The organism is Methylobacterium sp. PvP105 (assembly GCF_017876975.1).
Taxonomy (GTDB): Bacteria; Pseudomonadota; Alphaproteobacteria; order Rhizobiales; family Beijerinckiaceae; genus Methylobacterium; species Methylobacterium radiotolerans.
In genome coordinates this window covers 6,077,512-6,192,854 of sequence record NZ_JAGIPA010000001.1, presented here as the reverse complement: position 1 = coordinate 6,192,854, position 115,343 = coordinate 6,077,512, and the positions used below count along the sequence as shown (strand labels likewise).

The 115,343-nt window shown below is 70.5% G+C and carries 97 protein-coding genes, 1 tRNA gene and 1 other RNA gene (2 of these 99 only partly in view); 38 read left to right on the top strand and 61 right to left on the bottom strand.

Features of this window, described 5'->3' with window-relative positions:
* Positions 1-716, top strand: the 3' end of a protein-coding gene (locus tag J3A75_RS30075; protein ID WP_012321538.1) for a glycosyltransferase. The gene continues 979 nt to the left of window position 1, outside the view; the window shows 716 of its 1,695 coding nt (coding positions 980-1,695); its start codon lies beyond the left edge, outside the window; the stop codon is at positions 714-716.
* Between the two features lie 298 nt (positions 717-1,014).
* Here J3A75_RS30075 and J3A75_RS30070 read toward each other — a convergent pair whose 3' ends face one another.
* From J3A75_RS30070 to J3A75_RS30040, 7 genes are read right to left on the bottom strand one after another with little or no spacing between them, the layout of a single operon-like run.
* Positions 1,015-1,983: a glycosyltransferase family 2 protein gene (locus J3A75_RS30070; RefSeq protein ID WP_012321537.1), complete on the bottom strand. Its 969-nt coding sequence runs from the start codon at positions 1,981-1,983 to the stop codon at positions 1,015-1,017.
* Positions 1,980-2,780, bottom strand: coding sequence for a polysaccharide deacetylase family protein (locus J3A75_RS30065; RefSeq protein WP_058606246.1), 801 nt, complete (start codon positions 2,778-2,780; stop codon positions 1,980-1,982). Before J3A75_RS30065 ends, J3A75_RS30070 begins: the two co-directional genes overlap by 4 nt.
* Complete coding sequence (locus J3A75_RS30060) at positions 2,777-3,913, bottom strand: DegT/DnrJ/EryC1/StrS family aminotransferase (RefSeq protein WP_071000190.1); 1,137 nt, start codon at positions 3,911-3,913, stop codon at positions 2,777-2,779. The genes J3A75_RS30065 and J3A75_RS30060 overlap by 4 nt, the downstream gene beginning before the upstream one ends.
* A complete protein-coding gene (locus J3A75_RS30055; protein ID WP_024828698.1) occupies positions 3,910-4,941 on the bottom strand; it encodes an NAD-dependent epimerase/dehydratase family protein in 1,032 nt (343 codons plus the stop codon). Before J3A75_RS30055 ends, J3A75_RS30060 begins: the two co-directional genes overlap by 4 nt.
* Positions 4,925-6,040: a DegT/DnrJ/EryC1/StrS family aminotransferase gene (locus J3A75_RS30050; protein WP_024828699.1), complete on the bottom strand. Its 1,116-nt coding sequence runs from the start codon at positions 6,038-6,040 to the stop codon at positions 4,925-4,927. Before J3A75_RS30050 ends, J3A75_RS30055 begins: the two co-directional genes overlap by 17 nt.
* The gene (locus tag J3A75_RS30045; RefSeq protein WP_012321532.1) at positions 6,037-7,065 is read right to left on the bottom strand and encodes a Gfo/Idh/MocA family protein; all 1,029 of its coding nucleotides are present in this window, start codon (positions 7,063-7,065) and stop codon (positions 6,037-6,039) included. Before J3A75_RS30045 ends, J3A75_RS30050 begins: the two co-directional genes overlap by 4 nt.
* Before the next feature lie 13 nt (positions 7,066-7,078).
* A complete protein-coding gene (locus J3A75_RS30040) occupies positions 7,079-7,627 on the bottom strand; it encodes an acyltransferase (RefSeq protein ID WP_012321531.1) in 549 nt (182 codons plus the stop codon).
* A gap of 347 nt (positions 7,628-7,974) precedes the next feature.
* On the opposite strand from J3A75_RS30040, the gene J3A75_RS30035 reads away from it, so the two are divergent.
* The 4 genes from J3A75_RS30035 to J3A75_RS30020 all read left to right on the top strand — a co-directional run bounded on the left by J3A75_RS30035 (position 7,975) and on the right by J3A75_RS30020 (position 14,457).
* Complete coding sequence (locus J3A75_RS30035) at positions 7,975-9,264, top strand: polysaccharide biosynthesis/export family protein (RefSeq protein ID WP_012321530.1); 1,290 nt, start codon at positions 7,975-7,977, stop codon at positions 9,262-9,264.
* A 96-nt stretch (positions 9,265-9,360) separates the two neighbouring features.
* Complete coding sequence (locus J3A75_RS30030; RefSeq protein ID WP_071000189.1) at positions 9,361-11,718, top strand: GumC family protein; 2,358 nt, start codon at positions 9,361-9,363, stop codon at positions 11,716-11,718.
* The gene (locus tag J3A75_RS30025) at positions 11,715-12,947 is read left to right on the top strand and encodes a glycosyltransferase (protein ID WP_012321528.1); all 1,233 of its coding nucleotides are present in this window, start codon (positions 11,715-11,717) and stop codon (positions 12,945-12,947) included. Before J3A75_RS30030 ends, J3A75_RS30025 begins: the two co-directional genes overlap by 4 nt.
* Positions 12,948-13,629: 682 nt before the next feature.
* Entirely contained in the window at positions 13,630-14,457 is an 828-nt protein-coding gene (locus J3A75_RS30020) for a response regulator transcription factor (RefSeq protein WP_012321527.1), read from the top strand.
* 155 nt (positions 14,458-14,612) lie between these two features.
* Here J3A75_RS30020 and J3A75_RS30015 read toward each other — a convergent pair whose 3' ends face one another.
* Positions 14,613-14,759: a hypothetical protein gene (locus J3A75_RS30015; protein ID WP_012321526.1), complete on the bottom strand. Its 147-nt coding sequence runs from the start codon at positions 14,757-14,759 to the stop codon at positions 14,613-14,615.
* Between the two features lie 20 nt (positions 14,760-14,779).
* Positions 14,780-16,150 carry a UDP-glucose dehydrogenase family protein gene (locus J3A75_RS30010; protein WP_024828702.1) on the bottom strand — a complete coding sequence of 457 codons (1,371 nt, stop codon included), beginning with the start codon at positions 16,148-16,150 and terminating at the stop codon, positions 14,780-14,782.
* Between the two features lie 396 nt (positions 16,151-16,546).
* Between J3A75_RS30010 and J3A75_RS30005 the strand changes: the two genes are divergently transcribed.
* The 4 genes from J3A75_RS30005 to J3A75_RS29990 all read left to right on the top strand — a co-directional run bounded on the left by J3A75_RS30005 (position 16,547) and on the right by J3A75_RS29990 (position 18,188).
* Positions 16,547-16,768 (top strand): DUF6894 family protein, encoded by a 222-nt coding sequence (locus J3A75_RS30005; RefSeq protein ID WP_012321524.1) that lies wholly within the window; start codon positions 16,547-16,549, stop codon positions 16,766-16,768.
* 96 nt (positions 16,769-16,864) lie between these two features.
* Complete coding sequence (locus tag J3A75_RS30000; protein ID WP_043074655.1) at positions 16,865-17,101, top strand: hypothetical protein; 237 nt, start codon at positions 16,865-16,867, stop codon at positions 17,099-17,101.
* A 300-nt stretch (positions 17,102-17,401) separates the two neighbouring features.
* Positions 17,402-17,707, top strand: coding sequence for a hypothetical protein (locus tag J3A75_RS29995; protein WP_012321522.1), 306 nt, complete (start codon positions 17,402-17,404; stop codon positions 17,705-17,707).
* A 175-nt stretch (positions 17,708-17,882) separates the two neighbouring features.
* Positions 17,883-18,188, top strand: coding sequence for a hypothetical protein (locus J3A75_RS29990; protein WP_024828703.1), 306 nt, complete (start codon positions 17,883-17,885; stop codon positions 18,186-18,188).
* Between the two features lie 58 nt (positions 18,189-18,246).
* On the opposite strand, the gene J3A75_RS29985 is transcribed toward J3A75_RS29990, so the two are convergent.
* Positions 18,247-19,272, bottom strand: coding sequence for a glycosyltransferase (locus tag J3A75_RS29985; RefSeq protein WP_209650858.1), 1,026 nt, complete (start codon positions 19,270-19,272; stop codon positions 18,247-18,249).
* Between the two features lie 205 nt (positions 19,273-19,477).
* On the opposite strand from J3A75_RS29985, the gene J3A75_RS29980 reads away from it, so the two are divergent.
* A complete protein-coding gene (locus J3A75_RS29980; RefSeq protein WP_209650857.1) occupies positions 19,478-20,311 on the top strand; it encodes a glycoside hydrolase family 16 protein in 834 nt (277 codons plus the stop codon).
* Between the two features lie 327 nt (positions 20,312-20,638).
* Here J3A75_RS29980 and J3A75_RS29975 read toward each other — a convergent pair whose 3' ends face one another.
* Together J3A75_RS29975 and J3A75_RS29970 are read right to left on the bottom strand one after the other, a co-directional pair.
* Positions 20,639-20,869, bottom strand: a complete 231-nt coding sequence (locus J3A75_RS29975) for a hypothetical protein (RefSeq protein WP_012321517.1) — start codon at positions 20,867-20,869, stop codon at positions 20,639-20,641.
* Positions 20,870-20,914: 45 nt separating this feature from the next.
* Complete coding sequence (locus J3A75_RS29970; protein ID WP_076729977.1) at positions 20,915-21,652, bottom strand: sugar transferase; 738 nt, start codon at positions 21,650-21,652, stop codon at positions 20,915-20,917.
* A 211-nt stretch (positions 21,653-21,863) separates the two neighbouring features.
* On the opposite strand from J3A75_RS29970, the gene J3A75_RS29965 reads away from it, so the two are divergent.
* Positions 21,864-22,016 (top strand): hypothetical protein, encoded by a 153-nt coding sequence (locus J3A75_RS29965; protein ID WP_012321515.1) that lies wholly within the window; start codon positions 21,864-21,866, stop codon positions 22,014-22,016.
* 169 nt (positions 22,017-22,185) lie between these two features.
* Entirely contained in the window at positions 22,186-23,262 is a 1,077-nt protein-coding gene (locus J3A75_RS29960; RefSeq protein WP_029360035.1) for an acyltransferase family protein, read from the top strand.
* Between the two features lie 34 nt (positions 23,263-23,296).
* Here the strand turns inward: J3A75_RS29960 and J3A75_RS29955 are convergent, their stop codons facing one another.
* Positions 23,297-23,518, bottom strand: a complete 222-nt coding sequence (locus J3A75_RS29955; protein WP_012321513.1) for a DUF6894 family protein — start codon at positions 23,516-23,518, stop codon at positions 23,297-23,299.
* Positions 23,519-24,058: 540 nt separating this feature from the next.
* On the opposite strand from J3A75_RS29955, the gene J3A75_RS29950 reads away from it, so the two are divergent.
* On the top strand, positions 24,059-25,093 hold the full coding sequence (locus tag J3A75_RS29950; RefSeq protein ID WP_209650856.1) for a glycosyltransferase: 1,035 nt from the start codon (positions 24,059-24,061) through the stop codon (positions 25,091-25,093).
* Positions 25,094-25,097: 4 nt separating this feature from the next.
* The gene (locus J3A75_RS29945) at positions 25,098-26,030 is read left to right on the top strand and encodes a glycosyltransferase family 2 protein (protein WP_012321511.1); all 933 of its coding nucleotides are present in this window, start codon (positions 25,098-25,100) and stop codon (positions 26,028-26,030) included.
* Between the two features lie 6 nt (positions 26,031-26,036).
* On the opposite strand, the gene J3A75_RS29940 is transcribed toward J3A75_RS29945, so the two are convergent.
* The 13 genes from J3A75_RS29940 to J3A75_RS29880 all read right to left on the bottom strand — a co-directional run bounded on the left by J3A75_RS29940 (position 26,037) and on the right by J3A75_RS29880 (position 41,191).
* Positions 26,037-28,172 carry a TonB-dependent hemoglobin/transferrin/lactoferrin family receptor gene (locus J3A75_RS29940; protein ID WP_071000747.1) on the bottom strand — a complete coding sequence of 712 codons (2,136 nt, stop codon included), beginning with the start codon at positions 28,170-28,172 and terminating at the stop codon, positions 26,037-26,039.
* Between the two features lie 181 nt (positions 28,173-28,353).
* Positions 28,354-29,178: a heme ABC transporter ATP-binding protein gene (locus J3A75_RS29935; protein WP_071000187.1), complete on the bottom strand. Its 825-nt coding sequence runs from the start codon at positions 29,176-29,178 to the stop codon at positions 28,354-28,356.
* 32 nt (positions 29,179-29,210) lie between these two features.
* Entirely contained in the window at positions 29,211-30,257 is a 1,047-nt protein-coding gene (locus tag J3A75_RS29930; protein ID WP_071000186.1) for a FecCD family ABC transporter permease, read from the bottom strand.
* Between the two features lie 24 nt (positions 30,258-30,281).
* Positions 30,282-31,160 (bottom strand): hemin ABC transporter substrate-binding protein, encoded by an 879-nt coding sequence (locus J3A75_RS29925; RefSeq protein ID WP_071000185.1) that lies wholly within the window; start codon positions 31,158-31,160, stop codon positions 30,282-30,284.
* Complete coding sequence (locus J3A75_RS29920; protein WP_012321506.1) at positions 31,157-31,369, bottom strand: hemin uptake protein HemP; 213 nt, start codon at positions 31,367-31,369, stop codon at positions 31,157-31,159. Before J3A75_RS29920 ends, J3A75_RS29925 begins: the two co-directional genes overlap by 4 nt.
* A 437-nt stretch (positions 31,370-31,806) precedes the next feature.
* The gene (locus tag J3A75_RS29915; protein WP_107645315.1) at positions 31,807-33,621 is read right to left on the bottom strand and encodes a SpoIIE family protein phosphatase; all 1,815 of its coding nucleotides are present in this window, start codon (positions 33,619-33,621) and stop codon (positions 31,807-31,809) included.
* Between the two features lie 50 nt (positions 33,622-33,671).
* A complete protein-coding gene (locus J3A75_RS29910) occupies positions 33,672-34,517 on the bottom strand; it encodes a GGDEF domain-containing protein (RefSeq protein WP_083374410.1) in 846 nt (281 codons plus the stop codon).
* Positions 34,514-34,903, bottom strand: a complete 390-nt coding sequence (locus J3A75_RS29905) for a DUF1987 domain-containing protein (protein ID WP_012321503.1) — start codon at positions 34,901-34,903, stop codon at positions 34,514-34,516. Before J3A75_RS29905 ends, J3A75_RS29910 begins: the two co-directional genes overlap by 4 nt.
* A gap of 13 nt (positions 34,904-34,916) precedes the next feature.
* The gene (locus tag J3A75_RS29900; RefSeq protein WP_071000184.1) at positions 34,917-35,471 is read right to left on the bottom strand and encodes a SiaB family protein kinase; all 555 of its coding nucleotides are present in this window, start codon (positions 35,469-35,471) and stop codon (positions 34,917-34,919) included.
* 192 nt (positions 35,472-35,663) lie between these two features.
* Complete coding sequence (locus tag J3A75_RS29895; RefSeq protein ID WP_059409789.1) at positions 35,664-37,523, bottom strand: ABC transporter ATP-binding protein; 1,860 nt, start codon at positions 37,521-37,523, stop codon at positions 35,664-35,666.
* 2 nt (positions 37,524-37,525) lie between these two features.
* A complete protein-coding gene (locus J3A75_RS29890; RefSeq protein ID WP_012321500.1) occupies positions 37,526-38,458 on the bottom strand; it encodes an ABC transporter permease in 933 nt (310 codons plus the stop codon).
* Positions 38,424-39,383, bottom strand: a complete 960-nt coding sequence (locus J3A75_RS29885; RefSeq protein ID WP_053621454.1) for an ABC transporter permease — start codon at positions 39,381-39,383, stop codon at positions 38,424-38,426. Before J3A75_RS29885 ends, J3A75_RS29890 begins: the two co-directional genes overlap by 35 nt.
* A 17-nt stretch (positions 39,384-39,400) precedes the next feature.
* Positions 39,401-41,191: a peptide ABC transporter substrate-binding protein gene (locus J3A75_RS29880; RefSeq protein ID WP_209650855.1), complete on the bottom strand. Its 1,791-nt coding sequence runs from the start codon at positions 41,189-41,191 to the stop codon at positions 39,401-39,403.
* A 320-nt stretch (positions 41,192-41,511) separates the two neighbouring features.
* Between J3A75_RS29880 and J3A75_RS29875 the strand changes: the two genes are divergently transcribed.
* Positions 41,512-42,933 (top strand): M20 family metallopeptidase, encoded by a 1,422-nt coding sequence (locus J3A75_RS29875; protein WP_012321497.1) that lies wholly within the window; start codon positions 41,512-41,514, stop codon positions 42,931-42,933.
* A gap of 12 nt (positions 42,934-42,945) precedes the next feature.
* Here the strand turns inward: J3A75_RS29875 and phnE (J3A75_RS29870) are convergent, their stop codons facing one another.
* The 6 genes from phnE (J3A75_RS29870) to J3A75_RS29845 form a co-directional block, all read right to left on the bottom strand.
* Positions 42,946-43,761 carry a phosphonate ABC transporter, permease protein PhnE gene (gene phnE / locus J3A75_RS29870; RefSeq protein ID WP_012321496.1) on the bottom strand — a complete coding sequence of 272 codons (816 nt, stop codon included), beginning with the start codon at positions 43,759-43,761 and terminating at the stop codon, positions 42,946-42,948.
* On the bottom strand, positions 43,758-44,567 hold the full coding sequence (phnE, locus tag J3A75_RS29865) for a phosphonate ABC transporter, permease protein PhnE (RefSeq protein WP_071000183.1): 810 nt from the start codon (positions 44,565-44,567) through the stop codon (positions 43,758-43,760). Before phnE (J3A75_RS29865) ends, phnE (J3A75_RS29870) begins: the two co-directional genes overlap by 4 nt.
* Positions 44,564-45,358: a phosphonate ABC transporter ATP-binding protein gene (gene phnC, locus J3A75_RS29860; RefSeq protein WP_043074660.1), complete on the bottom strand. Its 795-nt coding sequence runs from the start codon at positions 45,356-45,358 to the stop codon at positions 44,564-44,566. The genes phnE (J3A75_RS29865) and phnC overlap by 4 nt, the downstream gene beginning before the upstream one ends.
* A 35-nt stretch (positions 45,359-45,393) precedes the next feature.
* Complete coding sequence (phnD, locus tag J3A75_RS29855) at positions 45,394-46,416, bottom strand: phosphate/phosphite/phosphonate ABC transporter substrate-binding protein (protein WP_012321493.1); 1,023 nt, start codon at positions 46,414-46,416, stop codon at positions 45,394-45,396.
* Positions 46,417-46,599: 183 nt separating this feature from the next.
* Positions 46,600-47,127, bottom strand: a complete 528-nt coding sequence (locus tag J3A75_RS29850) for a cytochrome P460 family protein (protein ID WP_012321492.1) — start codon at positions 47,125-47,127, stop codon at positions 46,600-46,602.
* A gap of 65 nt (positions 47,128-47,192) precedes the next feature.
* Positions 47,193-48,242, bottom strand: a complete 1,050-nt coding sequence (locus tag J3A75_RS29845; RefSeq protein ID WP_071000182.1) for an alpha/beta fold hydrolase — start codon at positions 48,240-48,242, stop codon at positions 47,193-47,195.
* Between the two features lie 203 nt (positions 48,243-48,445).
* On the opposite strand from J3A75_RS29845, the gene J3A75_RS29840 reads away from it, so the two are divergent.
* Positions 48,446-50,023: a winged helix-turn-helix domain-containing protein gene (locus J3A75_RS29840; RefSeq protein ID WP_071000181.1), complete on the top strand. Its 1,578-nt coding sequence runs from the start codon at positions 48,446-48,448 to the stop codon at positions 50,021-50,023.
* Positions 50,024-50,051: 28 nt separating this feature from the next.
* On the opposite strand, the gene J3A75_RS29835 is transcribed toward J3A75_RS29840, so the two are convergent.
* Entirely contained in the window at positions 50,052-50,948 is an 897-nt protein-coding gene (locus J3A75_RS29835) for a LysR family transcriptional regulator (protein WP_012321489.1), read from the bottom strand.
* A 117-nt stretch (positions 50,949-51,065) separates the two neighbouring features.
* Between J3A75_RS29835 and J3A75_RS29830 the strand changes: the two genes are divergently transcribed.
* The 7 genes from J3A75_RS29830 (at position 51,066) to J3A75_RS29800 (ending at position 59,223) form a co-directional block, all read left to right on the top strand.
* A complete protein-coding gene (locus tag J3A75_RS29830; RefSeq protein ID WP_012321488.1) occupies positions 51,066-52,016 on the top strand; it encodes an ABC transporter substrate-binding protein in 951 nt (316 codons plus the stop codon).
* Positions 52,013-52,873: an ABC transporter permease gene (locus J3A75_RS29825; protein ID WP_059409784.1), complete on the top strand. Its 861-nt coding sequence runs from the start codon at positions 52,013-52,015 to the stop codon at positions 52,871-52,873. Before J3A75_RS29830 ends, J3A75_RS29825 begins: the two co-directional genes overlap by 4 nt.
* Positions 52,866-53,648 (top strand): ABC transporter ATP-binding protein, encoded by a 783-nt coding sequence (locus J3A75_RS29820; protein WP_012321486.1) that lies wholly within the window; start codon positions 52,866-52,868, stop codon positions 53,646-53,648. The genes J3A75_RS29825 and J3A75_RS29820 overlap by 8 nt, the downstream gene beginning before the upstream one ends.
* On the top strand, positions 53,648-54,562 hold the full coding sequence (locus J3A75_RS29815; RefSeq protein WP_024828724.1) for a polysaccharide deacetylase family protein: 915 nt from the start codon (positions 53,648-53,650) through the stop codon (positions 54,560-54,562). The genes J3A75_RS29820 and J3A75_RS29815 overlap by 1 nt, the downstream gene beginning before the upstream one ends.
* A gap of 149 nt (positions 54,563-54,711) precedes the next feature.
* Positions 54,712-56,517 (top strand): allophanate hydrolase, encoded by a 1,806-nt coding sequence (atzF, locus tag J3A75_RS29810; RefSeq protein WP_012321484.1) that lies wholly within the window; start codon positions 54,712-54,714, stop codon positions 56,515-56,517.
* A 115-nt stretch (positions 56,518-56,632) separates the two neighbouring features.
* The gene (locus J3A75_RS29805; RefSeq protein ID WP_012321483.1) at positions 56,633-57,640 is read left to right on the top strand and encodes a dienelactone hydrolase family protein; all 1,008 of its coding nucleotides are present in this window, start codon (positions 56,633-56,635) and stop codon (positions 57,638-57,640) included.
* A 491-nt stretch (positions 57,641-58,131) separates the two neighbouring features.
* On the top strand, positions 58,132-59,223 hold the full coding sequence (locus tag J3A75_RS29800; protein WP_159392772.1) for an acyltransferase family protein: 1,092 nt from the start codon (positions 58,132-58,134) through the stop codon (positions 59,221-59,223).
* A gap of 763 nt (positions 59,224-59,986) precedes the next feature.
* Here the strand turns inward: J3A75_RS29800 and J3A75_RS29795 are convergent.
* A complete protein-coding gene (locus J3A75_RS29795) occupies positions 59,987-61,030 on the bottom strand; it encodes an IS110 family transposase (protein ID WP_209650854.1) in 1,044 nt (347 codons plus the stop codon).
* Between the two features lie 486 nt (positions 61,031-61,516).
* Between J3A75_RS29795 and J3A75_RS29790 the strand changes: the two genes are divergently transcribed.
* Positions 61,517-62,044 (top strand): hypothetical protein, encoded by a 528-nt coding sequence (locus J3A75_RS29790; RefSeq protein ID WP_071000744.1) that lies wholly within the window; start codon positions 61,517-61,519, stop codon positions 62,042-62,044.
* 274 nt (positions 62,045-62,318) lie between these two features.
* On the opposite strand, the gene J3A75_RS29785 is transcribed toward J3A75_RS29790, so the two are convergent.
* The 3 genes from J3A75_RS29785 to J3A75_RS29775 form a co-directional block, all read right to left on the bottom strand.
* Positions 62,319-62,831, bottom strand: a complete 513-nt coding sequence (locus tag J3A75_RS29785; RefSeq protein ID WP_012321480.1) for a hypothetical protein — start codon at positions 62,829-62,831, stop codon at positions 62,319-62,321.
* Between the two features lie 1,444 nt (positions 62,832-64,275).
* The gene (locus J3A75_RS29780; protein ID WP_012321479.1) at positions 64,276-64,500 is read right to left on the bottom strand and encodes a hypothetical protein; all 225 of its coding nucleotides are present in this window, start codon (positions 64,498-64,500) and stop codon (positions 64,276-64,278) included.
* A gap of 351 nt (positions 64,501-64,851) precedes the next feature.
* The gene (locus tag J3A75_RS29775) at positions 64,852-65,610 is read right to left on the bottom strand and encodes a sugar transferase (protein ID WP_012321478.1); all 759 of its coding nucleotides are present in this window, start codon (positions 65,608-65,610) and stop codon (positions 64,852-64,854) included.
* Between the two features lie 1,187 nt (positions 65,611-66,797).
* Here J3A75_RS29775 and J3A75_RS29770 point away from each other — a divergent pair.
* Entirely contained in the window at positions 66,798-67,943 is a 1,146-nt protein-coding gene (locus J3A75_RS29770) for a glycosyltransferase (RefSeq protein WP_024828730.1), read from the top strand.
* Positions 67,944-68,068: 125 nt separating this feature from the next.
* Here the strand turns inward: J3A75_RS29770 and J3A75_RS29765 are convergent, their stop codons facing one another.
* The 6 genes from J3A75_RS29765 to J3A75_RS29740 all read right to left on the bottom strand — a co-directional run bounded on the left by J3A75_RS29765 (position 68,069) and on the right by J3A75_RS29740 (position 77,133).
* Positions 68,069-69,412: an FAD-dependent oxidoreductase gene (locus tag J3A75_RS29765; protein ID WP_029360244.1), complete on the bottom strand. Its 1,344-nt coding sequence runs from the start codon at positions 69,410-69,412 to the stop codon at positions 68,069-68,071.
* A gap of 520 nt (positions 69,413-69,932) precedes the next feature.
* Positions 69,933-71,420 carry a hypothetical protein gene (locus J3A75_RS29760; RefSeq protein WP_012321475.1) on the bottom strand — a complete coding sequence of 496 codons (1,488 nt, stop codon included), beginning with the start codon at positions 71,418-71,420 and terminating at the stop codon, positions 69,933-69,935.
* Between the two features lie 150 nt (positions 71,421-71,570).
* Positions 71,571-72,929: a polysaccharide biosynthesis/export family protein gene (locus J3A75_RS29755; protein WP_012321474.1), complete on the bottom strand. Its 1,359-nt coding sequence runs from the start codon at positions 72,927-72,929 to the stop codon at positions 71,571-71,573.
* 279 nt (positions 72,930-73,208) lie between these two features.
* A complete protein-coding gene (locus tag J3A75_RS29750; RefSeq protein WP_063110079.1) occupies positions 73,209-74,624 on the bottom strand; it encodes a lipopolysaccharide biosynthesis protein in 1,416 nt (471 codons plus the stop codon).
* Between the two features lie 243 nt (positions 74,625-74,867).
* Positions 74,868-75,929, bottom strand: coding sequence for a glycosyltransferase family 4 protein (locus tag J3A75_RS29745; protein ID WP_024828732.1), 1,062 nt, complete (start codon positions 75,927-75,929; stop codon positions 74,868-74,870).
* A 181-nt stretch (positions 75,930-76,110) separates the two neighbouring features.
* A complete protein-coding gene (locus tag J3A75_RS29740) occupies positions 76,111-77,133 on the bottom strand; it encodes a glycosyltransferase family 2 protein (RefSeq protein WP_071000180.1) in 1,023 nt (340 codons plus the stop codon).
* 666 nt (positions 77,134-77,799) lie between these two features.
* On the opposite strand from J3A75_RS29740, the gene J3A75_RS29735 reads away from it, so the two are divergent.
* The 8 genes from J3A75_RS29735 to J3A75_RS29700 all read left to right on the top strand — a co-directional run bounded on the left by J3A75_RS29735 (position 77,800) and on the right by J3A75_RS29700 (position 90,600).
* A complete protein-coding gene (locus J3A75_RS29735; RefSeq protein WP_071000179.1) occupies positions 77,800-78,564 on the top strand; it encodes an HAD family hydrolase in 765 nt (254 codons plus the stop codon).
* The gene (locus J3A75_RS29730; protein WP_024828734.1) at positions 78,561-79,868 is read left to right on the top strand and encodes a glycosyl transferase; all 1,308 of its coding nucleotides are present in this window, start codon (positions 78,561-78,563) and stop codon (positions 79,866-79,868) included. The genes J3A75_RS29735 and J3A75_RS29730 overlap by 4 nt, the downstream gene beginning before the upstream one ends.
* A 270-nt stretch (positions 79,869-80,138) precedes the next feature.
* On the top strand, positions 80,139-82,157 hold the full coding sequence (locus J3A75_RS29725) for a glycosyltransferase (protein ID WP_024828735.1): 2,019 nt from the start codon (positions 80,139-80,141) through the stop codon (positions 82,155-82,157).
* Position 82,158: 1 nt separating this feature from the next.
* A complete protein-coding gene (locus J3A75_RS29720) occupies positions 82,159-83,823 on the top strand; it encodes a Wzz/FepE/Etk N-terminal domain-containing protein (protein WP_012321467.1) in 1,665 nt (554 codons plus the stop codon).
* Between the two features lie 71 nt (positions 83,824-83,894).
* The gene (locus tag J3A75_RS29715; protein ID WP_012321466.1) at positions 83,895-85,007 is read left to right on the top strand and encodes a glycosyltransferase; all 1,113 of its coding nucleotides are present in this window, start codon (positions 83,895-83,897) and stop codon (positions 85,005-85,007) included.
* 351 nt (positions 85,008-85,358) lie between these two features.
* Positions 85,359-87,989 carry an FAD-dependent oxidoreductase gene (locus J3A75_RS29710; protein WP_012321465.1) on the top strand — a complete coding sequence of 877 codons (2,631 nt, stop codon included), beginning with the start codon at positions 85,359-85,361 and terminating at the stop codon, positions 87,987-87,989.
* A 133-nt stretch (positions 87,990-88,122) separates the two neighbouring features.
* Positions 88,123-89,067, top strand: coding sequence for a family 16 glycosylhydrolase (locus J3A75_RS29705; RefSeq protein ID WP_024828736.1), 945 nt, complete (start codon positions 88,123-88,125; stop codon positions 89,065-89,067).
* A 438-nt stretch (positions 89,068-89,505) separates the two neighbouring features.
* Positions 89,506-90,600, top strand: a complete 1,095-nt coding sequence (locus J3A75_RS29700) for a glycosyltransferase family 2 protein (RefSeq protein ID WP_083374408.1) — start codon at positions 89,506-89,508, stop codon at positions 90,598-90,600.
* 326 nt (positions 90,601-90,926) lie between these two features.
* Here the strand turns inward: J3A75_RS29700 and J3A75_RS29695 are convergent.
* From J3A75_RS29695 to J3A75_RS29675, 5 genes are all read right to left on the bottom strand, one after another.
* Positions 90,927-91,003 (bottom strand) — tRNA-Arg (locus tag J3A75_RS29695).
* A 126-nt stretch (positions 91,004-91,129) separates the two neighbouring features.
* Complete coding sequence (locus tag J3A75_RS29690; protein WP_029358672.1) at positions 91,130-91,882, bottom strand: nucleotidyltransferase family protein; 753 nt, start codon at positions 91,880-91,882, stop codon at positions 91,130-91,132.
* A gap of 19 nt (positions 91,883-91,901) precedes the next feature.
* Positions 91,902-93,464 (bottom strand): tRNA (adenosine(37)-N6)-threonylcarbamoyltransferase complex ATPase subunit type 1 TsaE, encoded by a 1,563-nt coding sequence (tsaE, locus tag J3A75_RS29685; protein WP_041372398.1) that lies wholly within the window; start codon positions 93,462-93,464, stop codon positions 91,902-91,904.
* Between the two features lie 178 nt (positions 93,465-93,642).
* Positions 93,643-94,923: an EAL domain-containing protein gene (locus J3A75_RS29680; RefSeq protein ID WP_071000178.1), complete on the bottom strand. Its 1,281-nt coding sequence runs from the start codon at positions 94,921-94,923 to the stop codon at positions 93,643-93,645.
* Between the two features lie 86 nt (positions 94,924-95,009).
* Positions 95,010-96,902 (bottom strand): sigma 54-interacting transcriptional regulator, encoded by a 1,893-nt coding sequence (locus J3A75_RS29675; RefSeq protein ID WP_083374407.1) that lies wholly within the window; start codon positions 96,900-96,902, stop codon positions 95,010-95,012.
* 306 nt (positions 96,903-97,208) lie between these two features.
* On the opposite strand from J3A75_RS29675, the gene cynS reads away from it, so the two are divergent.
* Entirely contained in the window at positions 97,209-97,697 is a 489-nt protein-coding gene (gene cynS / locus J3A75_RS29670) for a cyanase (RefSeq protein ID WP_012321458.1), read from the top strand.
* A gap of 58 nt (positions 97,698-97,755) precedes the next feature.
* Here cynS and J3A75_RS29665 read toward each other — a convergent pair whose 3' ends face one another.
* The 5 genes from J3A75_RS29665 to J3A75_RS29645 form a co-directional block, all read right to left on the bottom strand.
* Complete coding sequence (locus J3A75_RS29665) at positions 97,756-101,028, bottom strand: efflux RND transporter permease subunit (RefSeq protein ID WP_071000177.1); 3,273 nt, start codon at positions 101,026-101,028, stop codon at positions 97,756-97,758.
* 288 nt (positions 101,029-101,316) lie between these two features.
* A complete protein-coding gene (locus J3A75_RS29660; RefSeq protein WP_012321456.1) occupies positions 101,317-101,751 on the bottom strand; it encodes a tellurite resistance TerB family protein in 435 nt (144 codons plus the stop codon).
* 117 nt (positions 101,752-101,868) lie between these two features.
* Positions 101,869-102,069: a DUF3606 domain-containing protein gene (locus J3A75_RS29655; protein WP_012321455.1), complete on the bottom strand. Its 201-nt coding sequence runs from the start codon at positions 102,067-102,069 to the stop codon at positions 101,869-101,871.
* Positions 102,070-102,222: 153 nt separating this feature from the next.
* Complete coding sequence (locus J3A75_RS29650) at positions 102,223-102,444, bottom strand: YbdD/YjiX family protein (protein ID WP_012321454.1); 222 nt, start codon at positions 102,442-102,444, stop codon at positions 102,223-102,225.
* An 8-nt stretch (positions 102,445-102,452) separates the two neighbouring features.
* Positions 102,453-104,513: a carbon starvation CstA family protein gene (locus J3A75_RS29645; RefSeq protein ID WP_012321453.1), complete on the bottom strand. Its 2,061-nt coding sequence runs from the start codon at positions 104,511-104,513 to the stop codon at positions 102,453-102,455.
* Positions 104,514-104,799: 286 nt separating this feature from the next.
* Here J3A75_RS29645 and J3A75_RS29640 point away from each other — a divergent pair, with 286 nt between their 5' ends.
* Entirely contained in the window at positions 104,800-105,669 is an 870-nt protein-coding gene (locus tag J3A75_RS29640) for an NAD(P)-dependent oxidoreductase (RefSeq protein ID WP_024828742.1), read from the top strand.
* 133 nt (positions 105,670-105,802) lie between these two features.
* On the opposite strand, the gene miaA is transcribed toward J3A75_RS29640, so the two are convergent.
* Positions 105,803-106,729, bottom strand: coding sequence for a tRNA (adenosine(37)-N6)-dimethylallyltransferase MiaA (gene miaA, locus J3A75_RS29635; protein ID WP_071000176.1), 927 nt, complete (start codon positions 106,727-106,729; stop codon positions 105,803-105,805).
* 14 nt (positions 106,730-106,743) lie between these two features.
* On the opposite strand from miaA, the gene serB reads away from it, so the two are divergent.
* Entirely contained in the window at positions 106,744-107,637 is an 894-nt protein-coding gene (gene serB / locus J3A75_RS29630; protein WP_071000175.1) for a phosphoserine phosphatase SerB, read from the top strand.
* Between the two features lie 3 nt (positions 107,638-107,640).
* Here the strand turns inward: serB and J3A75_RS29625 are convergent, their stop codons facing one another.
* From J3A75_RS29625 to J3A75_RS29595, 7 genes are all read right to left on the bottom strand, one after another.
* On the bottom strand, positions 107,641-108,147 hold the full coding sequence (locus J3A75_RS29625) for a DUF1640 domain-containing protein (RefSeq protein WP_071000174.1): 507 nt from the start codon (positions 108,145-108,147) through the stop codon (positions 107,641-107,643).
* Positions 108,148-108,289: 142 nt separating this feature from the next.
* A complete protein-coding gene (locus J3A75_RS29620; RefSeq protein ID WP_012321448.1) occupies positions 108,290-109,840 on the bottom strand; it encodes a DegQ family serine endoprotease in 1,551 nt (516 codons plus the stop codon).
* 113 nt (positions 109,841-109,953) lie between these two features.
* The gene (gene hflC / locus J3A75_RS29615) at positions 109,954-110,931 is read right to left on the bottom strand and encodes a protease modulator HflC (RefSeq protein ID WP_012321447.1); all 978 of its coding nucleotides are present in this window, start codon (positions 110,929-110,931) and stop codon (positions 109,954-109,956) included.
* The gene (gene hflK / locus J3A75_RS29610; RefSeq protein ID WP_059408908.1) at positions 110,928-112,112 is read right to left on the bottom strand and encodes an FtsH protease activity modulator HflK; all 1,185 of its coding nucleotides are present in this window, start codon (positions 112,110-112,112) and stop codon (positions 110,928-110,930) included. Before hflK ends, hflC begins: the two co-directional genes overlap by 4 nt.
* Positions 112,113-112,394: 282 nt before the next feature.
* Entirely contained in the window at positions 112,395-112,895 is a 501-nt protein-coding gene (locus J3A75_RS29605; RefSeq protein WP_012321445.1) for a dihydrofolate reductase, read from the bottom strand.
* On the bottom strand, positions 112,892-113,686 hold the full coding sequence (locus J3A75_RS29600) for a thymidylate synthase (protein WP_043074623.1): 795 nt from the start codon (positions 113,684-113,686) through the stop codon (positions 112,892-112,894). The genes J3A75_RS29605 and J3A75_RS29600 overlap by 4 nt, the downstream gene beginning before the upstream one ends.
* A gap of 119 nt (positions 113,687-113,805) precedes the next feature.
* Positions 113,806-114,663: a CPBP family intramembrane glutamic endopeptidase gene (locus J3A75_RS29595; protein ID WP_053621366.1), complete on the bottom strand. Its 858-nt coding sequence runs from the start codon at positions 114,661-114,663 to the stop codon at positions 113,806-113,808.
* On the opposite strand from J3A75_RS29595, the gene ssrA reads away from it, so the two are divergent.
* Positions 114,655-115,036: a transfer-messenger RNA gene (gene ssrA / locus J3A75_RS29590) on the top strand. The genes J3A75_RS29595 and ssrA overlap by 9 nt on opposite strands.
* Before the next feature lie 65 nt (positions 115,037-115,101).
* Positions 115,102-115,343, top strand: partial view of an SspB family protein gene (locus J3A75_RS29585; RefSeq protein WP_012321442.1) — the 5' portion only. It continues 385 nt past the right edge of the window; the window shows 242 of its 627 coding nt (coding positions 1-242); the start codon lies at positions 115,102-115,104; the stop codon falls past the right edge of the window.

Genomic DNA, 115,343 nt, shown 5'->3' with positions numbered 1-115,343 from the left:
GCGAGCGGGCCGACTGGGAACGGGCCCGGGCCGCCACCGGCGGGCGCATCACGGCCCATGCCGAGCTGCCGGACCCGCGGGTCTTCTTCGAGGCGGCCGACATCTACGTCGATTCCTACCCGTTCGTGTCGTCGACCTCGATGCTGGAGGCCGCCGCCTACGGGCTGCCGCTGGTCACGCGCTTCGAGGCCCCCGCGGCGGCGGAGATCGTGGCGATCAACCATCCGGGGCTCGACGTCACGGCCCGGGTCGCCCACGACCAGGCCGCCTACGAGGCCCACCTCACGGCGCTGATCACCGACGCCGCCGCGCGGGACGCCGCGGGCGCCGAGAGCGCCGCCGCGGTCGCCGGCCTCTACGCGCCGGCCGCCTGGCTGGCGGGACTCGACGCGATCTACGCGCAGGCGCGGGCCCTGCCCCGGCTGCCCCCGGAGACCGACGCGGCCGGCCCGGCCGAGACGCCCCATCTCGGCGAGCCGGACCTGCGCCACCAGGACATGTTCGGCTCGGACTTCCCCGTGTCGGAGATGACCAAGAACTACATCGGCATGCTGCCGCTGCGCCAGCGCGTCGCCTCCTGGCTCGTCCTGCGCCGCGCGGGCGACTTCTCCGGCCTCTGGGAACCGGTGCGGCTGCTCCTCCCGGAATGGCTGGTCCGCAACGTGAAGGACCGGTTCGGCCCGATGCGGGTCCGGGCGCAGGTCCCCAGCACCTGAGGCCGCCACCTGGGCCCGGGCGGCCGCAAGTCGGTCATGCGGGGACGGGGCGCGTCGCGACCGGCGACGCGGTCCCCTCCGACTCGCGCGGCGCCGGAGGCCGGAGCGGTCGTCTCCGGGCCCTCACGGGCGTCCGCCGCGACGGCCCGCGCTTCGCCGGGAGCGGCGGTCGAGCCTCGCAGGACGGCGCGGCCTCCCGGGCGGCGGCGCGCGCCGGGTACGACAGGGACACAGCGAGCGCGCTCCGGCGGCCGGGCCCCGGGGAGGCCCGCGCCGCGGAGCGACAGTCCCGTCCGGCTCAGCGCGTCTTCGGGTCGGCGGTCAGCGGCCGGGCTGCCGGCCCAGCGGCCAGCGCCAGCAGGGCCGCGCGCACGCGCGTCGGCCGGAAGGCCTGCCGGATCGCCCGGTGCGGCATCAGGCGGAAAGCCGTGAGGAAGGCCCCCGCGGCCGCGCGGCGGTCGCCGCGGGCCATGTGGGCCTCGGTGGCGTCCAGCAGGGCGTCGTAGTAACCCTGCACGGTCCCGAAATAGAGCCGCAGGGCCGCGATCCGCGAGACGCCGAGCGCCGGCGCGTGGCGTCGGAAGACCACGCGGGTGAAGTGGATCCGGCGTGCGATCAGGCGGTCGAAGGTCCCCGCCGGCCGCTGCCGGAAATGGACGCAGGGCGCCGCGACGAAGCCCACCCCGTGGCCGCGGACCGCGCGCAGCTGCCAGTCCCAGTCCTGATCGCCGAGCAGGGCCTCGTCGAACAGGCCGATCGCGTCCACGACGGTCCGGCGCACCACGGTCGCCCCGATCTGCGGGAAGTAGCCGCTCAGCATGCGGCGCAGCAGCGCGCCCTTGTCGGACGGAAGTTCCGGCGGCCAGGGGCCGTAGGTCGGCACGAGGTCGTGGTCGGCGGTGACGATCTGCCCGAACACGACCCCGAGCTCCGGATCGGCCTCGAACAGGCGCAGATGCTCCCGGATATGCGCCGGCTGCCAGACGTCGTCGTCGTCGAGGAACGCCACGTAGGGCGCGCTCGCCCGGGTCAGGCCGGCGTTGCGGGCCGCGCCGGCGCCGGGCCGGTCGACCGGGACGTGGATCGCGCCGAACGCGGCGGCGACCTCGGCGGCCGGCCCCGGCTCGCCGTTGTCGCCGACGATGATCTCGAAGGCGAGGTCGGGGCCTTCCAGGGCGCGGATGCTCGCCAGGGCCTCGCGCAGGAAGGCGGGCCGGTTGCAGGTGGGCACCACGACGGAGACGCGGCGCTGCGCGGGTCGGTTCATACCCACTCCTCCCAGGCGTCGTAGGCGCCCCGGAGCAGGGCACCGAAGACGAGATCGTTGTCGAACTGCGTGACGAAGCTGCGCGCCACGGTTCCGGCGGGACGGGTCTCCACCGCCTGCGCGTAGACGATCCGGTAGCCCGCCTCCCGGGCCGCGTGGGCGGCCGCCCGCGTCCAGTTCGCCGACTGCCCCAGGGGGATCGCGAAGGAGTCGGGCAGGACGCCAAGGCGGGCCCCGATGGCGCGCCGGGATTCCTCCAGCTCCTCGGCCGCCTCTTCCGCGCTGAGGCGCCCGAAATCCGGGTGGGTCACGGAATGGCTGCCGATCTCGACCCCGTTCGCGGCGAGCGCCTCGATGGCGCGCCAGCCCAGGATTCCGGGCGGCGCGCTCTCGGGCCGGTCGAGCCAGCCCGACACGACGAACAGGGTCCAGGGGATCCCGAGATCGCTGAGGACCGGCGCCGCCCCGCTGAGGACGCTGCGCCAGCCGTCGTCGAAGGTGACGGCGAGATCCCGCGCGCCGCCGCGCCCGTCGGCGATCGTGGCCGCCGGCACGAAGCGGTAGCCCAGACCGAGCGCCCGCTCGAGCTGGTGGCGGAAGCGCGCGGGGCTGACGTCGTTGACGCCGCATTCCGACTGGCCCACCGAGTGGTAGCAGAGGATGCGGCCGCCCGGCGCCGGCCGCCGGATCCGGGCGAGGGCGAGCGTCGTGCGCTCGCAGGCCATCCGGGCGGCGGCGACGCGCGGGCGCGTCAGGCCGACCGTCCGGGCGAGGCTCTTGACCGGTGCGGGGATCATCGCAGGGCGTCGCGCAGGGCGTCGACGACCTGATCCTGCTCCGCCTCCGTCATCGCCGCGTAGAGCGGCAGCAGGATCGCGTGGTCGCGCGCCCGCTCGGATTCGGGCAGCGCGAACCGCCGCGGCGCCTCCGCGTAGGGCGGCTCCAGATGCGCGCACATGATGCCCCGGCGGGTGGCGATGCCCCGGTCGAGCATCGCCTGCATGACCGCCTGCTGGTCCGCGTCGTCCGGGAGGCGGACGCAGTAGCTCTGCCAGTTGCTGCGCAGCCCCATCGGCTCGGGCGGCGGCGTCACCCCGGGAAGGTCGGCCAGCCGCGCGCGGTAGCCGTCGGCGAGGGCGCGGCGCCGGGCGATCAGGTCGGGCAGCCGCTTCAGCTGCTCCCGGCCGATGGCCGCCTGCACGTCCGTCATCCGGTAGTTGAAGCCCGCGATGGCGTACTCCTCGATCACCACCCGGGCGCTGCCGTGGCGGGCGATGTCGGAGACGCTCATCCCGTGCTGGCGCAGCAGCCGGAAGGTCCGGTCCCACGCGGCGCTGGCGGTGGTGATCATGCCGCCGTCGCCGGTGGTCAGCACCTTGCGCGGGTGGAACGAGAAGCAGGCGATGTCGCCCGCCGGGCTGCCGATCGGCCGCCAGACGTCGCCCTGGAGCCGCTCGGAGCCGATGGCGCAGGCCGCGTCCTCGATCACCGGAATGCCGGACCGGCGCCCGATCGCGGCGATCGCCTCCAGGTCGCAGGGCATGCCCATCTGGTGGACGCAGACGATCGCCTTCGTCTTAGCGGTGATCGCCGCCGCGGCGGCGTCCGGAGCCATGTTGAAGGTGGCCGGGTCGATGTCGACGAAGATCGGCGTCGCCCCGCACTGGGCGACGGCGTTGGCGGTGGCGATGAAGCTGTGGCTCACCGTCACCACCTCGTCGCCGGGGCCGACCCCGACGGCGAGGAGCGCGAGATGCAGCGCGGTCGTGCAGTTCGAGACCGCGCAGGCGTGGGGCGCGCCGACGGTCGCGGCGAACTCCGTCTCGAAGGCCGCGACCTGCGGCCCCTGGGTCAGCCATCCGGAGCGGACGACGGCGGCGGCGGCCTCGGCCTCGGAGTCGCCGACTTCGGGCTTGGCGATCGGGATCATGCCATCGCCCGCCGCAGATGCTCGGAGCGGGACTCGTCCTGCCACCAGGCGACGAGGTCGGCGAGGCCCTCGGCGGCCCCGATCTTCGCCTCGAAGCCGATCAGCTCCTTGGCGAGGCTCGTGTCGCAGAGACGCCGGGGCACCGGGTTCACGGCCCGCTCGGCCTCGTGGATCAGCGGCGTGCCGTCCCGGCCCATGATCCGGGTGAGGTGGCCGGCGAGGTCGACCAGCGAGGTCTCGACGCCGGTGCCGACGTTGAGCACCACGTCGGTGGCCGGCGAGATCGCCGACAGGATGTTGGCCCGGGCGATGTCGCGGACATGGACGAGGTCCATGGTCTGCAGGCCGTCGCCGAAGACGATCGGCGACTGGCCCTCGGCCAGGCGCTGCATCCAGCGGACCATGACCTCGGTGTAGCGGCCGGTCAGGTCCATCCGCGGGCCGTAGGCGTTGAAGTACCGGAGCGCGACGTAGTCGAGCCCGTGCATGTCGTTGAACGAGCGCAGCAGACCTTCGCCGAAGGACTTGGCGGCGCCGTACAGGGTCCGGTTGTCGTAGGGGTGGTGCTTCTCGGTCGTCGGGAAGACCTCCGCCATCCCGTAGACCGAGGCCGAGGAGGCCATCACCACCTTGGCGACGCCGGCCTCGACGCAGCTCTCCAGCAGGTTGAAGGTCGCGGCGGCCATCACCTCGAAGGCGTGGCGCGGCTCCGCGGCGCACTGCGTGATCCGCAGGGCCGCCTGGTGGAACACCACGTCGGTGCCCTTGATCAGCGTGTCCATCAGGGCGCGGTCGCGGATGTCGCCCTGGACGAGGCGGACGCGGCCGGAGCCGAGGGCGTCCCCGAGATTCTCGGGGCGGCCGCGGATCATGTTGTCGATGGCCACGATCTCGTCGCAGCCGGCCTCGACCAGCAGGTCGATGATGTGGGAGCCGATGAAGCCCGATCCGCCGGTGACCAGGATCCGGGTCCCGCGCAGGTCGCCGCTGAACCGGCTTCCCTTGGTGACCTCACGCAGCTTGGGCATCGGCGACCTCGCAGTAGCTGGTGACGGCCCGGCAGACGGTGTCGATCTGCGCGGACGTCATCTCGGGGAACATCGGGAGGGACAGGGTCCGGGCGGCCAGCCGCTCGGTGACCGGCAGCCGGCCGGCGCCGTCGTCGAGGTGGCTGTAGGCGGGCTGCCGGTGGACCGGGACGGGGTAGTGGATGCCGGTGGCGATGCCGGCCGCGTTGAGGTACTGGCGCAGCCCCTCGCGGTCCGCCGTCGACACGGCGTAGACGTGGAACACGTGGTCGAGCCCGGCGGGGGCCGGCAGCTCCAGTCCGAGGCCCGCGAGACGGGCGCCGTACTCCGCCGCCACCGCCTGGCGGGCGCGGGTCCAGGCCTCCAGGTGCGGGAGCTTGACCCCCAGCACCGCGCCCTGGACGCCGTCCATGCGCAGGTTGAAGCCGTGGCGGACGTGGTTGTACTTGCCCTGCTGACCCCAGTCGCGCAGGCAGCGGGCCGCCGCGGCGAGGTCGTCCCGGTCCGTGACGATGGCGCCGCCCTCGCCGTAGGCCCCGAGATTCTTGCCGGGATAGAAGCTGAAGCAGCCGATATCCCCGATCGTGCCGGCCTTGCGGCCGGCGCGCTCGGCGAGGTGCGCCTGGGCGGCGTCCTCGACGAGGGCGACCCCGTGGCGCCGGGCGATGGCGCCCAGGGCGTCGAGGTCGGCCATCCGGCCGTGGAGGTGCACCGGCAGGATCGCCTTGGTGCGGGGCGTGATCGCCGCCTCGACCAGGGCAGGGTCCATGGTCCAGTTGACCGGGTCGATGTCGACGAGGACCGGGGTGGCGCCGGCGTACAGCACCGCCGCCACCGTCGCCACGAAGGTCGACGAGACCGTGATCACCTCGTCGCCCGGACCGATGTCGAGGGCGAGGAGGGCGAGGTGCAGGGCCGCGGTGCCGCTGCTGACGGCGATCGCGTGGCGGGCGCCGCAGGCCTCGGCGAAGGCCGCCTCGAAGGCGCTGACCGCCGGGCCGAGGACGAAGTCGCCGCTGCGCAGGACGTTGAGAACCGCGGTCTCGACGTCGCCGCCGATCGCCGCGTACTGCGCCTTGAGGTCGAGGAAGGGGATCACGAGGCCCTCGCAAGTGGCATGAGGTCGATGGGGTGGCCGTTCTGGCGCAGGGAGCGCATGGCGGCCTCGAGCATCTCGACGACGCGCAGGCCGCTGTGGCCGTCGGTCATGGGCGCGGTGCCGTTCTCGATGGAGTCGGCGAAGTGCTCGATCTCGACGATCAGCGCCTCGCGGAAGGACAGGTGCGGCGACCACATGTCGCCGGTCCGGTAGGAGACCATCAGCTCGGTGATGTCGTCCGAGCCGCCGCCGACGGTGACGCCGCGGTCGTAGACCTTGACCTTCTCGATCGGGTCGAGGTCGTTGTAGACGATCATCTTCTTGCTGCCGCCGATCAGCGTCTGCCGCACCTTCACGGGCGCGAGCCAGTTGACGTTGATCTGCGCGACGACGCCGCGCGGGTAGAAGACGGTCAGGTGGGCCATGTTCTCGGGGCGACCGCTGAAATGGCCGGTGCCGCTCGCCGAGATCGCCACCGGGGCGAGGTCCAGGATGTGGTCGAGGATGGCGAGGTCGTGGACCGCCAGGTCCCAGATCACGTTCACGTCGCGCTGGAACAGGCCGAGATTCACACGGGTCGAGTCGTAGTAGAACACGTCGCCGATGGCGCCGGTCGTGACGAGCTCGTGGATCTTCTCGACCGCGCCCGTGTAGACGAAGGTGTGGTCGACCATCAGGGTCAGGTTGCGCTTGGCCGCCTCCTCGATCAGCAGCCGGGCCTCGAAGGCCGAGGGCGTGATCGGCTTCTCGATGAAGACGTGCTTGCCGGCCCGGAGCGCGTTGATGGCGATCTCGAAGTGCGAGCTCACGGGCGTCGCCACCATGACGGCGTCGATCGCGGGATCGGCCACGAGGTCGCGCCAGTCCTGATGGAGCTGGACGGCGGGGTAGCGCTTGCCGGCCCGGGCGAGTGCGGCGGGCGACTGGTCGGCGATGGCCACCAGCTGGCAGCGCTCGCTCTCCGAGGTGCACCGGGCGAGGTTCGGCCCCCAGTAGCCGTAGCCGACGATACCGATCGAGATCATGACTGCATTCCCCTCAAGCAACCTGCAGAGGCTCGGCCGGCTCGGGCCGCGGCGACTGGACGGAACGGGCGCGCGCGGCGCTCTCGGCGCGCTTGGTGCGCGTGTCGCCGACGACCCGCGCGGGGCATCCGGCGACGATGGCGAAGGCCGGGACGTCCCGGGTGACGACGGCACCGGCGCCGACCAGGGCGCCCTCGCCGATGGTGATCCCCGCCACGATGGTGGCGTTGGAGCCGATGGAGGCGCGGGCCTCGACCACGGTCTCGACGAGCTCCCACTCGCCGTCCCGCTTCAGGCTGCCGTCCGCGTTGGTGGCTTCCGGATACAGCTCGTTGGTGAAGACCACGCCGTGGCCGACGAACACCTCGGCCCCGATCGAGACGCCCGCGCAGATGAAGCTGTGCGAGGAGATCTTGCAGCGCGGGCCGATCCGGCTGCCGCGCTGGATCTCGACGAAGGGGCCGATGCGCGAACCGCTTTCGATTCGACATCCATAAATATTGACTAGATCCGGGTAGAAGATACCCACATCTGACCCAATATCCGCATCGGTAATCGGCATAACCGCCGCTCCTTCCGCACAACTTCTGTGCGTCAAAACTGCACAGAGCTGCGGACGGCCGGGAACCCAGGCTTTCGATGCGGTTCGTCCGTCGAAAGGCGAACGGCGCCCATCCGGGGCGGCCCCTCCCGGCCCCGGCGCGCCGTTCCGGACAGGGGGGCTACGCCGAAAGGCGAAGCCCCCGCCCCGGCATGGATGCGCGCGCCCGCCTTTTGGAGGGGTCCCGGCCGGCTCGGCCGTTACGCATCATGCCGTCTCAGCCCTCAGGAGCCCGTGAGGCCGGCGCGCGGTCCCGCCGCTCGACCGCCGCGCCCGGGCTCCGAGGGCGAGCCTCAAGGGGACGATGCGTGTCGAAGACGTCGACGAAGACCGCGGCCACCCGCGCCACCACCCGCACCGGTCTCGCGGCGTGCCTGCTCGCCCTGTCGGCGCTGCCGGCGGCCGCGGAGTACCGCATCGGTCCCGGCGACACGATCGAGGTCACGGCCCTCAGCATCCCGACCTTCAAGCAGGAGGCGACGGTCTCCACGGACGGCACCGTCATGGTCCCGCTGCTCGGGGACGTGCCGGCCGCCGGGCTCACCGTCGCGGAGCTGCGCCAGAGCCTGCAGAAGGCGCTGCCCGCCAAGGCGGTGCGGCAGCGCAACTCCGAGGGCAAGGAATCGATCGCCGTGCTCGAGCCCGACGAGATCGGGGTGCGGATCTCGAAGTACCAGCCGGTCTACCTGAGCGGCGACGTGACCAAGCAGGGCGAGCACCCGTTCCACCCGGGCATGACCGTGCGGCAGGCCATCGCCCTGGCGGGCGGCTACAACCTCCTGCGGTTCAGGATGGAGAACCCCGTCGTCGAGACGGCGAACCTGCGCGCCGAGTACGACAGCACCTGGGCGAGCATCCAGCGGGAATCCGCCACGATCTGGCGCCTGAAGGCGATCGTCGCCGCGTCGCGGGGCGACAAGTCCCCGCCGCCGGCGGACGTCGCCCCGGGCAGCCGCGCGACCCCCGCGCAGAAGCTCGCCGAGCAGCAGCTCCGGGTGCAGATGACCGACATCGCCAAGGAGAAGGACCACCTGCAGCGGTCCCTCAACCGGACGCAGACGCAGTTCGCCAGCCTCAGCGAGCAGCAGGCCAAGGAGAAGGAGGGCGTCACCGCCGACGCCGAGGATTACGACACGGTGCGGGCGCTGTTCCAGCGCGGCGCGGTCGTCACGACGCGCCTGACCGACGCGCGGCGCGCCGTCCTGCTCTCCTCGACCCGCGCCCTGCAGACGACGGTCCAGCTCACCCAGCTCGAGCGCGACAAGAGCGAGGTCGGCCGCAAGCTCGAGCGGGTCGACGACGTGCAGGCCATGGACGCCCTGGAGAAGCTCCAAGTCGCGGAGAACAACCTCGCGACGTACCGGTCGCGCCTGAACAGCATCAACGACAAGCTGGTCTACACCGGCGCCCTCCGGGCGCAGCTCCTGTCCGGAAGCCGGGCGCAGGCGGCGATCGCCGTCTACCGGCAGAGCGGCCCGTCCAAGACGCAGATCGACGCCGCCGAGGACACGGCGCTCCTGCCGGGCGACGTCGTGGAGATCGCGCTCAAGCCGGATCCCGCCATGCGGGGCGTCGGCGACGGGGCCGGCCAGAACTGACCCACCACCCCGGCTCGACGCGCCCATCGGGCCGAGCCGGCGTCCCCTTGACGGAGAGCGCTCCGGGGCGGTGACCGCCGCGGCGAGGAGAGATCCATGAACCGACACTCGACCAGCGCGTCCTTCCTGCCGATCGGTGCGACCCGCCCCGGCGGGACCGGAGCCTGGCGCGGCCAGCCCTTCTCGCCCGAGACGGAGTCCCAGGTCTCGATCCTGACCATCGCGCGGCAGAACTGGCGGTCGATCCTGGCCTTCGCCGCCGTCGGGCTGGTCTGCGCCGGGATCTACGTCGCGACCGCGCCGGCCATCTTCACGGCCCGGGCCCGCGTCTACATCGAGAGCCGCTCCAGCCCGGTCACGGCCCGCGACACGCCCAACGCCGGGACCCCGCTCGAGATCGCCGAGGTCGAGAGCCAGGTCGAGTACATCCGCTCGGAGAAGATCGCCCTCGCCGCCGTGCACAGGCTCGACGGGTCGGCCCTGCGGGATCTGGCGACGCCGACGCACCCGCTCGTCGCGAAGGTCCGGGAGTTCGTGAAGGCCGCCAAGGCGCAGGCCCTCCGGCTGATCGGCGCCGAGCGGCCGGTCCGCGAGCCCGCTCCCGTGAGCCCGGACCTGCGCCAGGCGCGGACGCTGCGCGAGAACGTCGAGGCCAGCCGCATCGGCGCCGCCTACGTCATCGAGGTCGGCTACAGCGCCGACAATCCCGCCACGGCGGCGGCCGTCGCGAACGCGGTGGCCGAGGCCTATGTCAGCACCGAGCTGGAGAACCGGGCCCAGGTCTGGAAGGTCGCCGGCGAGTGGATGCTGCCGCGCCTGAAGGAACTCCAGCAGCGCGCCAGCCAGGCCTCGCGCGAGGCCCAGACCTACAAGGCCGAGCACACCATCATCGACCTCGGCAAGCGCGGCCTCGTGGGCGAGCAGCAGGTCGAGGAGCTCAACACCGCCGTGGCCGCCGCCCGGTCCAAGACCGTCGACGCCCGCGCGGTGCGCGACCAGATCCGCGGGCTCCTCGATTCCGACATCGCCGATCCGGGGATCACCGAGGCCTTCAAGGACAGCGTGATCATCCAGCTGCGCCGGCAGTACGTCGACCTCGTGCAGCGCGCCGACGACCTGAAGCGCCGCCTCGGCCCCGACCACGAGGCGGTCCAGGCGATCCAGCGGGACATCCAGGCGGCCAAGCAGTCGCTGCGCACCGAGCTCGAGCGCCTCGCCGTGTCCCTCGACCACGATTACGAGGTCGCCAAGGCGCGCGAGGACAGCATGACGGCGGCCTTCGACGCCCTGATCTCGAAGACGCTGATCATGAGCAACGCCCGGGTCAAGGCGAAGGAACTCGACCGCACCGCCGAGACCTACGACCAGATCTACACGAACCTGCTCCAGCGCTACATCGACGCCGTCAACCAGCAATCCTACCCGCAGCCCTCCGCCCACGTGATCACGCCCGCGACCGTGCCGGAATCCCCGAGCGCGCCCCGCGGCAGCCTGATCATGCTGCTCGGTCTGCTGGTCGGCACCGGGTTCGGCGTCAGCGGCGCCTTCGCGCGGCACTGGTTCGACCGGACGATCCGCACGCCCCGGCAGCTGACCGGGCACGGCCTGACCTGCCTCGCCGCCCTCCCCGAGCTGCGGCGCGAGCCCGGCTTCCGGGCGGCCCTGGCGCTGGCGCAGGCCCACGCCAACGAGGCGCAGCGCCCGGCCAGCGTCGAGGCGTTCCGGGCGAGCGCCGTGCGGTTCATGCCGCAATCGGTGTTCGTCGAGCGCCTGCACAGCCTCAAGGCCCACGTCCTCGGCAGCGACCGCCGCGGCCCGGTCTTCGCGATCGGCGTCACCTCGGTGGGGACCGGCGCGGGCAAGACCCTGTTCGCGAGCAATTTCGGCCAGCTCCTCGCCCGCGCCCGCTCGAGTTCCGGGCGGGTGCTGATGATCGACGCCGACGTGCGGCAGGCCACGCTCTCGCGGCTCAGCCAGGCCACCGAGCAGCGCGGCCTCCTCGACGTGCTCGCCGGCCGCTGCTGCGCCACCGAGGCGGTCCGGCCCCAGCCCGGCGAGGTCCGCCTGCTCGCCTGCGGCAACCGCCACCCGAACGATCCCCATTTCAGCGACCTGATGACGCCGGAGGGCGTCGCCGCCGTGGTCGGTGACGGACGCCCCGCCCTCGACCGCGTCGTCGTCGACCTGCCGCCGGTGGACGAGCTCCCCACCCTCCGGCCGCTGCTCGACGGACTCGACGGCCTGATCATCGTGGTGGAGGCGGGCCGGACCAGCATCGACGACGTCGCCGCCGCCGTGCACGACCTCGAGTCGGGCGGCAGCACCGTTCTGGGCATCGTGCTCAACAAGACCAACGACGGCCCGACGGTCCGGCGCGGCGGCCTGCGCGGCGCGCTGACCCGCTGGGCCGCGGCCCGGCGCAACGCCCGCGGCGCGACTCAGGCGGCCTCGTGACCGGCCCGCGCGCCGAAGGCCTCGACCCCGTGGCGGCCTACGCGCCGGCCCCGGTCGCCGCGCTCGCGACCGCCCCCGCGACCGCGCGCGGCCGCCGCGTCGCCTTCTTCGGACACGACAGGGCCGAGCCCACGGTCCGGAAGCGGGTCGACGCCATCCGGGACGCCGGGTGGTCGGTCACCGTGTACGCCTTCGAGCGGGACCGCCCCGGCGGGGTGGTGGCCGAGGCCCCGGTGGCGGACGACGTCGTCCCCCTCGGCCTGACCGTCGACCGGAACTACGCCCGCCGCCTGCCCCGCCTCGCCGTCGGCATCGCCCGGGCGCTGCGCCGCCGGCGCGACCTGCGCGCGGCGGACGTGATCTACGTGCGCAACCTCGACATGGCTCTCGTGGCCTGGGCCGCGGCGCGCCTCGCCGGGAGCCGCGCGCGCCTCGTCTACGAGGTGCTCGACATCCAGCGGCTGATGGTCCGGCGGGACGCCCCGGGGCGGATCGCCCGCGCGGTCGAGCGCTGGCTCCTCGGCCAAAGCGACCTCCTCGTCGTCAGCGCCCCGGATTTCATCGACCGGTATTTCCGGCCCGTCCAGGGCTTCGCCGGCGCGTGGCACCTCCTCGAGAACAAGGTCATGGGCCACCGCCTCGGCGAGGTGTCGACCCGCCTGGACCGCACCCGGACGGCGGAGCCGCCCTGGGTGATCGGCTGGTTCGGGACGCTGCGCTGCCGCCGGAGCCTGACGATCCTCGCCGCCATCGCGGACGCCCTCGGCGACTCGGTGCGGATCGTCCTGGCCGGGCGCCTCTCCGAGGAGGACATCGCCCCGCGCGCCCTGGCGGACACGCTGGACGGCCGGCCGAACATGTCGTTCCGTGGTCCCTACGCCAATCCCCGCGATCTTCCGGAGATTTACAGTGGGATTCACTTCAGTTGGGCCGTCGATTACCTCGATGACGGACTGAATTCGGACTGGCTCCTGCCGAACCGGCTCTACGAGGGCGGCCTGTGCGGCGCCCTGACTCTGGCGCGCGCCGCGACGGCCAGCGGCCGCTACGCGGTGGCGGAACGCCTGGGCTGGGCGTTTCCCGAGCCGCTCGCGGACTCGGTGACTTCGTTCCTGCGGACGCTGACGCCGGCCGCCTACGCGGAGCGACATGCCGACCTGCTCGCCCGCGACCTCGCCGCGTTCGTCGATGTCGGCGGCATGCGCGACCTCCTGGTCCGGCTCGACTAGGTCGCCGCCGCGGCGGCTCCGAGCCCGGCCGGGACTCGCCGGTGATTCGCCCGCCGCGCCGGACAGCGCACGGGGCGGCTGTCCCGCCCGCGGCGCGTGCCGTTCGGTACAGCGCCGTACCAACGAAATCAGTACTCGGACCCCAACATGGTAAACAACCGTGTACGCATGTTGCCTTTTAGCCTCAGCCAGGTAAAGCGAGCCTAAACCGACCGAATACTATCGCCCCGAATAGGGACATCGAACCCAGATCACTGAATTGCGATCGAAGCCTTGCCAAGACGCACTCGCAATAAGCAGAGATACAGGAGGCAACATTTCCATATTTCTAAATCTGGCATTCGCGCGCCTAGATTCGGAAAGATCTTGCGTCGGGTCACCGACCGCTGGCGGATGACCTTGCGAATGCATCTCTCCATCAGCGCCGCCCCCCGCACCCAAACAAATCACCGTGTACGTACGTAGTGCCCGATGATTGTATTTAGCCCCGCAATTTAAGCGTTTAGATTCAGATAGGGTATTTACAGACGATTTTACGAAAGCTAGCATTGTTTCCGTGGTCATCGGCAATCGCCCAAGGCGACCGGCGCCACCGCGTATCTCAGTGTCACGCCGTCGGCGAGCGCATTGGGTATCCCGTCATCGCTGACATTCGGCTTCCTTCGAAAGGAGGTAATTCTCTATGGCCAGTCTTGGTACTCGAGACGCGCTCACCCTCGTTGAGCGGGACACGGCCGAAAGCCGCGGCGGCTTTTCGGGTGCACATGCCGGTGACAGCCCGGTCGTCGTCGAGCAACGGGACCAGTCCCGGGGCCGCTCCAGCCGCATCGTCATCATCGATCGACGGCAGCTCGTCGGCCGATGCCTCGCCGCCTCTCTCAGCGAGGCCGACCGGCAGACCTCGTTCGAGGTCTTCGCGGACATCGAATCGTGGAAGCGGCAGAAGCCGTTCGTCCCCGCGAGCGTGGTCGTGCTCTGCCGGCCCGACGGCAACCTGACCGAGACCGAGTGGACCGAGATCACGCGGGAACTGGCGTTCCTGCAGGGCGAGGCCGGCGCTCCGCCGGTGGCCGTCATCTCGGACGGCGAGAACCTCGACCAGATCGTGCGGATCATCAAGCTCGGCGTCAAAGGCTACATCCCGACGACGACCTCCGTGGACATCGCCCTGCAGGCCCTCCAGCTCGTGCAGGCGGGCGGCGTCTACATCCCGGCCGAGTGCCTCCTCCCCCTGCTGGCCAACATCAAGGTGGACGAGCCGGTCGAGGCCGGGGACGACGATATCTTCTCGCCGCGGCAGCTCTGCGTGGCCCGGGCGCTCCGGAAGGGGACGCCGAACAAGATCATCGCGTACGAGCTCAACATGTGCGAGAGCACCGTGAAGGTTCACGTCCGCAACATCATGAAGAAGCTCAAGGCCAAGAACCGGACCGAGGTCGCCTACCTGACCAACAAGTACTTCCTCCGGGAAGATTCCAGCCTGGCGAGCGTGAAGGCCCCGGCGGCCTGACCGCTCCGGCGCTGGCCCCGCCGCGGCGGGGCCGCCCGGGCAGAGATCCGGTCCGGCGCGCCGGACGGAGCTTCGGGGCCCCCTCGCGGGCCGCCTGTTCGGGCGGCCCGCGAGGGGGTCCGTTTGTTATCGGACCGGTCAGGGAGGCGGGCGGATCACCCGCCCGGCGCGATCGGCGCGGCCTCGACGCCGCAGGTCGGCGTCGCCGCCGTCTCGACCCGCCCGCCGGCCGGGCGGAGATCCCGCGTGCCGGAAAGGTCGCGCGCCGGGTCGGCGATCCCGAGGATCTGCGGGGCTTCCATCCGCCGATGTCGGCCCCGCCTCACGCCGTCGCGGCGGCGTCCGCGCGATGGGGAGCCGGCGGGATCTCGGCCTCGTCCCCGGGCGCGGCGGGGCGGCCCACGCTGCTGTAGGCGAAGCCGTGAGCCCGGACGTCGTCGGCCCGGTAGACGTTGCGGAGATCCACGAGGACCGGTCGCTGCATCACCGCCCGCAGCCGGTCGAGGTCCAGCGCCCGGAACGCGTCCCATTCGGTGACGAGGACCAGCACGTCCGCGCCCTCGGCGCAGTGATAGGCATCCTCCGCGAAGGCGACGCCGGGCAGGAGCGGGCGCGCCTGCTCCATGCCCTCGGGATCGTAGGCGCGGACCACGGCGCCGGCATCCTGCAGGCCGGCCACGATCGCCAGCGAGGGCGCGTCGCGCATGTCGTCGGTGTTCGGCTTGAAGGTCAGGCCGAGCAGCGCCACCGTCTTGCCCCGCACCGAGCCGCCGCAGGCCCTGATCACCTTGCGCGCCATCGCGCGCTTGCGCTGGTCGTTGACCGCCACCACCGTCTCGACCAGCCGCAGCGGCGTGCCGGCGTCCTGCGCCGTCTTGACCAGCGCCAGCGTGTCCTTGGGGAAGCACGAGCCGCCGTAGCCCGGCCCGGCGTGCAGGAACTTCGACCCGATCCGGTTGTCCAGGCCGATGCCGCGCGCGACCGCCTGCACGTCCGCGCCCACCGCCTCGCACAGGTCCGCGACCTCGTTGATGAACGTGATCTTCGCCGCCAGGAACGCGTTCGCCGCGTACTTGGTCAGCTCGGCGGTCCGGCGGCTCATCGCCACGATCGGGGCGGCGTTGAGGTAGAGCGGGCGGTAGATCTGCTCCATGACCGCAACGGCCCGCGGCTCATCGGTGCCGACGACGATGCGGTCGGGGCGCTTGAAGTCGGCGATGGCCGCGCCCTCGCGCAGGAACTCGGGGTTCGACACGACCGCGAACTGCGCCCCGGGGTTGGTCTCGCGGATGATGCGCTCGACCTCGTCGCCGGTGCCCACCGGCACGGTCGACTTGGTCACCACCACGGTGAAGCCGCGCAGCGCGCGCGCGATGCTCCGGGCAGCCGCGTAGACGAAGCTCAGGTCGGCGAAGCCGTCGCCGCGGCGGGAGGGCGTGCCCACCGCGATGAACACCGCGTCCGCCTGCCCGACCGCCGCCTCCAGGTCGGTGATGAAGGACAGGCGATCCTGACGGACGTTCTCGGCGACGAGAGCCTCGAGGCCCGGCTCGTAGATCGGCATCCGGCCGGCATTCAGCGCGTCGATCCGGCCGCGATTGCTGTCGACGCACACGACCCTGTGGCCGAAATCCGCAAAGCACGCGCCGGAGACCAGACCGACGTAGCCCGACCCGACCATCGTGATGTTCATGGAGTCCTCGCCGCGAGCGCACCGACGCTCGGGTCTACGGCGGCCCGACGGGGCGACCAACATCATATCTTAGGCGTACGCGACTCTGCCGATCCGGCGTAGCGCCGGCGATTCGACGATACCGGCCCGAACCCGCCGCGGCCCGGCCCGCACGCGCGACCGGTCCGCGGCGGACTTCGCCATCCGGCCATGGCGGCGGCCGGGCAGCTACGCCATTCGGCTTACAGGGCGCCGCCGGCCGACGATCGCGCGAACATTTCCCCGGCGCATCACCCGAATTGTCAGAGACAGGCTGCTTTTTCCCGAGCACTTTGTCGGGGAGCGCGACCGGCTAAGATGCTAACACCGATCTATAGAACTGAACTCCCCGAAGAGTTCCGGCGGAGGAGAACCCTGTTGGCGGCGCGTTTCTACTTCGAGATCGCAAATGCCGAGGAGACGATCCACGACCTTGTGGGGGTTGAGGCTGCCGGCCTTGAAGAAGCCCTGTTCGAGGCGCGCAGCGTGATCGCCGAGATGGCCGACGAGATTACGGGAAGCGGCCAGGAGCCGCCCTGGACCCTCCTCGTGCGCAACGAGGAGGGCTGGCTGGTCGGTCGGCTGCCCATCCGGAAGTGAGGGCCCGGCCGGAGCGGCCGGTGCCGCGGAGCGGGCCTTAAGATATCGTTAACGGATCGTCCGGAGGATCGGGCCTGCCCTCGAACCGTGGCAGCCATGGCCGGAATGCCCCTCTCTCAGAACGCCCCGAACGCCGCCCATCAGGCGGACGCGATGGCCGCCCAGATGGCGCTCGCCGCCCACGCGCTGCGGATGCGCGGCGATGTCGGGACGGCCGAGTCGCTCCTCGCGATGGCGCGGCACAACCGGGTCCTCGGGCTCAAGCTGCGGATCGAGCAGGATCTGGCGCCGCGCCGGGACAGCGCCGGGCGTCGGGCCACCGCCGGCCGCTAGGGCCGGACCGGACGACACCGGACGGACCGCGCCTCGGAGCGGCGCGAACGGGGTGGGCGTGCCGGCGATCCGCCGCCCCTGCCGCGGCGCGGCCCCGCTGGCGGGAGCGTGCCGATCCCGGCCCGCAACGTCCCCGCGCCGTCTCGGCTTCCTGAAGCCGACACCCCTCGCCGCCGCGAGCCTGCCGCTGGCCGCGGGGACCCGATGCAGAATCCACACCGCCGTTCTTCGGCGCGGTTGGCGCCGAATAAAGTCCATGTTAGTGTAGAAAACTAACATCCGACAGGAAATTCAGTCGTCGTGTCGACCCCGGACGCCGGACATTCTGAGGTCAGCACGACCCTGGCGCTGGACATGGTGGGGCGCGCCTACCTGGCCCTGGCGCTGCTCTACGAGACGGCCCATCCGGGTGAGTTCGGCGACGTCCAGCAGAAGATCCGCTCGTTCGTCGAGGACAATTTCCGCATCATCCAGGAAACAAGCCGCAACGAGAGCCTGACAACCGGGACCGTTGACGGCGCCATTCACCTTGTGAACAGCGTCCTGGTCGAGGTCGAGAACAAGATCGCCACAATGATCCGGCCGACGCGGCACATGCGGGGCTAGACGAAACCTTGAACTGACGCCCTCTGATCATCGACTGTTGCAGTCGAGCCATGCCGCTCGGATAAACGGCCCCGCGCCATAGGGGATCGAAGATTGCAACGCTCCCCAACGTCGACAGTCTTAGGTCGGCATGTTACCCGGCGAAAGGGGCAGCGATAGATTATCAAGCACGACGATGGGCAGCGATAATTGCGATCGAGCGGCGCGCAGTGCGGATGTCGCACTCGAGGTTCTCGTCCGAGCCTATCACGCCCTCGCGGTCGTCTACGAGTTGTCCAGCCCCGGCGCCTACGCGGCGCTCCACGGCAAGATGATGCCCTACCTGCTGGACAGCTTCCGTCACGGGACTGCGCCGGGCGCCGTCGACCCGGACCCGGACGCGACGTTCACCACGGCCCTGGAGCGGGTCCGCAGCGCGCTGGACGACGTCCGGTCCGACGTGGCGGCCGTGCGGGCGCGCAAGGAAGACCGCGACCGCTGACGGACCGGGCCGGTCCGAGGCACCGACCCGGCTCGAGGCGCCGGCTCGAGGCGCCGGCTCAGCGCGCCGGCTCGAGGCGGCGCTCCGGCCCGAGGAGCAGGCGCGGGCCGGTCTCCCGATCGGGCGCGGGCGCCGGCACGAGGCGCGCGAGCTTGGCCGCCAGGGTGACCGACAGGATGTGGCGCCACGCCAGGGGCGTGCCGAGCAGTTCCCGCAGGGCTGCCGCGTACCCCTGGGCGCGCCGCCGGTCGAGGACGCGCCGGTGCTGCCAGCGCTTCGCCGTCGCGGCGCGGTGGGCCCTGAGAGCCGCCCGGGCCTCCGGGCCGAGACCCGGCCGGGCCAGCACGGCGTCGTCGAAGGCCAGCATCGCCCCGAGGTCGTCGGTCCGGTGCTGCGCGCTCAGCGAGTTCGACCGCTCGACCGCCACGTAGCCGCAGGGCGCCGTCACGGCGAACACCGCCCCGGCCGCCAGCGCCTCGACGTAGAGGGCGTAATCCTCCCCGAGCCGCAGCCGCGGATCGTAGCGCAGCCCCTGCCGGTCCAGGAAACCCCGCCGCATGATCGGCTTCAGGAAGCCGAGTTCGCGCCGGCTCGCGCCGGGGCGGGCGATGTTGCCGGTCACGAAGGTCGCGAGGGTGAGCCGCTGCGGCCGTCCCGGTCCGGTGACGAGGCCGGCGGCGGAGGCGGCCTCGCGGCCGCGGACCATGACGATGTCGTCGGCGATCAGATCCCAGGTCCGGGGCGCGGACAGGAGCCGGCCGAGCCGGCCGTCGAGGAAGTAGTCGTCGGCGTCGAGAATGCAGAGCAGCGGGGCCCGGGCCGCCGCGATGGCGCGGTTCCGGGCCTCGGCGGGCCCGACATTCTCGGCGAGCCGGATCACCTGCAGGCGGCCCGACCCGTCGTCGGCCGCCGCGGCGGCCGCGCCGGTCGCGTCCGCGGAGGCGTCGTCCACGACGATCACCTCGGCGACCTCCGGCTGCCGGAGCGCCGAGGCGACGGCGGTCCCGATCGTGTCCGCGGCGTCCCGCGCGGCGACGATGACGCAGACCTCCGGGACGGGGGACGAGGCCTCTAAGCTGCGCACCGGACGACTCCGCGACTCTCCGGCCGGTCCGCGCCGCGGCCGGTCCGTCGGCACGGTAGGGCGACCCCGGCGGGGCGCGCGAGATCGTCCGAAAGGAGGGGGCCGGCCCGGGCCGGATCGTCCGAATGATCGCCGGCCGGCATTGCCCCCGCCGCTACGATGCGCGCCGCCGCGATCCTGCGGCGACTGGTTTGAGGACGTGCGCATGACGATCTGGTCCGCCCCGGGCCGCCGCCTCTGCGTGGCGGCGACGCTTCTCCTGCAGGCCTACCCCGCGAGCGCGGGCGAGACAGCCGCGCCGCCGGCCGCCGCTCCGGCCGCCCAGGGCGGCCCATCCTTCGTGGAGCTCTTCAGCAGCCTGAACGACCGCCGCTGGTACGTCTCGGACGGCTGGGTCAACGGCGACTGGCAGGGCTGCACGTGGTCGAAGCACCGCGCCCGGATCGCGACGCCCGGCGCTCTCTCGCTGTCCCTGACGGACATCACCTACAAGGAGCGCCCGTTCAGCTGCGCCGAGATCCAGACCCGCGAGCGCTACGGCTACGGCACCTACGAGGTCCGGATGCGGGCCGGGGCCGGGTCCGGCATGGTCTCGGCGTTCTTCACCTATAACGGCCCCGAGAACGGCGACCGGCGGACGAACGACGAGATCGATTTCGAGTGGCTCGGCAAGGACACGAGCAAGGTCCAGCTCAACTACTTCGTCGGCGGCGTCGGCGAGCATGTCAGCCTCGACGCCCTCGGCTTCGACGCGGCGACCACCACCGCGGACTACGCCTTCGAGTGGCTGCCCGACCGCCTGCGCTGGTACGTCAACGGGCGCCTGCTGCGCGAGGTCATCGGCACGCCCGACCGGCCGATCCCGTCGCACCCGAGCAAGATCATGCTCAGCGTCTGGTCGGGACAGGGCCCGGACTTCGCCTCCTGGCTCGGACCGACGGAGTACTCGGGACAGCCGGTCACCGCGCTGTTCGAGCGGGTCGCGTTCACCCGGATGGGCGATCCGTGCGGCTTCAAGGAATCGATCGTCTGCCACTAGCCACACCGGCGGGCGGACGCCGCACCGGAGACCGCCCCTGACATCGACCCGGACATCGCGCCGGACATCGCCCCGCACACGGCTCCGCACAGGCCCCCGCACACCGGAACCGAGACCGGGCGGGGCTAAATCTTAACGTCTCCGCGGCAGGCTGGGCCCTCGAACGCGCCCGGAGCCACGCGATGCATTGGTCGAGCCTCGTCATCGCCGCGTACGCCGCCGGCTTCGTGGAGTTCTGGCGCCTCTGCCTTCAGGCGCCGGCCGCCGAGGAGGATCCGGCCTGACGTGCCCGCGTCGCCGCGCCGGGCCGCGCTGGGCCGGGGCGGTTCAGCGCTCGTTGGCGATCGGCCGCAGCAGGGCGCCGAGCAGGAAGGCCAGCTGTCCGCAGATCAGCAGCGCCGTGCCGCGCCGCAGGCACGCGCCGGCGCTCAGGTTGTAGACGACGAGGCCGTAGCCGACCTCGGCCGCCACGATCGGGACGAAGACCAGCAGACGCCAGACCGAGCCGAAGCGGCCCAGCATCACGCCCAGCAGGGCGTTGAGCATCATGCCCTTCATCGGTGCGCTCCGCGGCGGGCGCGGCGTGGCCGCCCGGTCATGGCGCTAGCGGCTGCCGCGCTGGCACAACACGGCCGGGACCGTCTTGAACAGGATGGCGAGGTCGCGGGTGAGGCTCCACTGACTGGCATAGGCGCAATCCAGGGCGACGCGCTCGGCGTAGCCGGTATCGCTGCGTCCGGAGACCTGCCACAGGCCGGTCAGCCCCGGCGGGACGGAGAAGCAGGCGGTGAAGTCGGCGCCGTAGCGGACGACCTCGGCCTGGACGATCGGCCGCGGTCCCACGAGGCTCATCTCGCCGCGCAGCACGTTCCAGAGCTGCGGCAGCTCGTCGAGGGAGGTCTTGCGCAGGACGTGGCCGAGCGCCGTCACGCGGGGATCGTGGGTGAGCTTGAAGGACGCCTCCCACTCGGCCCGGGCCTCGGGATTCTCGGCGAAATGCCGCGCCAGCACCGCGTCGCCGTCCGCGACCATGGACCGGAACTTCAGGCATCCGAAGGGGCGCCCGTACCGGCCGAGGCGCTTGTGGCGGAAGATCGGCGACCGGCCGTCGCTGCCCCAGATCAGCAGCGCGATGAACAGCAGCAGGGGCAGCAGCAGGAACAGCGCCGTCAGCGCGATGCTCGCGTCGAGGACGCGCTTCATCGCCCAGCTCACCCGGAGGCCGGGGCCGGCCTGCCGCGGGGCCGGCAATGTCTTGACCAACGCGTCGTTCAGCGTCTCGACCATTTCCTGCGGCGTCGACGACTCGATCGGCGTCGGGGTCCCAGCCGGGCGCAACATGTCGGCTCCTTGACTCGGGGCGAGACGGGGTCGGAACTTGCGGAGCGACGGGCGCAGCCGGCCGGTCCGGCCAGCGTCGCCGCAGCCGGCTTCGGCGGCTCTCGGCCGGTCCGAAGGGGCGTCGATCGCAGGCAAAACCCTTGCGACAACACTGGGCCCACGACAGGTTCGGCAACAAGACGGCCGCCGATCCATCAATGGAGGTAAGGCGTTGCTGGTCGTGCTGGTCTTCGCTGCGCTGATTGGAGGAGCGATCGGCTTCGCGGTTGTTCTACCGAAGGGTTTCCTGCTCGCGGTGCTCTCCGCCCAGGCTGGGGCGGCCGTCGCCGTCGGCCTCGTCGTCCTGCTCACCCGGCGCCGCTGACGGCCCTGCCGGGCGGCGGGACCGCTTTCGGGGAGGTCCGGTCCGCCGATCGAGGTAGGGGCTCCCGCGCGAGGCCCGGTCTAAGGCGGGGTGTCCGGCCCTCCCGGCCGGACCCGACCGCGCGGGCGCGTTCTGCCCCGGCACGGTCGATCACCGGACGGGACGCGCCGTGGCCCCTTCAGAGCGCCGCATCAACGGGTTCGACGGCCTGCGGGCCCTGGCGTTCCTGATGGTCTTCGTCAGCCACAAGGCGCCGAGCCCGAGGACCGAGGCCCTCGGCACGACCGGCGTGTGGCTGTTCTTCGTCCTGAGCGGCTTTCTGATCGTCCGGATCCTCGCCGCCGCCCGCACGGCCGTGGAGGCGGGCGCGTCGACGCCACTCGGCAGCCTCGGGCTGTTCTACCGGAACCGCCTGGCCCGGATCGTGCCGGTCTACTACGTCTTCCTGTTCGTGCTCTACACGGTCCGGCCCGGCGATCCGGCCAGTCTCGGCGACGAGGCGTTCAAGCTCGCGACGTGGTTCTACGTCACGAACATCTACATCGAGCAGAACGGCTGGGGGACCGAGCTCGGCCATCTCTGGAGTCTCGCCGTCGAGCAGCAATTCTACCTTCTGTTCGCGCCGGCGGCCCTGTTCCTGCCGCGGCGCCATCTCGGCGCGCTGTGCTGGCTCCTGGTCGGGATCAGCGTCCTGATGCACGGCGCCCTGTTGTGGGCGGGCGCCGCGCCGCGGTGCTTCGACGTCGACACCCTCGCCAATCTCGGGCTGATCGCGCTGGGCGGTCTCGCCGGCCTGCGCACCCGGCCGCTCCCGGCCTGGCTTGCCCGCGACGCCGCCCTGGCCGGCGTGCTGATCCTGTTCGTGACCCTGCCGCTCCTGATCGCGCCGACCGGCTGGTGGCTGATTCTCGGCCGCCTCAGCGGCGTCCTGGCGGCGCTGCTGCTGCTGCAGGTGGTCCAGCTGCGGGACGGCCGCGCGGTCGCCCTCCTGGAGATCCCGTGGCTGCGCCGGATCGGCGTGATCAGCTACGCCGCCTACCTGTTCCACGTGCCGCTCCACGCGGAGCGGGTGCTGGCCCTCGTCGGCATCGACGTCGCCGGACCGCGCTCGGTCTCCATGGCGCTCGACCTGCTGCTGACGCTGCTGCTGGCGGACCTGTCGTGGCGGCTCCTGGAGCGGCCGGCCCGTCGCCTGCTGCGGGCCCCGCGCCGGCGTGTCGGCGCCTCCGCGCTGGTCAGTCCGTAATCCCGTCGCGCAGCGACCGGGACCGCCCTCCGGCTCAGCCCTTGATCGGCAGACGGCCGACCTCCGCTCCGGTGGCGTCGCGCACGACGAGCGTCCACGCGCCGCCCGGTCCCGCGGCCTCCAGTTCACCCGCCATTTCGTCGATCACGCTGCGGGCCTCCGCCAGCGCCTCGGACAAGTCCTCGGCTTCCACGCCCTGGGCGTCGCGGATCGTCTCCTCGCCGTTCTCGATGTCGAAATAGAAGCGACTGGGCACTCATCTCCTCCCTGAATGCTGCCCTCGGGAGGGCCCTCGGATACTACCTACGTAGTTCGCCCACGTCCGACAATGCTCAGTAGGAGACATAAACCTTAACAAACACCAAAACTGTTTTCGTTGGTTGCGTTGCAATAATGTCGAGATTCCAGCCAAATAATCCATTATAGGTATCGCCGATCACCCTTCCGGCCGCTTCGGCGATGGCGGCGCGCGGTGACGGGCCTCAGGGGCGTTCGGCATGGCAGCCTCCGGCGATTCGAGCCTCGAAAAAGATTCTCCCGCCACGGCGGCGAGAAAACAAAGATTGCGCGCCCACGTCCGGGCGATTCTGGCGAAGGGCCTCACCGTCCGGAATTCCCACGCCGCCGGCGACACGGCCTCCGACGAACGCTGACCGCGGCCGGCCGCCGGGGCCATCCCCCGCAATGGGAGGGGATGGCCGCCGCCCTACGCCCTTTGAGCGTCGTGCACCCGGATCGCTTCCGGCCAAAGTCGGGGGCGGTCTCGGAGGCCGCGCCCGGCGGCCCAGGAAGCGCGATGGCGGATCAACTCTTGTCCGATGCTCGGGGCACGTTCGTGGACGTCTCGTTCATCATGGCCGCGCACGATGCGGCGCCGTGGATCGCGACGGCCGTCCGCTCCGCCCTGGCCCAGACCGGCGTCGCCGTCGAGGTCGTGGCGGTCGATGACGGCTCGCGGGACGGGACCGCCTCCGTGCTGGCGCGCCTGGCGGAGGCCGACCCGCGGGTCCGCGTGATTCCCCTCGCCGAGGCCGGGCCGGGCGCCCCCCGGGGCCCGTCGAGCGCCCGGAACGCGGCCCTGAACGCCGCCCGGGGCCGCTGGATCGCGATCCTCGACGCCGACGACCTGATCCTGCCCGACCGCACCCGGACCCTGCTCGATCTCGCGCTCGCGGCGGATGCCGACATCGTCGCCGACAACCCGATCCCGTTCACCGACATGTTCGACCCGCAGGGGCCGGGCATGCTGGATGGCGGCCGGGAGCCGTACCTGTTCGAGATCGATCTCGCCAAGTACATCACCAGCAACCACATGCTCAGCCGGGTCACCAAGCTGGGCTACCTCAAGCCCATGATGCGCGCCGAGATCCTGCGCCGGCACGGCATCCGGTACGACGAGGGCGTCCGGATCGGCGAGGATTTCCTGCTGTGCCTGGAAGCCCTTGCGGCCGGGGCGCGGTTCGTGGTCACCACCTATGCCGGTTACGGCTATCGGCGCGGACCGAGCTCCCTGTCGCACCGGCTGCGCCAGGGCGACATCGCGCGCCTCGACGCGGCCTTCGCGGCCCGGACCGAGCGTGGCCGCCTCGCGGAGGCCCGGTCGCGGTCCGCCGAGGTCCGCCACGGCAGCCGCGCCTACCGAGACGGCCTCGCGATGACGCGGCTGATCGCCCAGGTCATCGAGGCGGCCCAGGCCGGGCGGTGGCTCGCGGGCACCGTGCTGGCGCTTCGGCATCCGCGGATCTGGCGGTTCCTGGCCGCGACGCTGCTGGAGGCGGCGGGCAAGCGCCTGCGGCCGCGGCCGCACGCCCTCCCGATCGGACAGAGGTAAGACGATGCGCCTGTGCATCTGCATCTGCACCTGCGAGCGGCCCGTCGGGCTGGCGCGCCTGCTCAAGGCCCTGGACCAGCAGCGGCTCGGCAGCCTCGCCGAGACCGCCCTGCGCATCCTGATCATCGACAACGGGCGCGGCCGCGCCGCCGTCCCGGTGGTTGAGGCCTACCGGGCGACCGGCCGCTTTCCGGTCACCTACGTCCGGGAGGAGACCCGCGGCCTCGCCGCGGTCCGCAACCGGAGCCTCGCGGAGGCCTCCGCGGCCGGCGCGGACTGGGTCGCGCTGATCGACGACGACGAGTTCCCCGACCGCGACTGGCTCCGCAACCTGCTCGAGACCGCCCTCGCCGCGGGCGTCGCGGCCTGCGTCGGGCCGGTCGTGCCGTTCTTCGACCGGGTTCCGCCCGCCTGGGCGGCCGCCGGGGGCTTCTTCGCCAAGCGCCTGCCGGTCCGCGACGGCTTCGTGGAGGACGGCTACACCGCCAACGCGCTCCTGGACCTGCGGGTGATCCGGGCGCTGGGCCTGTCCTTCGACATGCGCTTCAACACCATGGGCGGCGAGGACACGTTCTTCTTCCGGACGCTGATGCTCGCCGGGCACCGGATCGCCTGGGCCGAGAGGGCCCTGGTCTACGACAGCATCCCGACGCACCGGATGCGGGTGCGCTGGCTGCTGGCCCGCTGGTACCGCAGCGGCAGCGTCGAGGCCTATCTCGGCCGGCTCCGCCCGGAGACGGTGAGCGGCCGGCTCGCCAACGCGGGCCGCGGCTTCGCGCGCCTCGCCGGCGGCCTGCTGCGGCTCGGGGTCGCCGGCCTGTCCCTCAGGCCGGCGACCCTGATCGGCGGCGGCTACACGCTGTGCCGGGGAGCCGGCCTGCTCGCGGCCGTGATCGGCCTGAGCTACCGGGAGTACCACCCGTCGCGCTACCGCTAGCCGCGCCTACCGGGTCGCGAACGCGATGCTGAGCGACGCCTTGGCGACGAGGCCCGGGCTCGCCAGCGCGTCGTTGTACGCGCGGTAGCGCCGGTCGAGGACGTTCTGGACGGCGACGTCCGCGGTGATCCGGTCGGTGACCGCGCAGGTGGCGAAGAGGTCCACCAGCCCGTAGGCCTTGGTGGCCCGGCTCCGGGCGGCGGCGGGCAGGTCGGTGCGGGCCTCCACCAGGGTCAGGCGCGTGCCCACGACGAGCCGGTCGGCGAGGAAGCGCAGGCCCAGCGTCGTGCCGATCCGGTCCGGCGGCACCGTGAGCAGGCTCTCGCGGGTGGCGCGGTCGCGGCCGTCGACGTGGGTGGCGGCGAACGACACGAAGCCCCGGCCCCAGTCGTAGGTCCCCTCCAGCTCCGCGCCCGACAGGTCGGCCCGGGCGACGTTCCGGTACTGGTAGGACCGGGCCGGGATCACGCAGGGGAAGCGCCCGGGCCGGGCGGCGCAGATCGAGGCCGGGACGCCGGGAATCGCCGGGACGTAGGAGGCCGGCCCGACCGCCTGCATGTCGATGAAGCCGTCGACCGCCGTGTCGAACAGCGCGAGCTTGGCCCGCAGCGCGTCCTCCGGCCCCACCACCCCGTCGGCGCGCAGGTTGGCGCCGCCCTCGACGGTGCGGGCCACCTCCGGCCGCAGGGCCGGATTCGGCAGGATCGCGAAGGCCGGGAACGGGTGGATGCCCTCCATCAGCGTCTCGGTGATCGTGGGCGCGCGGTAGCCCTCGGCATAGGTCCCGTAGAGTTCGAGGCCGCCGACCGGCGCGACGCCGACCGTGATCTTCGGCGAGACCCGCGCGCCGCGCGCGCGATAGGCCCCGCCGTCGAGCCGGTAGCCGTCGTGCCGGAGCGCGCCGACGATGCGCAGCCACGGCGCGGCGCGGATCTCGTCTTGGAGGAAGGCGCCGGCCAGCTCCCGCCGTCCCGACGGCGTGAAGGCCGCGCCGAAGCCGCCGGCCTGGTCGGTGGTCCGGACGCGATTCGCCACGCCGTCGCCGCCGAGCGTGAGCGCGTGCGCGACCGGGCCGGTCTCGAACCGGGCGGTGTTGTGGGCGTCGAAGCCCGCGGTGGCGAGGTCGTAGGTCAGGCGGTCGCCGGCCCGGGTGCCGAGCCGGCCGTAGAGACCGCGCGGCGAGTCCTGCAGGAAGGTCAGCGCGTCGCGGGTCGTGGTCGCGTAGCCGTCGAGGCTGAGGTCGACGAGCGGCACGTCCGGTCGGGCGAACCGGTAGCCGAAGGTGACGGTGTCGGCCTGCACGGCGTTGGCGAAGCGGGCCCCCGCGCCGGTATCGCCGCCGTTGACGAAGGCGAATCGCTGCAGGAGCGCCGTGGCGTGGAGCGCGTGCCCCTCGGCCGGCCGGAGGGTGAGCTTGGCGAGGCCCGCGTTCAGCTCGCTGCCGGTGTCGGGCACCGGCAGGCCGGCACCGTCGCGATAGGGCGCGGTGTCGCGGAAGACGAACTGCCCGAACACGTCCGCGGCGGTGCCGATGCGGGCGCCGAGCGCCGAGCTGTTCACGAAGCGCTGGCCGTTCGTGCCGAAGCCCTGCTTCTGCACGAAGCCGGTACTCTCGTCGGGAGCCAGGATGTCGTCGATCGACCGGGTGCGGAACGCCGCGACGCCCCCGATGGCGCCGGAGCCGTAGACCGTCGCCGTCGGCCCGCGGGTGACGTCGACGCCGCCGACGAGCTCGGGATCGAGGTAGAACACGCCGTTGGCCCCGTGGCCCGAGACCTGGAAATCCTGCCGGGCCCCGTCGACCAGGACGTTCACCCGGCCGAAATCCTGGAGGCCGCGGATGTTGATCGCCTGCGCCGGGTCGTTCCGGTTCTCCTGGGTGATCACGCCGGGCACGTCGCGCAGCACCTCGGACAGGCGCCCGGGCTGGAGACGGTCGAGCGCGGCCCGCGGGACGACGCTCGTGCCCGCCAGGGCGTCGACGGCCGGGACGGCGGTCTTGGTCGCGGTGACCGACAGGGTGTCGAGGCCGATCGCGGGCTCGGGGAGCGCGGCCTGGCCGGCCTCCTCCGCCCGGGCGCCCGGCAGGGTCGCCAGCACGACGCCGAGGGCGACGAGCGCCCGGTGAGAAGCATAAGGCATGATGACAGCCGCCCGCACACAGTCGTTCCAGAGAGCTGGCTGGCGGATGGCTGGCTTGCTGAAGATTGTCTCGCCGATCGCGACAGAGATGTGCAACCGGCATTTCCGGGATTGCTGGCCCGCGCGCCGCGCATTGCCTGCCCGCGCGGGCCGGACGCCGCCCGGGAGCCGCGAAGTCCGATCAGTCCCGCGCGCGACCGGCCGCACTCCGGTGCGGCAGCAGGAAGGGCTGGCCGCCCGCGGGCACCCGCCCGACCGGCCAGCGGACGCCGAAGACCCCGGCGATCAGGTCGTCGGTCAGGACCTCGGCCGGCCGCCCGCCGGCGACCAGCCGGCCGCCGTCGAGGACCAGCAGCCGGTCGGCGTAGGCGGCCGCGAGGTTGAGGTCGTGGAGGATCGCCACCACGGCGACGCCGGTCGCCGCCAGCCCGGCGGCGGCGTCGAGCAGCGCGCCCTGGTGCCGGAGGTCGAGGCTCGCGGTCGGCTCGTCGAGGAACAGTACCTGCCGGTCGGCGACCGTGCGGCCGGCCTCCAGCTGACAGAGCACCCGGGCGAACTGCACCCGCGCCTGCTCCCCGCCCGAGAGGGTCGGGTAGGCCCGGTCGGCGAGATGCGCCACGTCGGCCCGCGCGAGGGCCCGCGCCAGGATCGCCGCCCGGTCGCGGGCCCCGAGGCCCCGGCCGATGCCGTCGAGGCCGATCCGGGCGACCTCGGCCGCCGCGAACGGGAAGGCGAGGCGCGCCGCCTGCGGCAGCACCGCCCGCATCGCGGCGAGCCGCCAGGGCGGGATCGTCGCCACGGGCGCGCCGTCATAGGCGACGGTGCCGCTCGTGGGCCGCAGGGCGCCGCTGAGCAGGCGGACGAGGGTCGACTTGCCGGCCCCGTTCGGGCCGACGATCACCTGCAGGCTGCCGGCCTCCACCGCCAGGGAGACGTCGCGCACGAGCGCGCGCCCCGCCACCGTGACGGTCAGGTCGCGGGCCGCGAGCAGGGCCGGATCAGGCATGGTCAGACATCGTCAGACATCGTCAGACATCGTCAGACATCGTCCACCCGCACCCGGCCGAGGAGCAGCCACAGGAAGACCGGCGCGCCGACCAGCGCGGTGACGATCCCGATCGGCAGCTCGGCGGGCGCGGCGACGAGGCGCGCCACCACGTCGGCGAGCACCAGGAAAGCGCCGCCGAGAAGCGCCGCGGCCGGCAGCAGCAGCCGGTGCCCCGGGCCGATCAGCAGCCGCAGGGCGTGCGGCACCACGAGGCCGACGAAGCCGATCACCCCCGCCGCCGCCACGCTGGCGCCGACCGCCACCGCCACCAGCACGATGCAGGCGCGCTTCAGCCGCTCCACCGGGACGCCGAGGTGGAAGGCCTCGGCCTCGCCGAGGACGAGCGCGTTCAGGCCGCGGCCCAGGAGCGGGACCGCGGCCAGCACCGGCAGGATCAGCGGCGCCGAGGCCGCGACCTTGGACCAGGTGGCGCCGCCGAGGCTGCCCAGCGACCAGAAGGCGAGATCGCGCAGTTGCCGGTCGTCGCTGACGAAGGTCAGCAGGCCGGTCAGCGCGCCGCTCAGCGCCCCCAGCGCGATCCCCGCGAGCAGCATCGTCGCCACCGCGGTGCGCCCGGACCGGGTCGCGAGGGCGTAGAGGATGAGGGTCGCGCACAGGCCGCCGAGGAAGGCCCCGGCCGGCAGCGCGGCGTAGGGCAGCGGTCCCAGGACACCCAGGCGGGCGAGGATCCGGTCGCCGAGCACGATGATGACCGCGGCGGCGAGCCCAGCCCCCGACGAGACCCCGACCAGCGCCGGGTCGGCCAGGGGGTTGCGGAACAGCCCCTGCATCAGCGCTCCGGAGACCGCCAGCCCGGACCCGACCAGCAGCCCCAGCAGGGTGCGGGGCAGGCGGATCGAGAGGATCACCAGCGCGTCCCGGGCGCGGGCCGGATCGCTCCCCTCCCCGGTCAGGGCCGCGAGGACCCGCTCCGGCGGGATGCGGATCGCCCCGAGGCTCACGGAGAGCAGGGCGGCGGCGAGCACCAGGGCCGCCAGGATGCCCAGCACCCAGGGCGTCGCGGAACGGCGGCTCACGCGCCCCGCCCGCCGCGGCGCGGCTCAGTCACGCGGCAGGTCCGGATAGAGCGCCCGCATCAGGTCGGTGGCGGCCTCGGGCGTGCGCGGCCCGAAGCCGAGGAGGTAGAGGCCGTCCATGGCCACCAGCCGGCCCTGCGCCGCCGCCGGCGTCTGGCCGAGGGCCGTGCCGGGGGCGAAGATGCTCTCGGGCCTCGGCGGCTCGGGGCCGTTCTGCATCATCACCACCGCGTCGGGGGCGGCGGCCAGGATGGCCTCGTCGGTCATCGGCTTGAAGCCGTCCAGGCCCGCCGCAGCGTTGGCGATGCCCGCCAGGGTCAGGATGCCGTCCGCCGAGGAGCCGGTGCCGCCGACGACGGTCCGGCCGCCCTGGACCGACAGGACGACGAGGGCCCGGGCCGTCCGGGCGATCCGGGCGCGCCGGACCGCGAGGTCGGCGAAACGGGTGCGGACCTCGGCCTCGAGGGTCTCGGCCTCCCGCTCCAGGCCCGCGAGGCGCCCGACTGTCTCGATCTTGTCCAGCACGCCCTCGGGGCTCGGCGGCTCCGTCACCGTCTCGACGCGCAGCCCGGCCTCGCGCAGCTGCGTCAGGACCGCGGGCGGCCCGGCCCCCTCGGCGGCGATGATCAGGTCGGGCTGCTGCGCGAGCAGGCCCTCGGCCGAGAGCGCCCGCAGGTAGCCGACATTCGGCTTCTCGCGCAGCGCCTCGGGCGGGTAGAGGCTGGTCGTGTCGACCGCGACGATCCGGCCGCCGGCGCCGAGGCGGTAGAGGATCTCGGTGACGGCCCCGCCCAGGGCGGCGATGCGGGTGGCCGCCTGCGCGGCGGCGGTGCGCGGAGCGAGCGCCCCGGCCGCGGCGGCGGCCAGGAGGGCGCGGCGCGACAGAAGGCCGGGTGCGCTCATTTGGTCAGGATCAGCTTGTCGCTGGCGGTCACCCGCAGGCGATAGGCGTGGTCGCCGTGGCGGATGACGATCTCGCGGCGCCCCTGCAGGAGGCGCGCGGAGCCGATCTCGCCCGCCACCTCGGACCGCGGAACCGGCTGGGCCGCGCCGGGCCCGGCGCGGGTGCCGGCCGGAACGCCGCGCTGCCCTTCTCTTTCGGCACACAACATGGACCGATCGCTCCAGATCTGTTCTTTGTAAATTTTCAAATGAGAGAATGGTATCGACAGAAAGGCAGCGTAACGGCAATTGATCGCGGGCGCCACCCCGCCGAGAGGTGGCGGTTTTACTTGAGACATCAGCGGTGAAAAGCGGGCGATATCGCTGTTCGGCCACGGAGATCGTCGCGCGCGCGCCCGCGGCCGATTCCGAGCGGCGGACATTGGTACAGACGGCGTCCGCGGCGCAGGCGGATCGCGCGACGGCGCGGCCGGCCGCACGGCTCCTTCGAGGTGCCCGCCGCGCGGCCGCGACGCCTCTCCCGGGCCCGGGCATGGCGCGGGCCGGATCGCCGGCCCGAGGATCGCCGGCCCGACGCCGCTGTTGGATCGATCGATGCGCCGCCGGGCTCGCCAGTCCCGGACACGGCGCCGGATAACGGGCCGCCTCAGGCGGCCGCCGCCGCTCCGTTCTGGGGAAACCGGAACGCCACCAGGGTCATGTCGTCCCGCCGGGTCTCGGCGCCGCGATAGGCGTCGAGGTCGGCCTCGAGGGCGGCGGCCTGGGCGGCGAGGGGCAGGTCGGCGTGGCGCAGGAGGCTGTCGGCCACGCCGCGCTGGCCGAGGAGCCGCGGCGCCCGGTCCGGCGCCGCGCGGCCCATCTGATCGGTGATGCCGTCCGTCATCAGGTAGAAGGTGGCGCCCGCCACCGGAACGGCGATGTCCGCGATGACGTCCTCCCGCTGGCCCGCCCGGGCGGGGCGCGGGTAGCCGAGACCCCGGCGGCCGCCGCGGACGCGCTCGGCCACGCCGTCCCGGACCACCGTGAGCGACAGGCCGGCGCCGGCGAAGTGCAGGGTGCCGGCCGCGCGGTCCCAGACGCACAGGCCGCAATCGAGCCCGTCATCCGATTCGGCGCCGCGGCCGTCCTGGCGGAGCTGCGTGCGGACCATCGCGTCGAGCCCGGCGAGGATCGCGGCCGGCGCGCGCAGGCCGCGCTCGTGCAGCAGCCGGTCGAGGGCGGTCGCGACGATCAGGGTCAGGAACGCGCCGGGCACGCCGTGGCCGGTGCAGTCGGCCACGGCGATCACGCAGAGGCCGTCGATCTCCTCCAGCCAGAAATAGTCGCCGCCGACGACGTGGAGCGGTTCCCACAGCACCGCGACCTCGACCCCGGCGCCCGCCAGGGCGTTCCGGTCCGGCAGCACCGAATCCTGGATGCGCCGGGCGTAGCCGATGCTCTCGACCACCTGGCGGTTGGCGCGCTCCAGCCTGTCGTGGGCCTGCTCCAGCTCGACGAGGAGCTGCTTGGCGGCGTCGCCGCTCCGCAGGCCCTCGACCATGCGGTTGAAGGCCTGGCTGATGACGTCGATCTCGTTGCTCGGCCGGTAGGCGCCCCCGAGCTCCACGGTCGTCCAGCGCTTGTGCTCGATCTCCCGCATGGCGAGCAGCAGCCGCATCAGCGGCGCCATGACGTGGCGGCGCACGGTGGCGTGCAGGGTGATCACGAAGGCGATCATCAGCCCGACGCTGGCGCCGAGGGCGAGCATCACCTGCCACGCCGCGTTGTCGCGCAGCGCCCTGGTGGAGACCGTGACGGTCAGGCTGCCCGCCGGGCCGGCGCGGCCGGGCACCGAGAGGTCGGCCTGGGCCGAGAGGGTGGACCAGCCCCGCGCCGGGGGCGCCGCGCCCGCCGTCCCGACGACGTGGCCCGCGGCGTCGCGCAGGACGGCGTGGGCGAAATCGGGCTCCGCGGCCAGGGCCTTGAGCGGGGCGTCGTAGGCGTCCGGGTCGCGCGCCCAGTCGGGCCGCGCGATCGCCGCGGCGGTGAGCCGGGCGAGGAGGTGCGCCCGGTCGCCGTACAGGCGGAGCTGGTCGGTGTAGGTCACCCAGGCGATCCCGAGCTGGGTCAGCAGCAGGAGGGCGCCGATCACCGGGTAGATGCGCAGGAACAGGGTGTGGGACAGGCTGTCGAGGTCGCGGCCCCGGGCCGCCCCGCGCAGGGCGCCGGGCTTCATCAGCTCGTCCGCGGGCGCCCCCGCGGCCAGCACGTCGGCGAAGCCGCGCTTCGACAGGGGATCGCCCCGGCGGATCGGGCCGGCCCCGCGCAGGCCGCCCGCGCGCCCGGCGCCGCCGGCGGCCGGGACGGGGTCGATGTCGGCGAAGCCGAGCTGCGCCAGGGCGTCGCCGGTCCGCAGCGGTCTCGCGCCGCGGATCCCCCCGACGGGACGCGGGCTGTCCAGGGCCGTGTCAGGTCCGCTCACGCGACGTCACTCCGTGTCACAGCGGTTGCGCGCATGCGCCGGGCGGCACCTCAGGTCAGGGACGCGCCCGGCTCCGCCGCGCAGCGCACGCAGTCGCGGCCGGCGTGCTTGGCGGCGTAGAGCGCCGCGTCGGCCCGCCGGAGCGTCGCCGACATCGACTCGCTCGGGCCGAACGCCGCGAGGCCGATGCTCACCGAGATCGGCAGCGGCCCGTGCTCCAGGCGCACGGGCCGCTGCGCCACCGCGTGGCGGAGCTGCTCCGCGATGGCCTGCGCCTCGGCCAGCACGGTGCCGGTGACGAGGATGGCGAATTCCTCGCCGCCCATGCGGCCGATCACGTCGACCGCGCGCAGGCTATCGCGGCAGGTCTCGACGAAGGCCTTGAGGACCGTGTCGCCCGCGCTGTGGCCGTAGCGGTCGTTGATCAGCTTGAAGCGGTCGAGGTCGAGCATCAGCACGCTGGAGGGCGTGTCGCCCGACTGGGTCCGGGCCCAGACCTCCTCGCAGATCTGCAGGAAGCGGCGGCGGGACAGGGCGTCGGTGAGGTGGTCGGTGTCGGCGAGGCGGCGGAGCTCGGCCTCGAGGCGCGCCCGGTGCTCGATCTCCGCCGAGAGGGCGTCGTTGAGGTGGCGCAGGGCGCGCTGCTGCTCGGCGAGCCGCTGGTTGGCCCGGTGCAGGTCGAGCTGCATCCGGTCGCTCAGCCGCACCAGCCGGCGCTGCTCGTGGTAGCTGCGCCGGTAGGCGCCGGCGAGCTCCCGCACCCCGTCGCCGACCTCGGCGAGGCGGGCCAGCATCACCTCGGACCGGCCGAGGACGGCCTCCTCGGTGTCGAACAGGCTGAAGGCGTCCGCCGGCTCGGACAGGAGATCGTGGGCCGGCGCCCGGTGCGGGCTCACGCGGGGACGCTCGCGATCATCTCGAACCGGGCATGCGCGAAATCGGCCGCGAAATCCTCGCCGGCCTCCTGGATCACGTCGTCGTCGGCGCCGAACATCCAGCGGATCGTCACCGGGCGCCCCTCGGCGGCGGCGTCCTCCAGGGGCATGAACAGGTTCATCAGCGCCTTGGCGCTCGACGAGTTGAAGTAGGCGAGCGCGACGTCGAAGGTGATCGGGCTCGCCTCGGTCGCCGCGAGGTGGCCGCGCAGGGCCTGCAGCAGCGGGCCGAAGAACGCGGCGGCGTCCTCCGGGTAGGATTCGCCGCGCAGGACGAGCCGCCCCGACGCGAAGTCGAAATCGACCTCGGGCGAGCGCTCGGTCCGGGGCAGCGTGATGCGGTCCATGTCCGTGCGATCCTCAGATGAAGGCCTTGAGGCAGAACAGGCTGCGCTCCGCGCCCAGATCCTGGAAGTCGTACTCGACAGGGGCGCTCGACCGGCGGGCGATCTCGATCAGTCCGATGCTCCCGCCGAGGCTGCCCTCGTCCGGCGGCTGGCGCAGCTTCTCGCGGTAGACCTTCTTGAGTTCGTCGCTCGACAGGGTGGCGATCTCGTCGAGCCGCTCGCGCAGCCGCGGGACCTCGGTCTTGCCGACCTCGTTGCCGCAGACCACGAAGAACCGTCCCTCCTCGGTGCCGACGGCGATCATGCCGGCGCTGACCCGGGCGGGGCCCGGCGGCTCGGCGGGCGCGACCTTGTCGGCCGAGTAGCGGATCACGTTCTGGGCCTGCTCGACGAAGATCGAGAAGACGCGCTTGGCGACGGCGGCGTCGGTCTCCTCGTGCTGCATGCGCAGCTTCAGCACTTCCCCGAGCGAGAACAGGATGTTCTCCGACAGATCTCCGCCGAACGACAGGATCACGCCGCTGCGCTTCGACGCCTCGTGGAAGGATCTGAAATCGCTCGCGCGCAAGGAAGCCTCTCGACCGCTTCGTCGCGGCAACACACCGCGTGTGTGGCGACCACATTAATGCGGGAATAATCAAAGCTTTCTTACCGGTACTGACCGGTTTCTGGGCAAGATTGCTCGTATAGTGAGCACGACAGCAAGCTTTACGCTGGATCCCGTCGCCGACCGCGCCTGTGAGCTTCGGGGCCGCCGGCCTCAGGCGGCCGCGCCCCGGAGGCTGCCCGCGTCCCAGTCGGCGCCCCAGTCCTGCACGACGTGGCCGGGCGCGACTTCCCGGTAGAGCCGCTCCGGCGCCACGTAGTCGGGGGCCCGGATCGGGCTGCGGATCTCGTCGTCCGGCAGGGCGTGGCGCGCGCCGCGCCGGGCCGGGTCCGGGACCGGCACGGCGGCCAGCAGCTTCTTGGTGTAGGGGTGCTGCGGGTTGCCGAAGATTGCGGCCCGGGGGCCGATCTCCACGATCTCGCCGAGATACATCACCGCCACCCGGTGGCTCACCCGCTCCACCACCGCCATGTCGTGCGAGATGAACAGGTAGGCGAGGCCGAGTTCCGCCTGGAGATCGAGCATCAGGTTCACGACCTGCGCCTTCACCGAGACGTCGAGGGCCGAGACCGCCTCGTCGGCGACGATCAGGCGGGGGTTCAGGGCGAGCGCCCGGGCGATGCAGATGCGCTGGCGCTGGCCGCCGGAGAACTCGTGCGGGAAGCGCCCGGCGGTCTCCGGGGGCAGCCCGACCCGGGCCAGCAGGTCCTCGGCGCGCCGCCGGGCCTCGCGGGGCGTCGCGAGGCGGTTGATCAGCAGCGGCTCCGCCACCGCCGCGCCGACGCTCAGGCGCGGGTCGAGGCTGGCGAACGGGTCCTGGAAGATCATCTGCATGCGCTGGCGGCGGGCGCGCAGGGTCTTCGGGTCGAGGCCGGTGACGTCCTCGCCGTCGAGCAGGACCGACCCAGAGAGCGGCTCGACGAGGCGCAGGATGGAGCGGCCGGTGGTGGACTTGCCGCAGCCGGACTCGCCGACGAGCGCCAGGGTCTCGCCGGCCGCGAGGCTGAACGAGACCCGCTCCACCGCGTGGACGCGGCCGGTCACGCGGCCGAGGAGGCCGGAGCGGATGTCGAACCGGGTGGTCAGGTCGCGCACCTCCAGCACCGGGCGCTCGGCGGCCCTGACGGTGTCGGGGGTCTCGGGCGTCGGTGCCGCCAGGCCAGTGGCCCGGTCGACCACCGGGAAGCGCATCGGGCGGGGCCGGCCCGCCATGGTCCCGAGGCGCGGGACCGCGGCGAGCAGCGCCCGCGTGTAGGGCTCGGCGGGGGCGTCGAAGATCCGCGCGGTCGGGCCGGCCTCCACGGCGCGGCCCCGGTACATCACCACGGTGCGGTCGGCGATCTCGGCGACCACGCCCATGTCGTGGGTGATGAACAGGACCGACATGCCCTCCTCGTCCTGCAGGCTCTTGATCAGGTCGAGGATCTGGGCCTGGATCGTGACATCCAAAGCCGTGGTCGGCTCGTCGGCGATGAGGAGCTTCGGCCGGCAGGCGAGCGCCATGGCGATCATCACCCGCTGGCGCATGCCGCCCGAGAAGCGGTGCGGGTACTCGTGCAGGCGCGACCGGGCGGCCGGGATCCGGACCTTGTCGAGGAGCCGCAGCGCCTCCGCCTCGGCGGCGGACCGCGACAGGCCCCGGTGCCGGATCAGCGCCTCGGCGATCTGGAAGCCGATCGTCAGGACCGGGTTCAGGGAGGTCATCGGCTCTTGGAAGATCATGGCGATGGAATCGCCGCGCACCCGGCGCATCTCGGCCTCGGGGGCGGCGAGCAGCTCGCGGCCCGCGAAGCGCACGCGCCCGCCGATGCGGCTCGCGTCCCGCGGCAGGAGGCGCAGGATCGACAGGGCGCTGACGCTCTTGCCGGAGCCGGATTCGCCGACGAGGGCCACGGTCTCGCGCGGGCCCACGTCGAACGAGACGCCGTGCACGACCTCGCGCCAGCGCCCGTCCGAGCGGAAGGAGACGGTGAGGTCGGAAACCGAGAGGATCGGGTCCACCGGATCTGCCATCGCTAGAGAACCCGCCGCGGGTCGAGGGCGTCGCGCAGGCCGTCGCCGATGAAGTTGATCGACAGCACGGTCAGGAAGATCGCCCCGCCGGGAAACAGCGCCCAGTGCGGCGCGACGTCGAGGTGGTCCTTGGCGTCGAACAGCAGCCGCCCCCAGGTCGGGATGTCGGGCGGGAAGCCGAGCCCCAGGAAGGACAGGGTCGATTCCGCGATGATCGCGGACGAGACCTCGATCGAGGCCGCCACGATCACCGGCCCCAGCGCGTTCGGCAGGATGTGGCGGCGCACGAGGTGCCCGGTCGTCGCCCCCTGCGAGCGGGCCGCCTCCACGAACTCCTTCTCGCGCAAGGACAGGAACTGCGCCCGCACCAGCCGGGCGACCGGCATCCAGCGTAAGCCCCCGATCACCGCGACGATCATCAGGAACACGCCGCCCTGGCTGCCGAACACGGCCTTCAGGCTGTCGCGGAACAGGTAGATCACGAGGAGCAGCAGCGGCAGCTGCGGCAGCGACAGGAACAGATCGGTCAGCCACATCAGCACCGGGTCGAGGAACCGGCGCGACATGCCGGCGAGCGCGCCGACCAGCACGCCGATCAGGCTCGCCACCGCCATGGCGGCGAAGCCGACCGCGAGCGAGATCCGCCCGCCGTAGATCATCCGGGCGAGCAGGTCCTGGCCGAGATCGTCGGTGCCGAACGGGTGGTCCCAGGACGGACCTTGGAGCTGGGCCGCGAAGTCGATGTCGTCGATGGCGACCGGCCAGAGCAGGCCGCCGAACACCACGCCGGCGACCAGGAGCGCCAGCACGCCGACGCTGGCGAGCGCCAGCCGGTGCCGCCGGAAGCGCCGCCACGTCTCCCGCCCCGGCGAGGCCGGCGCGCGGGCGACGGGCACCGCCTCATCGGAGGGCGATGCGAGGGTCGAGCCAGCCATAGAGCAGGTCCGCGACGAGGTTGAACAGGATGACGAGGCCGGCGAACACGAAGGTCACGGCCATCACCACCGGGGTGTCGTTGGCCAGCATGGCGTCGATCAGCAGCGAGCCGATGCCGGGAATCCGGAAGATCTGCTCGGTGACGATGGCGCCGCCGAATACCGCCGGGATCTGGAGGGCGACGAGCGTCACCACCGGGATCAGGGCGTTGCGGGCGATGTGCCGGCGGGTCACCGTGCCCTCGGTCAGGCCCTTGGCCCGGGCCGTGGTGACGTAGTCGAGGCGGGCGACGTCCAGCGCCGAGGCGCGCACGTAGCGGGTGTAGGAGGCGGCCTGGAAGAAGCCCAGCACCGCCACCGGCATGATCGCCTGCCGGACATTCGCCCAGACCCAGGGCAGGCCGGAGCCCGGCAGGTCGGCCTGGTAGACGAAGGGCAGCCAGCCGAGCTTGATCGAGAACAGCAGGATGAACAGCAGGCCGGTGAAGAAGGTCGGCAGCGAGAAGCCCACGAAGGCCAGCGTGTTGGCGACCTGGTCGGCGAGCGAGTAGGGCCGGCGCGCCGCGGTGAGGCCCACCGGGATCGCGATCAGCAGCGCCAGGACCTGGGAGGAGCCGACCACGAACAGGGTCGTCGGCAGCCGCTGCAGGATCAGCGTGTCGACGTTCACCCGGCTCGCGAAGGAGAAGCCCCAGTCGCCCTGCAGCATGGCGGTGAGCCAGTGCAGGTAGCGGGTGAGGATCGGGTCATCGAGGCCGAACTTCACCCGCAGGGCCGCCCGCACCTCCGGGGGCACGTTCGGGTTGCTGGCGAGCTCGCCGAACGGGTCGCCCGGCGCGAGCGCCAGGACGGTGAACAGGATCAGGCTGATGCCGAGCAGGCTCGGGATCGCGATCAGGAGGCGTCGCAGGATGTAGGCGCCCATGGCGCTCAGGCTCCCGCTCAGGCCTCCCTGTACCAGTCGGGCAGGAACGACAGGTCGTTGTCCCAGCCGCTGCGGGGCGCCGTGAGCGTGGCGCCCACCGCCGAGACCTCGGCGCGGTGGATCAGCGGCAGCACGTTCTCGGACACCGCGAGGTCGTTGCAGGTGATCAGGAGCGCCGCGCGCTTGACCGGGTCGAGCTCGCTCTGGGCGGCGTTGTAGGCCTTGTCGTAGGCGTCGTTGCGCCAGCGCACCACGTTGCGGCCCTGCCACTTGTTGGCCTTCTGGGCCACCTCCCAGGAGGCGTACATCAGCAGCCAGATCGCCGGATCGGCCTGGGTCATGCTGTAGGCGTACATCTCCATGTCGGCGTAGAAATGCGTGCAGGTGTCGGGGTTCGCCGGGTCGGAGGAGAAGAACACCGAGCCGGTCACCGATTTCAGCTCGATCTCGATGCCGGCCTTGGCGGCCGCCTGCTTGATGATCGCCTGCGTCTTCTGGCGCGGCGCGTTGATCGAGGTCTGGAAGACGAGCTTGAGCTTCTTGCCGTCCTTGGCGCGGATGCCGTCGGAACCCTTCTTCCAGCCGGCCTCGTCGAGGAGCGCGTTGGCCTTGGCCGGGTCGAAGGCGAAGCTCGTGTTCTTGGAGACGAAGCGCTCCGGGCCGTTGACCGTGTTGGCGGTGGGCTTGCCGGTGCGGCCGTAGATGTAGGTCTGGATCGACTTGCGGTCGACCAGCAGGTTCATCGCCTGGCACACCTTCGGGTCGGAGAAGGCGGGGTGCTTCGTCGTGATCGAGGCGCGCTCGCCGTCGACCTCGACGTTCGGGTCGGTGGCGTTGAGGAGCAGGAACTCGAGCTTGCCGCCGTAGACCACGTCGACCCGGCCCTTGCCGCCGGTCTCCAGGCGCTTGAGCACCTCGTCCTCGATCAGCATGTTCCAGGCGTAGTCGTACTCGCCGGTCTGGAGCACCGCGCGGGCGGCCGAGACCGCGTCCCCGCCGCCCTTCATCTCGATCGTGTCGAAATACGGCCGGTTCGGCAGGTGGTAATCCGGGTTGCGCTCGCCGCGGACGATGTCGCCGGGCCGGAACTCCACGAACCGGTACGGGCCGGTGCCCACGGGGGCGAGGTTCTGCGGCGCGTCCCGGGACTTGGCGCCGCTGTACGGGCCGAACAGGTGCTTCGGCAGCACCATCCCGACGATGCCCACGAAGGCGTCGCACCAGTAGGGCGTCGGCTTGTCGAACAGCACCCGGACGCTGAGGTCGTCGACCTTCTCGACCTTGCAATCCTTGTAGGACCCGGCCGTCACCGCCGCGGTGGCGGGGTCGCGGGCGTACTCCCAGGTGAAGACGAGGTCGTCGGCGGTGAGCGGCTTGCCGTCGTGCCACTTCACGCCGGGCTTGAGCGTCCAGACCACCGAGCGGCCGTCGGCGGCGAGCGCCCCGTTCTCCTTGGACGGGATCGCGGCGGCCAGAACCGGCACGAGGTTGCCGTCCGCGTCCCAGGCGGCGAGCGGCTCGTAGAAGATCCGCGAGGCGTCCTGGTCCTTGGTGCCGATGGCGAAATGCGGGTTGATCAGCGTCGGCGCCTGCCACCAGAGCAGCTTGAGCGCGCCGCCGCCGCCGGCCTTGGTCGGCTTGTAGCCGGACCGGATATCGGCCGCCATCGCGACACCGTTCCCGGCCAGCATCAGCCCGGCCATGGGCGCGGTGAGGCCGACAGCCACCATCCGCTGCACGAAGGCCCGCCGCGACAGGCGACCGTCCTTCACCCGCCCGATGAGGCCGCGCAGATCCCGCTCGTCCATGTACGCATCCCGTTTACCGCCGTGACAGGCACAGCAACATTCCGGCAGCGGCCTTGGCAAGGGGCGGGCCAGTGACGGTTCAATCGGAACGTGTTGACGGACGCTTGGTTCGGGCAGGAGCATGGCCTGGGCGGTGCATACGGTCAGGCAGCAGCAGCGCTCGCGCCGCATCCGTCCTTGCGAGCGGAGCGAAGCGAGCCAGCGGCGCCACGCTTCCCGAGGGCGCGCAACCCTGGGTCGCTTCGCTGCGCTCGCGATGACGGCGCGGAGGCCGCTATGGTGGCGCGACCTCGATGCGCAGCTTTCCCGGAGACGACACGATGGACAACCGCAACGCCGTGTGGCGCCACGTCGACGCGCAGTCGGAGCGGCTGATCGCCCTGTCCGAGCGGGTCTGGGGCATGCCGGAGGTCTGCTACACGGAAACGCGCTCCTGCGCCGAGCACGTCGCCGAGCTGCGCCACCAGGGCTTCCGGGTCACGGAGGCGGTCGCCGGCATTCCCACTGCGGTCATGGGCGAGGCCGGGGACGGCGGGCCGGTCATCGCGTTCCTGGGCGAGTACGACGCCCTGCCGGGCCTGTCGCAGGAGGCGGGCGTCGCCGAGCACCGGCCGGTGGAGGCGGGCGGCCACGGCCACGGCTGCGGCCACAACCTCCTCGGCTCGGCGGCCTTGCTCGCCGCCACCGCCCTGAAGGACTGGCTCGCCGAGACCGGCACGCCGGGCCGCGTGCGCTACTACGGCTGCCCGGCGGAGGAAGGCGGCGCCGCCAAGGCGTTCATGGTCCGCGCCGGCGCCTTCGCGGACGCCGACATCGCGATCTCCTGGCATCCGGGCAGCTTCTGGGAGGTGGCGCCGCCGGTCGCCCTCGCCAACACCCGGGCCGACTTCGTCTTCACCGGCCGCACCGCCCACGCGGCGGCCGCGCCCCATCTCGGGCGCTCGGCGCTCGACGCCGTCGAGCTGATGAGCGTCGGCGTGAACTACATGCGCGAGCACATGCCGTCCGACGCGCGGGTGCACTACGCCTATCTCGACGCCGGCGGCATCGCGCCGAACGTCGTCCAGGCCGGCGCGACGGTGCGCTACTCGATCCGGGCCCGCGACCTGCCGGGCATGCTGGCGCTGGTCGAGCGGGTGAAGAAGATCGCGCAGGGCGCCGCCCTGATGACCGAGACCGCGGTCGAGGTGCGGATCGTCAGCGCGGTGTCGAACCTGCTGGCCAACGATCCCCTGGAGCGGGCGCTGCACGACGTCATGGAGGAGCTCGGGCCGCCGCATTTCGACGAGGCCGACCGGGACTTCGCCGGGCAGATCCGGGCGACGCTCACCGACGGCGACATCGACGCCGTGTTCCGCGCCATCGGGATGCCGCGCACCGAGGCACCGCTCGCCGATTTCCTCGTCCCCCTCGACGCGCCGCGCAACCCCGCGGTCGGGTCCACCGATGTCGGCGACGTCAGCTGGGTGGTGCCGACCGTCCAGGCCCACGCGCCGACGGTGGCGATCGGCACGCCGTTCCACACGTGGCAGGTGGTGGCGCAGGGCAAGACACCGGCGGCCCACAAGGCGATGGTGCAGGTCGCCAAGGCGATGGCCGCCACCGGCGCCCGGGCGCTGACCGACGCGGCCCTGCGCGACGCCGCCAAGGCGGACCTCGCCCGCCGGGTCGGCGCGGCGGGCTACGTCTCGCCGCTTCCGCCGGAGGTCGAGCCGCCGCTCGGCATGTCGCTGGGGCGCTGACGGGCCCCCGTCTCAGAGCGTCCGGGCGCGGAGCGCCGTCACGACGATCTCGGCCAGGATGACGACGCCGAAGATCGCGGCGAGCACCACGGCGACCTGGTCCCAGTAGAGCAGGTTCAGGGCGGTATCGAGCGCGACGCCGATGCCGCCCGCGCCGACCAGCCCGAGCACGGCGGATTCGCGGATATTGATGTCCCAGCGGAACAGCGCGATCGACCAGAAGGCCGGCTTCACCTGCGGCCAGTAGCCGAGCAGCAGCGTCGACATCCGGCCGGCGCCCGCGGCCTGCAGGGCCTCGATCGAGCCGCGATCGGCCTCCTCCAGCGCCTCGGCGAACAGCTTGCCGGTGAAGCCGACGGAGCGGAGCGCGATCGCGAGGGTCCCGGCCAGCGGCCCCGGGCCGAACACCGCCACGAACAGCAGCGCCCAGACCAGGGAGTTCACCGAGCGCGAGGTCACGAACACGAACTTGGCGAACAGGTTCAGCGCGCGGTTGGGCGCGACGTTGCGGGCCGCCATCAGCCCGATCGGCACCGCGATCGCGATGGCGATCAGGGTGCCGAGCGTCGCGATGTGGAGCGTCTCCACCAGCGCCCGCAGCGTCGGGCCGACATAGCCGGCATCCATCGGCCACATCCGGCCGAACAGGTCGGCCAGCTGGTCGGGGGCGTCGTAGAGGAATTCAGGGATCACCTCGATGGTGCGCAGGCTCGCCACGAAGGCCGCCACCGCGCAGAGCGTGAAGGCGAGCCGCGCCAGCCGCTTCCACAGGGGGAAGCGCTGCCAGCGGCGCGGGCCGGCGGAAGCGGGCGCGAGGGCGACGCTCAATGGAACACCTTGCGGGCCCAGCCGGAGACGATCTCGGCCACCATGATCAGGGCGACGATGACGATCAGGATCGCCAGCACCACGTCGAAGTCGAAGCGCTGGTAGGCGGTGAACAGCGTCGCGCCGATGCCGCCGCCGCCGACGATGCCGACCATGGTCGAGTTCCGCAGGTTGGAATCGAGCTGGTAGGTGGCGAAGCCGATGAAGCGCGGCAGCACCTGCGGCTGCACGCCCATGATCAGGGTCGACAGGAAGCCGGCGCCGGTCGCCCGCACGGCCTCGACCTGCTTCAGGGAGATCTCCTCGATCGCCTCGGCGAACAGCTTGGCGATGAAGCCCACCGAGGCGACGATCAGCGCCATGACGCCGGCGAGCGCCCCGAAGCCGATCGCCTTCACGAACAGGATCGCCACGATGATCGGGTGGAACGACCGGCAGAGCGCGATCAGGACGCGGGTCGGCCACGTCACCCAGGGCGGCATCAGGTTGCGGGCCGCCAGGAAGCCGATCGGCAGGGCGACCGCGATGCCGGCCACCGTGGCGATCACGGCGATCTGCAGGCTCTCGACGATCCCCGACTGGATCAGCTCCCAGCGGGAGAAGTTCGGCGGGAACATCCGCGCCAGGAATTGCCGCCCGTGGGCGAGGCCGCCGGCGAAGCGCTCGGGGGAGAAGCCGAGCTGGGTCGCCGCGTAGACCGCGTAGACGGCGAGGAGCGCCCAGCCGGCGCGGGCGGTCCAGTTGGGCCGGAACGCGACGCGGTCGGGGGAAGCGTCCGGGGAGGCCGGGCGGGCGGGCGTGCTCATTCGAGCCAGTTCTCGCCGCCGTAGATGCCGCGCAGGTCGGCCTCGCTCAGCCGGTCCGGCGGCCCGTCATAGACCACGTGCCCGCCCGACATGCCGACGATCCGCGCGGCGAAGCGCTGGGCGAGCGCCACGTTGTGGATGTTGACCACCACCGGCACGCCGCGCTCGGCCGCGAGCCGGGACAGGATCTCCATGATCTCCACGGAGCTCTTCGGGTCGAGGGACGAGGTCGGCTCGTCGGCGAGCACGATCTCGGGCTCCTGCATGATCGCCCGGGCGATGCCGACGCGCTGGCGCTGCCCGCCCGACAGGGCGTCGGCCCGGCGGGTGGCGAAACCCGACAGGCCGACCGCGTCGAGGAGGTCGAAGGCGCGGGCGATGTCCGCCTCGGGGAAGCGCCGCAGCCACGCGCGCCACGCCGGCACGTAGCCGAGGCGGCCGCAGAGCAGGTTCTCCATCACCGAGAGGCGCTCGACCAGGTTGTACTCCTGGAACACCATCCCGATCCGGCGCCGCGCCCGGCGCAGGGCGGGGCCGGAGAGCCGGGCGAGGTCCTCGCCGCGGAACAGGATCTCCCCCGAGGTCGGCTGGACCAGGCGGTTGATGCAGCGGATCAGGGTGCTCTTGCCGGTGCCGGACGGCCCGATGATCGCCGTGAGCCCGGTGCCGGGCACCACGAGGTCGATGCCCTTCAGGACCGGCTGCCCGGCCCGGTACGCCTTGGTCAGCCCGCGGATCACCAGCGCGCGCGGATCCTCCGCCCGGGGTTCGCCGTCGGGTCCGGCCGCCACCGCGCGCGCGGCGCGTCCCGCCGTCACCGCTCGCGTCACGGCTTGGGCGCGCCCGCGGCCTTCTTGCGGGCGGCCTCGGCCTCGCGGGCGGCCTCGCGCTCGTAGGCGGCCTTGTTGTACGGCGTGCCCGATTCCTCCGCGACCTTGCGGACGATCGCCCAGTCCTTGAGGTAGGTGATCGGCGCGAACCGGTCGTCGCCCTCGAAATCCTTCACCATGTCGGGCGGGAAGCGGAAATCGTAGAAGCACTGCTTCAGCTTCTCGGCGAGTTCCGGCTTGAGATCGTGGGCGTAGGCGAAGCCCGAGGTCGGGAACTTCTCGCTCGTGTAGATCACCCGGTAATCGTCGCCCTTGATCGTGCCGCGGGCGACCATCCGGTAGAACACGTCCGAGGCCACCGGGGCGGCGTCGTAGTCGCCGGTGCCGACGCCCAGCGCCGACTTGTCGTGGCCGCCCGAGTAGATGAGCTTGTAGTCCTCGCCGGGCTTCAGCCCCTGCTCGGGAAACAGCGCCTTGGGCGCGAGGTTGCCGGAATTCGACGACGGCGCCGTGTGGGCCACGCGCTTGCCCTTGAGGTCGGCCAGCGTCTTGTACGGGCTGCTCGCCTTCACCACCACGATCAGGTTGTAGCCCTCGGCGCCCTTCTCGGTGCCCTTGGCGGCGAACGGCACCGCGCCGGCCATGTTCACCGCGAAGCCGAGCGGGCCGGTCGAGAAGCCCGCCACCGTGAGCCGACCCGAGCGCATCGCCTCGATCTCGGCCGAGTTCGACTGGACCGGGTAGTAGACGACGCGCTTGCCCGTGCACTGGCTCAGGTAGGTCGTGAACGGCTTGAACGAGTTCTCGTAGACCGCGGGATCCTCCACCGGCGTGTAGGCGAAGACGATCACGCTCGGGTCGCGGGTCTTGGCCGGGACGTCGGCGACGAGGTCCTTGTTGGCGTCGCAGTAGGCGTCGTCGAGCTGGCCGCGGTTGGGGCACTCGTCGGCCCTGAGGGGCGACGGGAAACCGAAGCCGCAGAGCAGCGCCAGGGCTGCGCCGTATCGGGCGATCGTCACGCGCTATCCTCCCTGCGGGGCCGTGCCTCGGGCCGGCGCCGTCATGTCCCGCCCGGTCCGGGCCGAGCTTGAGCCGGCAAAGGTGTAGGCGCCGGCTGACGGGAGACGCAAGGCGCGGCATCGAGCGGAAGTTGAGGGAAGCGGCGCGCTGACAGGGCGCCGCGGCCGTCCGGGCAGCCCGCGTCAGGGCGCGAGCCGCGTGAACACGTAGTCGTGGTCCCGGACATTCGCGCTGTGGCAGGCGAAGCAGGTCTCGTGCTGGGCCGCGTCCGCGGGTTTGCCGTCGACGAAGCGCCCGAACCCCCAGCCGCCCGTCGCCGCGTAGCGCCGCGAATCCTTCACCATGACCTGGATCGTCGTGGCGCCGCCGGGCACGAAGGCCGGGGCGAACTCCGCCGACGGCACCCGTGTCCAGGCGCGCTTCACCAGCACCGTCCCGTCCGGGAACGGCAGGGTGCCGGACCGGTAGGCGTCGAGCGCCCGCGCGTTGCCGACGACCGCGCGCAGCTCGTCGAGGGCCCCGGTCTCCTGCGCGACGCCGACGAGCTGCCAGTCGCGGTACCCGTCCGGGACGGTGACGCCGTAGATCGGCGAGGCCGCCGGGACGGTCCCCGCCTCCACGGCGCGCACCGCGGAGCCGGCGAAGAATGGGCCTGCAGAGAGCAGGCCGGCAGCGAGCAGGGCCGGCAGCGCGACAGCCAGGAACCGCATGGCAACCTCCGTCATCGTCTCGGGATGGTCGTGTGTCCGGGGATGACCCGGCCGCGCCGGCGCGGTCAGGCCGCGGCCGCGTCGATCACCGCCTGCGCGAAGGCGCGCGGGGCCTCCTGCGGCAGGTTGTGGCCGATCCCGCCGGTGATCAGCCGGTGCGCGTAGCGCCCGGTGAACTTGGCCGCGTAGCTGGCGGGTTCGGGATGCGGGGCGCCGTTCGCGTCGCCCTCCAGGGTGATGGCCGGCACGCCGATCGTGGGCGCCTCAGCGAGGCGGCGCTCCAGCGCGTCGTACTGGCGCTCGCCTTCGGCGAGGCCCATCCGCCAGCGGTAATTGTGGATGACGATGCTGACGTGATCCGGGTTGTCGAGGGCCGGGGCGCTCCGCGCGAAGGTGGCGTCGTCGAAGCGCCAGCGCGGCGAGGCGGTCTGCCAGATCAGCCTGGCGAAGTCGGCGCGGTAGGCCTCGTAGCCGGCCCGCCCCCGGCTGGTGGCGAAGTAGAACTGGTACCACCAGGACAGCTCGGCCCGCGGCGGGAGCGGCTTCTTGCCGGCCTCCTGGTTGCCGATCAGGTAGCCGCTGACCGCCACCAGCGCCCGGCACCGCTCCGGCCACAGCGCCGCGACGATGTCGGCCGTCCGCGCGCCCCAGTCGAAGCCGCCCAGGATGGCCTGGGGGATCTTCAGGGCGTCCATCAGGGCGATGACGTCCACCGCGAGTGCCGCCTGCTCGCCGTTCCGGACCGTGTCCGATGCCAGGAAGCGGGTGGTGCCGTAGCCACGCAGGTACGGCACGATCACCCGGTGCCCGGCCGCCGCGAGGATCGGCACGACCTCCGCGAAGGCGTGGATGTCGTAGGGCCAGCCGTGAAGCAGGATGACCGCCGGCCCGTCGGCGGGACCGGCCTCGACGTAGCCGACGTCGAGCACGCCGGCCTCGACCTGCTTCAGGACGCCCGGCATGACGCCGGGGACCGGGGCGCCGGGGGCCGGGGCACCCTGCGCCCGCGCGGTCCCGCCGACGCCGAGTTCGGCGAGGGCGGCGGTGGCTACCGCGCTCTTCAGGAGGCGGCGGCGGCTCCAGGCGGATGTGTCGGGATCGGTCTCGCGGGCCATGGACGGCTCCCTCGTCGGAAAGTCTTCGATGGAGCGAAACCTATCCCGATGTTCGACACCGCGCTTTGAGAGGGCCTTGAGGACACCTTCAGAGGCCCATGATTTATGCCCGCCCGGGCCCGTGCTAGAGCGCCCTCCGCCGCGGAGACCGGTTCGGTGAGCAGGGCGCGGAACGCGGACATAGCCCCGCCCAGGAACGCCCCGTGATCTACCGGTTCGGACCCTTCACCCTCGATTCCGCCCGGCGCGAGCTGAGCCGGGACGGCGCGGAGATCGCCGTCGAGCCGCAGGTCTTCGACCTCCTGCGCGTGCTCATCGAGCGGCGCGACCGGGTGGTCAGCCGCGACGACCTGCTGGAGGCGGTCTGGAACGGGCGCATCGTCTCCGAGGCGACACTCGGCAGCCGGATCAACGCGGCCCGGACGGCGATCGGCGACACGGGAACCGGGCAGCGCTGGATCCGGACCCTCCCGCGCAAGGGCGTGCGCTTCGTCGGCGCCGTGCGGGAGGCCGCATCGGAGGTCTCGCCCGGGATCGCTCCGGAAGACGCGGCGGAGCCGGGCGTCACGTGGCGCGCCGGGCCGCGCTTGCCCGCGGTGGCGGTCCTGCCCTTCACCAACATGAGCCCGGATCCGGAGCAGGACTACTTCGCCGACGGGATGACCGAGGAGATCATCACGGCGCTGTCCCGCGTCAGCGGCCTGTTCGTGATCGCGCGCAACTCGACCTTCACCTACCGGGGCGCGGCGATCGACGTGCGCCGGGTCGGGCAGGAGCTCGGCGTCGGCTACGTGGTCGCGGGCAGCGTGCGCCGCGGCGGCTCGCGCCTGCGCATCACCGGCCAGCTGGTCGATGCCGGGACCGGCGCCCATCTCTGGGCCGACAGCTTCGACGGCGGTCTCGACGACGTCTTCGCCCTGCAGGAGCGGGTCGCCGCGCGCGCCGCCGCCGCGATCGAGCCGACCCTCCAACTGGCGGAGATCCGCCGGCTCGGCCGCGACGCGCCCGCCCATCCGGACGCCTACGACCGGCTGCTCCGGGCCAACGCCCGGCTCGCCGACTTCACCGCCGCCGGCATGGCGGCCGCGCTCGATCACCTGGACGAGGCCCTGGCGCTCGACCCGGGCTACGCACCGGCGATGGCCGCGGCGGCCTATTGCCGGGCGCAGTGCCACTTCCAGGGCTGGATCGCGCAGGGCGAGGCGGAGCGCGCGGCGGCCGTGCGGCTGGCCTGGGGCGCGGTCGAGCGCGCGCCCGGGGACGCGCAGGTGCTGTGGATGGCGGCCTTCGCGGTCTGGAACATGTCGGAGACCGGGCGGGAGCGGGCGCGCGACCTGTTCGGCCGCGCGCTGCTCGTCAACCCGAACTCCGCCCTGGCGCTCACCCTCGCGGGCTGGATCGAGACCATGTGCGGCCGCGCCGAGGCGGGACGCGCCATGGTCGAGCGGGCGCTGCAGCTCAACCCGCGGGATCCGCGCGGCTGGCTGATGTCGGGCGTGATGGCGGTCGCGGCGGTGAGCGAGGCCGACTATCCCGAGGCGATCCGGTGGGCCGAGCGGGCGCTGGCGCAGAACCGGCGCTTCGCCGTCGCCCTGCGGGCGCTCGCCGTGGCCCATGTCGGGCTCGGCCAGCCGGAGCGCGCCCGGCAGGCGGTCGCCGAGCTCCTGGAGATCGAGCCCGAACTGACGGTCTCGGGCTTCCTGGCGCGGATCCCCTTCCCGGTCGCCGCGCTGGGGCAGCGATACGCCGAGGCGCTGGCCCTTGCCGGCCTGCCCGCCTGAGCGGGGCGACGGTCAGGCCCCTTCCCGTTCAGGTCCCTTCCCGGTTGAGCCGGACGACGAGCTGGTCGGCGAACTTGGCGGCGGCCACCGAGAGCGAGCGCCCGCGCAGCTGCGCCAGGACCAGCGTCATCGGGGTGAGATCGCGGGTGTCGATCGGCCGGCTGTGGAGGCGCGGGTCCTCCGGGATGCCGCTGGGTACCTGCAGGCTGACCACGTCCTCCCGCAGGGTGAGGTTGCGCAGGAACTCAAGCGAGCCCGACTCCACCACGGGCCGCAGCTCGACGCCCCGCCGGGCCAGCGCGTGCTCGATGTGGTGGCGGATGGCGAGCGACCGGTCGGGCAGCGCGAGGGCGTGCGCGAGGCAGTCGCGCAGGCGCACGGGCCCGCGTTCCGCCGCCAGCGCGTGGCCCCGGCGCATCAGCGCGCACAGGGTCTGGTGGCCGGCATAGAGCGGGTGCAGCTCCGCCGAGGGCGGCGGCTGCAGGATCAGGGCGAGGTCGGCCTCGAAAGCCGCCAGGGCGGTGACCGCCTGGGCGTGGTCGCGGACCTGCACGGTGAAGCCGACCTGCGGAAAGCGGGCGCGGTAGGCCTCGACCTCCTCGGGCACCACCTGGGTGACGAAGGCCTGGCTGCAGGCGAGCGCCACATGCCCCCGCCGCACGCCCGACAGGTCGGCGATCTGCGAGCGGACCCGGTCGAGATCGGCCGCCTGGTCGCGGATGTGCCGGGCGAAGAGCTCGCCGGCCGCGTTGAGCCGCATCCCCTGCGGCAGGCGCTCGAAGATCGGCGTGCCGAGCTCGTACTCGAGATCCTGGATCTGCCGGGTCAGGGCCGAGGGCGTGAGGTTCAAGCGCTCCGCGGCGCGCCGGATCGAGCCGGCGCGGGCGACCTCGGCGACGTAAGTGACGGTGCGCAGGTGCTTCACGCCCGCACCCTGCCCGACCGTTGCCCGCGAGGCAACGGTACGCTCAGAAAATAGCACTTCCTCGCAACAGGTGGTGCCCGTAGCGTCGGCACATCGGGACCCTGCAGGAGCCGTTCGATGATCCGCCGCCGCACCCTCCTGGCCGGTCTCGGGGCCGGCCTCGCCCTCGGCCCCCTGGCCCGGGCCCGCGCCCAGGGCGCCCCCATCACGATCCGGATGGGCTCGCTCAAGCTGATCCACTCGATCGCGCCGAGCTTCTACGAGCGCTTCACCCCCGCGGGCGTGAAGGTCGAGGTCGTGCCCTTCGAGAGTCCCACCGAATGCAAGAATGCGGTGGTCACCAAGTCGGTGGATTTCGGCACGTTCGGCATCGCCGCCGCGACGCTGGGCGCGGCCGCCGGCGAGCCGCTCGTGGTCATCGCCTCCACCTGCAACCGCGGGATGGCGGTGATCGCCAAGAAGGGCTCCGATATCCGCGCCATCAAGGACCTGCGCGGCAAGCGCGTCGCGATCTGGCCCGGCAGCACCCAGGAGGTCTTCGTCCTAGAGCGGATGCGCATGGAGGGCCTCTCGGTGAAGGACATCACCCCCGTGCGCGTCTCCTTCTCGGAGATGCACATCGCGCTCGCCCGCGGCGACGTCGACGCCTATGTCGGCGCCGAGCCGGGCCCCGGCGTCAGCCTCGCCTCGGGCGTCGGCCAGCTCGTCGAGTACCCCTACGGCACCGAGATGGGCGCGCTGAACATGGTGTTCGGCGCCCACCGCGACACGGTCGCCGAGCGCCCCGACCTCGTCCGGACCATGCTGGAGATCCACCGCAAGGCGACGGACTTCGCGGCCGGCGACCGCGACGCGATGATCGCCATGGCAGTGGCGAAGCTCGGGCAGAAGCGCGAGGCGCTCGAGCTCTCGGCCCCGAACGTCGAGCTGACCTGGCGCCTCGGGCCGAACGAGGTCCGACAGGCCGACGCCTACGCGCAGCACATGCTCGCCCTCAAGCAGATCAAGCGGCTGCCCGAGCCGGGGTTCATCGACACCCGCTTCGTCGACGCGCTGGGGCGGGCGTGAGCACCGGGATCGAGGCCGGCGCCCTGCCGGCGGCGGTGACGCCGGGCCCCGCCCGCCGGGCTGGATCCGGGCCCGGGCTCGCCCACCTGCGCCGGCTGGCGCTCGCCTGCGTGGTGCCGGCCGCACTCGTCGCGGTCTGGCAGATCACCACCGCGGGCCGGCCCTACAGCCTGATCCCGCCGCCCGCGGAGGTCTGGGCGGAGATGCGGGACCTCGCCGTCGGCGGCGTCAACGACGACGCGTTCAGCGGCACGCTCTGGACCCATCTCGCGGCGTCGCTGAGCCGGGTCTACGGCGGCTTCGCGCTGGCGGCGGCCGCCGCCCTGCCGCTCGGCCTGCTGATCGGCCGCGTTCCGCTGATCCGGGCGCTCCTCGACCCCGCGCTTCAGGTCCTGCGCCCCGTTCCGGTCACCGCGTGGCTGCCGCTGGCCATGATCCTATTCGGCCTCGGGCCGCGCTCGGCCTTCTTCCTCGTGTTCCTCGGGGCGTTCTACCCGATCCTGGTCAACACCGTGTTCGGGGTCCGCTCGGTGGAGCCGCGCCTGTTCGAGGCTGCCGCGATGCTGGGCTGTACCGGCCCGGCGCAGTTCGTCCGGGTCGTGTTGCCGGCGGCGCTGCCGTCGATCTTCACCGGCCTGCGGCTCGGCCTCGGCTTCGCCTGGGTGGTGATCGTGGTCGGCGAGATGACCGGGGTCCAGACCGGCCTCGGCGCGATCATCATGGAGGCGCGCCAGCTCTCGCGCACCGAGATCGTGATCTGCGGCATGGCGGTGATCGGGGTCGCGGGCTTCGTCTCCGACTGGCTGGTCATGCAGCTGGGCCGCCGGCTGCTCGCCTGGAGCCCCAACCATGGCTGACCCCACGATCCCGATCCTCGACATGCGCGCGGTCTCCAAGACCTACGCGGCGGGCGGCCGCCGGACCGAGGCCCTGCGCGAGGCGAACCTCACGGTGTCCCGCGGCGAGTTTGTCTGCCTGCTCGGCGCCTCGGGCTGCGGGAAGTCGACGCTGCTGCGGGTCGCCGCCGGCTTCGAGGCCCCGAGTTCCGGGCAAGCCCTGATGTGGGGCAAGCCGATCGCGGGGCCGGGGCCGAGCCGCGGGATGGTCTTCCAGGATTACGGCCTGTTCCCGTGGCTCACCGTGCGCGACAACATCGGCTTCGGCCCGAAGGCGCGCGGGCGGCCCGCCGCCGAGGTGCGCGACACCGCCGAGCGCTACATCGCCCTGGTCGGCCTCCAGGCCTTCGCCGACGCCTACCCGCACCAGCTCTCGGGCGGCATGAAGCAGCGCGTCGCCATCGCGCGGGTGCTCGCCAACGAGGCCGAGGTCGTGCTGATGGACGAGCCCTTCGGGGCCCTCGACGCCATGACTCGCGAGCGGCTGCAGGACGAGCTGCTCGACCTGTGGTCGCGGACGGGGCTGACGATCCTGTTCGTCACCCACGCCATCGAGGAGGCGATCTTCCTGGCCGACCGCATCGTGATGATGTCGCCCGGCCCCGGCCGGATCGAGGCGATCCATCCGGTCGAGCTGCCGCGGCGGCGCGACGTGTCGAGCCCGGCCTTCAACGACCTGCGCCGGATGCTCGCGGCCCAGCTCCACAGCCACCACGCCCCGCGGGCCGCTGCCTGATGGACACCGCCCCCGACGATCCCCGCCGGCCCGAGAACCGCCTCGCCTACCGCGCCGCCGTGGACCGGCCGCGCCTGACGCTGCCCGGGGGCCGGCACGTCGCCGTCTGGCCGGTGGTCAACGTCGAGCACTGGCTGATCGACCACCCGATGCCGCGCCAGATCCTGGTGCCGCCGACCGCGGCCAGCCTGCTGCCGGATATCCCGAACTGGGCGTGGCACGAGTACGGCATGCGGGTCGGCTTCTGGCGGTTCCTCGAGGCGTTCGAGAGCCGGGGCATCCGCCCGACCCTGTCGATCAACGGCTCGGTCTGCACGGCCTATCCGCGCATCGCCGAGGCCGCCCACGCGGCCGGCTGGGAGTTCATGGCCCACGGCTTCCACCAGGTCCCGACCCACAGGGTCGCGGACCAGCCGGAGATGATCGCCCGCACCGTCGCAGCGATCACCGGAACCACGGGGCGCCCGCCGCGCGGCTGGCTGGGGCCGGGCCTCACCGAGACCCTCGACACGCCCGACCACCTGCGCGCGGCCGGGCTCGAGTACGTCGGCGACTTCGTGGTCGACGATCGCCCCTGCCGGGTGGCGACGCGCACGGGCGACCTCGTCGCCCTCCCCTACTCGGTCGAGCTCAACGACATCCCGCTGCTGGCCATCCAACACCACCGGGCCGACGAGTTCGTGGAGCGGGCGCTCGCCCATCTCGACCGGCTCGCCGCCGAGGCTGCCGGCTCCGGCCCCCTCGGCGGCGCCAAGGTGATGGGCTTCGCGATCCACCCCTACATCACCGGCGTCCCGCACCGGATCCACCTGCTGGAGCGGCTGCTCGACGCCATCCTGGCCCGCGACGACGCGGTGTTCATGCAGGGGGTCGAGATCCTCGACTGGTACCGCGCCACCGGCGACGCATCCTGAGCCGTCCGGGCGCATCGGGCCGCGGGGGAGGACGACCGTGCGATCCACCGCTGCACCTCGAGATGCGGGCGCGGGCAGGGCCTAGCCCCCCGCGCGCCGAATCCCCTCGCGCGCGAACTTGTCTGCCGACCTGAGAACGAGGAGCCGCCGTGCCCCCCTTCCCGACGATCCCGCTCCTGCACGCGGCCTACGCCGACGGCCTCGACCCGCGCGCCGTCGTGGCCGAGGCCTACCGGCGGCTCGCCGCGGTGGACGATCCCGGCATCTTCCTCGCGCTCGTCCCGGAGGCGGACGCCCGGGACGCCGCGGCGGCGCTCCCGCCCTTCGACCCCGCTACGATGCCGCTCTGGGGCGTGCCCTTCGCCGTGAAGGACAACATCGACGTCGCCGGCCTGCCGACCACCGCCGCCTGCCCGGACTTCGCCCACACCCCCGCCGAGACCGCACCCGCGGTGGCACGGCTCCGCGCGGCGGGCGCGATCCTGATCGGCAAGACCAACCTCGACCAGTTCGCCACCGGGCTGGTCGGCCTGCGCACCCCCTACCCGGCCCCGCGCAACGCGATCGATCCGGCCTACGTGCCCGGCGGGTCCAGCAGCGGCTCCGCCGTGGCGGTGGCCCACGGGATCGTCGCCTTCGCGCTCGGCACCGATACGGCGGGGTCGGGCCGGGTGCCGGCGGCGCTCAACAACGTCGTCGGGCTGAAGCCCTCCCTCGGGGCGATCTCCAGCCGCGGGATGCTGCCGGCCTGCCGGACCCTCGACACGCTCTCGGTCTTCGCCGGCACCGTCGCGGACGCCGACGCGGCCTTCCGGGTCATGCTGGGTCCGGACGGGGCCGATCCCTGGTCGCGGGCCCTGCCGGTGCCGGCCGCCCCCGCCGGCCTGCCGCCGGGCCTGCGCCTCGGGCTCCCGGACGCGGCGAGCCTCCGCTTCGGCGGCGACGGGCTCTCGGAGGCGGCCTTCGCGGCGACGGTCGCCGATCTCGAAACCCTCGCCGGGGCGGCGGCGCCGGTGGATCTCGCGCCGATGTTCGCCGTCGCGGCCCTGCTCTACGACGGCCCGTGGGTCGCCGAGCGCTACGCGGCGATCCGTGCGGTGATGGAGACGCGCCCCGAGATCCTGCACCCGACGACGCGGACGGTCATCGCCGCCGCCGAGCGCCACAGCGCCGCGGACGCCTTCGCGGGCCTCTACCGCCTCGCGGCGCTGCGCCGGGAGGCGGACGCGGTCTGGGACCGGATCGACGTCCTCGCCGTGCCGACCTACCCGCGCCCGCAGACCTGCGCGGCCCTGGCGGCCGACCCGATCGGGCCGAACAGCGAGCTCGGCACCTACACCAACTTCGTCAACCTGCTGGACTGGTGCGCCCTGGCGGTGCCGGGGCGGCCCCGCGCCGACGGCTTCCCCGCCGGGATCACCCTGCTGGCGCCGCGCGGCTCGGACGGGCTGCTCGCCGCCCTGGGCGCGCGCCTGCACGCGGCGTCCGCGCCGCGGATCGGCGCGGGCACGATCCCGGTGCCGACGGCGGAGCCGGGACCGGCCGCGGCCGGACCGGACGCGATCGAGCTGGCGGTCGTCGGGGCGCATCTCTCGGGGCTGCCGCTGAACCGCGAGCTCGCCGGGTGCGGCGCGCGCTTCCTGCGGGCGGTGCCGACCGCGCGGGACTATCGCCTCTACGCCCTGCCGGGCGGTCCCCCGCAGCGCCCGGGCCTGCTTCGGGTGGCGGCCGGCGAAGGCGCCGCCATCGAGACCGAGGTGTGGGCCCTGCCGCCCGCCGCGTTCGGACGCTTCGTCGCCGCCATCCCGGCGCCGCTCGGGATCGGCACCCTGCGGCTCGCCGACGGTACGGCGCCCAAGGGCTTCCTGGTCGAGCCGGCCGGCCTCGACGGGGCGGCCGAGATCACGCGCTTCGGCGGCTGGCGCGCCTACCTGGCCGACCGCGCGGCCGCGTAGCCTCCCGGGCCCGGGACTGACATCGGCCGCCGAAGGGAAACCGGCTCCGGCCCGTCACGCGGGGACAGGGCGCCCGCGCCGCTGCTAGGCTGCCGCCCGGTGGCGGAGGGCTCCGATGCAACGACCGATCCTGTTCCTGGCGGCCTGCCTGCTGGCCGGCATCCCGCGGGCGGTCTCCGCCGGGCCCGCGCCGGACGGCGTCGCCGATCTCGGCAGCTACGCCACCCGCGTGGAGATTCACCCTTTCGAGAGCCTGACGTTGACCGACCGGCAGTTCCTCACCGGCACGTCCGAGGGGGCGAAGCCGGTCACGGTCGCGGGGCTCCTGCGCGTCGCCAAGGCGGGGACGGAGCGCCTGCCGACCGTGATCCTGATGCACGGCTCCGGGGGCCTGGGCGGGAACATCGAGTTCTGGCAGCGGGCGCTGGCGGCGCGCGGGATCTCGACCTTCGCCATCGACGGGTTCACCGGGCGCGGCCTGACCAGCGTCAACACCGACCAGAGCCTCCTGGCGCGCACGAACCTCATCCTCGACATCTACCGGGCGCTGGGCGTGCTGGCCCGGCATCCGCGGGTCGACCCGGCGCGGATCGCCGTGATGGGCTTCTCGCGCGGCGGGCAGGCCGCGCTCTACGCGAGCCTCAAGCGCTTCGACGCGGCCTGGAACCGCTCCGGCGTCACCCCCGCCCTCTACCTACCGGTCTATCCGGACTGCTCGATCCGGTTCCGGGACGACACCGCCGTCGTGGACCGGCCGATCCGGATGTTCGGGGGCAGCGGCGACGACTACAATCCCGCCGCGACCTGCGCGGCCTACGCGGAGCGTCTGAAGGCGGCCGGCGCCGATGTCGACCTCACCGTCTATCCCGGGGCGCAGCACGTCTTCGACAACCCGACCGGGCCGAGCCAGCCCGTGGTCGCCAGGGGCGCGCAGACCGTCCGCGCCTGCGCGATCCGCGAGGCGGCGGACGGCGCCCTCGTCGAGGGCGCGAACGCCGCGCCGTTCACCTATGCCGACCCGTGTGTGCAGCGCGACCCGCATATCGGCTCCGACGCCGCCGCCCGCGCCGCGGCCCTGTCGCGCGTCTCGGAGGCGCTCGACACGGCTTTCCGGGCGCGGTGAAGGACGCCGCGCAGCGCCGCGTCCTTGCCTGATCCTGCGGGCAGAGCCGCCGCGGGATCCGCCGCGTTGTCGCTGCCGCGGGCAACAGGACGATCAAACTGGGCGGCTCGCTCACGCTGCAGGTTTGAAGGCCCGAGACCGACGCCCAGCCGCTCTGCAGAGCCGTCCGACTCTCCCGGTGCAGCGACAGGACTCCCTGCCTGAACCTCGGCGATGCCGGTCGATCCGGGGCTTCAGCCTGCTTCCGTGCCAACCCGCTCAAGGTCCAGCGGATCGAGCCGGACGCGTCGCCGACACGAGACGGCCGCAAAGCCCAAACATAATGCAAATTGTGGCCCTATAGGCGCGGAAACGCCCAAAAAGGTGACTGTTCGCGGTAGGGAATCCGGCGAACGTCCCTGCTGCCCGAATTCGCCGAGACGATCGGATCGTTCCCTGTGCCGCGTGACACGATCGAACACCGGCGGACCGAAGTGTGGACTCCCTCTCTCATGAGTACCCTTGCCCCGCGTGTTGAGAGAGGCGCCCGCAGGAATAATTTCGGCTCTCTTCGGATCGCACTCGCTCTGTTGGTCATTATCGGACACGCGCCGGAACTGATCGACGGCGATCGCGCGCGCGACTTCCTGGTACGGATCACCGGCAGCTTCTTCTCGGGAGACTTGGCCGTTGACGGCTTCTTCCTGATCAGCGGCTACCTCATCACGAAGAGCCTCCAGTCCTCACGATCGTTGAAGAGTTATCTGTCCCGGCGCATCGCGCGCATCTATCCCGGATTCATTGCCGCGTTCATTGTATCGATACTGCTCTTTGGAAGCCTGTCGGGCGGATCACTGAGCGACATTCCGGTCGTCAAAAGTGTCACGAAGCTCTTCATTCTCGGTCTGCCTGTCGTCCCAGGCGCGTTTGCCGGCCTGCCGCATCCGGACCTCAACGGGTCGATGTGGACCATCTCGTACGAGTTCCGCTGTTACGTGCTCGCGATCGGTATCGGCGCCCTCTCGACGCTCGCCGGACGGCGTTACTGCCTCGCGATCATCGTCGGGCTCGGCATCCTCTACGGCTTCCGTCACGCGGTGCCAGACATACCGCACGGAAGCCCCATCTTCGGCAGCTCGAGCGCAACGATCCGGTTGACCTTCATCTTCCTCATCGGATCTGCGTTCTACCTCTGGCGGGACGTCATCCCTCTGACGGGGCGCGGAGCTCTACTGGCGCTGATTTCCTGTACGGGCCTCCTGTTTGTCCCTCCTCTGGCAGAGCCGGCCTTCGCGATCTTCGGCGGCTACCTGATCTTCTGGTATGCGCTGGCAACGCCTGCCAATCGCCTGAGCCAGTGGGTCGACCGCACGGATCCGAGCTATGGTCTGTACCTCTACGCGTGGCCGACGCAGAATCTCCTCATTCAGAAGATTCCAGGGATCACGCCACTTCTGTTGATCGTTTTGACCATACCGATCGCGTTCTGCTTCGGGATCCTGAGCTGGCACTGGATCGAGCGGCACTTCGTGCGGCGGCGCAACGCGGGTAACCCGAACTTCATCTGCGCTGACCCGGACGCTCTGCTCCCCAGGCTCCGCTAGGAACCGGCCTTTCCAGGCTCCGGCCCTTCGTCACCGACGATGCGCGAATCCGAACGGGGTGTTCCCGCACGGGGCAGCGGCGCTCCGCACAGGGCAGTCCTGATCGCGGCGCTTTCGCGTGAAGGCCGGCCCGCAAGAGGGGCCGCCCGGGCGATCGCTCGCGCCTGGCGGGCAGCCAGCCAATGCGCCCGCGCGAGGAACCTTCGGGGTCCTCGGTCGAGACGGCTCGGCTCGCTCCGAGATCTCGACAGGACGAACAACGCCCGATGATGCGCTCGCCGACCGGGTCCTCCCGCTGTGTGCGGCGCGTCGTCCGTTTCAACAGACCGCATCTCGTATCCTAGCCCATGTCCTGTGCACCGTCGGACTGTCCTGATCCCGTGTCCGGCGAGGCCAGTGGGCGGATGTGTTTCGATGGCGAGCCGCCCGATCCGGCCAGAACTGGACCGGCCCACCATCTGAGAGCCCTCTCTGATTGGGGTTCGTGAGGCAAGTTTCTCCTGATCGATGTTTTCTGGTTCCGGCTGTATCGCTCCCGCGGGTCACGCGCTTCTCTTCGCGGTCGGCGCGAGGCCGCCGCATGATGGGGTCAGGAGAGCGAGGCGTCTCAATCTGTTTCACGACCTGGTCTGCTGACGCGGACCGGTTCGGGACTCTCAACGAGATCGCCTCACCCATCGTCCCCACGGGAACGATCCGGGTCACCCTCGCGGGTGAAGTCTGGCCTGCCGTCGTCCAGTTCACTTCAGCAGGCGTATCTCGATCAGGCGGCTGCGACGGCCGCTGCCGGCTCCTTGCCAAAGCGGAACTCGGTCCCGTCGCTCCACATCCGATGGAGGATGACGGCGAGCTTGCGCGCAACCGCCACGCGGGCCCGCGCCATGCCACGATGTTTGGCGACCTGCATCCCCCAGGCGCGCAGGCTCGACCATTTGCGCGAGCGCGTCAGCAGGGAATGGGCCGCTTCGTAGAGCGCGGTACGCGCTAGTTCGTCGCCGCAGCGGCTGACCTTGCCCTGGATGTCGGTCTCGCCCGACTGGTAGCGAGACGGTGTCAGGCCGAGATGCGCCCCGACGTTCCGGGAATGCCGGAACCGCTCCGGCTGATCGATGGTGGCGCGGAAGGCCAGCGCGGTGATCGGGCCGACGCCCGGTACACTCATCAGCCGCCGGCAGACCATCTCGCCGCGCACGATGGCGAGGACCTGCCGGGTCAGCCGATCGAGTTGCTCCAGCATCGTGGCCAGGATCGCCAGCAAGGGCGTGACGAGCGGTAGGATCAGGGGATCGTCGCCCGCCATCTCGCGCACCCGCTCGGCAAAGGCCGCGCGGGCCGGGGTGCCGAGCTTGATCCCGCCCTCGCGTAGGATCCCCCGCACCACATTCTCGATGGCTCGCATCTCGTTGAGCACGGTCCGCCGCGCCACCAGCAGCGAACGCCAGAGCCGGGACTGACGCGACTTGACGTGAACCTGCCGGTACCAGCCCGTGCGCATGATCTGAGCAAGCGCGCGGGCATCGTTGCGGTCGGTCTTGTTGGGCATCGTCTTCATCGCCGCGTTGGCGAGCCGCGTCTCGATGCAGACCGCCGGTAGACCCGCCGCCCGAAGCTCGTCGTGCAGCCACGCCGTCAGCGAGCACGCCTCCAGGCCGATGCGCTCCAGGGGAAGGCCGAGCCCCGTCAGGGCAGCGATGAGGGCGAGCGGCTCGCTGGCGGCTCGCAGTTCCTTGATGAGCCGTCCCGTCTCATCGACCACGCAGATCGCGGTCTCTTCCAGGGAGACGTCGAGTCCGGCAAAGTGCGTCATGGCTGCTCCTTCCTGATGCTGTGGCGATCCGACATCGACCACGCTCTCACATCTCGATAGGAGCAGCCGCCTTCAGCGGAACCGCAGCGTGACCCCAATCACCCCATCTGTTCTGGCAGGGCATGACATCGTCCGCGCGGAGCCTCCCAGGCGTGCCTGCTCGGTACAACGAAGTCACTCAATATTACTTCCACACGATCTCGCAATTTCAGAATTCAAGCGAGAGAAATTTTCATAGCATTACTTTACAACGACTTTAACGATGACAATCGCAGCGGGAAATTACGCCAGAATCCGTCGCCGCGAACCGACCCACCTCAAGACTGGTTCCGCCAAGAACGGTTGCCGAAATTCGTACTACTTTCGGCTATTTCAGACCATGGGTACTGCCATGAGCAGTTTATAAGGGTTGGACTCGGGCGTGCCAACACTGGTATGCCGGGTCCGAGCTTGGCTAGAATGGCCGGGCGCAGCGCGAGGGCGGCCATGGCTTTCAGACGTATCGGAACGCTCGCGGTGGTGCTGACATCGAGCGCGTGCTCGCATGCGCCGCCGATGCCGACCGCCTACAGCGCCTTGCCGCCCCTCACAGCGACACCCGCCGCAGCCGCGTCGACGGGACCGCTCGTGGACGCCGCCGCGCCGCGTGCTGATGCCGATATCGGTCCACCGCCCGTCATCATTCCCGGCACGCTGAAGCTCAGGGATGCGGAGATCGGCCAGCGCGGCGTGAATCCTCTGGCGGTGCTCGATTCCTCGATGCGCAACCGCATGAGCTGGAAGAGTCTCCATCCGGAGAATCTGACGAAGCCGCCGATCTATTCCGGCCTGTCCCGGATGGCGAACGGTGTCGACGTCGGAGAGACCTCAGCCACACGGAAAGACAACATCCCCGGTTTCGACCGAGAGCTCGCCACGAAGCGGATCATGTCGGAGTACAATCGCGAAGCGGCTATGGCAGCGCTCCTGAAGGGCGGCCGGGACGCTTCGAAGAGCGTATGCTCTGGATGCTAGCGTCGCCCTCCGACGCGGCCGGGGCGGTGGACGGCGAAGTCTCGATCACGATCAGGAAGCGTCTGGCGCGCTCTCACCCGCCGCCTTGACCTGCCCTCAACGCCCCCATCACGCGAAGCGGCGATCCCTCTCGCAGAGAACTCTCTCAGCCGACGCCACCCAGAAACCGGTCCGCGGTCGTCACCGACGATCGCGCCTTCACCGGCGACGAGGGCGCCTGCGCTGCAGCCATCGCCCCGGCCCTCTGCGCCTCTCTCCGACCTGCGGCGAGGCGTCAGTAGCGCGGCGAGAAGTCCATCCCTGTCACGACGGTGAACACCGGCGGCGTACGGTCAGCGAGCTCGATGCGCGTGGGATCTTGCGATCGCTCGGTCTGAACCGAGGGGCAGAACAGAGTGGAGGGCAACTCGGCCTTCGGCGAGAGGACCCGGTCCAGAGGAGCCGGCCTCGTCATGGCGGGCTTCGGATCCAGCCAGGTGCCGGGCATCACCTGCTGTCCACAATTGCCGACGACCGCCTCGTGTATCGTCCCATCGATCGCGGCGGAAACCACGCAACTGGCGGGGTGATACACCAACTCGTACTGGAACCTCCTGCTCGCGTCGGACTCGGTTCGGAACCGGTCATCCAAGACCACCGCCGTGTGGGGGCGGTCGGTTGTACCGACGACATAGAGCCGGCCAGTGGCGATGGCAGCGACCGTGATATCGGAGGCGGCCGAGGCGGACATGCTGAAGACAAGCGCCAGCGCTCCTGAGAGCGCCGCAGTCGAAATCAAGCCGAGCATCCTGCCCTCACCCTCAACCCGTCACCTGACCAGACCCGACGCGATCGTATCGCAGATATCGCGAGCCGCGGCCGCACTCTGAACAACGAAGCCCACGGCCATTTTACCTAGCGATGATCAGTACCCATCACTCGATAGAGGTACATCGACATGCCATCCACCGGAATATCGGGCCGGATGGTCCGTAGATCCAACGCACGGGCGCCGGCCCGTACCTAATCGCGTGCCAACACGCTCCAATCTCGACGAGAGCCTATACGGGACGGGCCCCGAGGCATCAACGAACGCACTTGCCCATACTGGAAATCGGGCACCGTCTCGATCACTGATCGATAACTTCCAGATCTCGGACCGAGACGCGAGTTCCAGCCGCCAAGTTCGTCGGCGCAAGCACTTGCCTGGACCTGCGGCGCCCGCGGACTTCGCCGCGACGGTGCTTTAACCCCCACTCCTTCCGGCTGCGGCGCCGTGATCCGCGCGCGTTCGGACGGATGGCGTCGCCGACGTCCCGCGTCGATCGGTGCGCGCTTCACGCCCGCTGAGAGCCGACCGCGCCGATGAAGCGAAGGCTGGGCAGGAGCGGACAGTGATGCATCGCTAAAATCCCACATTGAAAAATCTCAATACATAATAAACAGCACCAGACAGAACCACACCCGCAGCGATCCAGATAAATATCAACACCCAGCGATCGAAATACGCCACATCGTCGTCGGCATAGTTTATTGCACAGGGAACACAATAAATTCCAGAATGCTCCACCTTTGCACCACACGTTTGGCAAACACTGATCGAAGAAGAGCGCTCTCTGGCGGTCATTCTGCGCGTGCGCAGAGGCAGGCCAAAGTGCCAGCGTCGAACGCCAACTCCCGTCTCCCAAAGCCTCATACCAGCACTCGCCATCCCACACAGGCGAATACATTAGACCCGACCGATGAGTCCCCACGCTTCGCCGACTTTACATACCAACAAAACATATATCAAAATGTGAATATTGTCAATTTCAGCACGATGACGCACCAGACCCGAAGCCTCAGTCCGGACATTTCAGAGATCTTCCGTCCGCAGGAAGCTTAGTCGTTCTGGCGACCAAGGTCGAACGAACACTCAGATCAAATCCGCCGAAAATCGCGCAGCCACCGCGGGTCATCGCGCGCTCCGATCCGTGCGATCCACGACTCATCGCTGCGCCCGAACGCCCGCAGGGCACCGCCTGCACAGCAGAGGTGCCGAAGGGATCGAACGTCGGCGACTCCGTTGCGATCGCGCCTCCGGCTGAGGTTTGGCTCGTCAACGGCGATCATCGACGCAGTGCCGATCTGTCCCCGCCGCGATCCGGTGCTTCGACGGTGGGCAGCCGCGGCGACGGGCCCGGGTTTGTGAAATCCCGGGATGGGCCGCTTGAGCCCGGCGAAGGCTCGGCCGGGCCGATGTTGCGCTCGCCTCAGAAACGCTTCGCCGCGGCGGCCCGACGGTGCAGGACCCAGCGCGAAGCCCGACACCACAGCTGCGTTGGCAGCCAGTACAGCGTTCTTGCCGCACCGATCCCGGCCATGATCGCCACGAACACGTGCGCCAACAGATCGAGGATCAAGCCGGGCGGCTCGTCCACCTCGATCCGATCATACCAGATCGGATCCTCGTGCCGGCACGGTTCATGGTTGACCATCGCTGGATTCTCCGCGGCTCGATCCGACGAACGAGCAAGCTGTCGACCGGTCTCGTCGAGGCCAAGACCCGAGTCTCAGGCTCCGCGCGCCGCGTGGCCGTCTCCGGCGCTGCCGGGTGATGGTCTCGCGCACCCCGAGGTCCGTGATATCGTCCACGTCGCGACGCGGCGCGAATAGCCGCCCGGCGACGTTCGTCCCGTCGATCCGCACCTCGGAAAGTGGTTCGGGTCACGCCGTCGCACCGCGCCGGAGCCGAGGCCAGGGCCAGCGGCGTCGGAGCCGTCCCAACCCCGATTGCGCCGGGGCGCGCCGCAATCCGGCGAGGTGCGGCGCCGCGGGCCGCCCGTGTCTCATCGGCTCCCGCGCTGCGCCAGAACCGCGGGAACGGTGCGCAGCATGATGGCGAGATCCCGGTGCAAGGTCCACCGGGTGGCGTAGTCCAGATCCAGCGCCACGCGCTCGGCATAGGTCGTGTCGGAGCGGCCCGAGACCTGCCACAGCCCGGTCACCCCCGGCGGCACGGCGAAACATGTGGGGAAGGCCCGCCCGTAGCGGGCGACTTCGGCCGGCACGATCGGGCGCGGACCGACCAAGCTCATCTCACCGCGCAGCACGTTCCAGAGCTGCGGCAGCTCGTCCAGCGACGTCTTGCGCAGCACGTACCCGATGGCGGTGACGCGCGGATCGTCGCTGAGCTTGTGTGTGGCCGCCCATTCGGCCCGGGCTTGCGGATTTGCGGCCAAGTGCGCCGTCAGAACGGCGTCGCCGTTCGTCACCATGGAGCGGAACTTGAGACAGCCGAAACGGCGCCCGTCCCGTCCCACTCGCATATGGCGGAAGATCGGTGCCTTGCGATCACCGGCATAGACCAGCGCGGCGATCAGGAGCAGCAGCGGCAGGAGCAGAAACAAGGCCGTGGCCGCCACGGTGATGTCCAGACCGCGCTTGGCGGCCCAGCCCAGCCGCAGACCCCGCGCCACGAACGGCGCCGCTGGCAGAACGGCCTCTGCGACCGCCTCTGCCGCCTCGCCCACTTGGTCCGCCAGCTCAACACTGTACTGCGGTGCACGCAAGGTAGGCTGAAGCGGTGGGCCGACGTCGCGCAGCATGGTTTTGGCTCCTCGTGACGGCAGGGGGCCGCCGGGTGCAGCAACGATTAATCAATTGTTAACGATCCGATATCAAATCATCGCGTCTGTATCAAGCTTAGCCGCGCCCTATATGTCAGTACATTTTTCACTGTAAATTGTAAGAATAGATTTCGATCTTGCAGGCTGAAGAGAAGTGGCACCGTGACTCTGTCCCGCGACGCCGCAACGAATCGGGTTCAGCGTCGCCATCCCCGCAATGTCGCGAGACACCTACCTCGGCCGGATGCTCACCCATCATTGTGCACTGCGTGCGTCCGGGCCGAGGAATGCCGCGCATTCCAACGGTTGATGATCGAGAGCTGAGCCACGCCCGGCTCTGTGCTTTTTCCGCGCGAGCGGCCCTCATCCGGATCGGGGCGTCCTCGCGTGGGGAACGCTGTGCAATGTCCGGAATCCCCGGCGCAGGTATTCCGGAAGGTGGCCGCGGCGGCGATCGCCAGGATGCCGCGGAATGGCTCCGCCAGATCAATTTCGTCTCGAACGCGGCCATGACAACGGAGAGGGCGCTCTCTATGGGTGGGCTGACGATACAGTACGTCGAACGCCGTCGACGGGCGGGATGCGCACCGGATCGTGGAAATCGGTTGCCGCGCCGCAGCAGGACGCGCGTGCGCGGCCGTGGTCCGACGCCGTCGGACTAATCACTATGGCGGCGGCAGCCTCGGCGTGACCCGGATGGACGAACTCAGTATCCTGCGGATGGCTAAGCGGCATCCGACGTGCAGGAGCGGCGACAATGCCGAAGTCAGTGCGGGTTGGGGCGGCTTATGACGCATGCGCCGAGAGAGAGAGAGAGCAGGGTGCCGAGGTGCGCGGCGCGCAGAGCGGTCTCCGCCCGTTCGGGCGAATGCCGGGAGACCCGAGCCTGATGCGGATCCAGAGAATACCCGCCCGGTCGGCACGCCCTGTCCGGACCACCGCCGCACAGCGGATGTCGTGAGACTCATCGCGACCTTCTGAATTCCGCCACCGCCGGCAGCACCCGAGGCTCGGCTCAATCTGGTCCAGCTGATGGCGCCCGTATCCGATCAAGCTGAGAACATCGCAATCATGGTCCCTTGCCTATGGAGCAGCTGCCTGACAGCGGCAGATTGGACATCCGCCGGCCCGACCTGCGCGATGACCGTGGAAGCAGGGTCCGATCGATGAGGGTCGCGATCGTCCATTACTGGCTCGTCGGGATGCGAGGCGGCGAGAAGGTCATCGAGGCGCTCTGCGATCTCTATCCGGAAGCCGACATCTTCACGCACGCCTACGCGCCGCAATCCATGTCGCCGACCATCAGGGCACACCGGGTCAGAACCTCGTTCATCGGCAGATTGCCGTTCGCGACCAGCCGCTACAAATCCTATCTGCCCCTGATGCCGATGGCCCTCGAGCAGCTCGACCTGCGGGGATACGATCTGATCATCAGCAGCGAATCGGGTCCGGCGAAGGGGATCATCCCGCCCTCGGACGCGCTGCATATCTGTTACTGTCACTCGCCGATGCGGTACGTCTGGAACATGTACCATGACTATCGCGAACGGACTGGGCTGCTCACGCGCATGCTGATGCCGCCGGTGGCCCACTACGTGCGCAACTGGGACGCGGTCTCGGCCGGCCGGGTCCACGAGTTCATTGCCAACTCGGACACGGTCGCGCGGCGCATCGAGACCTACTATCGGCGCCAAGCCAAAGTCATTCATCCGCCGGTGGATACCGCCGCTTTCGAGACTGTTCCGGACAGCGAGCGCGGTGACTACCATCTGATGGTCGGCGAAATGGTCCGCTACAAGCGGCCGGAACTGGCGATCCAGGCCTTCAACCGGTTGGAGCAGCCGCTCGTGGTGATCGGCGGCGGCGAGATGCTGCGCGAGCTGCGCAGCATGGCCGGCCCGCACATCAAGATCCTCGGTCCGCAGCCCTTCGAGGTGTTGAAGCACCACTACGCACGGTGCCAGGCCCTGATCTTCCCCGGGGAGGAGGATTTCGGCATCGTTCCCGTCGAGGCCATGGCGAGCGGCCGGCCGGTGGTCGCGTTTGGCAAGGGCGGCGTCACCGAGACGGTCATCGACGGCGTGACCGGGACCTTCTTCCACGAGCAATCCGTCGACGCGCTGATCGATGCCGTCCGACGCTGCCGGTTGATCGGCGTGGAACCCGAGCGCCTCGTCCGCCGCGCCGCCGACTTCGGCGTCGGCCGCTTCGCGGACGAGATCAGGCATTTCGTCGACGGGGTGCTGGCGCGCGAGCGCCTCGCGGCGCCGCGCCCGCCGCGCGAGTCCAGCCGCGCCTACCTGGTCCAGTGACACGGTCCCGCGACAGCGGCGGGCGGATCCGGGGGCTGCGCTGAACCGCCGAGGCGACGACCGACGAGCGGGTGGCACCGGTCTCAGAGGGCGAGGCGGCGCGTCCTCTGGTCGGATCGCCTCGACTAAGCGTCGGCCGTGCCGGCCGGCATCAGATGGGCCGCCGCGTTGAGGGTCGAAACACGGGCCGTCGGCTGGTAGTCGAAGCCACCCTGCCGACCGAACGACTCGATCCCGAAATCGCTGAGCTGCGAGAGCGCGCGCGACACCCGCTGATGGGCCTTCCCCGTGTAGACGGGATAGGCACAGGGCACCATCTGACTGCCCTCGCAAACCAGATCACCGGCGAAGAGCCCGTTCTTGGCGACGTGCGCCCGAAAATCCTGCTCGGCGATCGTCACGGAGTCGCCGGCATGTCCGGCAATGACCTCGACTCCGAAATACTCCCGCCCTTCCACCCGACCGTAGAAATCCGAATACATCGTGAGCCGCTTCCACGCCCCGTCGTGCGCGAAGTTGTAGAGCACCGAACAATCGAAGCCGCGGGTCCCGCTGAAGCTGAAATACAAGCTGATCAGCGTCACCGACGCGAGACCGGGATCCTCCCGGATACCGCAGAGCGCAAGCGCCCGAGCAATGGGAATCGTCGAGATGAGTCGATTGGCGGTGAAGCGGCCGCTCTCGGTGCGGACATCGAATTGCGTCCCGCGCCGCGTGATCGATACGATCCGCTGACCCATGTGAAAGGCCGAGCCGCGCTGCCGGAGGGTCCGCGCGGCCACCTCGTAGAGGGCGTTGAAGCCTTCGCGGGGCCGCGCCAGCTGCCGGTTGGTCGGACCCGGCGAGCGATGCCGGCGGACATAGCGCAACAAGACGCGCGGCGTGGCGTGCTCCTTGATCCAGAGCATCCGCTTCTCGGCGAATTCCAGATCGACCCAGTCGGCCGGCACGCCGAAGAACCGCTTCATGTAGCTCTCGAGGCCGGACCGTCTGAGCAGATAGTCACCGATCCAGTAGCGGGCGAACTCCCGCGCATTCCCGATCTTGCGCCGCGCCACGCGCGAGAACGCGGCCGACAGCGCGATCCTCACGATTCCCCACGGGCCCGCCCGGACAACATCGTCCCGGATCGACAGCGGGTATGAGGTCACGAAAGCCTGAGGTGTCAGCTTTCCCCACGTCGGCTTGATCGGAACGTAATGCTCCAGCAGTTCGGGAAAATACTTCAGCAAAGGCGAATCGTCTTGAAAGATCAGGCTTCCGACATCGAAGGTATACCCCTTGATAGCCCGGTCGATATGGTTTCCCCCAAGATTGGGAAATTCATCGATGACGGCAATTCTGCGACACCCGAGATCGTGCAATATAGAGGCTGAGACGATGCCGGTAATCCCGGCCCCTAAGATGATCGCATCGAACATCTCATCTTCGGATCGCCCGTCGCCGTCGAGATTCGAAGAGTCGGTCATGCTTCTCTTTGCACCGGCAATGGCGTCAGACGAGATAGGACGATGGCGGAGCATGGTGATCGCCCGGGCAGAACGTGATTACCACCGCCGAGAGCTCGAATCATACCGAAGTTTTCGCATCGACACCATAAGAACCGACCGGAACCAAGTCGTCACCAGCATTAACGATCCGGAATATGTAAACATGCCATGGCGCGGGCCGAAACACCGCCTATGGTCCAACGACAACCCTCGCCACCCGTTTCGAACGGGCCGAGCGGCGCCCGCCGCCGTGCGGCCGGCAGCGGCAGCAACGACCGCTCGGCAGCAGAGTAAAATGGATGATAAGCCCGATACATACCCTTGAGCCACCGGATCAAGAGAGTCGAATCTGCCCAGCAGCCCCAGGTGTTTCCTCAGAACCGCGAGCCATGTCGGTGTCGGCCATCGCGGCGCGACGGCGCGGACCTCAGTGTTTCTCCCGGAGCGGCACGCGGACAGGCGGCTTCCGGTGCCCGTCATCGGCTCGCCGAATCGGCGTTCAGGCCCGCTCCGACGTGCCGAGTGATCCACTCCGAGCCAGCTGCCGAGCTGGCTCAACGAGCCGGGCCTGTATCGCGGCTGCGGCCGGCGCGATCGAGGCCGCGGAAACACTGCGCCCCCCGACCGGACCGCGTACGGGATAGGCGCACGCGGTCGCGGCAAAGATATAGAACATCAGGCCCTGATCGACCGTCGGACCCGCGATGATGCTGCCGGAGAGCAGGCACAGGCAGGCGACGCGGCCAGCGGCGCGGATATCGCTCGCGTAGGTGCGCGGCGCTCCGCGCCGAAATCCGAACACAGAAGCCAGGAACAGCACGTAGAACACGGCTCCGGGTATCCCGACATTCGACAGCACCGCGAGAGGAAAGCTCGACGTGCGGTTGGTTCCGAGGCCGACGCCCAGGCCGTTCGAGTCGACGAAGTTCCGCCACGCGTAGGCGTTCCAGGCCGAGCGCTGAACACCCGAGCTTGTCTCGGCTTTGCTCAGAACAAGCGTATCGACGTAATCGTAGACGCGCTCGGCCACACCGTTGACGGAGAGGGCCAGGAGCACGAGGACGCAGAGGACCAGCGGACCGGCCACCACCAGTCCGGCACTGAAACGGTCCTGCCGATGCGTGCTGCAACGCATCAGCGCGATCGTGTAGAGGATCGCTATCAGGACCGCGGCGCCGACCAGGCCGGTCGAGGATGTCGATAGGATCACGAACAGCAGCGAGATCAAGGCGAGCGGTCCCGTCACCGAGGGCTTGCGGCCACAGAGCCAGAGCATGCCGGTGAAACCGCAACCGCCCAGCGTCATCCCCGCGAAGGCCGACGCCTCCGGCCAAGCCCCGATGATCCGCCGCATACTGCCGACACTCTCCTCGTCGTGGAACGTGTACTGAGCGTTGCGAATGAACTGCAGGACCTCCTGAGTGCCCGTCGCGGCGGTCAGCACATCGATGATGCCGAAGCAGATATTAGCGGCCACATAGATGATGAGCGCTCTCGCGAGCGTCTCGATCCCGTTCTTGGTGGATCCGAAAGCGGTGATGACACTGAAACAGACCAGATCGCCGATGAGATAGATCGGCTGCGTGAAATTGCTGGAGACCGGGCCCAGGGGAACGACGCCGTCGCTCGTGATCAGATGTGACGAGGTTCCCAGCGGCACGATATAGGTCTGGCCGGCGAAGAGCCGGGGCAGGATGTAGCTGCTCGCCACCCCGTAGAGCGTGAGGCAGAGAAGCCAGAAGCCCGCTTCCGGCAGGCGGAAGGAGCTCAGGACCAGTGTCGAGATGTTGCGATAGAACAGTGTCGCAATCATCAGAAACACGAGGAAGAGATGCGCCGGCTGCACGTTGGCGCCGCCCAGAAGAAGAGCCGCGGCCGATCCGAGATTACAGAAGACCACGAAGGCGATCACGACCGATTCCCGGCCGAGCAGGAGACAGAACAGGCCGACGACGACCGTGATGGCACCTATCGGTTCGAAGCTCATGTCAGGCCGGTCCAGGCATGATCGACGACGGGTCGGCAGCGGCGCTCGGGCGACGCATCACCGGTCGGACGGTCGAGGCCGGGCCTGTATCGGACGATCGCGTCGCCTGATCGCCCCGCCGATCGATGCGACGCGCACGCACCGGCCAGCTCAGCGATTGGCGCTGTCGGTCGGCCGGTGTGGCGCGTCCGAAGCGGCCGGACCGCGACTCACCGGCGCGCCCGCCGATCCGTGCCGCGGCGTCGGGGATGACCGCGTCTCCCCGGGTTTATCGGCCGGCTGACGCACGAGCGTCACGCGCACGACGTCGCCGGGTTCGACGACGGCCTCCTCCGAGGCGAGCCATGTGCCCGCCTTCACCCCCTGCTTTCGAGTGATCTCGTAGCGCGCGCTCAAGGTTTCGGACGCGTCATCGGTGTTGCCGACCATCTGCGACTCGGCGTCGGCCGTGAGCCGCTCGGCCGTGCGCGTCTTCTCGTCGATCGAGGCGAGTTTCTGACGGACATCTGCGGCCTCCGACAGAGCTTCGCGGCGGAACCGGGCTTTGAGGTCGATGATATCGCGCTCGGCGCGCGTGAGGCTCTGCTGAGCGCGCAGCATGGCAACCTGCACGTCGAGCCGGCTGCTCTCGAACGACGCCTGACTCTGCTCTGCGGCGAGCTTTCGCGGGGCGATCGTGAGCCCCTTCGAGACCAGATCGTTGATCAGACCGAGTTCGCCGCGGCTGAGCTCGATCTGGCGGTCGAGGGTTTTGGATTTATTATCAAGGGTGCTCATCTCATTCTGGAAGCTGGCGATCGACTGCTCAATCGCCTTGATCTCGGCCTTCAGCGCGTTCCGACGCGTGTCGAACAGGAGCTGTTCACCGCGAACGGCCTGCTCCGCATACGTCTTGTCCACTGTGCCTCTCAGATCGCCTCCGAACGCGATCGTCTCCGCGCCCCCGATCTCCGCCTCGAGACGGGCCAGCTTGGCGGCCAAGCCGACGCGCTCCGCGGCCAAGTTTCGCAGCTCGCCGCGCGACGTGACCGCGTCGCGCTGGATGCTGCGCGGATCGGTGCCTCGCATCAGGCCCTGAGCCGTGCTCACGGCCTGCAGTACGGTCAAGCCAGGTTGGTACTCGTACTTGCCGGGCTGCTGGACGGCGCCGATGATGTAGAATGGACGGTAGGTCGCGACCTCGACGGAGGCCGCAGGCTTCTCCGCGAGATCGGCCACCTGCTTCAGCGCGACACCGATGGCGTTCGCGAGATCGATCGGCGTCCCGCCCGCCGCCTTGATCTGTCCGATCAGCGGCATCGACACTGTTCCATCCGCCGCGACGACGAATTGACCGTTCAGTGCCGTCCACGAGTACGCTTCGCCGGTGTTGCGACGCAGATCATAGACGCGGATCGTCAGATGATCCTGAGGGCCGAGCACGTATCGACCCGCCTCGTCGGCGGCCGCATTCGCGAGCGGGCCGCCGAACAGCAAAATGCAAGCCGCCGCACCTACACGCAGACGCATCAAATTCTCCTCGACCGCACCCAGATCTTGAGTATGAATCTGTGCGCCGCGCCGGCCCTACGGTATCCGAAGCACAGAGTCCCGAGAGCCATATTGAATCGTAGCAGACGCGGCCAGATTAGCCAAGATTTATCGATCCCAGGTCTGTCTTGCGGCCGGCGCCTTTCCGAGTGGTCGGCGCAGGTTCCACTAAGATTTCATGGCGCGCGGCCCTGTGTGTCAGACCGATGACCCCGATGAGTCCAGCGATATTCGCCCCCGGCCCGCTCGAGATTGACCTCAGGGACGCAAGGTCCGCAGGCGAAATCCGAGCAGAAGCATGGTCAGGCTGTAAGCCGCCACGCCGCTGAAGATCATGGCTGTCAGAAGACCGGTGAGCCCGATATCGACGCGGCTCAAGACGACCCGCAGCGCGAGAACCGCCGCCGTCATCACCAAGCACGAGAGGCCGATCTGCCACAGATTGCGGATCTGTCTCGCCACACCCGCGCCGACGAGACGCCGCGCATAGAAGGCGCTGATCAAGAAGTGAAACAAGGCGGTGGCAAGACGCGCGTAGATCATCACCATCACGCCGCCGAGGTAGAAACCTATTGTCATGCTCAAAACTTTCACGATCGACTCGTAGAGCGTGATCTTGAGCATCACATTCGGCTCGTCCATGGCCAGACAGAGAGATGAAACCGGCTGATAATAGGCGGTGAACATGATGGCCAGCGACAGCCAGCGCAGATAGGGTGCTGCGGAACTCCACTGCGAGCCGAGGACGACGCTCACGATCTGGTCGGCGGTCAATGCAATTCCCACTCCAGCCGGGAGCGCGATGATCATCGTGAGTCGGGCCGCCTTCAGGAAAGCAGATTGCAAGCGGAGGCGGTCATCGGCGATCGTCGCGAACGCGGCCATGACGGGCCGCATGGCAGGGCCGATGACGCTCTGGGTCGGAAGGACGGAGAAGTCGCTCGCGACCCCGTAGCGACCGAGCACGGCCTTGTCGACGTGGTAGCCGAGGAACATGCGATCATACTGCCAACTGAAGGCAGCGAGGATCTGAGAGGATGTGAACCAGCCCGTGAACGCCGAGAAGGCGCTCAATCGCTCCAGGGAGAGCCCGGGGCGGTAAGGCGCCAGCACGTAGGACAGGATGGTCGGCAGGATTGCGGATGCGGCCGGATTGATGACCAGGGCCCAATAACCGGCCCCCAAATAGAGGGCTCCGATGGAGATCAGGGCCGCGACCGCCTTGCCGGAAAAATCCGCCAGAAACGACGCCCGGAAGTCGATGTTGCGGAACAGGTGCACCATGGCCGGGCTGTAGAGGCTTCGCGCGATCGGGGCCGACGAGAGCGCGAGCGTGATGGCGATGAGGCGGGCATCGCCGTAGATGTGGGCGACGGGCCATGCGGCAGCCACCATCAGGACGGCGATCACCCCGCCTCGGAGAAGACCCAGCGTGAATGCCGTATCCAGATGCGACTTCTCGATCTTCGGCAGGCGCAACAGGGCTTGAACGAGCGGGATCTCGAGGATCATCTCGACGATGGAGACCAGGGACGCGGCGATGGCCGTCAGGCCGAAATCGGCCGGTGACAGGACCCGCGCGAGAATGAGCAGCGTGCCGAGGTCGATCGCGCGCGCTGAGATCCGTGCGGCGACACTCCATCCGGCGCCGCGCAGCGTCTTAAAGGCGAGCATGAACGTGTCCCACGGAGCGATGACCGTCGTCACACCCGCCCGAAACGACGCCGCGCCTCGTCCTCACGACATCGATCCGGATCTGGGCAACATGGCGTCTCCGATCCTGACCCGCTCTGCAAGGCAGTCCTGGACCAGCATCCGGCAGCGGCATCAATCTAGTCACTTCGGTCAGCTTGCAATCGAGCCGCGGTGCGTCGCGGACGCGGCCCGGTGCCCGGGTCCCGCGCACTGGAATGCGCATCACCCCGCGAGGCCGGCAGCGCGCCGATAGACCGTCAAGGTCTCGTCAGCCACCCGGGCGATGCGCAGGTTATCCAGGTTGATCTGACTCCTCGCCCTCCACGCGCTCAGCTGCGCCGGGTCGGTCGTGAGTGCGATCAGCGCTTGCGCAAGCTTGTCCGGATCGCCGGCCGGGACAAGAACGCCCGCCTCCCCCCCGCCGAGCAGCTCGGGAATCCCGTCGACGTCGGTGCCGACGATCGCGCAACCCGCCTCCCGGGCTTCTGACAGCACGAGCGGAGCCGGATCGGCGTGGGACGGGAGGACGAAGATGTCGGCGCCCAGCATCCAGCGGTAAGGATCATCCCGCGGACCGGTGAAGGTGATGGCATCCGCGCAGGCGAGCGCGCGCGCGGTCCGCACGTAGGCGTCCTGGTGAGGACCACCGCCGACGACGTAGAGCCGCATGGCGCGATTGTGGGTGAACGCCGTGTCGAAGGCCTTGAGCAGATCGGGCAGTCCCTTCCGGGGATGCAGGCCTCCGACGAAGACGATGGCGGGATGATCCAGGCTCTGCGGTTCCTCCGAGCGGCCGCGCATGCGGGCCGAGCCGATCGTCCCGTTGAGCACGACGTCGATGCGGGAATCCGCGATGCCGCGCTTCCGCATCGACGCGGCGACCGCGCCGCTCACCGCGATGACCCTGTTTCCAAGGCCCATGAGGATCGCGCCCTTCTCGAACTCATTGTGGACGGTCGTCACGAGGGGAACGCGCAACAGCTTGCAGGTTGGCCAAGCCAGGACGGCGCTGGTCATCATATGGGCATGGACGACATCGGGACGCCAACGCCGGAGCACGCCGCCACATCCGAGGAATGACTTCAGGATCTGGGCCGGCGCGCGCGCGTGGCTCGCGAAGATCGACTCGACGCCATTGGACTGGAGCAGAGCATCGAAATCCCCCCCCTGACTGGCGATCGCGACCTGGTGTCCGGACTGCGCCTGCTGACACGCGAGATCGACGGCCGCGTGGACATGGCCGTTCAACCGGCGCGTATGGTTCAGCAGATGGAGAACACGCATGATTCACTAGCGCTCGTGTCAGATCCGAGCCTCGGCCTGCGCTGGGGCCCATGCAAGCTGCGGCGCTGATTAAGGCGCGCGATACGACTCCAGCCGAACAGGAGAGCCGCTACATATTTCAGGCATTTAGGTGTAAAAACGCGACCCGACGCAAGAGAAAAATCCGTCGATTTACTGATTTTCAACAAAGCCCCGCGCCTATCCTGGCGCGCAGGATCTGGCGGACCGGCCGGCGCTTGATCGAGAAGCGGAAGGCGAGCAGCGCCTGTGCGCAGCGAACGGGCGCGAGAAACGTCGCGGCAACGAAGAGCGCGTTCGCGACCTTCCACTTCAGCGAACGCGGCTCGGTCAGGACAGATCTGAGCAGGCACAGGAACGGCCGACCACCGTACCGGACACCCCGGAGGATCGCCATGCAGAACTCGAGGAACTGAAAATAGTACGTCTTCTCCGGCTCGATGAGCGAGACCCCGGGCCGCCAATTCCGGAGCAGATCTCGCAGATGTTTCAAACGCGACTGGAAGCGCTGCAGGTCCCGCTCGAAGGTCGCCGCCTGCGGGACGCGCCCCAGACCCGAGTCATTCCGGCCGTGGACGCGGTAGAGCCCGAGACTGTCGGAGAGACTGACGATCTCGCCCATGAACGGGGCGGCCAGCAGGATCACGCCGTCGACAGCTTGGTCGTAGTCACATTGATGGAGCAGGTCGCAAACGTCGCGACGGAACACATTCCCGGACGTGGGCGGCGTCTGGTAGACTCCGGATCTAAGGATGTCGTTGACAGTCCTGTCCTGCCCGCGGAACGCGTCGAGAGCGGGATAACGATCCGCCAGCACTGCTCCCGCGGAATCGACGCACGTCAGACAAAACTGAAGTTTGGCGACATTCGCGTCCAGCGCCGGCAGGATGCGGTCGAGCGCGCCAGGCAGGAGCTCGTCGTCCGCGTCGAGAAAGAGCAGAAACGGGGCCTGAGTCTTGGCCAATCCATAGAGGCAGGCCGCCCTCTGACCGCCGTTCGGGATCCGGAACGCGGTGATGCCGGACCGCTGGATAATTGACCACGAGTCATCCGTCGACCCATCGTCAATCACGACGATCTCACAAGCGTCATTACCCTGAGCGATGACGCTCTGGATTGCTTGGCCGACATAACTCGCGTAGTTGAAGCAGGTGATGATGACTGCGAGTTTAGGATCCGTGGCCACGACAGATGTCTTTCTCGCTCGTCGCTTCGCGCTCCCGTATCTCACCGCCCCGAGCGCCCGACACAGGGTGGCTACCACGACACCTCACTGAAATCCACAGTCAAAACCCTGAAAGAGCGGCAAAAACTCAGTTCTGATTGCTGAATTTGGCACTGCCCATCTCGGCACTTGACGATGATCCGGGGCAAAGATCAACTCTCCGTGATCGCGAATTGATCGATAATCATCCCCGGCCGAGCCGGGACGCGGAAGATCGAAGCGCCGTCCGAGGACGCGAAGAACGTCGGTCGTCGCGGCCGGCGGTGTCAGCCCGTCCGCCTTCACGATGGTGGTTGTACCTTTGATCCCCGCGCCTCCACCAAACGGCGGTCTTGTTGGCCGTTTCCAGGCCTCGTATGGGCCCTCGATCCCGGGAGGCGAACTCCGCGGCCGGGCCGATCAACCCGCCTTTCCGGGGGAGCGTTGCCGTCTCTTCAATGCTTATGGATGTAGCAGCACGTCTTCATTCATGTCGGACGGGACAAATTCTTGTTATACTGCTCAGAGTACGGTTGTCGTGCGCGGCTTCGCGCCGACACGGCACCGTCATTGCAGGAGGCTGCCGGACACCGTCCGGCAGCCGGAAATCGGGTTCGGTCGCAACCGATCGGGAGAGATCAAGCCACCATGCACCTACCCGAGACGGCGGCCCGAATCGTATCCTGCGACGTCTTCGACACGCTGCTCCATCGCGACCACCGATCCGAGCGCTGCCGCTTCCACGACATCGCGACGGTCGCGTCGCGGGCGCTCGCGGCGGAGCACGGCACGGCGCCCCGTCCCGGCGCGATCTACGCCGCGCGCCTGCAGGTGCAGCGCGCGGCCTACCGCGCGCTCGACTTGGCCAATCCCTCGGGCGACGTGCGCTTCGCCGACATGCTCGCGGCCATGACGCGCGTCCTCAGCCTCGACGATCGTGCCGCGGACATTCTGTACCGGGCCGAGATCACGGTCGAGCTTGCCCAGTTGCGCGCGAATACCCCGCTGATGACCTGGCTGAAGCGGCGGGCGCAGGCCGGGGACAGGATCATCGCGGTGAGCGATACCTACCACCGCGGCGCGACGATCGCGCATCTGCTGGACACGCTTGCTCCAGGCCATCCCGTCGCGCACATCTACACCAGCGCCGATCACGACGCGACCAAGCGGACCCGGGCGCTCTTCGACGTCGTTCTCCGGAACGAGAAGGTGGCGCCCGCCGAGATCCTCCACCTCGGCGATGACACGCTGGCGGACGTGACCATGGCCGCCGCCGCGGGCCTGCGGACGGCACAGCTGCTCCGGCCACGCCACGTGGTACTGCGTCGCCGCCTCGATGCCGTCCGCGCCCGCGCGATGCACCGGCACTGGATCGGTGTCGCCCGGAACGGGACCAGGAGGACCGGGCCGTGACCGCCGCCGACGCCGCACGCCGCGCCGCCGGCGACGACGCGGTCGCGTTCGGGCAGCGCGTGCTGGGTCCGATCCTCGCCGAGTTCTGCCTACGCCTCTGGCTCGTGGAACGCTTCCTCGCGCCGGACAGGACCGTCCTCCTGTTCTGCGCCCGGGGCGGCCTGCGCCTGCAGCTCGTCTACGCGCGATTCCTCCGACAGACCGGTCTGCCGCAGAATCTCCCGCACGCGTCCCTGATGGTGTCGCGCCTCGTGGCCGCCCGCACCGCCTTCGATCCGCCGAGCCCGGGCGTTCTCTCCGAGCTCGGCCGGGAGTTCAGCGGCCGGTCGATGTCGGAGATCGCGGCGGCGCTGGCGCAACGCGACGATCTGGCCCTGCCGGCGTCCTGGGACGCGCCCTTTCAGGACGCGACATTCGCCGCGCTCCTGGCCGGCAACGAGCCCGGCGTGGCCCGACTGCACGCCGCGGTCGCCCAGCAGGATGCCTGTTTCCGCGCGCATCTCGATGCCTGCGCGGGCCCGGCGCGCCATTGCGTTCTGGTCGATACCGGGCTCTACGGCAGCACGGTCCGCATGCTTCAGGAGGGCCTGCCGGAGCGGACTTGGTCCGGGCTCCAGTTCGCCCGCTGCAACTACAAGCGCCTCGCCACACCGCATTTCCGCCGCACGCTCGGCCTGAGCGTCGAGAGCGATTGGTACAAGCCCTGGGACGCGCGCACATCGGTGCTGCGCTTCTGGCACCTGATCGAGGCCTGCCTGGAACCGGACCTGCCGAGCGTCCGCACCTTCGCGCAGCCCGTCCCGGGATCGCCGCCGCGGGCCAATCTCCAGGAAGACGGCTGGGAGGCGCGGATCGCATCGACGCGGCCGGACCTCTTCACGGGCGTCCTGGCCCACATCGACCGCCTAGGCTCCGAGAGCGTCGCGGCGATCCCGGACGACGCGGCGCGGGCGTGGACGGCCCTGAAGAAGGCAATCATCTGGCCGGATGACCGGGCCGTCTCGACCTTGAGCCTCGGCGGCAGATCCCGCGATTTCGGACGCGTCGAGTTGAGCGCGCAGTACGCCGCGCCACGACCGACCCGGCCCGTGCAGCAGATCCGCGACAGTCTCTGGCGCGAAGGCGCGCTTCTCCGCTGCTTCCCGCGGGCCGGTCGGCTCCTGCTTCCCGTCATCGAGGCGGTCTACGCGGGACGCGCCGTCCACAGAGAGGCCACGTCCCGTCTCCGGCGAAGCCGCGAGCCCGCGCTCGAGGCGCGCGCGGACCCGCCCCTGTGGCGTCGGCAGGCCTCCGGCGCGAACTGAGGACTTCCAGGTGCCGTTGAATGCAGCGCTCAGGCCGCCGCTTCTGCATTCGGATTTTCTTGTAGAAAGTCGAAGCGCTGGCTATAAAATAATTAGCGCCGCGATTTTTTGCCTATATTAAATATAGAATTTCTGCGTGCGATCGGGGTCGTGCGCGATCCCGGCTTCCGAGATCGCGAGCCCGACCGCGCCGCTCTCGCGAAAGGTGAAACACTCTTGTTCTCGCATTCGATCCAAGAAGCGGGCCTCCGACGGGAGTAGAGCGACAGCATGACGGCAGTCGGATCGTTTGGAATCAACGGTCGGTTCCTCACCCAGCCGATGACCGGGGTTCAGCGCTACGCGATGAACGTCACCCGGGCGATGAGCGCGGCCCTGGCCGCGCGGGGCGAGAGCGCCCCCTTGCTGTCCGTGCCGGACGCGGAGGATCCCCGGCTCGCGGGCACGCCGCTCCGCACCGTCGGACCCGCGGCTGGGCATGCCTGGGAGCAATTCGTCCTGCCGCGCGCGTGGCCCGGCCGGTTGCTCAACCTCTGCAACACCGCACCCGCGCTGAAGACGGATCAGGTCGTCTGCATCCACGATGCGAACGTGTTCAATGCGCCGGAGAGCTACAGCGCGTCGTTCCGGACGTTCTACAGGACACTCCAGCCGCTTCTGGCCCGCCGTGCCGCGCGGATCGCCACCGTCTCGACCTTCTCCGCCGGGCAGATCGCGAACCATCTCTCTGTGAGGGCCTCCGACATCGCCGTCCTCCCGAACGGGCACGAGCACGTGCACGCCTGGGATCCGCGACAGGCCGTCCGAGCCCCGGCGGGCCTGGACCGGGACTCCGACGGCCTGGAACGCCCCTTCGTGCTGGCCCTCGGGTCCCGCGCCCGTCACAAGAACCTCGATCTGCTCTTCAAGCTGGCGCCGGCCTTGGGCGAACTCGGGCTCGACCTCGTGGTGGCGGGCGGCCAGGCGACCATCTACGCCGCCGAGGACTTGAAGCGCGGCGAGAATGTCCGCCACCTCGGCTTCGTCACCGACCACGATCTCGCCTACCTGATGGAACGCGCCCTGTGCCTGGCCTTCCCCTCCCTCACGGAGGGGTTCGGGCTCCCGGCACTGGAGGCGATGGCGCGCGGCTGCCCCGTCGTCTCGACCGACCGCGCGAGTCTGCCGGAGATCTGCGGGTCGGCGGCCCTGCTCGCTCCGCCGGACCGGCCGGACCGTTGGATCGCCCAGATCCGCGCCCTGGCCGCCAGCCCGGACCTGCGATCGGACCTGATCGGCCGCGGTCGCGATCAGGCCGCCCTCTTCTCGTGGGAGGCTTCGGCGCAGGGCTACCTCGATCTCATGCGCGGGCCGAAGGTGCGGCCGGCCGCGCAGACGGCGGCGCGCGACGCGGCACCGGCGCCGCCGCCGAGCATCGCCGTCGCCATCGCGACGCTGGGCCGCCCCGAGGTGGTGACCGGCACCCTCGGGCGGATCCTGGATCGGCAGACCCTGAAGCCCGCCGCCATCCTGATCTCCTGCGTCACCCCGGACGATGCCGGCGAGGCGGCCACGTGGCCCGGCGTGACGGTGGTCACGGGGCGTCCCGGCCTCGCCACTCAGAGAAATGCCGCCCTCGCCGCGCTGCCCGAGGCGATCGATATCGTGGTCTTCTTCGACGATGACTTCGTCCCCGAGGCCGGCTGGCTCGAAGCGGCCGCGCAGCGCTTCGAAGACGAGCCGGACATCGTCGGCCTGACGGGCGACGTCGTCGCGGACGGCATCAAGGGGCCCGGACTGCGCTTCACCGAGGTCGACCGGATGCTCGCCGCGCTGGGTCCGGTCGAGCCGGCGGCGCCCATCGAGGCCTTCAGCCCGTACGGCTGCAACATGGCGTTCCGTCGCTCGGCCATCGGCACGCTGCGATTCGACGAGCGGCTCGTCCTGTACGGCTGGCTCGAGGACCGCGATTTCGGCGCCGCTCTGGCGGCCAAGGGCGGCCGGCTCGTCAAATGCCTGGAGGCCCGCGGCGTCCATATGGGCGTGAAAGGCGGCCGTATCTCGGGCGATCGGCTCGGCTATTCGCAGATTGTCAACCCGTTATACATGCTGCGGAAGGGCACGATGACCCTGTCTCAAGTCTTCGGCCAGATCACCCGCAACGTTCTCAGCAACGTGACGCGCTTCGCGGCCCCCGAGCCGTTCATCGACCGGCGCGGCCGGCTGCGCGGCAACCTGCGCGGCGCCGCGGACGTGCTCCTGGGACGGCTGGAACCCGAGCGCGCCCTGCAGATCCGGCGGAAAGCGTGAGATGAACATCTACAACACCACCCGGATCGCGCCGGACCCTTCCCAATCCGTTACCCATTTCCCGGAGGCGGCGTCCGTCGGCGTGCAGGACGGCCCGCTGGCCGTCGTCTCCGCGGCCCTCAAGGCGGCCCGCCGGCACAAGTTGGCGGTGGCCGTCTGGGTGGTCTTCTGCATCGGCTGCGCGGCGCTCTACACCGTGACGGCGACCCCCTCCTACACGGCGACCGCGGTGCTGCTGCTCGAGCCGCGGCGCCCGGTGGGCGCGGGCTCCTCCGAGGGCGCCCTGATGCCGAGCCTCGATGTGGGCCGGGCCGAGAGCGAGCTCCAGGTTCTCCGCTCGGAACGGCTGCTGGCGAACGTGTTCAACAGTCTCCAGCTCGCGAACAATCCGGAATTCGGCCCTCCGGAAGCCGAGAGCCCGAGAGAGCCGGCTCCGAGCGCCTCGGAATTGTCGGGGCTGCGGACCGCCCCGCCGTCGACGGCGGCCATCCTGCAGCAGAGGAAGTTCGAGAACTTCGCCGAGCGCTTCACCGTCCGGCGCGTCGGCCAATCGTACGTCGTCGAAGTCTCGTACACGTCCAGAGATCCGAACCTGGCGCGGCGCGTCGCGAACGCGGCCGTCTCGGCCTATCTCCTCCAATCCATCGCTGCCAAAGCCGATGCGGCGAAGAACGGCGCCGAGTTCCTCCAGGGACGCGTCAACGCCCTCGCCTCACAGGCCCGGTCCGCCGCGGCGGCCGTCACCGAGGGCACGCTGCCGGACGCGCCGACCCCCGATGCCGATGCGCGGGTGATCGGCGCGGCACTGCAGCCCCTCAAGCCCTCGGCCCCGCGCAAGACCCTGATCCTCGGCCTCGGCGCGATGATCGGCCTCGTGGGCGGGTTGCTGGCCGTGGCGCTGCTGCAGGCGTTCGACCGCAGGATCCGGACGCCGCAGGATCTCGTCCAGCGGGCCGGCATTCCCTGCCTCGCCGTGATGCCCGAGGTCCTGCGCAAGACCGCCGACGGGCGCCGCGAGACGGTGGATCTGCGCAACGTCAACGCGCCGTGGTTCCTCAACGTCAAATTCTCCACGGGTGTCCGCGATCTGCGGACGTCGATCCAGCTGGCCCTCTCGGCGCGCGGTCACGATACCGACTGCGTCATCGCCCTCATCGGCTGCACCCCGCGCACGGGCACGACCCTGATCGGCCTGAGCTTGGCGCGCCTACTGCAGGAGGGGGGCCGGACCGCTCGGCTGATCGACACCAACATCCACGGCGCCGGAACCTTCTTCCTGACCCCGGACTCCAAGGCCGGCGTCGGCGCGAGTCTGGCCGACCTGATCATCAATCCCAGCCATCTGGCCTTGGCCAAGTTCGTGGATTTCGGCGGTGTCTCCGTGCTGCCGTCGCGGTCGCCGTACACGGCGGTCGGCACCGGCGTGTCCCTCAGTTCCTCGATCTTCCAGAGCGTCATCGACCAGATGCGCCGGGGCGGCTACGTCATCCTCGACCTGCCGCCGCTCTCCGTCTCGGCCGAGTCCCGGGTCGCGGCCCGTCGGGCGGATGTCGTGGTGATCGTCGCCGAGGCCGGGCGGACCACCGTCGACGAGCTGTCGGACGCGGTGAACGGCCTGATCGGTGCCGGCGCGAACGTGATCGGCGCCGTTCTCAATCGCGCGTGAGTCGGGCCCCGGCACCGTCGACGGGTCCGCGCCCGGATCGTCGGAGCTCTGAACGGAAGGAGTTGGTTGGGATGCCGGCCGGAAATCGTGAGAAGTTCCAGATCCTCTATCTTCAACCTGGGACCTCCGTCTTTGCCGGCATTGAGCGGGTGGTCGACACGATCGGCGCGGAGCTCGCGGCGACGTGCGGCACCGAGTTCGCCATCGACGTGCTGCGGGTCACCCAACACGAGAACTATCCGGCGGAGCCGCGACATTACAGAAGCATCTTCAGGCCGGTCACGTCGCGCCTGCACCTGATGCGGATCTTTCGGGATGTCAGCAAAGGAGGTCGCTACGATCTGATCATTGTTCCGCAGATCGAGCCGACAGTCGTCTTCTGGCTGGCCCGGGTGGGCATCCCGCAGCGGATCACGATGCACCTGCACGGCAACCCGCGGCGCGAATCCGGCAGCCTGAAATCGAAGATCAAATTCTTTTTCCTGAAATACTACGTTCTACCGCGGATCACTTCCGTTTTCGGGACGTCGCCGCGGCAGCTGAGAGCGTTCGAAGCCGATTTCAAATGCAGGCGTCCGATGTATTGGGTTCCCAATCCGGTCAGGCACTTCGAGGCTCCGGGCGAGGACATCAGGCCCGACCCCGCCGTCATCACCTTCGTGAACGTCGGACGTTACGCCTTCCAGAAAGGCCAGGACCTTCTCATTCGCGCGTTCGCGAGAGTGTACGAGCGGCGCAGGAACGTGCGCCTCAACCTGGTCGGCCACGGATCCGGCAAAGCGGCGCTGGCGGAACAGATTCGGGCGCTCGACCTGTCCGACGCCGTCCGGCTGATCCACTACCCGGACGACCCGCAACGAGCGCTCTTCGTCAGCGACGTCTTCGTCGCGACGTCCCGATGGGAGGGCTGGTCGCTGGCCATCTGTGAAGCCTTGCGGTGCGGACTGCCCGTCATATCCACCGATTGCGAGTTCGGTCCCAGCGACATCTTGGTCGATCAACGCCTCGGGCGCCTGGTCGCGCCCGACGACGAGGACGGACTCGTCAGAGCCATGGAATATTATTGCGACAATATCGAGCCAGAACGGTCGTTTTCCGATTTCAGGAAGGACTACATTGACCAGTACAGCGCCGAAAAGGTCGTGCACATTCACGCCGACGCGATCCGGCAATCGGCATGCTGAACCTCGGTCAGCCGTCGGTCGAGCAGCGGCCCCGTGCTCCCTCGGCCCCTGCCGTTGGACGGCCGTCGCATCTGCGAACCGCATCAGCGACGTTCAACACCCGGACCGCGCCGCGGCGCGTCATGGACCACGGTCCGCACGATCGCGCGCATCCATCGCGTCGGGATGGGGGCGGATCTATCCATGGCACACATCCGCTTCGCACCGCGAACTCCGAATATTTTTCCCTATCTTGGCAGAAGCCGGCTGAGAAAATCGGCCACTCGCCGATCGTTTGAACGATTATCGCCGCGCATCAACCGTGCGTCCGCGCCGATAGTCTCGATGGAATGAGCCCGGGAGCCGCTCACCGTGATCCAGCTGCGTGCCGCAAGTGAAATCGAGGGTCTTCTGGATGCGGCTTGCGATGTCTGCATTGTTGGAACGGGGCCGGCCGGGAGCACCCTGGCCCGCGAGCTGTCCGGCAGCGGCCTGAGGGTCGTGCTGCTGGAGAGCGGCGGCCTCGACCGGATGGAGAGCGCGGACGCGCTGGATGCCATCGTGAATGTCGGGCGGCCGCGCGCCACGCAGTGGGCCGTCCGGAACCGGATCGTGGGCGGCAGCTCTCACACGTGGGGGGGCCGGTGCGCGCCCTTCGACACCATCGACTTCGAGCAGCGTGCCTGGGTCCCGGAGAGCGGGTGGCCGTTCCAGCGCGACGCGCTCGATCCCTATCTCGAGCGGACGGCCAAGTATCTCGGGCTCGCCTACGGCAACCATTTCAGCGACGCGCGCTTCTGGGAGCTGTTCGGTTCGCGGCCGGCCTGGTCCGAGCCGGATCCGCGGCTGCTCCTGCCCTTCTTCTGGCAGTTCAGCCGCGACGATGCGGAGTCCTATCCGTTCGAGTACACGCGCTTCGGGCGGAAGCTGGACGAGCAGCTGGGCGCCAACGTCACGTTGATCAGCGGCGCGACCGTCGTCGCGATCGACGTGGATGAGGCGGGTGACAGGGTACAGGGCGTTCAGGTCGCGGCGCCCGACGGCGCGATCGTCAAGCTGCCGGCCCGCCGCGTCGTCCTGTGTGCCGGCGGGATCGAGAACGCGCGGCTTCTCCTCGCCTCCGACCATCAGATCCCGGGCGGCCTCGGGAACGCGTCTGACCTCGTGGGTCGCTACCTGATGGATCATCTGCGCGGGCCGGTCGCGCATTTCGACGTTCGCCGGTCGCGCGCCCTGCAGCGACGGTTCGGCCGCTACACCATCGCGGATCGGCTGTTCCGGGGCGGGCTCCGCCTGAGCCCGGACGTCCAGCGAAGCCGCCAGCTCCTGAACTGCGCGGTGTGGCTCGGAGAGACGCTGGCTCCGGACGACCCGGGCGACGCGATCCGGAGGATGCTGGTCGGCAAGCCGCGGGCGAAGGACGTCCTGACCCTGGCGTCGAACCTGCCGCTGCTCCTGCGCGGCTGCCGGGATCATTTCATCGCCCGCAACGGCTTCCCGCGGAAGCTCTCCGAGCTGAGCCTCGAATGCATGGTCGAGCAGCGGCCGGATCCCGAGAGCCGGGTCATGCTCTCCGATCAGCGGGATCACCTGGGCAGCCGGCTGCCCCTGATCGACTGGCGCAGTCACGAAGATGAAGGCCGCACCATGCGCGAGACGGCGCGGCTCGTCGTCTCCGAGTTCGCCCGCCTGGGCCTGCCCGCGCCCGTGCTGGCAGACTGGGTGCGCGACGAGGCGCCGATCCCGGTGAGCTTCGTCGATGTCGCCCACCCGACCGGCACCACCCGCATGTCCGATGACGCCACCAAGGGCGTGGTCGATGCCCAGGGCCAAGTTCACGGGATCGACGGCCTGTTCGTCACGGGAAGCTCCGTGTTCCCGACGGCAGGCCACTGCAATCCCACGCAGATGATCGTCGCCCTGGCGATACGTCTCGCCGACGCGCTGAAGGTCCGGGGGCAGCGCGACACCGCGGTATCCGGCCTCCGAGCGTCCCCGCCCGTCCCGACCGGTCTCCGCGTCCTCGTGACGGGGGCGACGGGGCGGATCGGCCGGATCCTGGTGGAGGACCTGCTGGAACGCGGCTACGCGGTCAGGGCCGTCACGTCCCAGCCCCTGACCGAGGCGCAGCCGCGCACGGGTCCGATCGAATGGCGGACCTTCGACTTCACGGCGGATCAGGATTACGCCGCCCTCGTCCGCGGCTGCGAGGCCGTCATGCATCTCGCCGCCGAGCTCGGGAAGCAGGACCGGATGCCGGCCATCAATGTTGAGGCGACGCGGCGCCTGGCCGAAGCCGCGGAGCGGCACGGCATCAAGGCCTTCTGCTACATGAGCACCGTCTCCGTGTATGGCAGCGGCCGCACGCGCACCATGACGGAGACGGCACCGGTTCTCACCAGCAGCGTCGACGTCAAGTCCGAATACTGGGCCCTGGACTACGTTCGCGCCTACGGTCGAACGAAGCTCGCCGGCGAGGAAGCCATCCTGCGGGTCGCCGCGACCCTTCCCTACGTGATCTTGCGCCCCACGGTCGTCGTCGACCTCCATAATCTCATCGGCTTGCGCGACTGGGGTCTCTCGAAGCGCCTCTTCGCCGCGCACCGGCCCTCCCATCACGTCTACGTCCGGGACGTCACGGACGCGGCGATCTGGACGATGACCCAGTCCCTGAGCGGGGCTTGGCCGGCCGGGCAGGTGCAGATTTTCAATCTCTCCGACCACGAGACGCGCGATGCGCGGATCGGCGACTTCATGCGACGGGCGTACGCGATCAGCCGCGATCGCCGCTTCCGGGTCATCCCGATGCCCGCCGCCGTCGACTGGCTCCACGATTTCCTACGCAACCGGACGCTGCCCTTGCGCAATCCTCTCTGGCGCATGCGCTTCCCCAACGATCGCCTGCGGCAGGCCGGGTATCGACACCGCTACGGCATGGCCGAAGCCCGCACCAGGGCGCTGGAGGTCCTGCGAGCGGAAACACGGGAGCGAACAGGGGCCTGAAGGCCGTCAGCACCGTTTCCATCGGCGTGCCCTCGGGCACCGGCACACCCCAGATCATGGTGTCACGGTGAGAGGGATGTCGCTGCCGCGAAGCTCTTACGCCCTTGCCACGCCGCAACTCGGAGCCTGAGCCATGACGAAACTTCGCTGGGTCCGCCGCGATCTGCTGAAATCGTGCTTCCGGGATCTACCGATCTGCGCGGCGGCGTCCCTGTTGCCGACCAGCCGCTCGAGCGCGGCGATGGACGCCTCCTCGGATCCGACGCAGGGCCGCACGCTCGTCTTCGACGAGCCCTTCGCGGAGATCAACGGGCGGATCTGGAATGGCGGACCGAAGGCCACGACGGGCCCCTCCGGATTCTACGGCCGTTCCGCCTTCGCTCCCCTTGCCGGGGCGGAAGGCTTCAAACCCTACGCGATCGTCGCGGACGCGGACGCCACGGGCGGCACGGCCCTTCAGATCTCCGCAAAGTATATCGGGCGCAATATGGGCGTCGTGAATTACTATGGAAACAATATACCTGACTTTCAGTGGATTTCCGGGAACCTACAGACCGGCAGCCGGAGCGGCGTCGTATCGGTCGGCTGGCGCCAAGGCTATTTCGAAGCGCGGATGCGATTCCCGCAGCATCCGCTCACGTGGCCGGCGTTCTGGCTTCTCAACCGGGACGGCATCACCAATGCCAAGCGGAGCATAGAGGTCGACATCGTCGAGCACAAAGGTTTCGAGCCGAAGCTCTACGGGGCCTATTTGCATGAATGGGGACAACCGGGTGAGCACAACGAAGGAACGGGCGTCCCCACCCCCGTCGACATGACCGAGCAGTACTGCCGCTACGGCGTACTGATACAGGACGGAAAATGCATCCCCTACTTCGAGCGTGCGCCAATTATCAATCCAAAAACGGGTCAGCTAAATATCTGGACACTCACACGCGCCTCGGAGATGGAACAGACCGGCGACGTCTTCTGGCCGCTCCTCACACTGGCGCTGCGGACGGACGTCCCGGCGCCTCAACTGACCGAGGCCCAGAAGCTCGTCCACATGCGCGTCGACTACTTTCGCGTGTACGCGTAGTCGAGCACGCCGTGTAGACGAAGCCGTGAGGGCGCCGCGGCTCGCGCTCGCAACCGGATTTCCTCGCGATCGACACGCGGAGCGCATCGCTCCGAGATCGCTGACGCCTGTCGATCGGGCTCGGTGCCGCCGATCCGCCCGCTCGATCCAGACCTCTCGAACCGTAGCGCGGCCGCAGATGCTCCGCCGCGCACGCGTCGGGAGGGGTGTGCGGCCGCGAGCGGACGCGACGATACTGTTCCTGTTTCCGGCCCGGCCGCGGAATAAATGGCTTCGCGAAACGTTCGAGCTCTAATCAGATTTTCGTCGCGCCGCCGGCCTATAACGTCCTTGAAATCCGATCTGAAATGCGCGAAATATAGTTTATTGCCGGGGAAGCCCTGCGCCTGATGAGTCAATCGTGATGATGAGCTGCAGCTCTCGTTCTGCGAAGCATACATGAGCACTGATGCGGTCGCAGCCGAGGTCCTGACAGGCACGAGGCCTCCAGCCCTGGCAGTCATCATCAATTGCTTCAATTACGAGCGCTATATTGAATGCGCGATCCAGAGCGTCGTCTCTCAGAACAACCCCGACTGTGAAATCGTCGTCATAGACGACGGTTCAACAGACGGATCTTGGACAATAATACAGAACAGCGGCGTTCGCGCCTTTCGCAAGACGAATGGAGGGCAGGTCAGCGCGTGCCTTCTAGGGATTGAGAAAACGACAGCGCCCTTTGTTTTATTTCTCGATGCCGACGATCAACTTCTACCCGGCTCTCTGGATGCGATCATAGACGCGCTCGATGCGGACATTTCTAAGCTCCAGTTTCAATTGGTGCGGATCAATGAGACCGGCGCGGTGATCGCACCCGCTTTTCCCGCACTCCCGATGGGACGGGATCGGGATAAATTTCAGGCGCATGTGAAAAAATCCGGCACGTACATCTCTCCACCAACGTCCGGCAATGTGTTCCGGAGAGATGTCTGCGAGTTACTGCGGAATGCGTCCTACGACACAGCCGTCGACGGTGTTATCCTCACGGCGGCGCCGTTTTTTGGCGATATTGTCAGCCTGAACCGGCCGCTCGGATGCTATAGAATACACGGTCAAAACAAGTCGGGAGTCCAGAACGGGGTATCCCAAGCGCTTCTCGAGAAGCACAAGCGCCGTTTCAACGACCGCGTCATCCATCTCAAATCAATATTGCGGCAAAACAACTGGAGCGACACGATTAGGGACCCGAAGTCAATGTATTTCTACAATATTTATGAGATCCATCAGGACATGATCTCGGGACGTCGCGTCTCGGCCAGGAAGGCGCTGGGCGCCGTGAAGCAACTGCCAGCTTGGTACAGCCCTCTCAGGCGAGCCGTCACGGCTGCTGCACTTCTGACCGCCCCCGTCCTACCGAACGCCATCAATGTACGCTTCATCAATTCTTGGCGCCTTGTTCTTGTACGCCTCGTCTCTTCCTTTGCGCGTATGCAGGCGCTGACGGTTGCGCCGCGTTCCTATCCCCGCTGCCCTCTTCCCGGCGGCCCGCGCTGACGGCCTTGCGCCCAAGCGCCCGCGTCGTCGGCGGAGCGCGGCGCATGAATGGCGTGCGTGCGGTCGCGGTATCGCCTTCGACAATCATCGAAGCGGATGCTCCGCGGAGACGGCCGGCTTCCGCGCGGTCAGAGCGCCGCTGTGACCTGCACCGCGCGAACGGGGCAACGGTCAGGGCGTGTTCCGAAGATAACGGTCAATCGGATCCGAGGACGGAGGTCGGGCGACCTGAATGCGCTCGAGCGAGCACCGTGGGTCTTCGACTCTGGTGCTGATGCACCCGTCTACGTGGGCTTTCCTGCCCGACCACGGGAAAATGCAGGGAATGGCGCGCCCGAAAGGATTCGAACCTCTGACCCCCAGATTCGTAGTCTGGTGCTCTATCCAGCTGAGCTACGGGCGCCTGACACGGCGGCGGGCTCTCGGCCCGCCGGTGTGAAGGGGCTTCTAGAGGCTCAAATCCGGCTTGGCAAGACACTTCGGGCAACGACTTGTGCGGGCCGTGCGCGCGCCTCGGATTTCGCGGGGCCTACGGCGTCCGGGCGCTCGCGCGCACGCGCTCCTCCGCGGCGCGGATCGCCTCCGGCGTGCCGACATGCAGCCACTGGCCGTCGAGCCGCATTCCGAACAGCCGTCCCGCCGCGATCGCCCGGTCGAACAGCAGGTTGAGCGAGAAGGCGCCCTCCGGCGTGTCGGCGAAGAGGCCCGGCGTGAGGATCGCCACGCCCGCGTAGATGAACGGGGCCACCGCGCGCTCGCCGCGGCGCTCCAGGCGGCCGTCCGGATCCATCACGAAATCCCCGGCCCCCTCGTAGCCGAGGCTGGTGGCGGTCGGCGCCACCAGCAGCAGGCCGTCCATGCGGTCGCCGTCCCAGGTCTCGACCAATCGCCGCAGGTTGGAGGCCGGCCCCTCGAGCCAGAACGAATCCGAGTTCAGCACCGCGAACGGCGCGTCCCCCAGGAGCGGCAGCGCCTTGCGGATGCCGCCGCCCGTCTCCAGCAGCGCCGCGCGCTCGTCGGAGACGGTCGTGGCCGGTCCCGGGGCCGCCCCCTCGGCCCGGCGCGCGAGGTGCCCCTCGATCAGGTCGGCGAGATAGTGGACGTTGACGACCGCGGTCCCGATCCCGGCCTCGGCGACCCGGTCGAGGGCGTGGTCGAGCAGGGCCTTGCCGGCCACCTCCACCAGGGGCTTCGGCACGGTGGCGGTCACCGGCCGCATGCGCTTGCCGAGGCCCGCGGCCAGGACGAAGGCGCGGCTGACGGCGGGGCTGGGATCGCTCATGCGGTCGGGAATCCGGAGGTCAGGGGTCGGGCGCCGGGGCGACGAGGCCCGGCAGGTGGTCCGCGTGCCAGGCCCGCAGCCCGGCGAGCGCCGGATGGGCGAGGTTGCGAGCGAGGTAGCCCTCGATCCGCGGCAGGTGCGCGAGGTAGCCGGGCTTGCCGTCGCGCCGGTCGAGGCGCGCGAAGATGCCGAGGATCTTGGTGGCGCGCTGGGCCGCCAGCAGCGCGTAGGCGGTGGCGAAGGCGCCGACGTCGAAGGCCGGGTCCCGGCCGCGGCGCTCGCGGGCGTAGAGGCCGAGCAGCCGCAGCTCGAACTCCGCGCTGGAATCGACCCGGGCATCCTGCAGCAGCGAGGCGACGTCGTAGGCCGGGTGGCCCATGACGGCGTCCTGGAAGTCGATCAGCCCGACCCGCTCCAGACCGTCGCGCTCGGGCAGCCAGATCAGGTTCGGGGAATGGTAGTCGCGCAGGGTCCAGGTCGGCCGGTCCGGGATCGCGCCCTGGAGCGCCGCCCGCCACAGGTCGACGAAGGCCGCCCGCGCCTCCGCCGACAGGCTGACGTTCCGGATCGCCGGGGCGTACCATTCGGGCATCAGCTCCGCCTCGAACAGCAGCGCCTCCATGTCGTAGGGCGGCAGCCTGTGCTCGGTCCCCTCGGCCACGGGCAGGACCGGGGGAAGCGGGTTGGCGTGGAGCTTGGCCAGCACGCGCACGGCCTCGGCGTAGCGCTCGGGCCGCGGAGCGCCCCCCTCGACCACCGGCTCGCTGCCGAGATCCTCCAGGATCAGCAGGCCCTCGGTCAGGTCCTCGCCGTAGATCTTCGGGGCCGAGAAGCCGAGCGCCCGCAGACCCCGGTCGAGGGCCACGAAGGCGTGGACGCTCTCGGCGAGGTGCACGATCGCGCTGTAGGGCTTGCCGTCCCGCACCGGCGGCCCGTCGGGCCGCGGCGGCGCGATCATCAGCACGGCGCTGGTGCCGTCGGGCTTGGTCAGGCGCTCGTAAGCGCGAGAGGAGGCGTCCCCCTGCATCAGGGTCCGCTCGGCGATGTCCCAGCCGCTGCGGTCGAGGAGGCGGCGCACCGCGCGGGCCCGGTCGAGGCGGGCGCGCATGCCGCCGGCGCCGTCGATCCGGGCGAGACGCGCCTCGGGGCCGAACTCCGCCCGCAGGGACAGGTCCACGGTCAGCACCGGGCCGTCGCGGGGCGGCATCCGGTCGGGCCACTCGACCAGGGTGATCGCGCCCTCGGCCATCTCGTCGAAGCCGAGTTCCACCAGCTCGTCGGGATCGCGCAGCCGGTACAGGTCGGCGTGGACGATCGGCCGGCCGTCGCGGGCCGCGTAGGGCTGGATCAGCGTGAAGGTCGGGCTCGGCACCTCCAGGCGCGCGTCGCCGGCGAGCTCGCGGATGATGGCGCGGGCGAGCGTGGTCTTGCCGCCGCCCAGCCCTCCGGACAAAGCCACCACGTCCCCGGGCATCAGGAACTCGGAGAGAAACAGGCCGAGATCCTCGGTGGCCGTCTCCTCCGGCAGCACGAATTCCCAGGGCGCCGGCCGCGCGGATGCCCCCGCCGCCTCTTCGGTCATCTGCCCGTCCCGCTCGTCTCCGCCCAAAGCCCGCCTCCGAGACCCGAAGACGCATGGTCCGAAAACACGCACCGGATGCAAGCGTTTCCGCCCGGAACCGCGCGCTTCCCGCCCGCCCGGTGCATCGAAAGCACGCTCGCGGAGGCGGCGAGAGATCGCGCCGCCCCCCCCAAATCCCTCAGCCCTGGGCGCGGACCCTCGGCCGGCCCTGGCCGGTCCCTCGGGGCAGCCCGACGCGCCACGCCTCGGCGTTCCAGGCCGCCGCCGCCGCGAGGGCGTCGGCCTCCGGCATCGGGCGGCCGAAATGGTAGCCCTGGCCCAGGGCGCAGCCCAGGGCGGCGAGGGCCTCCGCCTCGGCGCGGCCCTCGATGCCCTCCGCGACCGCCACCACGCCGATCTCCTCGGCGAGCCGCAGGATGGTCTGGACGATCCGGCGATCGCGCGGCTCCGCCAGCATCGCCCGGACGAAGGCCCGGTCCACCTTCAGCGTGGTGATCGGCAGGGTGCTGAGATGGCTGAGCGAGGAGTAGCCGGTGCCGAAATCGTCCACCGCGATGCCGAGGCCGGCGGCGCGGCAGCGCGCGAGGGCGGCCGCTGCCCCGGCCGGATCCTGCATGAGCGCGCTCTCGGTGATCTCGAGCTTGAGGGCGTCGGGCGCGATGCCGGTCCGGCGCAGCATCACGTCGATCAGGGTGGGGATGTCCGACCGGGCGAGGTCCTGGGCCGTGACGTTGAAGCTCACGAACAGGGACGGCTCGACGGCGGCGGGGGCTTGGAGGCCGGCCTGCAGGATCCGGGGCACGATCCGGCCGATCGCGTCGATCACCCAGGCGGTGATCGCGAGGATCAGGCCGTTCGCCTCGGCGGCCGGGATGAAGGACGCGGGCGCCACGAGCCCGCGCTCGGGATCGTGCCAGCGGATCAGGGCCTCGAAGCCGGCGAGCCGCCCGGTGGCGAGCCGCACGATCGGCTGCAGGAACAGCGCGAACTCGTCCCGGGCCAGGGCCCGCCGCAGGGCGCGCTCCTGCGCGAGGGACGCGACCGTCGCGTCGAAATCGGCGCGGGCGGAGGGCGACAGCGGCGCCGGAGGCCCCTCCACCACGGCCGGCCCGAGGCGCGGCAGGGTCTCGCGGAACCGGGCGATGAGCCCCTCGAGGCAGAGGCGCAGGATCGGGTCGGCGCCGGCGAGCCGCTGTTGAATCTGCGCCGCGCTCACGGGGACGAGCACGCAATCCGCCTCGGCACGCGCGCCCGCGGAGCGCGGGAGGGCGTCGAGGATCGCCATCTCGCCGAAGATCTCGCCGGCCCCGCGCCGGGCGAGCACGGTCTCTCCGCCGTCGCGCCGCCGGAAGATCGCGATGCGGCCGCTCAGGATCAGGTAGGCGCAGTGCCCGATCGACCCCTCGTCGAACAGGACGGCGCCGGCCGGGAGGGTGACGGGATCGGAGAGGTCCTGCATCGGTCGGAGACGCTGCGCCTCCGCGGGGAAGGCCCGGCGCGATCGTTGGCACAGCGACCTTAAGATCGGATCAAGGGGTGGCCGGATCAGCCGCGCGGGATCCCGTGGGCCTTGATCCGCGAGGCCAGCGTCGTCGGCCGCAGGCCGAGGAGCGCGGCCGCGCCGCCCGGCCCGGAGATCCGTCCGCCCGCCAGCGCCAGGGCCGCGACGATCTCGGCGCGGTCGCGCGCCCGGCGCTCGGCCTCGGTGGCGGGCCGGCCATCCGGCGGAGCGGCCGGGGCGGCCGCGTCGGCGGGCCCGGCCGCCTCCCCGTCGGGCAGGTCGAGGCGGAGGCGGCCCCGGGCGGAGAGGATCACCGCCCGCTCGATCACGTTCTCCAGTTCCCGGACATTGCCGGGCCAGGGATAGCGGCAGAGACGGCGGACATCCCCCTCCGTCAGGCGCGGCTCCGGGACGGTGAGGCGGCGCGCGGCGACCCGGAGCAGGTGCTGGGCGATGGGCGGGATGTCCTCGGGCCGCTCGCGCAGGGGCCGCGCCTGGATCGGGAAGACGTTGAGGCGGAAGTAGAGGTCCTCCCGGAAGCGGCCCGCCCGGATCTCGGCGCGCAGGTCCCGGTTGGTGGCCGCGACCACGCGCACGTCCACCGCCCGGGTGCGCGCCTCGCCGACCCGCTCGAACGAGCGCTCCTGCAGGACGCGCAGCAGCTTGCCCTGGAGATCGAGGGGGATCTCGCCGACCTCGTCGAGGAACAGCGTGCCGCCGTCGGCGAGTTCGAACCGGCCGACACGGTCGCGCAGCGCCCCGGTGAAGCTGCCCTTGGCGTGGCCGAAGAACTCGCTCTCGAACAGCTCGCGGGGGATGGCCGCGCAGTTGACGCGGATCATCGGGCGGGCGCTGCGCCGGCTGGCCTCGTGGATCGCCCGGGCGATCAGCTCCTTGCCGGTGCCGGATTCGCCGGTGATCAGCACGGTGGCGTCGGTGGCGGCGACGCGGTCGACCTGCCGGAGCGTCGCCGCGATGGCGGGCGAGCGGCCGATGATGCCCTGGTGCTGGCGCTCGGCCCGGATCTCCTCCTTCAGGTACGCGTTCTCCAGCTCGAGGCGCTCCCGGAGCGAGTCGACCTCCGCGAGCGCGCTCGTCAGGCGGGCCTCGGCCTCCCGGCGCTGGCTGATGTCGCGGAACACGATGACGGCGCCGAGCAGGCGCCCCCGGTCGCGGATCGGCGTCGAGGTGTACTCGACCGGGAAGGAGGTCCCGTCGGCGCGCCAGAAGACCTCGTGATCGACTTGGTGGACGATCCCGTCCCGGAAGGCCGCGTAGATTGGGCAGTCGCGGTGGGGGTAGTGGCTGCCGTCCGGGCGGGTGTGGTGCACGGCGGCGTGCATGTCCCGGCCGACGAGGTCGCCGGCCTCGCAGCCGAGCATGCGCGCGGCGGCCGGGTTGACGAAGGTGGTCACGCCCTCCGCGTTGACGCCGTAGATCCCCTCCCCGGCCGCGCGCAGGATCAGCTGGTTGCCGCGCTCGATGTCGCGGAAGATGCGCTCCACGCGCTGCCACTCGGAGAGGCCGGCGCGCATGTGGGCCTCGGCCTCGCCGTCGACCTGGCGGCGGTGGAGCGTGTCCGGGTCCGCCAGGGTCACGAGGAGGCGCATCGCGTCGCCGGGGAGCGGGTAGGCCGCCGTCTCGACCCGCAGGTCGCGGCCGGCCGCGTCGCGCGGCGCCAGCGTCCGGGTCCACCAGTGCCCCTTGGCCAGGACGGCCTCGGTGAAGACCGTGAGGGCCGGGCGCTGGCCCGGGAACAGGGCGCTGGCCCGCGCGCCGCGCAGCGCCGGCCGGCCGTAGCCGAGGAGGCGCGCCGCCGCCGGGTTGGCGTCCGCGACCCGGTCCTCCTCGGGCGCGAGGACCAGCATGGGATCGGGACTCGCCTCGAAGACCGGCCCGAAGGTTCCCGCGGCGCCGGGCTCACGAAATGTCGTCATCCGCTCACGATATCTCGTTTTCGACGAGATGTCGTGAGCGACGTCTGCCGCGCCAACGCGTTGTCATCTCGCGCGATTTCCCCGGGAAACAGACTGGCATACCGTTTGCCGAGAGAGCCTGTCCGCCCGTCGGCCGGCGCGGCTCCCGAAGCCACGCCGCGACGATGCCCGGCGGATGTCCGCGTCCGGACGCGACCGTTCCCCCTCACCGGTCGCGATCCGGACGCGCACCCGCATCGGGTGGGTGGGGCCGCGGAGCGCGCGGCCTCACCGGACCCATCGCAGATCGAACTCCGGGAGCCGACGATGAAGCGCGAAGACCTCACCGAGAAGCTGCTCGACATCAAGCGCGAGAAGGGGTGGAGCTGGAAGCACATCCACGAGGAGATCGGCGGCCTGTCGCCGTTCCTGATCACCGCGGCCTGCATGGGCCAGATGAAGCTGCCGAAAGCCCAGGCCAAGCGGGCGGCCGAGCTCTTCGGCCTCACAGCCGCGGAGGAGCGGATGCTGAACGAGCCGCCCTATCGCGGCTCGATCCCGTCCATGCCGCCCACCGACCCGCTGATCTACCGGTTCTACGAACTGGTGATGGTGTACGGCACGACCTTCAAGGAGCTGATCCAGGAGGAGTTCGGCGACGGCATCATGTCGGCGATCGACTTCAACATGGACATGGCCCGCGAGGCCAACAACAAGGGCGACCGCGTGAAGCTCACCATGTCGGGCAAGTTCCTGCCGTACAAGTACTACGGCAACGACGACGACACCCCGGAATACGGGTTCAAGGAGGGGTAAGGGATCCGGAGTGCGCCCCTCCCCCCGGGGAGGGAGCCGCAGCGGACGCCGCGGTCCCCTATGCGGTCGCCGGCCGCCCCTCCGGCTCCAGGTAATCCTGCACCGGCTGCGCCGGGCCGCCGCGCATCAGCACGTAGAGGAACGGCACCAGCAGCAACGTCGCGGGCGTCGCGAAGGCGATGCCGCCCATGACCGCGCGGGCGAGCGCGGCGTTCTGCTCGCCGCCCTCGCCGGTGCCCAAGGCCATCGGGATGAGGCCCAGAAACATCGCCGAGGCGGTCATCAGCACCGGCCGCAACCGGGTCTCGCCCGCGGTGATCGCCGCCTCCAGGGCGCCGCAGCCCGTCGCCTCCCGGTGCTCCTTGGCGAAGGTCACGAGCAGGATCGAGTTCGCCGAGGCGATGCCCACCGACATGATCGCCCCGAAGATCGACGGGATCGAGAACGGCGTCCCGGTCACGAACAGCGCGAAGGTGATGCCGCAGAACGCCATCGGCAGGGCGGCGATCACCACGAACGGGTCGCCCCAGCTCTGGTAGTTCACCGCCATCAGCAGGTAGACGGCGATCAGCGCGATGCCGAGGCCGATCTCCAGGCGGAGGAAGGCCGAGCGCATGTTCTCGATCTGGCCGCGGACGACGATCTTGTCGGGTGCCTCGAGGTTCTTCTGCTCGTCCTCGACGATCGCGTCGATCTCGCGGGCGACCGAGCCGAGGTCCCGGTCCTGCACCGAGGCGAAGATGTCGAAGGTCGGCTGGATGTTGACGTGGCTGATCATGGTCTGCGTCGGCGTCCGGCGGATGTCGGCGAGGCTCGACAGCAGGGTCAGCACCCCGGGGCCGGAGCCGGCGGTCGCGGCGGCGCGCACGAACATCGGCGTGTTGCGCAGGTCGGTGAGCGAGCTGTTGCGGTACTCGGGCGTCTGCACCCAGAGCTGGTAGGGGATGCCGGTCTTCGGGTCCGGCCAGAAGTTCGGCGTGACCTGGTAGCTGCCGGACAGCGAGATGTTCATGTTCTGCGCCACCTGCTGCTCGGTCAGCCCGAGTTCGGAGGCGAGGCGCCGGTCGACGTCGACGTAGAATTGCGGCTCGTTGACGATCTGCTGCAGGTGGACGTCGACGAGGCCCTTCGTGTGCTTCAGCCGCTGCACGATGCGCTGGGCGACCTCCAGGTCCTTCTCCTTGTGCCGGCCGGAGACCTGCACGTCGATCGGCGTGAGGACGCCGAAGTTCAGGATCTGGGTGATCATGTCGGCGGGCTGGAAATACACGATCACGTCGGGGAAGCGCTTCATCAGCACGTCGCGCAGGCGCTTCGTGTAGCCCGCCACCGAGCCGTGCCCCTCCTTCAGACTGATGAGCATCTGCCCGTCATTGTAGGAGACGAACGAGCCGTCCGAGAACGCGAAGTTGTAGTTGTTCGACGGCAGGCCGATGTTCTGGAGGATCTGGTCGACCTCACCCGCCGGGATCACCTCGCGGACGGTGTCCTCGATCTCGGCGAAGACCTGCCGGGCGGTCTCGATGCGCATGCCGACGCGGGTGCGCAGATGCATGGTCATCTGGCTCGCCTCGATCTGCGGGAAGTAGTCCTGGCCGACGAAGACGAACAGCACGCCGGTCATGCCGAGGACGCCGCCGACGGCGCCCAGGGTGGCGACGCGGTGGCGCAGCACCGCGTGGAGCAGGCCGACATAGCCGCGGTGGAACCGCGCGAAGCCGCGCTCGAAGGCGGCGTGGATCCGGCCGGCGAGCCGCATCAGCGGGGCGCCGACGAGGCCGGCGGCGCGGGCGATCCGGCCCCGCCGGGGCGGCTCACGCGTGTCCCGATCCTTGGCGTGCTTCTGCCGGTATTCCGGCGCCACGATCACGTCGATCAGCAGCGGCACCAGGGTGCGCGACAGCAGGTAGGAGGTCAGCATCGCGAACACGACCGCGAGCGCCTGCGGGGTGAACAGGTACTTCGGCGTGTCGGTGAGCGCGAACACCGCCGTGAAGGCCGCGCAGATCGCCAGCGTCGAGATCAGCGCCGGCTTGGCGATGCCGGCGGCGCCGTGGACCACGCTCTCGCGGAACTCCTCGCCCTCCTCGAACAGCCGGTAGGTGTTCTCGATCGCCACCGTGGCGTCGTCCACGAGGATGCCGACCGCGAGCGCGAGGCCGCCCAGCGTCATCACGTTGATGGTCTCGCCGAGCGCCGCCAGCACGGCGAGCGAGGTCATGACGCAGAGCGGGATCGAGATCAGCACGATGATCGTCGAGCGCCAGGAGCCGAGGAACAGCAGGATCGCGAGCCCCGTCAGGGCCGCCGCGGTCAGCGCCTCGTGCAGCACGCCCTCGATGGCGTTCGAGACGAAGACCGACTGGTCGAAGAGCTGCTTGATCGACAGCCCCTCGGGCGCCGCCGCGCGGATCGTCGGCATCGCCTTCTTGACGTTGTTGACCACGCCGAGGGTCGAGGCGTTGCCGTTCTTGATGATCTGCATCAGCACGGCCTGCTGGCCGTCGGCGCTGACCACGTTGACCTGCGGCGGGCCGCCGTCACGGACATAGGCGACGTCGCGCACCAGCACGGGCTGGCCGGCCACTACCTTGATCGGCGCGAGGTTCAGGGTCTCGATCGACGGCGGGGTGCCGTTGAGCTGGACCGGGTACTGCTGCTCGCCGATCTTGGCGAGGCCGGACGGCACGGTCAGGTTCTGGGCCGTCATGGCGTTGGTGACGTCGAGCGGCGTCAGGCCGAGCGCCTGGAGGGCGTTGAGGTCGAGGTCGACCATGATCTGCCGGGGCGCGCCGCCGAAGGGCGACGGCAGGGTCGAGCCCGGGACCTGCGCCAGGGTCTGGCGGATCCGGTACTGGGCGTAGTCGTAGACCTGGTTGAGGCTGTCCTTGGCCGAGGTCAGGGCCAGCTGGATCACCGGCACCGAGGAGGCGGAGTAGCGCACGATCACCGGCGGCTGCGTGCCGGGGGGCATCACGGCGCGGATCGAGTTGGTCGATGAGACCACCTGGGCGATGGCGAGATCGAGGCTGACGGTGGGCTCGAAGTAGATCCGCTGCACGGCCGTGCCCTGGAGCGTCGTCGACTCCATGCGGCGGATGCTGTTGACGTTGTTGGAGATGCCGTACTCGGCGTAGGTCGTGATGCGCTGTTCCATCTCCGGCGCCGAGAGGCCGGTATAGGTCCAGACCACCACGACGACCGGGATGTCGACGACCGGGAGAACGTCCTTCGGCGCGACGACGATCGCCCCGACGCCGCCGAGCATCATCAGGACCGCGAGCACATAGGTCGTGATCCGGAACTTGAGCGCGTAGAGGACGAGGCCCATGCGGTCTCCGCCGTCCGGCCCCGGGCCGGCCGCTCCGCGTTGCGTACCGGCTCACCGGCTAGAACCGGAATGTTTCGCTATCACGTCCGGATAGGCAAAGGACGGGCCGCGTCGCCGCAGGGTTGTGATCGCGGCCCGTCATACCTCGTCGCCCCCGCACCCAGGGGCGCACGCGTCAGCGGTCCTCGCAGGCGGGTCCCGTCGCGGCCTCCGCCGCGCTCCGGCACCTCGGAATGAGGGCGCGGGGCCGGAGAGGGATCCGCGCGCACCGTCCCCGAGGCGGCGGGATCAGCGCAGCAGGGCGGACTTGTCGACCTGCAGCGCCCCGGCGATCTCGTCGAGCGCCCTGTGCTCGACCTCGCTGATGCCGTCGATATCGGCCACGTCCGCGCCGATCAGGAACACGTCCTGGCGCTGCTCGATCGGCCGCTCCGCGATGGCGCCGATATGGCGCAGGTTCTCCAGCCGGCCGGCCCGGGTCTTGGCACGGGCGATCGCCTCGTAGAGCTCCTGCTCGACGCGCAGCGTGTCGTAGGACTTCTCGAGGATCGGGTTGGCGCGGATGCCGCTGATCGCCGACTCGATCTCCTCCTCGCCCACGTCCCCGTCCGCCACGATGACGTTGGCGGCGGACGAGACCGCGGCCTGCAGGAAGACCGCGTCGCCCGCGTACGACATGATCGTGCGGCCGAACCGAAGGATGGCGTCCTGGAAAATGCTCATGCCGACCTCCCGTCGGGCCTGAGATGGCGGATATTGTGGCGGCCGAGTCAAGATGCGGCCGAGCTTATGCCCGGGATCGCGGAGGACTAGTCCTCGCGCGGGGGCCGGGGTCCAGCTTCAGGTGGCGGGCTCGTGGCCCGGCCAGTCCCGTCCGAGATGGGCGGCCACGCGGGCCGGATCGTCGCCGACCGCCGCCACGGCGGCCTCGACCTGCTCCACCGGGACCATGAACCGGCGCGCCCAGTAGGCCCGCTCCCAGGCATGGGTGGTGTTGACGGCCCGGGGTTCCTTCGCGTCCTGCGCGCTGTCGTCGGTCATCGGCCCTCCGCATCCGGCGAGGGCCCGCGGCCCCCCGGCGTGGAGAACGCCGGCCGGGCCGGATCGGGTCCGCGCAGCGAGCGGGACTCGGTCCGCCGCGAAGACGCGCCGCCGTCCCTGCGGGCGGAGACGACCAGGCTCACCGGCCGCCGCTCAGCAGCAGCGGAACCCCGCGGTGTTGCCGACCCCGAAGCGGGCGTTCTCCCGGTTGCGGAAGAACTCCACCTCGGTCATCGGCGCCCGATCGGGATGGGTGCGGCGGACATGCTCGGCATAGGCCGCGTAGTCCCCCTGCCCGACCATCAGCCGGGCGCCGTCGCAGACGCACTTGGACAGCGTCCGGATCCGGTCCCGCAGGTTCGACGACGGCAGCATGGGACCTCCTACTCCGCCGCGACCATGTGCGGCTCGGTCTCCAGCGCGGTCCAGCGATCCGCGCGCCACGCCTTCAGGCAGGCGGCGATGCCGAAGCCCGCGATGGCGACGACGAGGCCGATGAACAGGGCCGCCAGCACCGCGTCGATGCGGTCGTTGAGGATGATCTGGCTCATCTGGTCGGCGTTCTTGGCCGGGGCCAGGACCTTGCCCTCCGCGGCGGCGGCCGCGTAGCGCTGGGCGTGGGCCAGGAAGCCGATCTTCGGGTCGGCCGAGAAGATCTTCTGCCAGCCGGCCGTGAGGGTGCAGATGCACAGCCACGCGGTCGGGATGATGGTCACGAACGCGTAGCGCTCGCGCTTCATCTTGAAGATCACCACCGTGCAGAGGGTCAGCGCCACCGCGGCCAGCATCTGGTTCGAGATGCCGAAGAGCGGCCACAGGGTGTTGATGCCGCCGAGCGGGTCGGTCACGCCCTGGTAGAGGAAGTAGCCCCAGGCGCCGACCGAGATGGCGGTCGCCGCGATGCTCGGCCCCCACGACGTGGTGTTCTTGAACGACGGGATCGCGAGCGCGACGAGATCCTGCACCATGAACCGGCAGGCGCGGGTGCCCGCGTCCACGGCCGTGAGGATGAACAGGGCCTCGAACAGGATCGCGAAGTGGTACCAGAAGGCCATCATCGCCTTGCCGCCGATGGCCGACGAGATGATGTGGGCCATGCCGACCGCGAGGGTCGGCGCGCCGCCGGCCCGCGAGATGATCGTGTGCTCGCCGACGTCGGCGGCGGTCTGGGTGATCACCTCCGGCGTCGTGGCGAAGCCGAGCTTGGTCACGGCGGCGGCCGCGGTCTCGGGCGTCGTGCCGATCAGGGCCGCGGGCGAGTTCATGGTGAAGTAGACGCCCGGGTCGATCACGCAGGCCGACACCAGCGCCATGATCGCCACGAACGATTCCATCAGCATGCCGCCGTAGCCGATGAAGCGGGCATCGGCCTCGCTGGCGATCAGCTTCGGGGTGGTGCCCGACGAGATCAGGGCGTGGAAGCCCGAGACCGCGCCGCACGCGATGGTGATGAACAGGAACGGGAACAGGCTGCCCGCCCAGACCGGGCCGGTGCCGTCCACGAACTTGGTGACCGCCGGCATCTGCATGTGCGGCGCCACGAAGGCGATGCCGAGCGCGAGGCCCACGATGGTGCCGATCTTGAGGAAGGTCGACAGGTAGTCGCGCGGGGCGAGGAGCAGCCAGACCGGCAGGATCGACGCCACGAAGCCGTAGCCGATCAGCATCCAGCAGAGCTGCGGCCCCGTGAAGGTGAAGGCCGGGCCCCAGACCGGGCTCGACGCCACGGAGCCGCCGGCCACGATCGCCAGCATCAGCAGGACGAAGCCGAGGATCGAGACCTCGCCGATCTTGCCCGGCCGGATGTAGCGGGAATAGACGCCCATCAGCATGGCGATCGGGATCGTCGACATCACCGTGAAGGTGCCCCAGGGGCTCTCGGCGAGCGCCTTGACGACGATCAGCGCCAGCACGGCGAGCAGGATCACCATGATCAGGAAGGTGCCGAACAGGGCGATGATGCCCGGCACGGTGCCGAGCTCGGCCCGGATCAGCTCGCCGAGCGACCGGCCGTCCCGGCGCATCGACACGAACAGGACCATGAAGTCCTGCACGGCGCCGGCGAGGACCACGCCGGCCAGGATCCACAGCATGCCGGGCAGGTAGCCCATCTGGGCGGCGAGCACCGGGCCGACCAGCGGGCCCGCGCCCGCGATCGCCGCGAAGTGGTGGCCGAACAGGACGCCGCGGTTGGTGGGCACGTAGTCGAGCCCGTCGTTGTGGCGCACCGCGGGGGTCGCGCGCTTCGGGTCGAGCCGCATCACCTTGTCGGCGATGAACTGGGAATAGTAGCGGTAGGCGATGAGGTAGACGCAGACCGCCGCGACCACGATCCAGAGGGCGTTGATCGTCTCGCCGCGCTCGCTCGCCACGATCGCCAGCGCCGCAGCGCCGAGCGCCCCCACGAGGGCCCAGGGCCCGTGCCTGCCGATCGCCGAACCCATGTCCCACTCCCTGACCGACCGCCTCGCGCGCGGGGCCACGCGGGGGGCTCCGGCTGGGACTTCGTGGTCCCGGGCTACACGGGCGGGTTATCCTATTGGTCCGCCGTTGACGCAAGCGATCCGAGCTGTGATGCAGCGTCGGCGGCGGCACGACGCCCAATCTGTCACATCGGGTCCCCGGCACGGCCCCGCCCCCTTCACGGCCCGGCCGCCGCGCTCCGGGGCCGCCCGCCGTCGGAGAAGGAAGGGCGCCGGCGCGGTCCGGGCCCGCGAGGAGCGCACGACAATGGCGAAGGTCGCATTCCTGGGTCTCGGCGTGATGGGCGGCCCGATGGCCGGACACCTCGCCAAGAAGGGTGGCCACGACGTCACCGTCTACAACCGCACCACCCCGAAGGCCGAGGCCTGGGTGAAGACCTACGGCGGCGCCTTCGCGCCCACGCCCCGGCAGGCCGCCGAGGGCGCCGAGATCGTGTTCGCCTGCGTGGGCAACGACGACGATCTGCGCAGCGTCGTGCTGGGCGACGACGGGGCGCTCGCCGGCATGAAGCCCGGCGCGGTGTTCGTCGACCACACCACCGCCTCGGCCGAGGTCGCCCGGGAGCTCGCCGCGGCGGCCGAGGCCAAGGGGCTCGGCTTCATCGACGCCCCGGTCTCCGGCGGTCAGGCGGGCGCCGAGAACGGCGTGCTCACCGTGATGTGCGGCGGCGACGCGGCGACCTACGCCAAGGTCGAGGGCGCGATCGGGTCCTTCGCGCGGGCCTGCCGGCTGATGGGCCCGGCCGGGGCCGGCCAGCTCACCAAGATGGTCAACCAGATCTGCATCGCCGGCCTCGTCCAGGGCCTGTCGGAGGGCGTCCACTTCGCCAAGCGGGCCGGCCTCGACGTCGAGGCGGTGCTCGACGTGATCTCCAAGGGGGCCGCCGGCTCCTGGCAGATGGAGAACCGCGGCAAGACGATGAACCAGGGCAAGTTCGACTTCGGCTTCGCGGTCGACTGGATGCGCAAGGACCTGGGCATCCTGCTGGACGAGGCCCGCCGCAACGGCGCCAAGCTGCCGGTCTCGGCCCTCGTCGACCAGTTCTACGCCGAGGTGCAGGCGATGGGCGGCAACCGCTGGGACACGTCGAGCCTCGTGGCGCGGCTGGAGCGCTGACACCTCCGGCCGTTCTCCTGGACCTCGAGGCCAGGGTGAGACGCGACGGGCTCCCGCCCCCGTGCGGGAGAGCGGCGCGGGCCGATCGCGGCGCCGGGCGAGCCTCCTTCGCCCGGCGGAGGGGACGATCGCGTCAGAGCAGGTCTTCGACCGTCGCCCCCTCCGGATCCACCCAGCGCCACGCCTCCCCCATCTGGTGGCGGAACCACGTGAACTGGCGCTTGGCGTAGGCGCGCGTATCCGCCTGCCCGCGCGCGATCGCCTCGTCGAGGCTGAGCGCCCCGTCGAGATGGGCGATCAGGCCCGGCACGCCGTGGGCGCGCATCACCGGCAGCATCGGGTCGAGCCGTCGCGCACGCAGGCGGGCGACCTCGTCCAGGGCCCCCTCGGCGATCATGGTCCGGAAGCGGGCGTCGATCCGCTCCCGCAGCGCCGCGCGGTCGGGCGCCAGGAAGATTCTTCGGAGGTCCCGCCCGGCCAGCGGGCCGGGAACGGGATCGCCGTAGAAGCTGGCGATCGGTCGGCCCGTCGCGAGAAAGATCTCCAGGGCGCGCATCACCCGCATCCGGTCGCTCGGCCGCAGCCGGGCGGCCCCCGCGGGATCGTGCCGGGCGAGGTCGGCGTGCAGCGCCTCGGTCGGGCGGCCCTCGGCCGCGTCCCGCACCCGCGCGCGCACGGTGTCGGGAACCGGCGGCAGCTCCGAGAAGCCCTGCTCCAGCGCCCGGAAGTACAGGCCGGTGCCGCCGACGAAGACCGGCAGGCGCCCGCCGAGCGTCGCCAGCAGCGCCGCCGCGTCGCGGGAGAAGTGCCCCGCGGAGTAGTTCACCGCGCCGTCGACGTGGCCGTAGAGCCGGTGGGGCACCCGCGCCTCCTCGTCCGGGTCGGGCCGGGCGGTCAGGCGGCGCAGGTCCGCGTAGACCTGCATGGAATCGGTGTTGATCACCACGCCGCCGTGACGCTCCGCCAGCCGGGCGGCCAGCGCCGACTTGCCCGAGGCGGTGGGCCCTGCGATGAGGATCGCGGCCGGGCGCCGCCCGGCTTCCTCCCGGTCTGGCGGCAAGGCGAAACTCCACGATGCTGGTCGCGGTCCTGATAGCAAACCCGGATCGGCCGTCCATCACCGACGCGGTGCTGGCCGAGACGCGCGCCGTGCTGCGGACGGAGCACCAGCCGCGGATCCTGCACGGGGAGGTGGCGGCCGAGCTGCTGGTGCCGGGCGAGCCCGCGGCCGCGGCGTCCCTCACCGACAGGCTGCGGACGGCGCTCGCCGGCGAGCCGATCGACCTCGCGGTGCTGCCCGCCGACGCGCACCGGCGCAAGCGCCTGTTCCTGGCCGACATGGACTCCACCATGATCGAGCAGGAATGCATCGACGAGCTCGCCGGGACGCTCGGCCTCAAGGACCGCGTGGCGGCGATCACCGAGCGGGCGATGCGGGGCGAGATCGCCTTCGAGCCGGCCCTGCGCGAGCGCGTCGCGCTGCTGAAGGACATCCCGGTCGGCGCCGTCGACGGGCTGATCGCCGAGCACCTGACCCTGACCCCGGGCGGCCGCACGCTGGTGCGGACGATGCGGGCGCACGGCGCCCATACCTGCCTGGTCTCCGGGGGCTTCACGCTGTTCACCGGCCCGATCGCCGCCATGATCGGCTTCGACGAGCACCGGTCCAACGTGCTGGGCGTGGCGGACGGGCGGCTCACCGGCCGCGTCGAGGACCCGATCGTCGGGAAGGCCGAGAAGCGCGCGACGCTGATCGCGCTGCGCGGAGATCTGGGCCTCGGCGCCGCCGAGACCCTCGCGGTCGGCGACGGCGCCAACGACCTCGACATGCTGGGCGAGGCCGGCCTCGGGGTGGCGTTCCGGGCGAAGCCCGCGGTCGCGGCCGCGGCGCGGGTCCGGGTCGAGCACGGCGACCTCACCGCGCTCCTGTACCTGCAGGGCTACGCCGCGGCGGAGTTCGTGGGGTGAGGCTCAGTGCAGGGTGCGGGTCAGGGCGGTGACCGCGCTCAGCACGGCGAGCGTCTGAAAGCCGAGCGCGCCGACGAGCCAGCGCACCGTCTCGACCTTCGCGGAGGCGATCGCGCCCTTCACGGCCTCGATGTCGGCCTTCGTTTCGAGGCGCAGACCGTCCAGCCCTGCTTTGATCTCCATACGTAGGCCTTCGAGGCCAGCCGTCGTGGAGAGCCGAAGATTGTCGCTGTCGGCCTCGGTCGTCATGCGAAGGCTTTCGATATCCCCCTGGGTGGCGAGCCGAAGCGCTTCGGTGTCGGCACGGCTCTGGATTTTCAGGGCCTCGATGTCACCACGGACTATCTGAACATCGGCTCGCAGCTCGTAGATATCGGCCTTCGTCGCCAGATTCCCGTCGAAGACGTCCACCGGCCCGTCAGCCAGGCCCTCCGCCTGCTCGGGCGACAGCTTCGCCTTCTCCCGCAGGGCGCGGGCGAACTTCAGGGTGTCGAACGCGACGGCCGTCATGGGTCCGAACTCGCCCGAGCCGCACCGACTCGCTGCCCCAGTGTGCCGTGCCGCGGCGCAGCGTCAATGTGGGGCCCCCTGAACGCGCGAGGGCCGCCTCTCCCCGCGGAGCGACGGCCCTCGGCAACGCGGATGAGGCGGCTCAGTCGAGGCCGACCGCCACGAAGCGCACGTCGCCGGTGGCGCCCGCCACCAGCAGCAGCACCGACTTGCGCCCGTCCTTCTTCAGGGCGTCGATCCGCTTGGTCACCTCCGCGGGGGTGCTCACCGCCTCCTGGCCGACCTCGACGATCACCTCGCCGGGCTGGATCCGCTTGTCGGCGGCGGTCGAGTTCGGGTCGACGCGGGTGACGACCACGCCCTTCACGGTGTCCTTGATGGAGTACTTCTTGCGCAGCTCGTCGGTCATGCCGGAGAGGTTGAGGCCGAGCGCCTGCCGGGTCGCGCTCTCGGGCTCCGGCTGGCGCAGGTTGGCGAGCTGCGGCTTGTCGCTGTCCTCCAGGCGGCCGAGGGTGACGGGCTTCGTCACCTCCTCGCCCTTGCGCATGACGACCACGTCGACCTTCTGGCCGACCGGGGTCGAGGCGACGATGCGCGGCAGGTCGCCCGAGGCCTTCACCGGCGCGCCGTTGAACTTCAGGATCACGTCGCCGACCTCGATCCCGGCGGTCTTGGCCGGTCCCTTCTCGTCGACGCCGGCCACCAGGGCGCCCCGCGCGCCGCCCTTGAGGTTGAGCGCCTCGGCGGTGGTGTCGTCGACGTTCTGGATGCGCACGCCGAGCCAGCCGCGGCGGACCTCGCCGAAGTCGCGCAGCTGGTCGATCACGGGCTTGGCCGTGCCCGAGGGAACCGCGAAGCCGATGCCCACGGAGCCGCCGGTCGGCGACAGGATCGCCGTGTTGATGCCGATCACCTCGCCGTCCATGTTGAACAGCGGGCCGCCGGAATTGCCCTTGTTGATGGCCGCGTCCGTCTGGATGTAGTTGTCGTAGGGGCCTGACTCGATGTTCCGGCCCCGCGCCGAGACGATGCCGGCCGAGACCGAGCCGCCGAGCCCGAACGGGTTGCCGATGGCGATGACCCAGTCGCCCGGCCGCATCTTGTCGGAATCGCCGAACGGCACCGCCTTCAGCGTGCGGTCGGCCGGGGGCTTCACCCGCAGGACCGCGAGGTCGATCTTCGAATCCTTGCCGACGATCTCGGCCTTCAGCTTGGTGCCGTCGTGCAGGATGACCTGGATGTCGTTGGCGTCGCCGATGACGTGGTTGTTCGTCACCACGAGGCCGGCGGAATCGATGATGAAGCCGGAGCCCAGCGAGTTCGACTTGCGCTGCTGGCGCGGCCCGTCGCTGTCGCCGCCACCGCCGCCGCGGCCGCCGCGCCGGTTGAAGAACTCCTCGAACAGGTCCTCGAACGGGGTGCCCGGGGGCACCTGCGGCCCGGCGCGGCCGGCCCGGGCCTCGACCGTGGTGGACGCGGAGATGTTCACCACCGCGTCGGTGACCTGCTCGGCGAGGTCGGCGAGGGAGGCCGGCCCCTTGGCGAAGGCCGGGACCGGCAGGGCGGCCGCGGCCACGGAGACGCTGACGGAGGCGCCGATCAGGATCGAGGCCATCAGCGCGCGGGCGCGGGAGCGGGGCTGCGCCGGGGCGCGGCCGAACAGCGCCTCGGGGGCGCTCGCGACGGGGTGCATGGTCGACCTCTTCAAGAACGCGTTTCCGGTCCCGCGGGCCTCGACCGACGGTCGATCGCCCGCGGGTTGTCCTGCACGGTAATCCCCGGGCGCCGGGGCGCCAACGGGCTCCCTCAGCGCGCCGTCCCGGCCGTGGAGCCGGTCGTCGACCCGGTGGTGGCGCTCGGATCGGCCGGTCCGCGCGGTCCGCGGGCTGCCGGGGCGGGTGCCCGGCCCTGCGGATCGCTGAAGAAGCGGAAGAAGTCCGTGTTCGGGCTGATCACCAGGCGGGTGTCGGATCCCTTCAGCCCGCTCTCGTAGGCCTGCATCGAGCGGTAGAAGCTGAAGAAGTCCGCGTCCTTGCCGAACGCGTCGGCGAGGATGCGGTTCTTGTCCGCGTCACCCTGTCCGCGCAGCTGCTCGGACTTCTGCGTCGCCTCGGCGAGGATCACCGTGACCTCGCGGTCGGCCTTGGCGCGGATCGTGGCGGCGATCTGGTCGCCGTTGGCGCGGATGTCGGCGGCCTCGCGCTCGCGCTCGGTCTTCATCCGCCGGTAGACGGCGGCCGAGTTCTGCGCGGGCAGGTCGACGCGGGTCATGCGCAGGTCGACGATCTCGATGCCGAGCGCCTTGGCCTGCCGGTTCACGTCCTCCTGGATCTGGTGCATCAGCTGCCCGCGATCGGTCTTCACGATCGCGTCGCGGGTCGAGCGGGCGAGCACGTTGCGCAGGCCGGAATTGGTGAAGCTCGCGAGCCGCTGGTTGGCCAGCGCGATATTGCCCACCGCCTGGTAGAAGCGCAGCGGATCGACGATCCGGTAGCGGGCGAAGGCGTCCACCTCCAGGTTCTGGCGGTCGGCGGTGAGCACCGTCTGCACCGGCAGGTCGAGGTCGAGGACGCGCTTGTCGAAGATGACCACGTTCTCCATGAACGGGATCTTGAAGTAGAGGCCGGGCTTGTCCTCGCCGGTGGCGTTGAGGACGGCGCGGACGCGGCCGAACTGCAGGACGAGCGCCTGCTGCATCTGGCCGACGGTGAAGATCGAGGCGTAGAGGCCGATCGCGACGATCGCCGCGACCACGATCAGGCCGGTGCGGAGAGCCTGCTTCATCGGGCGGCTCCCGTCTGGGTCTGGGCGCGGGCGCCGAACTCGGAGAGCGGCAGCACCGGCAGCACGCCGGCCGCGGTCGCGCCGCCGGGCTGCGTCCCGTTCTGGTCGATGATCACCTTGTTCACGGAGCCCAGGACCTTCTCCATCGTCTCCAGGAAGATCCGCTCGCGGCTGATCGCCGGGGCGGCCTTGTAGGAGGCATAGACCTCGCTGAAGCGCGCGGCCTGACCGGTGGCGTCGGCGGTCGCCTTCGTCCGGTAGGCCTCGGCCTGCTGGACGATCTGGGACGCCTTACCGCGGGCCTGCGGCACTTCGCGGCTGGCGTAGGTCTTGGCCTCGTTCTGCGCCGTGTCGGCGTCCTGCTGGGCCGCGTTCACGTCGATGAAGGCGGGGCGCACCTCCGGCGGCGGGTTGACCGAGACGAGCTGCACCACCTCGATGCGCACGCCGGCGCCGTACTCGTCGAGCGCCTTCTGGACCATCTCCTTCACCTCCTGGGCGATGCTCGACTGCTCATTGGTGAGGATCGCCTGGATGTTGCGGCGGCCGATCACCTCGCGCATCGCGCTCTCGGAGATCGCCTTGATGGTGCCCTCCGGGTTCTGGAGGTTGAACACGAAGTCGGAAGCCTTCAGCGGGTTGACGCGCCACTGCACCTCGAAGTCGAGATCGACGATGTTCTCGTCACCGGTGAGCATCAGGCTCTCGTCCGGCACGTCGCGGGTGCGGCCCTGGCCGTTCGGGCCGGCGCGGAAGCCGATCTGGATCGAGTTCTGGGAGCCGACATCCGGCTTCACCACGCCGCCGATCGGATAGGGGAAGTTGTAGCGCAGGCCCTCGCCCTTGGTGCCGACATAGCGGCCGAAGATCGTCTCGATGCCGACCTGGCGCGGGTAGACGGTGTAGAAACCGGTGGCGAGCCAGATGGCGATGGCCAGGACGGCGATGACCGCCGCGCTGCGGCCGCCGCCGACGCCGGTCGAGCCGCCGCCGCCGTAGCCGCCGCCCGAGCCGCCGCCGCCCGGGATCAGGCCGCGCAGGCGGTCCTGCCCGCGCCGGAGCAGGTCCTCGAGGTTCGGCGGCGTCTTGCCGCCGCCACCGCCACCGCCCCAGGGACCGCCGCCGTTGCCGCCGGGCCGGCCCCACGGGCCCCCGCCGCCGCTCTGATTGCTCCAAGGCATCCTAGCCGTCGTCTCCTGCCTGTCCGCGCCCGGCCCATATCCCGGCCGGCGCCCCCTGCCTGAACGGCCACGCTCGCCCGCCTAGTCCCGACCCTCCGGACCGATCGCACCGCGACCGCGCCCGGTTGGAGGCCACGAGAGCCCGCACGCGCATCTTCCCGCAGGATGTGCAGGCCCGGCGTGAGCGCGCGCACCCGACAGGCACCTGCGGGCGCACGCCCCGTGCTGTCAAGGCTGGCAGGTGGGCATGCGCGGCGCGGAACGCAAATGCGGCGGCGCGCCTCAGCGTGCGCGCTCCCAGTCGACGAAGGCGAAGGCGTGCTCGTCCCGCGGGCCCGCGGGGTGCGCCTCGCGGAACGTCTCCCGGAAGCGGGCGCGGTCGAAGGCGGGGAATCGCACGTCGCCGGCGGGCTCGGCCTCGACCTCGGTGAGATGGAGCCGGTCGGCGTGCGGGAGCGCGAGCGCGTAGATCTCGGCACCGCCGACCACCATCAGCTCCGCCCCGGCGGCGGCCAGCGCGGAGTCCCAGTCGTGGACGGTCTCGACGCCCTCGGCGCGGAAGCCCGTATCCCGGGTGAGCACCAGGGTGCGGCGCCCCGGCAGGGGCCGGCCGATCGAATCCCAGGTGCGCCGGCCCATCAGCATCGGCTTGCCCATGGTCAGGGCCTTGAAGCGCTTGAGGTCGCTGGAGAGATGCCAGGCGAGCCCGTTGTCGCGGCCGATCACGCCGTTGCGGGCGACGGCGGCGACCAGGGAGACGAGCGGGGCGACGGTCGCGCTCATACCGCCACCGGGGCCGCGATGGCGGGGTGCGGGTCGTAGTTCTCGATGGCGATGTCCTCGAACCGGAAGGCGAAGAGGTCGCGGACCTCCGGGTTGAGCCGCAGCTGCGGCAGCGGGCGCGGGGACCGGCCCAGCAGGGTGCGGGTCTGCTCCAGGTGGTTCCGGTAGAGGTGGGCGTCGCCGAAGGTGTGGACGAAGGCGCCGACCCCGAGGCCGGTCACCTGGGCGATCATGTGGGTCAGGAGGGCGTAGCTCGCGATATTGAAGGGCACGCCCAGGAAGGCGTCCGCCGAGCGCTGGTAGAGCTGGCAGGAGAGCCGCCCCTCGCTGACGTAGAACTGGAACAGGCAGTGGCAGGGGGCGAGCGCCATCCGGTCGAGGTCGGCCGGGTTCCAGGCCGAGACGATCAGGCGGCGGGAATCGGGGTTGCGCCGGATCTCGTCGAGCACCCAGGCGATCTGGTCGACCGTGCCGCCCCCGGGCCTCTCCCAGGAGCGCCACTGCCGGCCGTAGACCGGGCCGAGGTCGCCGTTCGCGTCGGCCCACTCGTCCCAGATCGTCACGCCGTTCGCCCGCAACGCCGCGACGTTGGTGTCGCCGGCCAGGAACCAGAGCAGCTCGTGGATGATCGAGCGCAGGTGCAGCCGCTTCGTGGTGACCAGCGGGAAGCCCGCCGACAGGTCGAAGCGCATCTGGTGGCCGAACACCGAGAGCGTGCCGGTCCCGGTGCGGTCGTCCTTGGCGACGCCCGCGTCGAGGATGCGCCGGAGCAGGTCGTGATATGCGTCCATCGCCCATTCCTGCGCGCCGGCGCGCCGCCGGGCAAGCGCGCCGCCGCGATATGTCCACCGCCGTCGCGCCGGGAGCCTGTCCGCGGGCGGCGTCCGGCCGGCGCCCCTCGGACACGCCCTCACGCCGGCCAGAGCAGGTAGGTCACCAGGGCGAGGTTCGACCATCCGTGCAGGGCGATGCCGGGCCAGAGCCGGCCGGTGCGCCAGCGCAGCCAGCCCAGCGCCAGGGCGAGCGGCAGCAGCGAGACCGGCCGGGCGAGCCCCCAGGACGAGATGTGGGCGGCGGCGAAGATGAGCGCCGTGACCAGGATCGCGCCTGCCGGCCCCACCGCGGCGCTGGCGCGGGCGAAGGCCTCGCCGCGCAGCAGCAGCTCCTCGGCCACGGGCGCCAGGATCGCGAGATAGGCCAGCCAGGCCGCGACGGCGGCCTGGCTCATGAACGGCGACAGCCGCACGTGCTGGCCGAAGCTCGCGCCGAACAGCTCCGCCGTGCCGGTGACCCAGGCGATGTGCAGCACCGGCCAGATCAGCAGGAGGCCCAGCAGGGCGACCGGCCGCATCCCGTTCGGCCGCTCGCGGTCGAGGGCGAGGCGACGCCGCCAGCCGGCCCGGTCACGCCACCACGCGCCGCCGAGCACCAGGGCGGCGAGGAAGACCTGGCGCAGGGCGTCGACCGCGAAGGCCCGGTGGGCGAGCTCCACCGCGCCCAGGAACGGGCGCCGCTCGGGGGGCAGGAACGGGTCGATCCCGCTCCACAGGTCGAAACCGACGCGCACCGTGGCCAGCGACAGCAGGCTCGCCGCGCCCAGATAGACGACCACGAGGGCGACCAGGGCGCCGAGCCGCCACGTCGCGGCCCAGACGCGCTCGAGGGGGCCCCGCGCCTCGGGGGCGGCGGCGCGCGACTGCGCACTTCCGGCAACAGCCTCGCCCTGAGGCTCCAAATGAGACAGCGGCGCGACACGATCGGGCTTCAAAACCGGACCGATCCCCTCTATATCTTGGGAGCCGGTCGCGAGGCCGGCTATGGCGATAAACGTTCTTCGCAATAAACCTATCGGACCCGGGGGCGGTACCCGGCGCCTCCACCCGAGCCCAGGACATGCTGCCGCAAGGCGCGTGCTCGGAGCCTGGGCTTCGGCGGGGGCGACATAGGATCGACGAGGGCGTAAAGGTTGGACTTTCGCTCGGCATGGTTCCGCCGTTATCGGGCCTTTGCAATAGTTGCCAACGACAACTTTGCTCCGGTGGCGGTGGCCGCGTAAGCGGTCCCCAAAACCGATCTCAAGTCCTAGCGGGTAGCACCGCATAGGCGGGGTTCGGAGGCACCTGGCAACAGAAGCCTCCACTTCAAGTCCTCGGTCCGGCCATCCGCGGCGGGGCGCCGGGCAGACCGGGCTAGAGCGCGACCGCAGATGGCAGACGACCTGATCCGCTACGACCTCCTGGTACAGGACGCCCTGCGCGGCGTGGTGCGCAAGGTGCTGACCGACGCGGCCCGTGAGGGGCTGATGGGCGAGCACCATTTCTACGTCTCGTTCCGGACGGAAGCGCCCGGCGTGCGGATGTCGCAGGCCCTGCGCGAGAAGTACCCGCAGGACATGACGATCGTCCTGCAGCACCAGTTCTGGGACCTCAACGTCACCGAGCACGCCTT

Bases quoted from the DNA above. Each gene is read 5' to 3' on its own strand.
- J3A75_RS30070 (WP_012321537.1), bottom strand. From the start codon at position 1,983: ATGAACCGACCCGCGCAGCGCCGCGTCTCCGTCGTGGTGCCCACCTGC.
- J3A75_RS30065 (WP_058606246.1), bottom strand. From the start codon at position 2,780: ATGATCCCCGCACCGGTCAAGAGCCTCGCCCGGACGGTCGGCCTGACG.
- J3A75_RS30060 (WP_071000190.1), bottom strand. From the start codon at position 3,913: ATGATCCCGATCGCCAAGCCCGAAGTCGGCGACTCCGAGGCCGAGGCC.
- J3A75_RS30055 (WP_024828698.1), bottom strand. From the start codon at position 4,941: ATGCCCAAGCTGCGTGAGGTCACCAAGGGAAGCCGGTTCAGCGGCGAC.
- J3A75_RS30045 (WP_012321532.1), bottom strand. From the start codon at position 7,065: ATGATCTCGATCGGTATCGTCGGCTACGGCTACTGGGGGCCGAACCTC.
- J3A75_RS30040 (WP_012321531.1), bottom strand. From the start codon at position 7,627: ATGCCGATTACCGATGCGGATATTGGGTCAGATGTGGGTATCTTCTAC.
- J3A75_RS30030 (WP_071000189.1), top strand. From the start codon at position 9,361: ATGAACCGACACTCGACCAGCGCGTCCTTCCTGCCGATCGGTGCGACC.
- J3A75_RS30020 (WP_012321527.1), top strand. From the start codon at position 13,630: ATGGCCAGTCTTGGTACTCGAGACGCGCTCACCCTCGTTGAGCGGGAC.
- J3A75_RS30015 (WP_012321526.1), bottom strand. From the start codon at position 14,759: ATGGAAGCCCCGCAGATCCTCGGGATCGCCGACCCGGCGCGCGACCTT.
- J3A75_RS30010 (WP_024828702.1), bottom strand. From the start codon at position 16,150: ATGAACATCACGATGGTCGGGTCGGGCTACGTCGGTCTGGTCTCCGGC.
- J3A75_RS30000 (WP_043074655.1), top strand. From the start codon at position 16,865: ATGGCCGGAATGCCCCTCTCTCAGAACGCCCCGAACGCCGCCCATCAG.
- J3A75_RS29990 (WP_024828703.1), top strand. From the start codon at position 17,883: ATGGGCAGCGATAATTGCGATCGAGCGGCGCGCAGTGCGGATGTCGCA.
- J3A75_RS29980 (WP_209650857.1), top strand. From the start codon at position 19,478: ATGACGATCTGGTCCGCCCCGGGCCGCCGCCTCTGCGTGGCGGCGACG.
- J3A75_RS29975 (WP_012321517.1), bottom strand. From the start codon at position 20,869: ATGAAGGGCATGATGCTCAACGCCCTGCTGGGCGTGATGCTGGGCCGC.
- J3A75_RS29970 (WP_076729977.1), bottom strand. From the start codon at position 21,652: ATGTTGCGCCCGGCTGGGACCCCGACGCCGATCGAGTCGTCGACGCCG.
- J3A75_RS29950 (WP_209650856.1), top strand. From the start codon at position 24,059: ATGGCGGATCAACTCTTGTCCGATGCTCGGGGCACGTTCGTGGACGTC.
- J3A75_RS29945 (WP_012321511.1), top strand. From the start codon at position 25,098: ATGCGCCTGTGCATCTGCATCTGCACCTGCGAGCGGCCCGTCGGGCTG.
- J3A75_RS29940 (WP_071000747.1), bottom strand. From the start codon at position 28,172: ATGCCTTATGCTTCTCACCGGGCGCTCGTCGCCCTCGGCGTCGTGCTG.
- J3A75_RS29935 (WP_071000187.1), bottom strand. From the start codon at position 29,178: ATGCCTGATCCGGCCCTGCTCGCGGCCCGCGACCTGACCGTCACGGTG.
- J3A75_RS29925 (WP_071000185.1), bottom strand. From the start codon at position 31,160: ATGAGCGCACCCGGCCTTCTGTCGCGCCGCGCCCTCCTGGCCGCCGCC.
- J3A75_RS29920 (WP_012321506.1), bottom strand. From the start codon at position 31,369: ATGTTGTGTGCCGAAAGAGAAGGGCAGCGCGGCGTTCCGGCCGGCACC.
- J3A75_RS29905 (WP_012321503.1), bottom strand. From the start codon at position 34,903: ATGGACCGCATCACGCTGCCCCGGACCGAGCGCTCGCCCGAGGTCGAT.
- J3A75_RS29895 (WP_059409789.1), bottom strand. From the start codon at position 37,523: ATGGCAGATCCGGTGGACCCGATCCTCTCGGTTTCCGACCTCACCGTC.
- J3A75_RS29890 (WP_012321500.1), bottom strand. From the start codon at position 38,458: ATGGCTGGCTCGACCCTCGCATCGCCCTCCGATGAGGCGGTGCCCGTC.
- J3A75_RS29885 (WP_053621454.1), bottom strand. From the start codon at position 39,383: ATGGGCGCCTACATCCTGCGACGCCTCCTGATCGCGATCCCGAGCCTG.
- J3A75_RS29880 (WP_209650855.1), bottom strand. From the start codon at position 41,191: ATGGACGAGCGGGATCTGCGCGGCCTCATCGGGCGGGTGAAGGACGGT.
- J3A75_RS29875 (WP_012321497.1), top strand. From the start codon at position 41,512: ATGGACAACCGCAACGCCGTGTGGCGCCACGTCGACGCGCAGTCGGAG.
- phnE (WP_071000183.1), bottom strand. From the start codon at position 44,567: ATGAGCACGCCCGCCCGCCCGGCCTCCCCGGACGCTTCCCCCGACCGC.
- J3A75_RS29850 (WP_012321492.1), bottom strand. From the start codon at position 47,127: ATGCGGTTCCTGGCTGTCGCGCTGCCGGCCCTGCTCGCTGCCGGCCTG.
- J3A75_RS29845 (WP_071000182.1), bottom strand. From the start codon at position 48,242: ATGGCCCGCGAGACCGATCCCGACACATCCGCCTGGAGCCGCCGCCGC.
- J3A75_RS29830 (WP_012321488.1), top strand. From the start codon at position 51,066: ATGATCCGCCGCCGCACCCTCCTGGCCGGTCTCGGGGCCGGCCTCGCC.
- J3A75_RS29820 (WP_012321486.1), top strand. From the start codon at position 52,866: ATGGCTGACCCCACGATCCCGATCCTCGACATGCGCGCGGTCTCCAAG.
- J3A75_RS29815 (WP_024828724.1), top strand. From the start codon at position 53,648: ATGGACACCGCCCCCGACGATCCCCGCCGGCCCGAGAACCGCCTCGCC.
- J3A75_RS29805 (WP_012321483.1), top strand. From the start codon at position 56,633: ATGCAACGACCGATCCTGTTCCTGGCGGCCTGCCTGCTGGCCGGCATC.
- J3A75_RS29800 (WP_159392772.1), top strand. From the start codon at position 58,132: ATGAGTACCCTTGCCCCGCGTGTTGAGAGAGGCGCCCGCAGGAATAAT.
- J3A75_RS29795 (WP_209650854.1), bottom strand. From the start codon at position 61,030: ATGACGCACTTTGCCGGACTCGACGTCTCCCTGGAAGAGACCGCGATC.
- J3A75_RS29790 (WP_071000744.1), top strand. From the start codon at position 61,517: ATGGCTTTCAGACGTATCGGAACGCTCGCGGTGGTGCTGACATCGAGC.
- J3A75_RS29785 (WP_012321480.1), bottom strand. From the start codon at position 62,831: ATGCTCGGCTTGATTTCGACTGCGGCGCTCTCAGGAGCGCTGGCGCTT.
- J3A75_RS29780 (WP_012321479.1), bottom strand. From the start codon at position 64,500: ATGGTCAACCATGAACCGTGCCGGCACGAGGATCCGATCTGGTATGAT.
- J3A75_RS29775 (WP_012321478.1), bottom strand. From the start codon at position 65,610: ATGCTGCGCGACGTCGGCCCACCGCTTCAGCCTACCTTGCGTGCACCG.
- J3A75_RS29770 (WP_024828730.1), top strand. From the start codon at position 66,798: ATGAGGGTCGCGATCGTCCATTACTGGCTCGTCGGGATGCGAGGCGGC.
- J3A75_RS29765 (WP_029360244.1), bottom strand. From the start codon at position 69,412: ATGACCGACTCTTCGAATCTCGACGGCGACGGGCGATCCGAAGATGAG.
- J3A75_RS29760 (WP_012321475.1), bottom strand. From the start codon at position 71,420: ATGAGCTTCGAACCGATAGGTGCCATCACGGTCGTCGTCGGCCTGTTC.
- J3A75_RS29755 (WP_012321474.1), bottom strand. From the start codon at position 72,929: ATGCGTCTGCGTGTAGGTGCGGCGGCTTGCATTTTGCTGTTCGGCGGC.
- J3A75_RS29750 (WP_063110079.1), bottom strand. From the start codon at position 74,624: ATGCTCGCCTTTAAGACGCTGCGCGGCGCCGGATGGAGTGTCGCCGCA.
- J3A75_RS29745 (WP_024828732.1), bottom strand. From the start codon at position 75,929: ATGCGTGTTCTCCATCTGCTGAACCATACGCGCCGGTTGAACGGCCAT.
- J3A75_RS29735 (WP_071000179.1), top strand. From the start codon at position 77,800: ATGCACCTACCCGAGACGGCGGCCCGAATCGTATCCTGCGACGTCTTC.
- J3A75_RS29725 (WP_024828735.1), top strand. From the start codon at position 80,139: ATGACGGCAGTCGGATCGTTTGGAATCAACGGTCGGTTCCTCACCCAG.
- J3A75_RS29720 (WP_012321467.1), top strand. From the start codon at position 82,159: ATGAACATCTACAACACCACCCGGATCGCGCCGGACCCTTCCCAATCC.
- J3A75_RS29715 (WP_012321466.1), top strand. From the start codon at position 83,895: ATGCCGGCCGGAAATCGTGAGAAGTTCCAGATCCTCTATCTTCAACCT.
- J3A75_RS29705 (WP_024828736.1), top strand. From the start codon at position 88,123: ATGACGAAACTTCGCTGGGTCCGCCGCGATCTGCTGAAATCGTGCTTC.
- J3A75_RS29700 (WP_083374408.1), top strand. From the start codon at position 89,506: ATGAGCACTGATGCGGTCGCAGCCGAGGTCCTGACAGGCACGAGGCCT.
- J3A75_RS29690 (WP_029358672.1), bottom strand. From the start codon at position 91,882: ATGAGCGATCCCAGCCCCGCCGTCAGCCGCGCCTTCGTCCTGGCCGCG.
- tsaE (WP_041372398.1), bottom strand. From the start codon at position 93,464: ATGACCGAAGAGGCGGCGGGGGCATCCGCGCGGCCGGCGCCCTGGGAA.
- J3A75_RS29680 (WP_071000178.1), bottom strand. From the start codon at position 94,923: ATGCAGGACCTCTCCGATCCCGTCACCCTCCCGGCCGGCGCCGTCCTG.
- J3A75_RS29675 (WP_083374407.1), bottom strand. From the start codon at position 96,902: ATGACGACATTTCGTGAGCCCGGCGCCGCGGGAACCTTCGGGCCGGTC.
- cynS (WP_012321458.1), top strand. From the start codon at position 97,209: ATGAAGCGCGAAGACCTCACCGAGAAGCTGCTCGACATCAAGCGCGAG.
- J3A75_RS29665 (WP_071000177.1), bottom strand. From the start codon at position 101,028: ATGGGCCTCGTCCTCTACGCGCTCAAGTTCCGGATCACGACCTATGTG.
- J3A75_RS29660 (WP_012321456.1), bottom strand. From the start codon at position 101,751: ATGAGCATTTTCCAGGACGCCATCCTTCGGTTCGGCCGCACGATCATG.
- J3A75_RS29655 (WP_012321455.1), bottom strand. From the start codon at position 102,069: ATGACCGACGACAGCGCGCAGGACGCGAAGGAACCCCGGGCCGTCAAC.
- J3A75_RS29650 (WP_012321454.1), bottom strand. From the start codon at position 102,444: ATGCTGCCGTCGTCGAACCTGCGGGACCGGATCCGGACGCTGTCCAAG.
- J3A75_RS29645 (WP_012321453.1), bottom strand. From the start codon at position 104,513: ATGGGTTCGGCGATCGGCAGGCACGGGCCCTGGGCCCTCGTGGGGGCG.
- J3A75_RS29640 (WP_024828742.1), top strand. From the start codon at position 104,800: ATGGCGAAGGTCGCATTCCTGGGTCTCGGCGTGATGGGCGGCCCGATG.
- serB (WP_071000175.1), top strand. From the start codon at position 106,744: ATGCTGGTCGCGGTCCTGATAGCAAACCCGGATCGGCCGTCCATCACC.
- J3A75_RS29625 (WP_071000174.1), bottom strand. From the start codon at position 108,147: ATGACGGCCGTCGCGTTCGACACCCTGAAGTTCGCCCGCGCCCTGCGG.
- J3A75_RS29620 (WP_012321448.1), bottom strand. From the start codon at position 109,840: ATGCACCCCGTCGCGAGCGCCCCCGAGGCGCTGTTCGGCCGCGCCCCG.
- hflC (WP_012321447.1), bottom strand. From the start codon at position 110,931: ATGAAGCAGGCTCTCCGCACCGGCCTGATCGTGGTCGCGGCGATCGTC.
- hflK (WP_059408908.1), bottom strand. From the start codon at position 112,112: ATGCCTTGGAGCAATCAGAGCGGCGGCGGGGGCCCGTGGGGCCGGCCC.
- J3A75_RS29605 (WP_012321445.1), bottom strand. From the start codon at position 112,895: ATGAGCGCGACCGTCGCCCCGCTCGTCTCCCTGGTCGCCGCCGTCGCC.
- J3A75_RS29600 (WP_043074623.1), bottom strand. From the start codon at position 113,686: ATGGACGCATATCACGACCTGCTCCGGCGCATCCTCGACGCGGGCGTC.